A 113175-nucleotide genomic window follows, 5' to 3' on the forward strand; every position below is an offset into this window, starting at 1 on the left:
CGGGCGCAGCCGCGCCCGGTAGCGGCTCGGCGTCTCGCCGGTCCAGCGCTTGAAGGCGCGGTTGAAGTGGCTGGGCTCGGAGAAGCCGAGCGAATAGGCCAGCGCGCTGAACGGCTGCTGCGACTGCTGCACGTAGCGGCGCGCCAGGGTGGCGCGCACCTCGTCGAGGATCCCGCTGAACGAAGTGCCCTGGCGCGCCAGGCGGTACTGCAGGGTGCGTGGACTACTGCCCAGCTCGGCGGCCACCGTCTCGAGGGTCGGCGTGCCGCCGGGCAGCAGTTCGAGCAGGCGCGCGCGCACCTGCAGCGCCGGGTTGAGCAACTGGTGGCGGGCCAGGTACTCGGCCACCAGGCGGTCGTTCTGCCGCGCCAGCTCGGGGTTGCCGGTGGGCAGCGGGCGCTGCAGCTCGGCGGCGTCGAGCAGCAGGCTGTTGTCGGCCGCGGCGAACTGCACCGGCGCGGCGAAGTGCGCGCGCCACGGGTCGGGGTCGGCCGGCGCCGCGCGCATCAGGTTGACCGCGCGCGGGGCGAAGCCCGGCCCGCGCATGTCCTGCAGCAGCTTGCTCACCGCGCCGAGGAAGTAGTCCACCCCCTCCGGGGCGATCTGTGGCTGGCCGTCGATCTCCTGCACCAGCATGCGGAAACGCAAGGCGTCGCCCTCGGCCTCCAGGCTGAGGTCGGCGCCGTCGTTGAGCAGCGCGGCGAAGCGCACCATGCGCTCCAGCGCCTCCAGCAGCGTGCTGCTCGCCCACAGCGAAAAGCCGAGAGCGTGGAAGGTGGTCGGGCAAACGAAGCGCGCGGCGTGCAGGCCGATGTCGGCGTGGCCGGTGCGCGCCACCGCCAGCGGCCAGAAGCGCCGCGTCACGGCCGAGGAGAAACGCGCCTCCTGGGCGTACTTGGCCGCCGGATCGGCGCCGGCCTCGGCCAGCAGCGCGTCGGCGTCCAGGCCGAGGGCCTCGAGGGTACGGGTCACCGCCGCCAGCCAGCCGGCCACCACCGAGGATGTCTGTGTCATGCCATGCTCCGTGTCGGGGAGTCGCCATCTTGCCGGCGCCCGCCAGCGGGCGTCCTGCGCTGGATCATGCCGCCGGCCAGGCTCAGCCCGCCAGTAGCGTCGCGCCCCACAGCAGCAGCGCGACGCCGCCCAGCCGGCCCAGCCAGGGCCCGGCCGGCAGCAGCTTCTCGACCAGCACCCAGAGGCTGAGACCGACGATCCAGTACAGGTTCATCAGCCCGCCGACGAACAGCAGCGCCATCAGCAGCCAGCAGCAGCCCAGGCAGTAGCTGCCGTGGGCCATGCCCAGCCACAGGCTGCCGCGCCGGCGCTGGCGGGTCAGCAGCTCCAGCGGCGAGCGGCAGTGGCGCAGGCAGGCACTCTTCAGCGGTGCCAGCTGCCAGGCGCCGGCGACCAGCAGCAGGCCCCCGGACAGCACGGCCTGCTGGCTGCGCAGCAGCGGGTCGAGCAGCTGCAGGCTGCCCAGCCACCACTGTGCGGCGGTGGCCAGCAGGCTGAACGCACCCCAGGCCAGCAGGTAGCCGGCGGCGAAACCGGCCGCCGCGCCGTAGGGCGGACGCTGCGGGCGCATCCGCCGGTTGAGCGCGGCGACCAGCAGGATCACCGGCGCGGCGCTGGGCAGCATCATCGCCAGCATCATGCTCCACCACATGGCGAACATCAGCAGCGCGTAGCGCCAGCCCCACGCCGGCGCCGCCATGCCGTGCATACCGGCCATCTCGTCCATGTCTTTCATGCCATCCATGCCCGGCATCGCCCCCGCGTCCGCCGGCCCGGCCAGCGGCAGGTGCATGCCGGCGCCGGCGAGCAGCCAGCCCCAGGCCAGCGCCAGCACCACGGCCAGCGCCGCCAGCGACAGCCAGCGGTCGCGGCGCAGCAGCGCCTCCAGGCTCACGGCCGGCTGCCGTGCACCACGCCGTCGCGCGAGTGGCGCAGCAGGTTGAACTGCCCGTAGGTGTCGGCGAGATCGAGGCGGATGGCGCCGGTCGCCGTGGTGGTAGCGCTGCCGATCTCGGCCAGCTCGAACTCGATGCCGTTGGGAATGTCGATGCGCACGCGGTGCTCGTCGCCGGTGGCCGGGCTGACGATCGGCCGGCCCACCGACTCCAGCACGCCGGGAATGCTGACCCGGGCCCGCCGCGCGTCGATGTCGACCGTGCAGCCGATGGGCAGGAACAGCGGCTCGTGCACGCGGTCGCACATCGCGTGGAACACCCACCAGTGGGTGGCGCCCGCGCTGGTTTCCTCGCCGTGCAGGATCTTCACCAGCGCCTCGCGCTGGGCGGCGTCGGCCGAGGCGTCGACGATGGCCTGCATCTCGCCGCAGCCCTCGAAGATCGGCCCCGGCCAGGCGTACAGCAGCGCGGCGCGCAGGCCGGCAAGATCGGTGGCGCCGAAATGCCCGCGATCGATGCGCACCACCTCGAAACCGCGGCAATAGCCCTGGCTGGGCAGGCCTTCGAACTGACAGGGACAGGCATGGATGCAACTGCAACTGCCGAACTCCACCCCTTCCACATACCAATCGACGGCGCTCATGGCAGACCTCCTCGCGCAGCGCTACCCCCGGCCGGCGCGCGCCGGTCAGCGCAAGTGTTGCCCCTCGCTCAGTCTAATCCGCGCACCGCGCCCAGGACCGACCGTTGATCCAGCGCCGCCGGCGCTCAGGCCCAGTAGGCGGGATTGTCGAGATCGGCCGTGTCGCGGGCGAGGATGCGCGGCAGTTCGCTCTTGAGGAACTCGATCCAGGTTCGGATCTTGGCGTCGAGGAAGCGCCGCGACGAATACAGCGCGTACAGGCTGCGCTCGTGCAGCTGCCAGGCGGGCAGCAGGCGCACCAGGCTGCCGTCGCGCATGGCGTGGGCGGCGACGAAGTTGGGCAGCAGGCAGACGCCCATGCCGGCCACCGCCGCCTGCACCATGGCCTCGGAGACGTTGACCTGGAAGCCCTGGCCGGGATCGATCACCTGGCGCGAGCCGTCGCGCTCGAACACCCAGTCGCCCGGGTACACCGGGTCGACCAGGCTCAGGCAGCGGTGCCCGCGCAGCTCCTCGGGCGTCTGCGGCGTGCCGTGCTGACGCAGATAGGTCGGCGCGGCGCAGACCACGCTGTAGATCTGGCCGAGGCGCTGGGCGACCAGCTCGGAGTCGGGCAGCCCGCGCGAGTGGGTGATCACCACGTCGTAGCCCTCCTCCAGCAGGTCGGGATTGCGCTGCGACAGGGCCAGGTCGAGGTTGACCTCGGGATAGACGCGGGCGTACTCGGCGGCCAGCGGCACCATGTAGTGGATGCCCATGCCGGTGAAGGAGTGCACGCGCAGGCGGCCGCGCGGGGTGATCAGCGCGCCGCTGGCCTCGGCGGCGGCGGCGTCGACCTCGGCGAGGATCTGCCGGCAGCGCTCCAGATAGCGCTCGCCGACCTCGGTCAGGCGCAGGCGCCGGGTGGTGCGCTGCAACAGACGGGCGCTGAGGCTGCTCTCCAGGTCGGACACCTGGCGCGACACCTGGGCGGTGGACAGGCCGAGAGCCTGGGCGGCGGCGGTGAAACTGCCACTGTCGATGACCCGCGCGAACACGCGCATCGCCTGCAGTACATCCATCGCCTACTCCCGGAGGTGACGGCGCGCCGGTGGCGCGGCCAGTTGCCGGCAAAGATAGCGCACACACGGGGCGGAGCTGAACCGGACGGGGAGCGGCAGGAGCGCAGACGAGCGCCAGCGACCGGATAGCGACGGGACGGCGAGAGGGGGGCAGCGGATGGAGCGGGCCGTCACTGGCCCGTCACCGGCAACAGGCTGCCGCCGGCGGGCGGCATGGCCTGGCAGCGGGCCGGTCACTCGCAGAGCGGATCCTGCTTGACGTAGTCGACCACGTGCAGCTCGCCCTGCGAGTCGCGGTAGGTCATGCGGCTGTTGACCGGCTCGCAGCGGCCGTGCGGAGCTTCCTTGATGCTGACCAGCTCGGCGACGTCGAGCTGCATGCCGTAGCTGTAGGGCACCGGCTGCACGCCGCTGTCGGCATGGGCGGGCTGCTCGGCCATCACACCGGCCGAGGCCAGCAGGGCAACGATGAAGAAGACGGGTTTGCGCATCGCGGGGACCTCAGGTGGACAAGGAGGGAACGCTCGCGGAGGGGCCTCCGCGGGCGTGAGCACATTGTCCGGCAGCGCTAATGCTCGAAAAATCGTGGTTCCGACAAGCGACTATTACCTAATGCGCAACAATACCCCTCATGCTTCGCCGCAAGCCGCGCACAAAAAAGCCCCCATCGGCGACGCCGACGGGGGCCCGGTTCAGCTCAGCAGACGGCTCAGACCTTGCTGCGCTCGTAGCGCTTGCGGTCGTTCTCGTTGAGCATCTTCTTGCGCAGGCGGATCGACTTCGGGGTGACTTCCACCAGCTCGTCGTCACCGATGAACTCCAGTGCCGCCCCTGTACTGCAGCTCGGATCAGTGCTTGAAGTCCCCATTACTGCCCGCAGCCGCCATGACGGCCCATCGCTATTCCATTACAACCGGATAGCAAGCATCGCCCCACAGGGTGTCCGGGTTGTCCATCATCAGCTCGATGATCAACGGCACCAGCTTGCCCAACAGGCTCACGCAGTCGCGCAACTGCTCGCGGTTGACCGCGCCATCCCAGGTCGCACCGCCATGCATCAACTGGTTGCGCAGGGTGTAGATGCGGTTGAACAGCACCCCGAGCAATGCCGGTGTATCGCCGCTGGCCAGCGCCTGCTGGGCCGCCCGCTTGCCGCTGGCGAAGCGCCTCTTCCACTCGTCCGCACCGATCTTGCCGTTCTGGTGCTCCCAGAAGCTCTGGAACACGTAGGGATTATCCAGCAGCACGCGGATGCTGCCGGAGAACTCCCGCCAGACCAGCCCGTCGATACGCCTGCCCCTGTCCAGGCTGCAGAGCTTTTCCAGGAACGCCTTGAACGCCTCCTGCTCGGACAAGCGGTAGCGCTCGTCGATCTCGCTGGCGTAGGCGGCGTTGAAGGCAATCCACAGGAAGATGAAGCGCCCGTCACGATCCTCAGCCTGCTCGGCCCGATCCAGCCAGCTCAGCGCGCGATGCAGGCGCAGGCGGAGGTTGGGGTGCTGGCTGTCGCGCTCCTGGCGATGGCGCTGCTTCAAGACGGCATGCTGCATGGTGTGACTCCCTGTTGTAATGGCTCAAAGATACCCGATCGATCCGCCCCCGATCCCCCGCCCCCTGCCGCTGCAACGTGCTCGCGGCGAATGCGACGCGCCCTGTCGCAGCCACCATGAACAATACCTGCAAGGCCCGACCCCACACACGGGCCAAGCCATGGTCGCCAAGGAGCTTGCCGCATGCACGACGACACCCCCAACGTAGCCCTGTGGTTCTACGAAGCCAACGGTGAACGGCACGGAACCCTCGACGAAGCGCAGATGATCGGACTGATCCGCGCAGGACGACTCGACCGCGACACGCCGGTGTGGAAAACCGGCTACACCGACTGGCGACTACTCGAAGAAACCGAACTGCGCGCCCACCTCGACGCACGCTCGCCGGCGCCGCCGAGCGGCCGGCATGTCGACAACAGCCTCGTCTGGCTGCTGGCCTTTGCCCCGCTGCTCGGCTACCTGCTGGAGTGGCTGCTGGCCTTCGCCCTCGACAGCAGCGCCATCGGGGTCCAGCGCGCCATGGCGGAATCCCGCTACTGGTACATGACCCTGGGCCTGAACATCCTGCTGGGCGTACTGGACGAACAGTACCTGCGCAGTGCCGGCCACAACACGCGAGCCTTCCGCGGCTGGGTCTGTCTCGGACCGGTCTACCTCTACCGGCGCGCCTGGCACCTGCAGCAGAGCCTGAACTACTGCGTCGTCTGGCTGCTCACCTGCGGCCTGCTCCTGCTCCGGGCATGACCGGGCGCTCCGCCGTCGCGCCCGAGGAAAAGCCGATTCCGAGCTTTTCATGCTGGCAAACTGCCGGCACACTCTCTTACACTAAAAATGTGACGTCAATCACATGACAGGCATAGTACCGACACGGAAGCCGTAACATGTCCGAAAGCAAGGACCCCCTGTTCCGCTACCTCGCCCTGCTGCAGCTGATCCCGCGCTGGCCGGGACGCATCTCGACCCCGACCCTGCAGGAAAAGCTCAGGGACAAGGGCTTCGAGGTCGACATCCGCTCCCTGCAGCGCGACCTGCGCGACAAGCTGGCACGGCGCTTCCCGATCATCTGCGACGAAAGCCAGCGCCCCTACCGCTGGAGCCTCGACCGCGACGCCGCCCACGGCCTGCCGGCCATCGACACCGCCTCCGCGCTGGCCTTGCACCTGGCCGAAAGCCACCTGAACCACCTGCTGCCGCAGAGCGTGCTGGACCAACTCAACCCGCACTTTCGCAGCGCCCGCGACTACCTCGACGGCATGGAGCGCAACGGCCTGGCGCACTGGGCGCGCCGCGTGCGCGCCCTGCCCAACGGCAAGGCCCTGCTGCCCGCGCCGCTGCAACCGGCGATCTGGACCCTGGTCTGCACCGCCCTGCTCGAGCGCCGCTAGCTGCGGGTCGACTACCTCAGCCGCAGCAAGGGCGACGCCAAGCGCCTGCGCATCCACCCCGCCGGCCTGGTGTCGCGCCACTCCAGCAGCTACCTGATCGGCAGCGCCAACGACTACGCCGACCTGCGCCAGTTCGCCCTGCACCGCATCCAGCGCGCCGAACTGCTCGACGCCCCGGCCCGCGAGCACGACGGCTTCGACATCGACCGCTACATCGAAGGCGGCGCCTTCGCCTGGCGCCAGTCGCCCGACGAAGTCGAGCTGATCGCCGACGTCGCCCCGCAGACCGCCTGGCTGCTCGGCGAAACTCCGCTCAGTCGCCAGCAGCGCCTCGAAGCGCTGCCCGGCAGCGACTGGCAACGCCTGCACGCCCGCGTGCCGCTGGACCAGGAAACCCTCTGGTGGATCTTCGGCCTCAACGACCAGATCCGCGTGCATGCGCCCAAGGTCTGGGTGGAGGAGATCGGCCGCAAGCTGCAAAGCCTGCAGAAAATGTATGCCACCCCCGCCGCCTGCGACACAGTCTGTCGCACGGATGTGGAAACTGGAGATCAGGCACCAGACACCACCCTCACCCGGGAGAACGCCCCATGCTGAAGAACATCCTCGCCGCCGTTGGCCTCTACTTCGTCGCCAAGAAGGGCTACGAGCATTATCAGGAATACAGCGAGTTGAAGCGGGAGAAGGAGGAAAAGGAAGAACAGCTTAAGCAAGACCCGGACGTGCAGGTAGGCAGCAGCAAGTGAAAACCAGGGCGATCGCTTTCCAGTAACAAGTGGGGTAAGGAGTCGCAGTAATGACCGAAATCGATATCAGCAATACCCGACAGCTTCTGCAGCATGCCAGCAACGAAGATCTGGAGCCGCTCGTCGAGTACATCCTCAAGACCAAGACCGAGGCGCTCTCGGATCACGTAGACTTCAAGCGCTGGCAGCCGGATCATCGGCGTTATACAGGGGCGATCTTCGACGAACTGCGCCTGTTCGGCGGCAACAGCTTCGCCAATCTATGGCGCAAGAGCGGGCCGTCTTATATCGAGCTGGTGCGGGATGTCGCTGACAAGTTCAAGGTCAAGAATACCGGCTCCATGGAACTGACCGAGCTGGAGGAGGCTCTGGTCCAGTCCATCCTGCGTCAGGCTCTGGAGAAGTCCTCCGGCGAAGATCGTCGGGCGCTGGAGGAGATCCTGTGCGAGGCCGGACTCGACAATAGCAAGATGGCTGCCCTGCTCAGTGGCTCTGCGCTGAGTGGCCTGGTTGTGCCGGCCGTGGCGCGCCTGATCCTCTATCGCAGCTCGATGGTGATCGGGAACTCGATAGCTCAGCAGGTGCTGGGGCATGGTCTGCGCAGTGCGGTGATCGCCAGTGGCACCTTTGCTGGCGGGCGTGCTGTCGCCGCCCTGGCAGGGCCGGTCGGCTGGGTAATTGCCGGAGTCTGGACCGCCGTGGATCTGGCCGGTCCTGCTTACCGCGTGACCATTCCCTGCGTGCTGCATATCGCCATGCTGCGTCTGAAAATTCGTGCCCAAACCCGTACCGAGTTCATGACTGGAGCTTTCGATGGCTGATTTGCAAGTGATCTTCCAAGTGCCTGAGGCTGTTTCTGAAGGTCTGCGAAATGGCACGCTTGAGCGTGTTGGTGGCGTAATCCGTAAGGTTGGCGACAAGCAGATCGTGATGTGGCTGCAGGAAGGTGTGCTGTTGAAGCGAGATACCGCAGAGCAACTTCTGAAACAGGGAGGTGAGCAGATACAGCTGTTACGTCAGCAGTCGGAGCAACTCATTCAGCTGGGCGTGCAGCAGCAGATGCTGATGGGGTTGCAGGTTGCCAATCTGGCCGTGAGTGTAGTGGGCTTCGCTCTGGTATTGTACAAATTGCAGGGGCTTGAAAGACAGCTCACGAGTATGGACAGCAAGCTGGATGGCATCCGCCAAGGCGTGGAATGGTTGGATGCCAAGCAGATGATCGAGCGGCTGGCGCCATTGCATAGTGCCTTGCAGCATCTGCGTGAAGCCGGACTGTACCGCAACCCTGCATTGATGCAGCAGCAACTTGTCATTGCCAGCGACCGGCTGACTGAAGGGCAAAGCTATTTTGCTGGCCTGATCCGGCATGTGCAGGGGAATCGGCTGGAGTATTTACAGGCTGCGGAGCTGAGCGCGGCATATCGTGGCTGGGTAATGTCGGCTCAGGGCAGGATGCAGATTCTGTCCCATTTGGGTGAAATGGATCTTGCGGCAAAGGTCGCCAGCGAGTTCAAAGATCGGCATGGCGACTTCGGCAGACAACTGCAGCAGACTTTGGCTGATCCGGCGGCGCTCCTGCACTCTGGTCATGAACGCGAAGGCCATGCTCACCTGCTGGATATGGCCCAGCAGGCGGTCGGCGCGCATGAAATCATCCGTGGCAATGTATTGCAGCTGGAGTTCATGCGTGATGAGCACCTAGCCTTGCCTGCCGTCAGCGCTCCACCAGGGCATCAGGGGCTGGCGTTCTGCCGGGTCGGCTGATGCAGAATCGGCTAACGCCCTCGACCCCACCGGTGAATTTCAGCACTGGGAGCCGCTGGAGAGCAGCGCATGACCGATACCGATACCGATACCGATACCGATACCGATACCGATACCGATAGGCTGTTGCTGCTCATGAGCAACGCAACCCACAATCATTGCCGCTCACACCCGCCATTCCCGCCCCCGGTCGAAGATCGCTACGCGAGTCTTCGACCCTACGGGTGCTCGACCTCAAACCCCACCACACTCCGCCGCTCGCGGCTGAACTCCACCCCGATCAGGTGGATCGGCTCGCCGCGGGCGCGGTACTTGTCGGCGTAGCCCCGCTCGATCAGCTGCTGCAGCGCCTTGCCCTCGGGGACCAGCTCGACCACCTTGAACTCGAACAGGTAGACGTGGCCGTTGAACAGCACGGTCATGTCGATGCGCCCGTGGTGGGTGGTGTCCTCCAGGCGGATGTCCAGGCCGAGGGCGGCGAAGTGGCTGTAGAACACGCTGGCCCAGTAGCCCTCGTACTGGGCGATGGGGTTGTTGCGGTACCAGTCGTGGGGGATGCTGGCGAAGAAGGCTTCGAACAGCCGCTGCAGGCCGGGGAAGTCGTTGGCCAGCAGGCGGTCGTAGAGCTGCGGCAGGTGCGTGGAGGGGCGCGCCGGATTGTCGCCCCAGGCCTGCAGCAGCGCGCTGTTCAGGCTGCTGCGCACTTCGAGGTTGGGGTAGCGCAGGGTCATCTGCAGCTGGCCGGGCAGGCGGCGCACGCTGTCGATGGTCAGGTAGCCGGCCTGGAACATCAGCGCTTCGCTGGGGATCTGCTCGACATCGAAGCTGGACAGCAGCGACTCCAGCGCCATGACCCGCTCCAGATCCGGCAGGAAGGTGCGCCGTGCGGTGAGCAGGTCGATCAGGAAGGTCGGCGTGCCGGTCTCGAACCAGTAGGGGCGGAATTCGCGCTTCTGGAACAGCAGCAGCAGGTCGAACGGGTTGTACACCGAGGTGCCCATCCAGTTGTAGCCGTTGTACCAGCGGCGGATCTCGTCGCGGTCCAGGCCGGCCAGCTCGGGGGCGAAGACCGTATCGACGTCCTCGTCGGTGTAGCCGCAGATCGCCGAGTAGCGGGCATCGATGGTGATGTCGTTGAGGTTGTTCAGCCCGGAGAGCAGGCTGACCTTGCTGAACTTGGAGACGCCGGTGAGCATGGCGAAGCGGATGTGCGCATCGCTGTCCTTGATCACCGAGTAGAGGTTGCGCAGCTCGTCGCGGATCTCGCGGGCGATCTGCGGGCGGGTCAGGTTGTCGAGGATCGGCTTGTCGTACTCGTCGACCAGCACCACCACACGCTGGCCGGCCTGGCGCTCGGCGCTGCGGATCAGCTCGGCGAAGCGGGCGCGACTCTCCGCCTGCGTGCAGGCGAGGCCGAGCGCCTGCTCGTTGATGCTCAGCAGTTCGCCGATCTTGCCCTGCAGGTCGGCGGCATCGCGGATCACCCCGCCGCCGAAACTGAGGCGCAACACCGGATAACGGCGCCCCCAGTCCCACTGGTCATGCACCGCCAGCCCGCAGAACAGCGGCTCGTTGCCCTCGAACAGTTCGGCCAGGGTGTCGAGGAACAGGCTCTTGCCGAAGCGCCGCGGCCGGGACAGGAAGTAGTACTTGCCCTCTTCGATCAGCTGCCGGGCGATGGCGCTCTTGTCGACGTAGTAATGCCCTTCCTCGCGGATCTCGCGGAAGGTCTGGATACCGATGGGCAGCTTCTGGCGGGGCATGGCGGGCAACCTGGGGCAACATGCGCCGATTGTAGTCCATGCGCCGATGCAAAAAGCCCCGCCTGACTCTCGCCAGGCGCGCCTGCAGGGTTTCCAGCGAGCAGGTCAGCGCGGTGCCGATGGCCGTGGAGACCTGGGCAAACCGGAACAGACCGGCATCACATCGGAGTTGCCTTCCCCAAATCGGCAAAGTTGCTGATTTTCACCGCTCCATCGGGAAAACGGGCGACCACCTCGAGCTCGCCGCCCATGGCCTCGATATGGCTGCGCAGGGTTGAGAGGTACATGTCGGCGCGCTTCTCCATCTTGGCGATGGCCGGCTGCTGCACCTGTAGCACTTCCGCCAGCATTTTTTGCGACAGCCCACGTGCCTGGCGCAGCTCGTTGAGCGGCATCTCGGCCAGCATGGCCTGTGCAGCACTCTCGGCTTGAGCGCGTGCCTCGGCGGACATAGCGGCGCGTAGTTCGGAGAATTTCTTAGCCATCTATCAACCCCTCCTGGCGCAGTTGTTCGAGATGTTCCGTGTAGAGGCGATCCGCCAGCGGAACATGTGTGTCATACCAGCGATCGTCGCCGGTCTTGTCTCCACCGATCAGCAAGATCGCATGGCGGCGAGGATCGAAGGCGTACAGGGTCCGAAAAGGGCGACCATCGTGCTGAGTGCGCAACTCTCGCATATGCCCGTATATCGACCCGTTGATGCCGCTGCTGTGCGGAAAACCAAGCGCTGGCCCGCGCTCTTCAAGCAGACGTACCGAAGCGGCTACGGACACCTGCTCGGCCTCGCTCAGGCCAGACCACCAGTCACCGAACTCGTCGGTATATTCGATTTCCCAGTTCATGCGGTGGAATGTAGACGTCGCCAAACATTCCGTCAATGGAATGTACGACGATATGGGTGCCACAGACCGCACAGCCTGCCCTTGCCAGCGGACAACAGTCCAGCCCTCCCTCAACCCGACAACAAAAAGCCCCGTCTGACTCTCGCCAGGCGGGGCTTTTCGGTTCAGCTCAGGGTCGACCCAGCGATCAGACCTTGCTGCGCTCGTAGCGCTTGCGGTCGTTCTCGTTGAGCATCTTCTTGCGCAGGCGGATCGACTTCGGAGTGACTTCCACCAGCTCGTCGTCACCGATGAACTCCAGTGCCTGCTCGAGGGTGAACTTCAGCGCCGGGGTCAGCTGGATGGTCTCGTCCTTGCCGGATGCGCGCATGTTGTCGAGCTTCTTGGCCTTGGTCGGGTTGATCACCAGGTCGTTGTCGCGGCTGTGGATGCCGGCCAGCTGGCCTTCGTAGACCTCGTCGCCCGGGGACAGGAACAGCTTGCCGCGGTCCTGCAGGGTTTCCAGCGAGTAGGTCAGCGCGGTGCCGGTGGCCATCGACACCAGCACGCCGTTCAGGCGGTTGGTGACTTCGCCGGCCTTGATCGGGCCGTAGTGGCTGAAGGTCGAGGTCAGGATGCCGGTGCCCGAGGTCAGGGTCAGGAAGTTGTTGCGGAAGCCGATCAGGCCGCGCGCCGGGATGGTGTACTCCAGGCGGATGCGACCCTTGCCGTCGGGGATCATGTTGGTCAGATCGCCCTTGCGCAGGCCCATCTGCTCCATCACCGGACCCTGGTGCTGTTCCTCGATGTCGATGGTGACGTTCTCGTACGGCTCCTGCTTCTCGCCGGCCTCGTTCTCGATGATCACCACTTCCGGACGGCCGACGGCCAGCTCGAAGCCTTCGCGGCGCATGGTCTCGATCAGCACCGACAGGTGCAGCTCGCCACGGCCGGAGACCTTGAACTTCTCCGGGCTGTCGCCCTGCTCGACGCGCAGCGCCACGTTGTGCAGCAGCTCCTTGTCCAGGCGGTCCTTGATGTTGCGGCTGGTGACGAACTTGCCTTCCTTGCCGGCGAACGGCGAGTCGTTGACCTGGAAGGTCATGCTCACGGTCGGCTGGTCGACGGTCAGCGGCGGCAGCGCCTCGACGTTGTTCTGGTCGCACAGGGTGTCGGAGATGAACAGCTCGTCCATGCCGGACACGCAGACGATGTCGCCGGCGGTGGCTTCGGCCACCTCGACGCGCTGCAGACCGTGGTGACCCATGATCTTCAGGATGCGGCCGTTGCGCTTCTTGCCGTCGGCGCCGATGGCGGTCACCGGGGTGTTGGTCTTCACGGTGCCGCGGGCGATGCGGCCGATGCCGATGACGCCGAGGAAGCTGTTGTAGTCCAGCTGGGAGATCTGCATCTGGAACGGACCTTCGGTGTCCACCACCGGGGCCGGCACGTGGTCGACGATGGCCTGGAACAGCGCGTCCATGTTGTCGTCCATGGCCTCGTGGTCGAGACCGGCGATGCCGTTCAGGGCGCTGGCGTAGACGATCGGGAAGTCCAGCTGCTCGTCGGTGGCGCCGAGGTTGTCGAACAGATCGAAGATCTGGTCGATGACCCAGTCCGGACGCGCGCCCGGACGGTCGATCTTGTTGACCACGACGATCGGACGCAGGCCGGCCTTGAACGCCTTCTGGGTCACGAAGCGGGTCTGCGGCATGGGGCCGTCCTGGGCGTCGACCACCAGCAGCACGGAGTCGACCATGCTCATCACGCGCTCCACCTCGCCGCCGAAGTCGGCGTGGCCGGGGGTGTCGACGATGTTGATGCGGTAGTCGTTCCACTTGATCGCGGTGTTCTTGGCCAGGATGGTGATGCCGCGTTCCTTTTCCTGGTCGTTGGAGTCCATCACGCGCTCGTTCTCGGCTTCCTTGCGGTCGAGGGTGCCGGACAGCTTGAGCAGCTTGTCGACGAGGGTGGTCTTGCCATGGTCGACGTGGGCGATGATGGCGATGTTGCGCAGATTTTCGATCACTGGAGTGTCTTCTCGGTAGATAACGCGGAAATTCGGATGCCGGGCGGATTGTCACCGCCTGCCGGCGACAGTCTGATTAACGACGGCAGTCGGGGGGGCGGTGACGGATGCTGCCGCCGAGCAGGCCGGCCTGCTTAGGCCGGACGATAAACGCGCACATTGGCATGCCCCTCGCTGAGCAGGTGGTGGGCATGCAGGCGGCTCATCACGCCACGGTCGCAGTACAGCAGGTACTGGCGGTTGGCATCCAGTTCCTTGAAACGGTTGTTGAGCGCGTAGAACGGCAGCGCCTGCACCTCGATGCCGGGCAGCGCCAGCGGCTCGTCCTCGGCGGCGTCGGGATGGCGGATGTCGAGGACGATCTGCCCGGGCAGCGCCTCGCGCACCTCCTCGACCTGGACGTCCTCGCCCAGCTCGTCGATCAGGCGGTCGACGGTCACCTTGCGCGCGCGCTCCAGAGCGCGCTCGAGGATGGCCATGTCGAACTGCGCCTCCTCGTGCTCGACGCGGTAGCGCTTGGCGCGGGTGGTCGGGTTGACCGAGATGACCCCGCAGTACTCGGGCATGTTCTTGGCGAACTCGGCGGTGCCGATGCGCGTCGCGGTGTCGATGATGTCCTGCTTGTGCGCAGCGATCAGCGGGCGCAGCACCAGGGTGTCGGTCACCGAGTCGATCACAGAGAGGTTGGGCAGGGTCTGGCTGGACACCTGGGAGATCGCCTCGCCGGTGACCAGCGCGTCGATATGCAGCTCTTCGGCGATTTTCGACGCGGCGCGCAGCATCATGCGCTTGAGCACCACGCCCATCTGGCTGTTGTCGACCTTGGCGAGGATCTCACCGACCACTTCCTCGAACGGCACGCTGACGAACAGCACGCGGTGCGAGCGGCCGAACTTCTCCCACAGGTAGTGGGCGACTTCCATCACCCCCAGCTCGTGGGCACGGCCGCCGAGGTTGAAGAAGCAGAAGTGGGTGAGCAGGCCGCGGCGCATCATCTGGTAGGCCGCCACGGTGGAGTCGAAGCCGCCGGACATCAGTACCAGGGTCTGTTCGATCGAGCCCAGCGGGTAGCCGCCCATGCCCTCGTGGCGGGCGTGCTCGACCAGCAGGCGGTCGTAGCGCGCCTCGAAGCGCACCTCGACTTCGGGATGCTTGAGGTCGATGCCGGCGGCCCCGCACTCGCGGCGCAGGCGGCTGCCGACGTGGGCGGCCAGGTCGACCGAGGAGAAGTCGTGGGTGTTGCCCGAGCGCTTGCAGCGCACAGCGAACACCTTGCCGGCGAGCTTCGCACCAAAATGGTGCTTGCACTTCTCGGTGACGTCGTCGAAATCGCCCAGCGGGTACTCGTGGACCTCGAGGAAGTGGGCGATGCCCGGCGTGCAGCGCAGGCGGGCGAGCATCTCGCGCAGCACCTGCGGATCGCGGGCGGCGGTCTGCAGCTCGACGTTGTCCCACTCGCCCTCGACCCGCAGGTCGGCGTCGAGATCCCTGAGCACCGCGCGGATGTTCTTGCCGAGCTGGCGGATGAACTGCTTGCGCACCGGCCGGCTCTTGATGGTGATCTCGGCGAAGGGTTTGACGATGAGTTTCATGATGGGCGAGGGGTGCAGCAGCCGGGCGGAAAAAAGGGCGCAGATTATAGCGGAATTGCTCAAGCCTTGAGCAGAAATCCGCGCAACGGCAAATTCGCACCAAAATAGGGCTACCGGAGACTTGCAAGCACTTGCTTGGTGCACAATATTGGCTATCCATGTGAGCGCTGCCCCGAAAAGCCCCATATTCCGGGGGCTGGCGTCCATTAACGGGCACTGGCACGCTACTTGCCTATGCAATCGGGCCAAATTTTTCCGGCGGTTTCGGATCCGGGCCAACCAACTCCCGGATACCAATATCCCCCGCCTGCACACCCTGGAGGACAGCATGTCGAAGGCGCTGCAACTGATTCAAGAACACGACGCGAAGTGGGTCGATCTCCGTTTCACCGACCCGAAGGGCCGCCAGCACCACATCACCATGCCGGCACGTGACGCCGACGAAGACTTCTTCGAGCATGGCAAGATGTTCGACGGCTCCTCCATCGAAGGCTGGAAGGGCATCGAAGCCTCCGACATGATCCTGCGCCCGGACGACAGCACCGCCGTGATGGATCCGTTCACCGAAGAGCCGACCCTGATCCTGGTCTGCGACGTGATCGAGCCGTCCACCCTGCAGGGCTACGAGCGCGACCCGCGCGCCATCGCCAAGCGCGCCGAGGAATACCTGAAGACCACCGGTATCGGTGACACCGTGTTCGCCGGTCCGGAGCCGGAGTTCTTCATCTTCGACTCCGTGAAGTACAAGTCGGACATGTCCGGCTCCATGTTCAAGATCTTCTCCGAGCAGGCAGCCTGGAACAGCGACGCCGACATGAACGGCGGCCAGGGCAACAACGGCCACCGCATCGCCGTCAAGGGCGGCTACCTGCCGACCCCGCCGGCCGACCCGGATCACGAGATCCGTACCGCCATGTGCAACGCCCTGGAAGAGATGGGTCAGATCGTCGAGGTGCACCACCACGAAGTGGCCGGCGCCCAGAACGAGATCGGCGTGAAGTTCAACACCCTGGTCGCCAAGGCCGACGAAGTGCAGAACCTCAAGTACTGCGTGCAGAACGTCGCCGCCGCCTACGGCAAGACCGTGACCTTCATGCCGAAGCCGCTGTACGGCGACAACGGTTCGGGCATGCACGTGCACATGTCCATCGCCAAAGACGGCAAGAACACCTTCGCCGGTGAAGGCTATGCCGGCCTGTCCGATACCGCCCTGTACTTCATCGGCGGCATCATCAAGCACGGCAAGGCGCTGAACGCCCTGACCAACCCGTCGACCAACTCCTACAAGCGTCTGGTCCCGGGCTTCGAGGCTCCGGTGATGCTGGCCTACTCGGCCCGCAACCGTTCCGCTTCCATCCGCATCCCGTACGTCGCCAGCCCGAAGGGCCGTCGTATCGAGGCGCGCTTCCCGGATCCGTCGGCCAACCCGTACCTGGCCTTCGCCGCTCTGCTGATGGCCGGCCTGGACGGCATCCAGAACAAGATCCACCCGGGCGATGCCGCCGACAAGAACCTGTACGACCTGCCGCCGGAAGAAGCCGCCAACATCCCGCAGGTGTGCGGCAGCCTGAAGGAGGCCCTGGAAGCCCTGGAAGCCGACCACGAGTTCCTGCTCAAGGGCGGCGTGTTCACCAAGGACTTCCTGGACTCCTACGTCGAGCTGAAGTCCGCCGAGGAAATCAAGGTGCGCACCTTCGTGCACCCGCTGGAGTACGAGCTGTACTACAGCTGCTAAGCCAGGCGCCGGTCGCGCACCGGCACTGACTGCCAGAGAGGCCTCCTGCGGGAGGCCTCTCTGTTTTCCGGGCCGGCGCAACGGCGCTTTGCGTCCGCGCGCACAGCACGCCGGCCCGCCGCTTGCCAGGCGCACGCGGGAATGCAAGGCTGACGCCGCCATCCCGCCACAAGGACTCCCATGCGCCTGACCTGCGTCGCCTGTGCACTGCTGCTCGGCAGCCTGTCCGCCCATGCCGGCGTCTACACCTACCTGGACGCCGAGGGCAACCGGGTGTTCACCGACCAGCCGCGCCGCGCCAATGCCGAGCGCCTCGAACTGGGGCCGCCGGCCGCCGCCGAGGCGCCCGTCCTGCCACCCGTCGCCCCGCTGCCGCCCTACCTGCTGCTGCGCATCGGCCTGCCCCTGCCCGGCGCGGTGATCCACAGCACCGGCGGCCTGCTGGTCAGCCTGGAGAGCGAGCCCGCCCTGCAAGGCGACCATCGCTATCGCCTGCTGCTGGACGGCCAGCCGCTCGGCGAGCCGGGGCGCAGCCCGGTGTTCGCCCTCGCCGACCTGCCCGCCGGCGACCACCAGCTGGCCGCGGAGATCATCGACGGCGCCGGACGCATCGTCGAGCGCACCCCCAGCCAGCCGCTGCGCCTGGAGGCGCCGTCGCCGCCCTGAGCATCGCGCGAGGCGCCGCCGCCTGCACCAGGAACGAACCAGGGCTGCGCCACCCCTGTGCACTCAGCACCAAAATGGTGCAGACAGATATCCTGCACACTATACTCAGATGCCGCCGTGGCGCCGCCGGGGCGCGCCACCAGGCCCGCGCAAGGGCCCACCCCTCCTCCACCGGTGCCCACCCGGCAGCGCCGCAGCCGCGACGCAGCCCTTGCGCGACGCGGCCCCGCCGCCTCCAGGCGCAGCACCGGCCGATGCACAAAAAAGCAGCATGGCCATGCTCCGCAGCGTCCTGCAATCAGTGGCGCGCTTTTTGCAGTAACGGTGCACCTACAGGAGCACATGCTTGCCATGGCCTACGACTCACTGCAGCGCCTGCTGCTCGACAACCTGACCACCGCGGTCATTCTGCTGAATGCCGAACTGCGCCTGGAGTACATGAACCCGGCGGCGGAGATGCTGCTCGGCTTCAGCGGCCAGCGCAGCCAGGGCCAGTTCATCACCGAACTGTGCAGCGAGAGCCCGGACGGTCTGTCCGCCCTGCGCCAGGCGGTCGCCAGCGGCAATCCGTTCACCAAGCGCGAGGCGCAGCTGGTGTCGGCCAGCGGCCAGCAGCTGACCGTCGACTACGCCGCCACGCCGATTTCCGGCCTGCGCGGCCCCCTGCTGCTGCTCGAACTGCACCCGCGCGACCGCCTCATGCGCATCACCAAGGAAGAGGCGCAGCTGGCCAAGCAGGAGACCACCCGCCTGCTGGTGCGCGGCCTGGCCCACGAGATCAAGAATCCGCTCGGCGGCATCCGCGGCGCCGCGCAGCTGCTGGCGCGCGAGCTGCCCGACGAGAGCCTCAAGGATTACACCAACGTGATCATCGAGGAGGCCGACCGTCTGCGGAACCTGGTCGACCGCATGCTCGGCTCCAACAAGCTGCCGCAGCTGACCGCGACCAACATCCACGAGGTGCTTGAGCGGGTGTGCAGCCTGGTCGAGGCCGAGACGCAGGGTCGGCTGGCCCTCGAGCGCGACTACGATCCGAGCATCCCCGAGCTGCTGGCCGACCGCGAGCAGCTGATCCAGGCGCTGCTCAACGTGGTGCGCAACGCCATGCAGGCGATCTTCGGCCAGAAACCGCCGCACGCGCCGGGACGCATCCTGCTGCGCACCCGCACCCTGCGCCAGTTCACCATCGGCCACCATCGCCATCGCCTGGTGTGCCGCATCGAGGTGATCGACAACGGCCCGGGCATCCCCGCGGAACTCAAGGACACCCTCTTCTACCCCATGGTCAGCGGCCGCGCCGACGGCACCGGCCTGGGCCTGGCCATCGCCCAGAACATCCTCAACCAGCATCAGGGGCTGATCGAATGCGAGAGCCAGCCGGGCCGCACGGTCTTCTCGCTGTTTCTGCCGCTTGAACAAGGAGCACCGACCCCATGAACCGACCGGATACCGTCTGGATCGTCGATGATGACCGCTCGATCCGCTGGGTCCTGGAGAAGGCCCTGCAGCAGGCCGGCCTACCCAGCCAGAGCTTCGACAACGCCGACAGCCTGCTCAACCGCCTGAGCCTCGAGCAGCCGAGCGTGATCCTCTCCGACATCCGCATGCCGGGCACCAGCGGCCTCGACCTGCTGGCGCAGATCCGCGACCTGTACCCGCGCCTGCCGGTGATCGTGATGACCGCCCACTCCGACCTGGAGAGCGCGGTGGCGGCCTACCAGGGCGGCGCCTTCGAGTACCTGCCCAAGCCGTTCGACGTCGACGAGGCGGTGTCGCTGGTCAAGCGCGCCACCCTGCACGCCCGCGAGCAGCAGGCGCTGGCCAGCCCCGAGGAGATGGCCAGCACGCCGGAGATCATCGGCGAGGCGGCGGCGATGCAGGAGGTGTTCCGCGCCATCGGTCGCCTGTCGCACTCCAACATCACCGTGCTGATCAACGGCGAGTCCGGCACCGGCAAGGAACTGGTCGCCCACGCCCTGCACCGCCACAGCCCGCGCGCCAGCGCGCCGTTCATCGCGCTGAACATGGCGGCGATTCCCAAGGACCTGATGGAGTCCGAGCTGTTCGGCCACGAGAAGGGCGCCTTCACCGGCGCGGCCAACCAGCGCCGCGGGCGCTTCGAGCAGGCCGACGGCGGCACCCTGTTCCTCGACGAGATCGGCGACATGCCGGCCGACACCCAGACCCGCCTGCTGCGCGTGCTGGCCGACGGCGAGTTCTACCGGGTCGGCGGCCACACCCCGGTCAAGGTCAACGTGCGGATCATCGCCGCCACCCACCAGAACCTCGAGAACCTGGTGCGCGCCGGCAAGTTCCGCGAGGACCTGTTCCACCGCCTCAACGTCATCCGCATCCACATCCCGCGCCTGGCCGACCGCCGCGAGGACATCCCGGCGCTGGCCCGCCACTTCCTCGGCCGCGCCGCCCAGGAACTGGCGGTCGAGCCCAAGGTGCTCAAGCCGCAGACCGAGGAGTACCTGCAGAGCCTGCCGTGGCCGGGCAACGTGCGCCAGCTGGAGAACACCTGCCGCTGGATCACCGTGATGGCCTCCGGGCGCGAGGTGCACATCGACGACCTGCCGCCGGAGCTGCTGCAGCAGCCGCAGGAAGTGCCGGCCGGCGGCAGCTGGGAGCAGGCCCTGCGCCTGTGGGCCGAGCAGTCGCTGACCCGCGGCCAGACCGACCTGCTCGGCACCGCCCTGCCCGCCTTCGAGCGGGTGATGATCGAGAGCGCGCTCAAGCACACCGCCGGCCGCCGCCGCGACGCCGCCCAGCTGCTCGGCTGGGGGCGCAACACCCTGACCCGCAAGATCAAGGAACTGAACATGGCGGTGGAAGGCAGCGACGAGGACGAGAGCGTCTAGACCGGCCGCAGCGTCACACGGGCAAAAAAAGCCCCGGCATGCAGGACATGCCGGGGCAAACAATGGCGAGAGCCTCAGGCGGGGCAACCGACCTGACTCCATCGCCGCTCGGGTCGCACCCCCGAATCGTGCCGAACCTGTCCACGCGCCGGCGTGGACAGGTTCCTCAGAGCGCGGCCTGACCCTGCAGGTCAGCGCGCACCTGCTGGCGCAGCACGCGACGCTGCCCCAGCAACCAGATACAGAACAGCAGCAGCACGCCGCCCTCCAGCGCCAGGGTCAGCGGCGCGCCGATGCGCGCGGCCAGCAGGCCGGCGAGCAGGCCGCCGATGGCGTCGAAGCCGAAGCGCGTCGAGGTGAAGAAGGCCACCACCCGGCCACGCAGGTGTTCCGGCGCCAGGCTCTGCAGCAGCATGTTGATGCCGACGTTGCCCACCGAGATGGCGAAGCCGAGCAGCGCCATGGCGAGCAGCGCCAGCGGCACCGTCTGACTGGCGGCGAAGGCCAGCAGGGCCGCCGCGCCGAGCACCGCGCCGACCTGCACCACGCGCACCAGCCCGGGCAGCGCCTGGCGGGTGGCGAGGAACAGGGTGGAGAGGAAGGCGCCGCAACCGGCGGCGCCCCACAGCCAGCCGAGGGTCTGCGCATCGCCGCCGAACACGTCCTTGGCGAACACCGGCAGCAGCACCGCGTAGCTGGAGGCGGTGATGTTGACCATCGCCAGGCTGACGATCAGCAGGCGCACCCCCTGGTTGCCCCACACGTAGGCGAGGCCCTCGCGGAACACCGCGCCCATCGAACCCTTGGCCCGGCTCGGCGCCTCGACGCGGATCAGCAGCAGGCCGACCAGCAGGGCGAGGAACGACAGGCCGTTCAGGGCGAAGCACCAGGCCTCGCCGGTCAGCGCCAGCAGCACGCCGGCCAGCGGCGGGCCGACGAAGCGTCCGGCGTTGAACAGCATGGCGTTGAGCGCCAGGGCATTGGGCAGGTCGTCGCGGCTGCCGACGAAGCTGCCGATCAGCGCCTGGCGCAGCGGCGTGTCGAAGGCGTTGAGCACGCCGAGCAGCAGCGACATGGCGATGATCAGCGTCGGTCCGATCCATTCCAGCGCGGTGAGCGCAGCAAGCAGCAGGGCCTGGACGGCGAGCAGGGCCTGCACGCCGATCAGCAGGCGGCGCTTGTCGCGGCGGTCGACCCAGGCGCCGGCGAAGGGGCCGACCAGCAGTTGCGGCAACAGCGCGGCGAAGGTGGTGACGCCGAGCAGTGCCGCCGAACCGGTCAGCCGGTAGATCAGCCAGGCCAGGGCGACCTGCTGGATCCAGCTGCCGAGGATCGACACCCCCTGGCCGGCGAAATACAGGCGGAAGTTGACGTGCTGCAGCGCCCGCACGGACGCGGGCCACTGGCGAGCGGCAGATGGACTCATGGCGCCTCCTGCGGCGGGCTACGCCACTTTGGCAGCATCGGCGAAGAAAACGCTGCCGTCCCGAAGGGGGCTCGGCACCCGGGGGCGCCGGGGACGGCAGCACATGATTAACATGTTAACCCTTGCGCGCACGCTTGGCCAGCCCCGCCGTCGCGCGGCAAACGCGGGAGCTGCTCGGCCAGGCGCAGCACCCCGGCGAGGATCAGGCGCACCAGCGCCTGCAGGTTCTGCTCGCGGCCCGGGCGCTGCCGCTCGGCCGCGCGGCGATTACACTTGCCCACCAAGGCCCATCTGGCGAACGAGAACGCACGACATGACCGCATCCCCGACCGGCCAGCCGGCGACCGACTGGCTGCCCTCCGCCGACCTGCTGAACCTGGTCGACAGCCTCGGCGAGGAGACGTTCCTCGACCGCCTGCTCGACTGGGTCCGCGTCGCCCTGGGCGCCGATCAGTGCATGCTGTTCTTCTGCTCCGCCGACAAGAGCGTCTCCACCCTGCTGTACAAGGACTTCGCCGAGGACGAGTCGGCGCGCACCCTGGCGCATACCTACATCAGCGAGCGCCGCTACATGCAGGACCCCAACTTCGCCCTGCTCAAGGAGAGCCCGCCGGGCGCGCTGCACGTCCTGCACCTGCACCACCTCAGCCCGGAGATGGGCCCGACCTACCGCCGGCGGTTCTTCGACGAACCCGGCTTCAAGGACAAGCTGTCGATCATCCGCGGCCACGCGGCGGGCAACTACTACCTCAACCTGTACCGCCGCAGCGGCAGCTTCGGCGAGGTGTTCCACGCTGCCGAGGACGAAACCGGCGCCGCGCGCCTGCTCAGCGCCCTGATCGTCAAGCACTACCAGATCAACCAGAAGATGCTCGCCCAGGGCCCGCTGGCGTTCCTCTCGCACCGCGAGCAGCAGGTCTGCCAGGCGGTGCTGCAGGGCAAGAAGAACGAGATCATCGCCGACGAACTGGGCGTCTCGCTGAACAGCGTGGTCACCTACCGCAAGCGCGCCTACGAGAAGCTCGGCATCTCCAGCCGCGCCCAGCTGTTCGCCCTGTGCCAGTAGCGGCCTGACCGCACCGGCCACCGGCTGTCCCCATTTTCAGGGGACAGGCGCCGCCGCCCGCTTCCCTTAACCTCCGCGCCTCAGCCGTAGTCAGCCACTACAAGAATCGAGAGAGCGTGCCCATGAAACCCGAAAGCCACATCCAGCAAGCCGGTCGCCCGTTCACCGGCGAGGAATTCCTCGCCAGCCTGCGCGACGGTCGCGAGGTCTACTACGCCGGCGAACGCGTCGCGGACGTCACCACCCATCCGGCGTTCCGCAACTCGGCGCAGACCGTGGCTTCCCTCTACGACGCCCTGCACGTCCCGGAAACCAAGGACAAGCTGTGCTGGGCCACCGACACCGGCAACGGCGGCTACACCCACAAGTTCTTCCGCTACGCCCGCTCGCGCGAGGAGATGCTCGAGCAGCGCGACGCCATCGCCGAATGGGCGCGCATGAGCTACGGCTGGATGGGCCGCACCGCCGACTACAAGGCCGCCTTCGGCGACACCCTGGGCGCCAACCCGGAGTTCTACGGCCGCTTCGAAGGCAACGCGCGGACCTGGTACAAGCGCATCCAGGAAAACTGCCTGTACCTCAACCACGCCATCGTCAACCCGCCGATCGACCGCAACAAGCCGAGCGACACGGTCAAGGACGTCTATGTCCACGTCACCCGCGAGACCGCCGAGGGCATCTACGTCAACGGCGCCAAGGTGGTGGCCACCAACTCCGCGCTGACCCACTACAACTTCATCGGCCAGACCGCGGCCCAGGAAATCGGCGACGATCCGGACTTCGCCCTGCTGTTCATCACCCCGATGAACGCCAAGGGGGTCAGGCTGATCTCCCGCGTGTCCTACGAGAAGAACGCCACCGACAGCGCCTCGCCGTTCGACTACCCGCTGTCCTCGCGCTTCGACGAGAACGACGCGATCCTGATCCTCGAGAACGTGTTCATCCCCTGGGAAGACGTGCTGATCTACAAGGACAAGCAGAAGCTCATGCAGTGGGGCTTCGCCGCCGGCTTCGGTCGCCTCTACCCGCTGCAGGCCTGCACCCGCTTCGCGGTCAAGCTGGACTTCCTCGCCGGCCTGCTCGAGCAGGTACTGGAATGCACCGGCGCCATCGACTTCCGCAGCGTGAGCGCCGACCTGGGTGAGGTGGTCGCCTGGCGCAACCTGTTCTGGTCGATCACCGAGCACATGTGCCTGGCCGCCGAGGAGTGGAAGAGCGGCGCCTACCTGCCGCCGGTGGAGTCGGCGTTCAACTACCGCACCTTCGCGCCGATGGCCTACGACAAGATCTTCCACATCGTGAAGACCACCGCGGCCAGCGGCCTGATCTACCTGCCGGGCAGCCACGTCGACCTGCAGAACCCGGAACTCGACGCCGCCCTGGCCCGCTACTGCCGCGGCTCCGGCGACATCAAGCACACCGACCGGATCAAGATCATGAAGCTGATGTGGGACGCCATCGGCACCGAGTTCGGCGGCCGCCACCACCTGTACGAGCTGAACTACGCCGGCACCGCCGACGCCATCCGCATCCAGTGCCTGGGCGCCGCCCGCGCCAGCGGCCAGATGGCGAAGATGCGCGAACTGTCGCAGAAGTGCATGAGCGAGTACGACGTCGACGGCTGGAAGATTCCCGGGCTGAAGTAACCCTCCGCTCCGCAGGAAGCCGGCCCCCGGGCCGGCTTCCTGCGTTCCAGGCCCAGCGGAACCGCTCGTGCAACGGGGCGACCCGCTGCCGCGCGTGCTGGCACTGTCCACCCCGGTTGCGGCAGCCGGGCACGACGGTTGTTCTGCAAGGGCCTGACGGGGTGGTTATCGCCGCCCTCAAACGCAGAAAGGCCGCTGTCACCAGCGGCCTTTCCGTTGATCCTGTGGCTGCGCCGCACGCGGCGCGGGGCTCAGGCGGCGCGTTCGACGCGGCGGAACGCGCGGCTGAAGTACACCAGGCTGTCGCCTTCCGGACGCACGTGGATGTCGTCCAGCTCGACCAGCAGCACCGAGTGGGTGCCGATCTCCTGGGTCTCGACGATGCGCCCCTGCAGGTTGGCCAGCGCGCCGTCCAGCACCGGCAGGCCCTGGCTGCCGGTGGTCCACGGGTCGAGGGCGAAGCGCTCTTCCATGGCCACCCCGGTCATCCCGGCGAAATGCTTGGCGGCCTCTTCCTGGGCGCCGGACAGCACGTTGACGCACAGCCGGCCGTTGGCCTTGAACACCGCGTTCATCGCGCTGTTGCGGTTGACGCAGACCATCACGGTGGGCGGCGTGTCGGTCACCGAGCACACCGCGGTGGCGGTGATGCCGCAGCGGCCGGCCTCGCCGTCGCTGGTGACGATGTTCACCGCCGCGCTCATGTGCGCCATGGCATTGCGGAAGGCGAGTTGTTTCGGATCGAGCTGCTGCTGGGACATGAGCGGTACTCCTGACGCAAGGGGTGAAGGCACGGAACCTGGTCCCGTGGCCAGCGGCATCACTGCGGATGCTGTCGCCTGCATGGCTGCCGCGCAGGCGGCGCATGCCGATGGACGAATCATGAACATCGTAACAAATTTGCAGAATGCCTTTTCCGCACTTTGCCTTGCACTTTTCACGAAACGCAACCGTCCATCGCCAGTGGCCGGCGTCTACCCCCTCGCACCGGCAGGCCATCTGCCCCGCAGCCTGCCCGGCAGCTTCTGCCAACCACCGATGAGTCCCATGCTAGGGGCTGGATTTTTCCCGGACTTGCCTGCCTGCGACCTGCACTTGCCGTTCCCGGCAACGGCGGGGCTTGCCTTGTCCCACCGGCATCGTGCTAGAGTGAAAAACATGAACCTGTTAATCAATTCCCGCGCCCGCTATTACGCCTATTACCGCACCTCACCGAGGCGGTAGGCGCGTGCGCGCATCCGATCCGCCTGAGGCGGACCGGATCGTTTTCTCCACAGTCTCCTCAGGCGTTTCGCCATTCCCCCCAAGGAGACTGCAATGCCCACGATCGACACCGACCTGCTCGCCCTGCTCGAAGAGCGCGGCTTCGTCCACCAGAGCACCGACGCCGACGGCCTGCGCGCCGCCCTCGCCCGTGGCCCGCTGACCGCCTACCTGGGCTTCGACGCCACCGCCGACAGCCTGCACGTCGGCCACCTGCAGGGCCTGATGCTGATGCGCTGGCTGCAGCACGCCGGGCACAAGCCGCTGCTCTTGATCGGCGGCGCCACCACGCGCATCGGCGACCCGAGCTTCCGCGACAGCAGCCGGCCCATGCTCGACGAGGCGACCATCGCCGCCAACATGCGCGGCATCGGCAGCGCCTTCCGCCGCTACCTGCGTCTGGGCGACGGCGCCGGCGACGCCCAGGTGGTGAACAACGCCGACTGGCTGGACGGCCTCGGCTACCTGGAATTCCTCAACCGCGTCGGCCGCCACTTCAGCGTCAACCGCCTGCTGACCTTCGACGCGGTGCGCAGCCGCCTGGAGCACTCGCTGTCGTTCCAGGAGTTCGGCTACACCCTGCTGCAGGCCTTCGACTTCACCGAGCTGGCGCGCCGCCACGGCTGCACCCTGCAGATCGGCGGCGCCGACCAGTGGGCCAACATCATCAACGGCGTCGAGCTGTCGCGCCGCCAGGACGGCCAGCAGCTGTACGGCCTGACCATGCCGCTGTTGACCACCAGCGACGGCCGCAAGATGGGCAAGTCGGCGCAGGGCGCGGTGTGGCTGAACGCCGAACGCCTGGCGCCGTTCGACTTCTGGCAGTTCTGGCGCAACTGCGACGACCGCGACGTCGGCCGCTTCCTCGCCCTGTTCAGCGAACTGCCGATGGCCGAGGTGCGCCGCCTCGGCGCGCTGCAGGGCGCCGAGCTCAACGAGGCGAAGATCGTCCTGGCCAACGAGGCCACCCGCCTGGCCCACGGCGCGGCAGCCGCCGAGGCGGCGGCCAACGCAGCGCGCGGGGTGTTCGACGGCGCCAGCGCCGCCGAGGGCCTGCCGACCCTGCCGATCACGCCCGCGCGCCTGGCCGCCGGGGTGAGCCTGGCCGAGCTGGCGGTGGAGGCCGGCCTGGCCGCCTCGCGTAGCGCCGCCCGGCGCCTGGCCGCCGGCGGCGGCCTGCGCCTGGACGGCGTGGCGGTGAGCGACGCCGACCAGCCGCTGGTCGGCGACGGCAGCGAGTGGCGCCTGTCGGCCGGGCGCAAGCAGCACGTGCGCATCGCCGTGGGCGAGTGACGTGACCCGGTGCGCGCGGCACCCCCTACCCTGAGTAGGGTGCGCCATGCGCACCGTCAGACGCCGTCGGTCATTCCTCCTCCCGCGCCACGAACCCCTCCAGCGCGCCGGCCGCTTGCTCGTAGCGCTGCGCGGCGGCGTGCGCCAGCGCCGTGGCCTGCACGCCTTCCTGGGCGATCATGTAGCGCAGGAAGGCGGCGTCCTCGGCCGCCGCCGGCGCGGCGAGCGCGCGCATCTCGGCCAGGTACCTGGCGGTGCCGCCGGCCAGCATGGCCAGGAAGCGCTCGGGGAACAGCCGGGCGAAGCGGATCGAGCCCCAGGCCTTGAGGTCGACCAGCAGGCCGCCGCCGGCCAGGCCGTGGCGCGCGGCCACCGGCGCGTAGCGCGGCGCGTTGTGGCGTTCGAGGGCGACGTAGGCCGCCCAGAAGCGGCCCTGCGGCGTGCCCCGGTGGTGCTCGGCCAGGGCGCCGACCACCTGGGCGGCCAGCGCGCGGTTGCCCAGTTCGTGGGCCAGGGCGGCGCGGAAGGCCGCCTCGTCGGCCTGCGCCCCGCCGGCCAGGCCGAGCAGGACGCACAGGGTGAGAATCTTCTTCATCGCAACTCCGGCGCACCCGGCGGGCGCGCAAAAAAATGCCCGCAACACCGCTGCCGGGGTGTTGCGGGCCAACCTCGTGTCTGTACACAAGAACCTCAAACGACCCGCCATCCGTGGCGGTCCGGGCGCTGAGCGTGCGGGTGCCTAGCACGAAACCCGTACGCTCCAAGCAACCCGTACCTACAGCTCCCGAGTCACCGCGGCCCCTGGAGCCGCGCTGTCCGTTCGATCCCTCAATAGGCGATGCACACCGACTTCAGCTCGGTGAACGCCTCCACCGCGCCGCGGCCGAACTCGCGGCCGATGCCCGACTGCTTGACCCCGCCGAACGGCAGGTTGGGGTCGAGCGGCACGTGGCTGTTGACCCAGACGATGCCCGATTCGATCCGCGGGATCAGGTCCATGGTCCGTCCCAGGTCGTTGGTCCACAGGCTGGCCGCCAGGCCGTACTGGCTGTCGTTGACCAGCGCCAGCGCCTCCTCGACGCTGTCGTAGGCCATCACCGCCAGCACCGGGCCGAAGATCTCCTCGCGCGCCGCGGCCATGCCGTGGTCGACGCCGGCGAGCACCGTCGGCTCGACGAAGAAGCCCGGGCGCTGCGGCGCGCCGCCGCCGGTGACCACGTGGGCGCCCTGCGCGCGGGCCTTGTCGAGGTGGCCGAGCACGCTGGTCTGCTGCTTGCGCGACACCAGCGGGTTGATCTGCGCGGCCGGGTCCATACCCGCACCGATGCTCATGCCGCCGACCGCCGCGCCGAGGGCGTCGACGTAGTCGCGATAGCGCGCGCGCGGCACGTAGATGCGCGAGGCGCCGGCGCACACCTGGCCCTGGTTGAGCAGGCCGCCGAGCAGCGCGCCGCCGATCACCTTGCCCAGGTCGGCATCCTCCAGCACCAGCATCGGGTTCTTGCCGCCGAGCTCGAGGGAGAAGCGTGTCATGTTCTGCAACGCCACCGTGCCGATCTGCTTGCCGACCGCGGTGGAGCCGGTGAACGACACCTTGCTGACCTTGGGGTGGGCGACCAGCGCAGCGCCGGCGCTGGCGCCGCGGCCGACCAGCACGTTGAACACCCCGGCCGGGATGCCCGCCGCGATGGCCAGCTCGGCCAGGCGCAGGGCGGTCAGCGGCGTCTCGTCGGCCGGCTTGATGACGATGGTGCAGCCGGCGGCCAGCGCCGGGACCACCTTCCAGATGGCGATCATCAGCGGGAAGTTCCACGGCACGATGCCGGCCACCACGCCCACCGGCTCGCGGCGGGTGTAGGCGTTGTAGCGGGTGCCCGGCGGCACCGGGATCGACACGTCGAGGGTCTGCCCCTCGATCTTGGTCGCCCAGCCGGCCATGTAGCGCATGAACTCCACCGAGGCGCCGACCTCGATGGCGCGGGAAACGTGGATCGACTTGCCCTGGTTGAGGGTTTCCAGCTGGGCCAGCTCCTCGGCGTGGGCTTCCACCAGGTCGGCGAAGCGCAGCAGGATGCGCTCGCGGTCGGCCGGGCGCAGGCCGCTCCACACCCCGGAGCGGAAGGCGCGGTGCGCCGAGGCCACCGCCTGCTCGACCTGCGCCTCGCCACCCATCACCAGCTGGCTGAGCGGCTCGCCGTTGGCCGGGTTGAACACCTCGACCACCTCGCCGGCGTGCTCGGCGATGCTGCAGCCGTCGATGAAGGACAGATGCCGGCGGCGCAGGAAGGCGCTGACCTGCTCCAGGGGCTCGACCAGGGTGCTGGTGGACATGGCGATGACTCCGAATGAATGCACGTAGCTGCGTCGCGGGACGCACAAGGCGACAGGCGGCGCCGTGGCGGCCTGCGGATCTCATTCGATAGTAGACAGCCCTCGGCGAGCTGCCTTGCCCGAGACTGCCAACCTGTTGATCGTGCATGCCGGTCGACGCACGGCAGGGCAAATCCGGCACGCACAGGCAAGCATCCGGCAGCGAGGCGCAAGACCGCCGCCGCGAGTTGCGCTCCTAATGGCCGCCCATCCACCTGTCCACCCACTTCCGGAGGGATCCATGAAGCGTCTGCCGTTGCTGCTGTCGATCGCCCTGACCACCTGCGTAGCCCAGGCCGAGGAGGTGCTGCGCGTCTCCAACTGGCCCGACTACATCGCCCCCGAGGTTCTCGCGGACTTCCAGCGCGAGAGCGGCGTGCGCGTCGACTACCAAGTGCACGCCAGCGCCGACGAGCTGGACGCCGCCCTGCGCCGCGGCGAGCGCTACGACGTGATAGTGCCCTCGCACTTCCAGCTGCCGGCGCTGATCCGCGAACAGCGCCTGACGCCGCTGGAGCCCGCGCGGCTCAGCCAGCTCGGCACGGTCGACCCGCAACTGCAGGCCACCCTCGCCGGCCTCGAGTCGGCCAACCGCTACGCGGTGCCCTACCTGTGGGGCATGCTCGGCATCGCGGTGAACCGGCCCAAGGCCGAGGCGGCGCTGGGCGCACCGCTCACCGCCAGCTGGAGCCTGCTGTTCGACCCGCAGCAGAGCGCGCGCCTGGCCGGCTGCGGCATCGGCCTGCAGGACGCCCCGGAGGAGACCTTCTCGGTACTGTTCACCTACCAGGGCCGCAGCCTGGCGCGCAGCGGCCAGCGCCAGGTCGGCCGCGCCGGCGAGCAGCTGCTGGCGCTGCGCCGCGAGGCCAGGGTGCTCGACAACACCCGCCACGTCGAGGCGCTGCAGGCCGGCGAGCTGTGCGTGACCAGCGCCTGGGCCGGCCTCGCCCTCGGCGCGGCGGCCAGAAGCGACCAGCCGCTGGAGTTCCTGGTGCCCGCCGAGGGCGCGCCGCTGGCCATGGAGGGGCTGGCGATCCCCAGCAACGCCGCGCGCCCGGATCTCGCCTATCGCTTCATCGACTTCCTGCTGCGCCCGGACAACGCGGTGCGCAACTCGCAGGCCACCTGGTTCTACAGCAGCCTCAAGCCCGACACCCCGGAGCTGAAGGCGCTCGCCCAGCGCCAGCCGCAGCTGCTGCCCGACCCGGCGCAGCGCAGCCACCTGTACTTCGCGGAAAGCCCCTCGGCCAAGCTCAAGGCCGAGCTGGACCGCCGCTGGCAGGCGCTGCGCCAGGTGCCCGCCGGCCAGTGAGCCCGCACTCCGCTACCAGGGCAGCGTCTCGCCCTGGTGGTCGACGAAGCGGCAGTCGCGCGAGCCGGCCGCCGCCTCGACCACCTTCACCAGCCCGGCCACGCTCTCCGCCACCGTCAGCGGCGCGGCGGCGCCGCCCATGTCGGTCTGCACCCAGCCCGGGTGCAGGGCGAGCAGGGCGAAGTCGCGGCTGTCGCCCAGCTGCGCCGCCCAGCTCAGCAGCAGGCTGTTGAGCGCCGCCTTGCTCGCCGCGTACAGCGGCATCTCCGCGCCGGGGCTGAGCTGCAGGCTGGCCATCACCGAACTGGTCGCCGCCAGCACCGCATCGGGCTTGAGCCGCGGGCGCAGGGCGCGCGCCAGGCGCAGCGGGGCGACGGCGTTGCAGAGGAACAGGTGGCCGATCTCGGCCTCGCTGGCCGTGGCCACGTCCTGCGCCGCCGGCCCGTAGACGCCGGCGTTGAGCAGCACGCGATCCAGGCGCGCATCGCCGAGGGCGGCGAGGATCCGCGCGCCGGCGTGCGGGTCGGTGAGGTCGCCGGCGATCACCTGCAGCCGGTCGCCGTACTGCGCGGCCAGCTCGGCCAGCCCAGCCGAGGCGGCCGGATTGCGCGCCAGCGCATGCACCCGCGCGCCGCGCTGCAGCCAGGCGCGCGCGAGCCCCAGGCCGATGCCGCGCGAGGCGCCGGCGATCAGAACGTCGAGCATGGGAATCTCCTCGGGAAAAGACGCAGAGGTTAGCACCGCACCCGGCGGCGCTGAAAAAAAGGCCGGTCCGCCCGTTGCCGCGGGTCGGACCGGCCAGAGGGTGACATCGGTTGCAATGGGCCGCCCAACGGCAGCCCATCGGCTGGGCGGCAACCGCCTCGCCGCCGCCCCGCAGGGTCAGAAGAAGGTGACCACCATCAGCTGGCTGTAGACGTTGGTGTCGTCGCCGCCGAGCTGGGTGCCGCCCTCGGCGGCGCTGCGCTCGGGCTGGTAGAAGCCGACTACCGGGCTGATCAGCAGGTGGTCGTTGACCATCCACTCGGCGTACAGGTCCAGCTCGCGGCCGCCGAGATTGCCGAGGTCGGTGTCGAGGGTGTCGAAGTCGAAGTACAGCGCGCCGACGGTGACGTTCTCCAGCGGCGTGGCCTTGAGGCCGACGTGGTGGACCTGGGTGTTGCTGTTGAACGGGCCGGCGTAGTTGGCCGCCACCTCGCCCTGGAACCAGGTGCCGTAGCCACGGTTGAAGCCGTAGAACAGCGGGTCGAAGGTCTCCGAGAAGCGGCTGTAGCGGTAGGTGGCGGTCGGCGCCCAGGGCAGCTCGGCGAAGGTCCAGCTGCCTTCCAGGTACCAGGCGTTCTCGCGGCCGCTGTCCTTGTCCTGGCTGGCATACTCGAAGGCCAGGTTGAGGTTGTCCACGCCGAGGGAGCCGGCGCCGCGCAGGCTGACGGTGTCCATGTCGTCGCGCTCGGCCTGCAGCGGGCTGGCGAAACGCTCCTCGACGTCCAGGCCGCGGATCCAGGTCAGGCCCAGGGTGCCCGGCGCGGCGACGTGCTCGAGGGTGGCGATGGCCAGCTCGGTTTCGGCCTGCGCGCGGTTGTCGGACTTCAGCCACATCAGGTCGCCGCGCAGGCCCTGCTCGCCGCCCAGGCGCAGCACGGCGGTCTGGTCGAAGGCCTTGCGCGCGGCGATGTAGTAGGCTCCGCCGCGGTCGTAGTCGGCGCCGAGGTCGACGTCGCCGAAGTTCAGCGAGTCGCCGTTGATCAGGAAGCCGTCGCCGACCACCACCTTCTGCCGGCCGGCGGAGAGGTCCACGCCGTTCTCGCCGAGCGCCGGGAACAGGTCGCCCGAGCGCCAGCCGAGGTAGGCGTCCTCGATGTCGGTCATGCGCTCGCTGCCCAGGGTGAAGCCGGCGGCGTCGCCGTCGCCCCAGGTGCCGGAGCTGAGCAGGTTGAACGCGCCGTACAGGCTGCCGGCGCCGCCGAGGGTCTGGCTGCCGCTCAGGCCGTACTTGACGTAGCCCTCGCGCCAGCTCGAGCTGCCGGCGCTGCGGTTGCCGAAGCCGAGCTCGTAGCTCTCCTCGCTGTGCATCACGCCGAACACCGCCTCGAGGTCGGCGTTCAGCACGCTGCCGTCCTGGTTGTACAGCTCGTAGGCCTGACTCGGTGCGGCAGCCAGGCCGGCGCCGAGGGCGGCGGCCAGCGCCATGGCGAGGGGCGCACGGCGCACTCCGTGGGGGGAAAAGGTCATGGGGGCAGACTCCGCTGTTCTTCTGGGTCGGTGCCGGCTACGGGCGGCCGGCGTCGGCGGCATTAATCCCATGCGCGCCGACCACGGGTCTTGTGCCTGACTGCCAAGCGATTGCCCCTGACTGCCAACTCATGGCGCCTGCCGCGCCTCGAGCAGGATGCGCTGCTGCAGGCGCCGGTAGGCGGCCTCCTGCGGCTGCAGGCGCAGCAGCCGCTCGCTGTAGCCGAGCGCCAGCGGATAGCGGCCGGCACGGTAGTTGAGATGGGCCAGCGCGTAGAGCAGGTCGCGGTCCTCGCCGGCCAGTTCGAGACCGCGCAGCAGCGCGGCATTGGCCTCGTCGATGCGTCCCAGGCGGCCGAGCAGCAGGCCGAGGTTGTAGTGGACGCGCAGCCGCTGCGGCCGGGCCTCGGCGGCGCGGCGCAGCCAGTCGACCGCCTCCGCGTCCTCGCCGCGCTGCGCCAGCAGCAGGCCGAGGGCATAGGCCTGGTCGGCCAGGGCGTCGCCTTGCGGAGCCAAGGCCAGGCCGGCGCGCAGCAGCAGCTCGGCCTCCGCCAGGCGCTGCTGGCCGGCCAGCAGCTGCGCCAGGTTGACCCGCGCCGGCGCGAAGCGGGCGTCCTGGCGCAGGGCCATGCGGTAGTCGGCTTCGGCCTCGGCCGGACGCCCCAGCCGCTCGCGCAGCACGGCCAGGTTGAGGCGGGCGCCGGGCAGGTCGGCATTGGCCGCCACACGCGGCTCCAGATCGGCGAGCAGCGCGTCCAGGCGCGTGCGCACGTCCGCCTCCAGCGGCGTGCCGCGCAGGTCGGCCAGCGCGCGGGCGGCCTGGTCGCGCACCGCCAGGCTGGGGTCGTCGAGCAGCGGCGCCAGACGCGCCAGGCGCTGCTCGGCCGGCAGGCCCTCCAGGCCGCGCAGCGCCGTCATGCGCACCTGGGCGTCGGCGTCGCCCAGCGCGCGCTGCAGGCTGTCGACCAGCGGTGCACCGTAGCCGGCGGCCAGTTCGGCGGCGCTGGCACGGACGATGGCCGGGCGGGTGCGGTCCTCGATCAACCGGGCCAGTTCGCCGATCACCTGCGGGTCGTGGCGGCGCGCGGCGGCGAGCACCGTGCCGTAATGCGGCGGGCGCTGGGGCTGGCCGAACTTTTCCTCGATCACCTGCGCCGCCCAGGCCGGATCACGGTCCTTGTGGCAGCCAGTGCAGGCATCCGGCACACCGCTGCTGGCGGTCAGATCGGGCCGCGGGATGCGGAAGCCGTGGTCGCGACGGGCGTCCACCACCATGTAGTTGCGCGCCGGGGCGTGGCAGTTGACGCACTGCGCGCCGGGACTGCCGGCCGGGTGGAAGTGGTGGGACGGATCGTCGTAGCGCTTCCTCTGCAGGCTGGGGAAACGCGGGTTGCCCTGCGGGTTGTGGCAGCCGGCGCACAGCGCGTTGCCCTCGGCGCGCAGGGTGGTGGAGTGCGGCTCGTGGCAGTCGCGGCAGGTGACGCCCATGGCGAACATCTTGCTCTGCACGAAGGAGCCGTACTCGAACACCTCGTCGAGGATCTGCCCGTCGGCATGATAGAGGCCGGCGGACAGCGCGGTCGGGCGCATGGCGTCGAGCAGCGGTCGGCCGGGCGCGCTGCCGACACCCAGGCTCTCGCGACGGCTGTGGCAGCGCGCGCACTGCTCCACCTCGTAGCCGTGGCCGCCGCCGCGGAAGTCGACCGCCAGGCCCATGTCGGCGGCCGTGAGCTTGTCCGTCGCCGGCGCGCCGCGCCGCTCGGCCCAGGCGATATGTTGCTCGCCCGGCCCGTGGCAGCTCTGGCAGCCGACCGCCATCTCGCTCCAGGTGGTGCGGAAGCTGTCGCTGGCGGGGTCGTAGCCCTTCTTCAGGTTGCCGGAGTGGCAGTCGGCGCACATGGCGTTCCAGTTCTGGTAGCGGCCGGTCCAGTGCAGGGCGTCGTCGGGAGTGAAGCGCTGGCCGGGATACAGGGAGAACCAGCGCTGCCCGCCGGCCTCGCGCGGGCGGCTGTCCCAGGCCACGGTCAGGCTCTGCAGGCGGCCGCCGGGACGTTCGATCAGGTATTGCTGCAGCGGAGCGAAGCCGAAGGTGTAGGCGATGGGGAAGTCGGTGCGCTGACCGTCCTCGCCCTCGGCATTGACGAAGAAGCGCTCGCCGCGGCGGAAGAAGCGCATGGCCACCCCGGCCTCGTCGCGGTATTCGGCATCGGCGAAGTCGCCGAGCACGTTGCCGGCCGTGGCCGCGCGCAGCGACCAGCTGTGGTGCGAGCCGGCCCAGGCCTTGGCCGCCGCGGCGTGGCAGCCGCTGCAGCGTGCCTGCTCGACGTAGCCGTCGGCCAGCTGCGGCTGCGGTGCGGACGGCGCGGCCAGCGTCAGCAGCGGCAACAACAGCAACAGCAGGCCGAGCCAGCGCTCGCGCCGGCCGGGACTCGGGATCATCCGCACGCGCATCGTCCGTCTCTCTCGTTCTGCAGCCGAGCGGGCCGGCCCCCGCCCCGCTCGGCTGGTCGCCCTCAGTAACCGCTGACCTGGTCGGGCAGGATCACGTTGTTGTCGCGGGCGTACTGTGCCCACAACTGTTGCAGCTCGGCCAGCTTTTCCGGGTGCTTGCCGCTCAGGTCGTGGCGCTCGGCCAGGTCGCTGCGCAGGTTGAACAGCTGCCAGTCGCCGCTGCCCCAGGGCTTGGGCATGTGCACCAGTTTCCAGTCGCCCTGGCGGACGAAACGCTTGCCGAACAGCTCGCCGCCGTGCACCCGCTCGGCGACCTTCTCGCCCTTGAGCAGCGGCAGGATCGACACCCCCGACATCGGCTCGACCGCGCGGCCCCGGTAGCTGTTGCCCGGATGCCTGACGCCGGCCAGCTCGAGCAGGGTGGGCGCGAAGTCCTTGACGGTGACCAGCTCGCGCACGACCTGCCCGCTCCTGGTCACGCCGGGAATGCGCAGGATGCCGGCGGTGCGGGTGCCGCCCTCGGTGGCGAAGCCCTTGTGCAGGCTGAGCGCCGGCGCCGATACCCGCCCCCAGTTCGGCCCGTACAGGGTGTAGGAGCCGGGGCGGCCCATCTGCGCGTAGCTGAAGTCGTGGGTCTCGTCGACCACCTTGCGGATCTGCGGGAACAGCTCGGCCGGCCAGGTCTCGTCGAGATCGTGACCTTCCGCGCCGTTGTCGGAGATGAACACCACGACGGTGTTGTCGTACAGGCCGTTCTTTTTCAGGTAGTCGAAGACCCGCCCGGTATGCGCGTCCATCTGGTCGATCATCGCGGCGTAGACCTCCATCGCCCGCGCCTCGACCTGCTTCTGCTCCGGCGTCAGGCTGTCCCACGCCCGCCCCTTGGGCGGCCGCGCCGCGCCTTCGGCATCGGCGGGGATCAGGCCCAGCTCCTTCTGCTTCTGCAGGCGCTGGGCGAACAGCGCGTCGTAGCCGGCGTCGTAGCGGCCGCGGTACTTGGCGATGGCCTCGTCCGGCGCCTGCAGCGGCCAGTGCGGCGCGGTGAAGCTGAGCATGCCGAAGAACGGCTTGCCGCTGTCCTTGTCGGCGGCGATGTAGTCGATCATCTGGTCGGCGTAGAACTGCGACGAGTACTTGAAGCGCTCGGGCAGCTTGTCCAGCAGCTTGCCGTCCTCGGCATAGGGCGCCTTGGCATCCGGGGTCGGCGCGTAGGCGGGGCGCATGTCCGGCCAGTGGCTGGCCCCGCCGCTGAGCAGGGTGAAGGAGCGTTCGAAGCCACGGTCGTCCGGGCCGGTGTCCTCGCTCTTGCCGAGGTGCCACTTGCCGGACAGGTAGGTGTTGTAGCCGGCGTCCCTGAGCAGCGAGGCGACGGTGACCACCCGCTCGTTGAGGTGCCCCTCGTAGCCCGGCTTGCCCTCCTGGTTGGGCGCCAGCTCCTCGGCCATGTTGCCGAGTCCGGCCAGGTGCGGATCGACGCCGGTGAGCAGCGCGGCACGGGTCGGCGAGCAGGCCGGCGCGGCCTGGAAGTTGCTCATGCGCACGCCCGAGGCGGCCAGGGAGTCGAGGTTGGGGGTGTCGATCTCGCCGCCGAAGCTGCCCAGGTCGGCATGGCCCATGTCGTCGGCGACGATCAGCAGGATGTTGGGGCGGGCGGGGTCGGTGGAAGCGGCCTGCGCGGGCAGGCTGAGCGAAAGCACGGGAATGGCGAGCGCTACGGCCAGCGAAAGGGCGGACAGTGGTTTGCGCATCTTGGCGTCTCCTGCGAAGGGGAAGAGCACTGTGGATGTGGGGTCGGCAGGCCGCCGGCGGTCTGCCGGCGGCTCGGGCTCAGAAGCCGAAGGACACGACCAGCTGGCTGTACAGGTTGAGGTCGTCGCTGCCCTGCTGCGAGCCGCCCTCGGCGTCGCTCTTCTCCGGCTGGTACAGGCCGACCAGCGGGCTGATGGTGAAGTGGCCGACGGTCCAGTCCAGGTAGAGGTCCAGCTCCTTGCCGCGCAGGTCGCCCTGGCTGCGGTCGAGGGTGTCGAAGTCGAAGTACAGCACGCCCATGGCCACGTCGGGGCGCGGGGTCAGGCCCAGGCTGAGCATGTGGATGCCGGCGTTGCGCTGGAACGGACCGGAGTAGTTGCCGGCCACCTCGCCCTGGAACCAGGTGCCGTAGCCGCGGCTGAAGCCGCTGAACAGCGGGTCGTAGCCTTCCGAGTAGCGGGTGTAGCGGTAGCCGACGCGCGGCTGCCAGGCGACATCGGAGAAGGTCCAGCCGCCCTCGAGGTACCAGGCGCTCTCGTCGCCGAGCTGCTTGTCCTGGCGGGCGTACTCGCCGGAGAGGAACAGGTCCTTGACCCCGGCGTTGCCCTGGCCGCGCAGGCTGACCACCTCCAGGCCGTCGCGCTGGGCGCTGAACGGGTTGGCCAGCTGGTCGTCGACGTCCAGGCCCTTGACGTAGGTGAGGCCCAGGGTGCCGGCCTCGGCGACGTGCTCGAGCACCGCCACGCCCAGCTCCGGCTTGGCCTTCACCTCGTTGTCCGACTGGATCCAGATCAGATCGCCGCGCCAGCCCTGCTTGCCGCCCAGGCGCAGCCAGGCGGTCCGGTCGAAGGCGTTGCGCGCGGTCAGGTAGTAGGCGCCGCCGCGATCGCGGCTGCCGTCGCCGAAGTTCTTGCCGACGCTCAGGCCATCGCCGTTGATGATGAAGCCGTCGCCGACCTTGACCTTCTGGCTGCCGGCGGAGAAGTCGATGCCGTCCTTGCCCAACGCCGGGAACAGCTCGCCCGAGCGCCAGCCGGCGTAGGCCTTGTCCACCGCGGTGCGCCGCTCGCTGCCGTCGGTGTAGCCGGCGGCGTCGCCCTCGCCCCAGGTGGCGTTGCTCACCACGTTGAATTCGCCGTACAGCGAGGCGTCGGCGGCGCCGGCGAAGCGCTGTTCGCCGCTCAGGCCGTAGCGCAGGAAGCCTTCCTGCCAGGTCACCGAGCCCGGCGCGATGGGGCCGCCCTGGTTGTAGCTCTCGTCGCTGTGGAACACGCCGAAGGCGCCCTGGACGTTGAGATTGACGGTCAGGCCGTCGGCGGAATGGAGTTCGTAGGCCGACGCGCCGGCCGACGCCATGGCGATCGCCGTGGCCAGTAGCGAGCCTTGCAGGCCCTTGCCCATGATCATGCTTACCTCTGTTCTTGTTGTTGGATGGCGCGCGGACCGCCGGGCGACCAGGCATCCTGTCGATCTGGCCATGCGCCCTGGCGCGTCTCGCGGCAGGCATGCGTCATCCGTGCGCGAACAGATTAACCCATGGTTGCACTGCAACCGGCTTGCACGTGCCTGCCAGTCGACTTGCACCTGCCTGCCAGCCGCTGGGCTGGGCGTGCCAGGCCGGCCGCCGCCGGGGGTCGGCGAGCAGCCCCGCCGCGCCGCTACCGGCGCAGCCCATGAGCCCTGCGCGCCGGCCCGGCCTCACTCGGCGTCGTAGCCGGTGCGGTTGAGGATGCTGCAGTGGGAGGCGACCGGGAAGTTGGCCAGTTCGTCGAAGCTGCCGCCGGCGTAGCCGAAGATCTTGCCGTCGCTGCGGTGGGCCTGGAGGTCGATCATCACCAGGCCGAGGGTAGGCACGATCTTCTCGCGCCAGACGAACAGGTACAGCTCATCGGCGACCTTGTAGTAGTGGCAGCGGTCGGTGTCGCACAGGCCCTGCTCGACGCCCTTGAGGCACTGCCAGGTGTAGAAGTGGTCGTTGAGGTAGATGTGCTCGTAGACCTCGGTGGGACTGTAGCGGTACAGGTTGCGCAGGCCGACCAGTTCGCGCGTCGGCGCGTGCGGGCATGCGCCTTCCTGCCAGGGGCGGTCGATGCTGCCGTGGAGGAACTCGACCTGCACGCCGGTCAGCTCCTTGCCGGCCAGGGCACGGCCGTAGAGCCCTTCGCAGGTTTCGGCCTGGTCCGGCAGGCGGCCGATCACCGCGGTGAAGCTCTGGCTGTGGCTGTCGAGCACCAGGCTGAGCGACCAGTCCCGGCCGTGCTCGCGCTTGATGAAGTCGACCAGGTGGATGCCGGGGCGGATCGAGGTGGCGCGGTACTCCGCGCTGCCGCTGGAGTGGCCGTCGGCGGCATGCCAGTGCAGGCGGTCGGCCTCGAAGCGGTGCTCGATCGCCCAGCCGTTGGCGAAGTTCAGGGTGAGGCGCCGGCCGGCCAGGTCGGCCAGGGCGGGGAGGATGAAGGCCTCGGGGGCGAAGCCCTCGGCCAGGGCGCCTACGGTGATCCAGTCGGAGTTGCTGCTCATGGGACGATTCCTGCGTGGGTGAAGGACGTCCCATGCTGGCGGAGCGCGCACCCGCGCGGTATCGACCGGATGGTTGAGGCGCGCCTAGAGGAACAGCCGGGCAACCAGTTCGGTGCGGTTGCGTGCGCCGACCTTGCGGAACAGGTTGAGCAGATGGGTCTTCACCGTCGGCAGGCCGATGCCCAGTTGCCGCGCCAGCAGCTTGTTGCTGGCGCCGTCGCGCAGCAGCTGGGCGATCTGCCGCTCGCGGGCGGTGAGCTGAGGCGGTTCGTCCGCCGGCACGCCGGGCAGGCTCGCGGCGGCCATCTGCATCAGCGCGTGCAGCGGTTCCAGCCGGGCCAGTTCGGCGCTATCGAAACGCCCCTGGGCGGCATCGCGCAGCAGCGAGACGCCGGCGGCGGGCCGGCCGTCGACGCGGGCGATCACCTCGACCACGTCGACCACCGCGTGGCGGCGCAGGAAGCCCTGATACAGGCGGTTGTCCGCCTCGCCCTGGCACGCCATCCCCTCGTGCAGGGGCACCACGGCGCCGCCGGCGCTGCAGTGACGGGGGTGCAGGGGATCGAGGTGGCGGTAGTGTTCGAGGTAGGCCGCGTGCATCGGCGCGTGCATGTCCTGCAGCAGGAAGTCGCGGGCCTCGAGCGTGGCGTCGATGCGGTAGAACACGGCGCAGCGCACCGGCACGGCCTGCATGAAGGCCTGCAGGCAGTGTTGGCCGAAGGTGCTGGGGGTCATGATGTCCTCCCCGGCGGGCGGGAAACGGGCCGCCCGTGCGGACGGCCCGGGATGGCTCAGACCACCGCGAGGTAGTGCTTGACGAAGGCCTCGCTGGTCACGTCCCACAGCACCGGAGTACCCTTCTCGACGAACCAGCTGTCGCCGGCCTTGTAGGTGGTGCTCAGGCCGCTGGCCTCGTCGGTCAGGGTCACCTCGCCGCTGACCACGGTGGCCTGCTCGTTGAACGGGTAGACCATGCGGAACTTGCTCCTGGTCACGCCGAAGTAGGCGGAGCTGACCGGGTCGGTCGGCGCGCCGAAGGTCATCTTGCCGAAGGCCTTGCCCTCGCCCTCGAGAATCTCCGAGCCGAGGTCGGCCACGGTGCCCCAGGCGTCCAGTTCGGCGATGGTGGTGCCTTGCTTGATCGGATACATCAGTCGGTCCTCACACAATGAATGGTTCAACTGTCAGCGGCGCCCGGTCCAGTAGCCGGAGGCCTGGTGCCAGCACTTGCCGCCGGTCAGCAGCAGGGCGCGGAAGCGGTCCTTGCCGTGGATGGTGGCGCGGCGCACCGAGCTGATCAGGTCGTAGCGCGCCGAACCCTCGCTCATGCCCTCGGCCAGCACCTTGCAGACGATGTGGCTAGGGGTGACGCCGAAGCCCGAATAGCCCTGCACAAAGAAGGCGTTGGGCCGTCCCGGCAGCGCGCCGATCTGCGGGAACAGGTTGGCGCTGCAGGCCATCGGCCCGCCCCAGGCGAGGTCGATCTTCACGTCCTTGAGGTAGGGGAAGATCTTCAGCATCAGGTTGCGGTTCCAGGCCTTCAGGTCGCCCGGGATGTGCTCGATCAGCGGGGTGGCCGAGCCGAACAGCAGGCGGTTCTCGTTGGTGACGCGGTAGTAGTCGATCACCGGGCGGATGTCGCTGTAGGCGCCGCGGATCGGGCTGATGCGCTGGATCAGCTCGTCGGACAGCGGCTCGGTCATGATCTGGAAGGCGTAGGTGTTGATGGTGCTGCGGTGCAGCGCGGGCTCGAGCTTGTTGAGGAAGCTGTCGCAGGCCCACAGCAGCTTGCTGGCGCGCACCGAGCCCTTGGCGGTGCGCACCTCGATGCGCTCGCCGTAGCGGACTTCCAGCGCCGGGCTGTACTCGAAGATCTTCACTCCGTGCCCGGCCAGCGCCTTGGCCTCGCCGAGCAGCAGGTTGAGCGAGTGCACGTGGCCGCCGCCCATGTGCAGCAGTCCGCAGCTGTAGGCGTCGGAGCCGACGATGCGCTTGACCTCGCCGCCGGTGAGCAGGCCGATCTCCTGGTCCGGGGCGAGCTTCTTGAACTCGCTCTCCCAGGCGCGCAGGGTCTTCTCCTGGCGGGCGTTGAAGCCCATGTAGCCGTAGCCGTGGCGGAAGTCGGCGTCGATGCCGTACCTGTCGATGCGCGCCTTGATGATCTGCGCGCCCTGGTCGCTGATCTCGAAGATGCGGCGCAGGCCGTCCTCGCCGACGTCCGCCTTGATCGCCTCGAGATCGTGGCCGATGCCGGCCATCACCTGGCCGCCGTTGCGCCCGGAGCCGCCGAAGCCGATGTAGCGGCCTTCCAGCACGACGATGTTGTTGATGCCCTTCTCGGCCAGCTCCAGCGCGGTGTTGATGCCGGAGAAGCCGCCGCCGATCACCACCACGTCCGCGTCGAGATCGGCCTCCAGCGACGGGAAGCTCAGGTCGTATTTCTTGGTCGCCGTGTAGTAGGTCGGCGTTTCGATGTTGATCATGGCGCATTACCAGGGGGCGTTGGGATTGCCGGCCCGGAGCGCTGGGATCGCGCATCCGGATTGCCGCCTCGTTTCGTGAGCCTATTAGGCCGCCCACCTGCGGGGTCGTCTTGCCCGGCGCTGCCAGATTTCTTGCCCGAGACTGCCAGCCCCGGCACACGGCAAGCACAGTCAAGAAGCTCGGCAGGCAGGGGCAAGACGGCCCGCCCGACGCTGCTCAATGATCGATCCGACTTCGTTCGACCCCACCGTCTGCAGCGATGCAGCAACGCGGCCGACGGGGCACGACCGGCGCCAGGCGCCGCCCCCTCACCCGGAACGAGATACGCACATGAACAAGAGCACCGCGAGTGCCTCCGACACTCTTCTCCCCGACGCCGCCGGCAGCCCGGCGGTGAAGCGCGGCCTCGGCTTCGCCACCATGATCGCCATCTGCATCGGCGTGGTGGTGGTGCAGGGCAGCATGGTCAGCGCCCTGCAGGGCATCGGCTTCGGCGGCGCGGGCTTTCTCGCCGCCGCCGTGGTCGCCTTCCTCCTCGCCCAGTGCAACGCGCTGAGCTTCGCCGAGCTGTCGCTGATGTTCCCGCGCGCCGGCGGCACCCTCGGCAGCTACACCGAGGCGGCGCTCGGCCCGTTCCCGGCGATAGTCGCGGTGTACGCCGGCTACGTGGTGGTGGCGATGTTCGGCCTGTCGGCCGAGCTGCTGCTGGTCGATGCGGTGATCGCCCAGCTGTTCCCCGGCATGCTGCCGGAAATGGTCGTGCCGCTGGGCATCCTCGCCGTGCTGACCCTGCTCAACATCCTCGGCACCGACGTGTTCGCCCGCCTGCAGAACGTCTTCACCTTCGCCATGGTCGCCGCCCTGCTGCTGGTCGGCCTGACCGCGGTCACCGGCAGCGCCAACCCGGCGCCGGCCGAGCTGGCCGGCGCGGTGCAGTGGAGCTGGGACGGGATCCTCGACGGCAGCTTCCTCGGCCTGGTGGCGCTGGCCATGTGGCTGCTGGTCGGCGTCGAGTTCATCTGCCCGCTGATCCAGGAGGTGCGCAATCCCGAGCGCAACGTGCCGCGGGCGATGATGCTGTCGCTGTGCCTGATCTTCGCCATCTTCCTGCTGTTCTGCTGGGGCGCCAGCCGCTACCTGACGCTGGACACCCTGACCACCTCGCCGCTGCCCTACCTCGACTACGTCGACGCGGTATTCGGCAAGGCCGGGCTGATCGTCGCCACGGTGATGGCGGTGACCGCCACCTGCAGCACGGTCAACACCGTGCTCGCCTCGGTGCCGCGCATGCTGCACGGCATGGCGGTCAACGGCCAGTCGTTCCCGCAGCTCAAGCGCCTGCACCCGCGCTTCGCCACGCCGTGGGTGGCGATCCTGTTCATGGCCGGCATCATCGCCCTGCCCTTCCTGCTGCTGGGCATCGACTCGATCATCCCGCTGCTGATCGCCGCCTCGACCAGCTGGCTGCTGGCCTACATCATCGCCCACCTCGACGTGATCGTCCTGCGCCATCGCCAGCCCGGCCTGGCGCGGCCGTTCCGCACGCCGTTCTACCCGCTGCCGCAGCTGCTCGGCATCCTCGGCATGGGCTACGTGGCGCTGAACAACTCGCCGTCGCCGGAGATGACCCAGACCGTCTACAGCCTGGCCGGCGTGGTGCTGCTGATCGTCGGCGTGATCGCCGCGCTGTGGGTCAAGCTGGTGATGAAGCGCGGCCTGTTCCAGCCGGAGCTGCCCAGGGGCTGAGTCGCCACACCCCAGAAAGTGTTACCGAAGGGCGCCCGCGGGCGCCCTTCTCGTTTTTGCGTCGCCGCGAATAAAACCACGCCACGAGCTCTGGCCCGCGGCTTTGCCCCATACCAAAGGATGACGACCGGGCGTTGGCACGAAAATAGCTAACATGTTAACAATGTTACCGCCAACCCATCCCGAGTGGCGGCCACCGCCCACAGTCCCCATGAGGTGTAGCGTGAACGGCTTCCACAGTGCGCCCCAGACGTTCGACCACTGGCTGAAGGACCTGCACCGCGTGTGCGGCCACTTCGAGGCAACGCCGCCACAGGCGAGCGAACGCTTCGTCGGCGAGATCGCCCTGCACGACCATGGCGGCCTGGAGCTGGCGCACATCCGCACCAACGCGGGGCGCATCGCCCGCCAGCAGTGCCGCAGCGACCGCGGCGACGACCGCCACTGCTTCCTGGTGGTCAACCGCAGCGGCCACTCCGAGGTCCGCCAGGACAGCCACAGCATCCAGCTGGCGCCCGGCGACATGGCGCTGTTCGACTCCACGCGCGCCAGCGAGATCATCAGCGGCGACCTGATCGACCACGTGTCCTTCCACCTGTCGCGCGAGACCCTGTGCCGCCACTTCGCGCCCAACCAGCGGCTGTTCGGCAAGCTCGATCTGGGCAGCACCAGCGGCCGCCTGCTGGCCAGCCTGGCCGGGCAGATCCTCGCCGGCGACAGCGGGCAGACCGCCGCCAACGAGGGCAGCGCCCTGCAGGAAGCGCTGATCGCCCTGCTGCTGCCGACCCTGCGCGGCAGCGAGACGGCGCGCAGCGAACTGGGCGAGACGCCGCACGCCGCGCTGCTGCGCGACCAGGCGCAGCGGCTGATCGGCCAGCTGCTGCAGGAGGCGCACCTGAGCCCGCAGTACCTGGCCGAGCGCCTGCACATCTCCATCCGCCAGCTGTACCGGCTGTTCGAGGAACAGGGCGACAGCGTCTGCCGCTACATCCAGCGCCAGCGCCTGCAGCGAAGCGCCGACGACCTCGGCAACCCGCAACTGCGCCACGAGTCGATCACCCAGATCGCCTTCAAGTGGGGCTTCGCCGACTCGGCGCACTTCAGCCGCGCGTTCAAGAAGCAGTTCGAGCTGTCGCCCAAGGACTACCGGCTGCAGCGCCAGACCGCGCACTGAGCAAAAAAAACCCGGCACAGGGCGGGTGCCGGGCGAACCGAGGCACGCGGGCCTCTGGATCAGGCGCTGGCCAGTTCCTCGCGCTGGCGGGCCAGGCTGACGCGCAGCAGCGCACGCTCCAGGCGGCGCAGCATCTCGTCGATGTTGGCGTGGCTGACCGTCAGCGCCGGCGAGAAGCGCAGGATGTGTGGCTGCGGCGCGTTGACCAGCAGCCCCTCGTCCAGCGCCGCGCGCGCCACCGCCGGCGCCGCCAGGCGCTGCAGCGGCAAGCCCCAGAGCAGGCCGTGGCCACGCAGCGGGCCGTGGCCGTGACGCCGCGCCAGCTGCGCCAGTCCCGTGCTGAGGTGCTCGCCGAGTTCACGCACCTGCTCGAGGAAGCCCGGCTCCAGCACCGTCTGCAGCACCGCCAGGCCGGCGGCCAGCATCAGCGCGTTGCCGTGGTAGGTGCCGCCCTGCTCGCCCGGTTCCTGGCAGCAGGCGTTGCCGCGCGCCAGCACGGCGGCCAGCGGCACGCCGCCGCCGAGGCCCTTGCCGAGGGTGACGATGTCGGCGCGCACGCCGTACAGCTCCTCGGCGAGCAGCGCGCCGCAGCGGCCCATGCCGGTCTGCACCTCGTCGAGGATCAGCAGCACGCCGCGCGCACGGCACAGGCGCTCGGCGCCCTGCAGGTAGTCGAGGGCCGCCGGGATCACGCCGGCCTCGCCCTGCACCGGCTCGAGCAGCACCGCCACGGTGTGCGCGTCGATCGCCTGGGCCAGCGCCTCGAGATCGTTGTACGCCACCTTCTCGAAGCCCGGCAGCTTGGGTTCGAACAGCTGCTGGAAGGCCGGCTTGCCGGAGGCGGACATGGCGCCCAGGGTGCGGCCGTGGAAGCTGTGCCGCGCGGTGACGATGGTGAAGGCGCCGTCGCGGTGGCGCTGGCCCCACTTGCGCGCCAGCTTGATCGCCCCCTCGCAGGCTTCGGCGCCGCTGTTGAGGAAGTAGGCCTGGTCGCTGCCGGTGGCCTCGCACAGGCGCCCGGCCAGCTTGAGCAGGCCCGGGTGGTAGTAGGCCGCGCCGGGGTTGAGCAGGCGCTCGGCCTGGCGCTGCAGGGCCTCGACCACCACCCGCGGGCTGTGGCCGAGGCTGTTGACCGCCCAGCCCTGGGTGAAGTCGAGGTAGGCACGGCCCTCGCTGTCCCACAGCCAGGAACCCTGGCCGCGCACGAACACCTGTTCGGGACGCGCGACGCTGGGCATCAGGCGCAGGCTGGCCAGTTCGTCGTCACGCATGGCCGGCCTCCTCGCTGGCCTGCGGGATCGGCGCCGCGCGGCCGTACAGGCGCATCTGCCAGTCCTCGCGCTCGCCGCTGTCCAGGCGCTGCGCGGCGATGCGCCGCCAGCCCACCGCCAGCGCCTCGCAGGCGAGCATCCGGCGCAGCGCAGCGCGCTCCAGCGGGGCATGCACGAACCAGGCGAGCAACTGCGCCACGCTCAGCTCGGGATAGTGGCGCTGCACCAGCCGCAGCGGCGCCCGGGTGTCGACCGGGCCGGGGCGCAGTACGCGGTAGTGCCAGCCGCAGCGGCCGCTGTCCTGCAGCAGCGCCGGCAGCTCGGCGAGGTTCCAGCGCCGCGCCAGGCGGTAGTCGGGCAGGCAGGGCTGGCTGACCTCGAGCAGCGCCTCGCCCCAGCGCACCAGGTCGCCGACGCAGACGTCGGCCTCGACCAGGCCGAAGGTGGAGAGATTCTCGCCGCAGGCGGCCGGGCGCCACTTGCGCAGCGGGAAACGCTTGCGCCAGTGGCGGTAGTGTTCGGCCGGGTAATGCAGCAGGGCGCAGTCGGCGTCGCCCGGATGGCGCTGGCGGGCCAGGCTGTCGCCGGGCAGGCCGTCGCTGCCCAGCCAGAGTTCGCCGGCGATGCGCACCACCTCGCCGCCGCTGGACGGCGCGCCGCACAATTGTTCGACTTTGCCTATGAAAACTTCGCGGATCGGCATGCTGGGCATGGAGCGGATCACCTGTCTGCACCTGATGGGCGCTAGACTAGGGCGCGACCGGATCGCCGGCCATTTCGATTTTCCAGCATCTCTAATAAGTTCTGCTTATGGATTTTCGCCAGCTTCGCTATTTCGTCGCGCTCTACGAGGAAGGCCACGTCGGCCGCGCCGCCGAGCGCCTGAGCATTTCCCAGCCGGCGCTGTCGCAGCAGATCCGCCAACTGGAGGGCGAGCTGGAAGTGGCGCTGTTCCAGCGCAGCGGCAAGCGCCTGCTGCCGGCGCCGGCGGCGCACACCCTCTACCACCACGCCGTGCCGCTGCTCGACGGCCTGGCGCGCAGCCGCGAGGCGATGCGCGCGTTCCGCGGCCAGGCGCCGCGCAGCCTGGCCATCGGCGTGCTGCAGACGGTCAACGCCAGCCTGGTGCCGCTGCTGCTCGAGCGCCTGCGCGCGCTGCAGCCGCAGCTGGTGGTGCAGATCTACGAACTGTCGGGGATCGACATCGAGCGGCGCCTGCTCACCGGCAGCCTGGACGTCGGCATCGGCTTCCTGCCGCCGCGCCAGCCCGGCCTGCACAGCCTGCTGCTCTACGAGGACGAGCTGCAGCTGGTGATCCCCGCCGACCACCCGCTGCGCGAGTTCAGGAAGGTGTCGCTGGCGCAGGCCGCCGAACTGCCGATGCTGCTGCTCGGCGAGGAGTTCCGCATCCGCCAGATCTGGCAGGAGCAGCTGGCCGCCATCGGCCGTCGGCCGCGGGTGCAGGCCGAACTCAACCAGATGAACGGCATCCTCGACAGCCTGCCGCACAGCCAGCTGGCCTCGGTGCTGCCCGGCCGCGCCCGCCAGGTGCAGGGCCACGAGCAGTTGCTGTGGAAGCCGCTCAGCGAGCCGCGCGTGCCGTTGCAGGTGGGGCTGGTGTATCGCGACGCGCAGCGCCAGCAGGCGACCCTGGAACTGCTGCGCTCGGTGCTGGAGGGCGGGGGATGAGCTGGCCGGCTGCCGACCAGCGGACTGGCGCGGCGCCCGGTCTGGCGGGGGCAGGCGAGGCGGTCAGTCGCCGGCCGGACTGGCGAGGGCGAAAAACGCGCCGCAAAAAAGAAACCCCGCCGAGGCGGGGTTCTTGCAGACCGTGTCCTGACATCCATAATCGCCCCACCTTCCTGGTGGGATCCCTGTAATCCGTGTTCTGATTCGCGCTTCCTGCGCCAAGTCCAGATGTGCTCAGATTAGTCCCGGAGTACCCGCAAGCCTAGAGCGGTTATTCCCCGCGTTGTGTAAGCCAATGCTTACATGTCAGCCCATCCTGTTTCAGAACTGAAACGGCTGCAGTTCGTAGAGTGACGCACTGCCGGCGCGCACCGCCACGGCCAGCGCCTGGCTGCGCGGCAGCAGACGGGCGAAGTAGAAGCGCGCGGTGGCCAGCTTGGCGACGTGGAAATCGTCGCCCTGCCCCAGCGCCGCCGCGGCCATGCGCGCCCACAGCCAGGCGAAGGCGGTGTAGCCGAACAGGTGCAGGTACTCCACCGCCGCGGCGCCGATCTCGCGGGCATCCTCGCCGCCCCGGGCGATCAGCCACTCGCTGACCTCGTCGAGGCGGTCCAGCGCCTGCGCCAGCGGCACGCTGAACTCGGCCAGTTCGGGGCCGGCCGCGGCGATGAAGGCGCGCACCTCGGCGCTGAACGGCCGGTACAGCGCGCCGTCGCTGCCGACCAGCTTGCGCCCGGCCAGGTCGAGGGCCTGGATGCCGTTGGTGCCTTCGTAGATCTGGGTGATGCGCACGTCGCGCACCAGCTGCTCCTGGCCCCACTCGCGGATGTAGCCGTGGCCGCCGTACACCTGCTGGCCGAGCACGCAGACCTCGAGGCCGAGGTCGGTGAGGAAGGCCTTGGCCACCGGGGTGAGCAGCGCCACCAGGGCCTCGGCGCGTTCGCGCTCGGCGGCATCGGCGGCGTATTTCGCCGCATCCAGCTGCAGCGCCACGTAGCTGGAGAAGGCCCGCCCGCCCTCGGTGAGCGCCTTCATGGTCAGCAGCATGCGCCGCACGTCGGGGTGCTCGATGATCGGGTCGGCCGGCTGCTGCGGCGCCTGCACGCCGTGCGGGGCACGGCTCTGCAGGCGCTCGCGGGCGTAGGCCAGCGCGTTCTGGTACGAACGCTCGCCGGCCGCCAGGCCCTGGATGCCGACCGCCAGGCGCTCGTAGTTCATCATGGTGAACATGGCGGCGAGGCCCTTGTGCGGCTCGCCGATCAGCCAGGCCGTCGCGCCGTCGTAGTTCATCACGCAGGTGCTGGCGCCGCGGATGCCCATCTTGTGCTCGATCGAGCCGCAGCTGACGGCGTTGCGCGCGCCGAGGCTGCCGTCGGCATTCACCAGCAGCTTGGGCACCAGGAACAGCGAGATGCCGCGCGAGCCGGCCGGCGCGTCGGGCAGGCGGGCCAGCACCAGGTGGACGATGTTGGCGGTGAGATCCTGCTCGCCGCCGGTGATGAAGATCTTGCTGCCGCTGAGCCGGTAGCTGCCATCGGCCTGCGGCTCGGCGCGGCTGCGGATCAGGCCGAGGTCGGTGCCGGCGTGCGGCTCGGTCAGGCACATCACCCCGGCCCACTCGCCGCTGTACAGCCTGGGCAGATACCGCGCCTTGAGCGCCTCGTCGGCATGCGCGCTCAGCTCCAGGCAGGCGCCGGCGGTGAGCATCGGGTAGAGGGCGAAGGCCAGGTTGGCCGAGTTGAGCATCTCCTCGACCTGCGCGCCGAGCGCCTTGGGCATGCCCAGGCCGCCATGCTGCGGATCGCCGCAGATGCCCAGCCAGCCGCCTTCGGCCCAGGCCCGCCAGGCCGCCGGGAAGCCGGCCGGGGTGCGCACCGCGCCGTCCTGCCAGTGGCAGCCCTCCTCGTCGCCGCTGCGGTTGAGCGGGGCGATGCTGGCGGCGGTCAGCTTGCCGGCCTCCTCCAGCACGGCCGCCAGGGTTTCACTATCCGCCACGCCGGCCAGCGCCGGCATCCGCGCCCACTGGGCAGGGGCGTCGAGGACCTCCTCGAGGACGAAGCGCATGTCGCGCAGGGGAGCCTGGTAGTCGGCCATCGGTGCATTCCTCGCGTGATGCTTGTTGTTTCCCTGGTAGGGGCGAATTCATTCGCCTGACAGTACCGCGTGGGCGAATGAATTCGCCCCTACAGGCGCCTCAATGGCCGAGCTCGAACTCCTCCTCGGCCATCGCCATCAGGCTGGCGGCGCCGGCCTGGATGCAGGCGACGTGGCTGCGGGTGCGCGGCAGGATGCGCTGGTAGTAGAAGCGCGCGGTGTGCAGCTTGGCGCGGTAGAAGGCTGCCTCGCCGCTGCCGGCGGCCAGCTTTTCCTGGGCCACGCGCGCCATGTCGGCCCAGAAGTACGCCAGGCAGGCGTAGCCGGAGTACATCAGGTAGTCCACCGCCGCGGCGCCGACCTCCTCGCGGTCCTGCATGGCCTGCATGCCGATCCGCAGGGTCAGTTCGCCCCACTCCTTGTTCAGCTGCGCCAGCGGCGCGACGAACTCGGCCAGCTGCGCATCGCCCTCGTGGGCCTTGCAGAACCTGTGTACCACCCTGGTGAAGGCCTTGAGCGTCTCGCCCTGGGTCAGCAGCACCTTGCGCCCGAGCAGGTCGAGCGCCTGGATGCCGGTGGTGCCCTCGTACAGCAGCGCGATGCGGCTGTCGCGGGCGTTCTGCTCCATGCCCCACTCGGCGATGTAGCCGTGGCCGCCGAACACCTGCATGCCCAGGCTGGCGCTCTCGAAGCCGGTCTCGGTGGCGAAGGCCTTGGCGATCGGGGTGAGGAAGGCCAGCAGGGTGTCGGCCTCCTGCTTCGCCGCCTCGTCGCTGCTGTAGCGCACCACGTCGACCAGCTTGGCGGCGTAGTAGATCAGCGCGCGGTTGCCCTCGGCGAAGGCCTTGATGGTCAGCAGCATGCGCCGCACGTCGGGGTGGACGATGATCGGATCGGCCGGCTTGTCCGGCGCCTTGGCTCCGCTCAGTGCGCGCATCTGCAGGCGCTCGCGGGCGTACTTCAGCGCGCCCTGGAAGGCCACCTCGGCGTGCGCCAGGCCCTGCAGCGCAGTGCCGATGCGCGCGGTGTTCATGAAGGTGAACATGCACTTGAGGCCTTCGTTGGCCGGGCCGATCAGGTAGCCGGTGGCGCCGTCGAAGTTCATCACGCAGGTGGCGTTGCCGTGGATGCCCATCTTGTGTTCCAGCGAGCCGCAGGACAGTGCGTTGCGCTGACCGAGGCCGCCGTCCGCCGCGGGCAGGAACTTGGGCACGATGAACAGCGAGATGCCCTTGGTGCCTTCGGGGGCGTCGGGCAGGCGGGCGAGGACGATGTGCACGATGTTCTCCGCCAGATCGTGCTCGCCGGCGGAGATGAAGATCTTGGTGCCGCTGATCCGGTAGCTGCCGTCGGCCTGCGGCTCGGCGCGGGTGCGCAGCAGGCCGAGGTCGGAGCCGCACTGCGGCTCGGTCAGGCACATGGTGCCGGTCCACTCGCCGGACACCAGCCTGGGCAGGTAGGTGGCCTGCTGCTCGGTGCTGCCGTGCGCCGACAGGGTGTTCATCGCGCCGTGGGCCAGCCCCGGATACATGCCCCAGGCCCAGTTGGCCTCGCCGACCAGCTCGCTGACCACCAGCCCCAGCGACTCCGGCAGGCCCTGGCCGCCGTGCTCCGGCTCGTGGGCCAGGCTCGGCATGCCCAGCTCGACGTACTGGCGGTAGGCCTCCTTGAAACCGCTCGGGGTCTTCACCCCCTCGGCCGTCCAGGTGCAGCCCTCGAGGTCGCCGACCCGGTTGAGCGGCGCCAGCACCTCCTCGCAGAACTGCGCGGTCTGCTCGAGGATGGCGTCGACCACGTCGGGGGTGGCGTCCTGGCAGGCGGGCAGGCTCTGGTAGTGCTGCGGGTAGCCGAGCAGCTCGTCGCGGACGAAACGCAGGTCGCGCAGGGGGGCATGGTACTCGGGCATGGTGATCGTCCTCTGAAAACCTTTTGTTGTCGTTCAGGGACAGTATGACCGATCGGCCCCGCCGGCAAGCCGGCGAAGGTGTAGGGGTGTTTCAGCCCAGCAGTGGCGCCAGATCGAGGTGCGCCGCCACCGTCGCCGGGGTCGCCGCCGCCAGGCGCGGCACGCGGCCGAGGCAGGGCGCCGGCAGGCGCTCGGCCAGGGTGGCGAGGTTCTCCTCCAGCCGCGAGGTGGCCGGATCGACCACGTTGGCCACCCAGCCGGCCAGGGTCAGACCGTCGTGCTCGATGGCCTCGGCGCTCAGCAGCGCATGGTTGATGCAGCCCAGGCGCACGCCGACCACCAGGATCACCGGCAGCTGCAGGGCCACCGCCAGATCGGCCAGGCTCTCGCCGCCGGCCAGCGGCACCCGCCAGCCGCCGGCGCCCTCGATCAGGCTGAAGTCGGCGCCGTGCGCCAGCACCCGGCGCACGTGCGGCAGCAGAGCGGCGACGTTGAGCTCGACGCCGACCTCGCGCGCCGCCAGGTGCGGGGCGATGGCCGGCTCGAAGGCGAACGGGTTGACCTCGGCGTAGTCCAGCGCCAGCGAGCACTCGCCGAGCAGCGCCAGCGCATCGCCGTTGCGCAATCCGTCCGGGGTGCGCTGGCAGTCGGAAGCCACCGGCTTGGCCGCCGCGGTGGACAGCCCGCGCTGGCGCGCGGCGTGCAGCAGGCCGGCGGCCACGGTGGTCTTGCCGATCTCGGTGTCGGTGCCGGCGATGAAGAAGGCGGCGCTCATGGTGGTGATCCTCGCGGTACGAATTCAGGGCATGCCACCGGCGTATCGGTGGAAAATCGCTGCGCGAGTTTTCCACCCTACCCAGGGCCGGCATAGGGTGGAAAACGACCGCAGGTCTTTTCCACCAGCCTGCGGCTCAGGCGTTGTCGATCGGCTCAGGGCTTGCGCAGCACCCCGTACACCACCTGCCAGCTGGCCGGCAGGCCCTGGGCGTCGCGGAAGCGCTCGTAGGCCTCGACCAGCGCGCGCACCCGCGCGCGACCGGTGAGGCCGCCGGGGCGGCCGGGGTTGAGGTTGTGCGCGCCGAGCGCCTTGAGTTCATGGGTCAGCTGGCGCAGGTCGGCGTAGTGCAACACGCGGCGTTCCGTCGCCAGTTCGAGCACTTCCAGGCCGCTGGCGGCGCACAGCGCCCGGTAGTCCTCGATGCGGCGGAAGCGGTTGACGTGGACGAAGCCGTCCACCGCCTGCCAGCTGCCCTGCAGCTCCTGCAGGGTGCCGACGCACAGGCTGCTGAAGGCCAGCACGCCGCCCGGCGCCAGCACGCGGCGCGCCTCGCCGAGCACGGCGGCGAAGTCCGCGCACCACTGCAGGGCCAGGCTGGAGAAGATCAGCTGCTGGCTGGCGCTGGCCAGCGGCAGGTGCTCGGCGTCGCCGCAGACGAACTGGGTCGCGCCACCGAGCGGGCGGGCGTGGCGCAGCATGCCCTCGGCGATGTCCAGCGCGGTGCCGCTCGCCTGCGGGAAGCGCGCGGCCAAGGCGCGGCTGAAGTGGCCGGTGCCGCTGCCCAGGTCGAGCCAGCGTTGCGGCACGAAATCGGCCGGCAGGCGCGCCAGCAGCTCGGCGCCGACCGCGCGCTGCAGTTCGGCGACGCTGTCGTAGCTGGCCGCGGCGCGCGAGAAGGAGGCGGCGACCTGGCGCTTGTCCGGCGCGACGGGAATCCGGGACTCGCTCATGCCCATCGCCCCGAAGCTCGGCCCGGGATGCGCATGGCGCACCCTACGACTGGTCGTGTCGGCTCGACCGTAGGGGACGCCGCGCACACCGAATGGGCGACGCCGGCCGGGATGCACCCAAGGTGCGCGTGGCGCACCCTACGCATCATCGGCCTCGCGGACGAATTCGGCGAGCAGCGCGGCCAGCGCCTGCGGCTGCTCAAGGACAACGGCGTGGCCGCAACCCTCCAGCAGGTCGACCTCGCCGGCCGGCAGCAGGCCCAGCAGAGCTTCGGTCGCCTCGGCCGGCACCAGCGCGTCGGCCTCGGCCAGCAGGTGCAGCTGCGGGCCGGCGAAGCTCGCCAGCGCGGCGCGGTTGTCCAGCGCGGCCAGCACGTCGAGGCCGGCGAGCAGTTGCGCCGGCGCCTGCGCCGGCAGGCCCTGCTGCAGCTGGCGGCCGAGCGCGCGGGCGTCCGCACAGCCCTGGGCGCAGAGCATGGCGAAGCGCTTGAGGGTGGTGGCGGCATCGCTGGCGCAGCCGGCGCGGAAGGCGGCGAAGGTCTCGCTGTCCATCGCCGTCGGCCAGCCGTCGCGGGCGACGAAGCAGGCGTTGCTGGCCAGGGTGACGAGGCCCGGGCAGCGCGCGCCGCGCCGCGCGGCCAGCGCGGCGGCGAGCATGCCGCCGAGCGACCAGCCGCCCAGCCAGCAGTCGGCGTCCAGGCGGGCGTCCAGCTCGGCCAGCCAGACCTCGGGATCGGCGGACTCCAGCGCCGGCAGTTCGGCCAGCTCGGCGGCCAGGCCCTGTTCGTTGAGGGCGGCGACCAGCGCTTGCAGCGCGGCCGGGCCGAGGCCCCAGCCGGGCAGCAGGATCAGTTTGCTCATGTTCATTGCTCCATCGGCGGCAGCAGGGCCTGACACTCGCCCAGCGCGGCGAGCAGGCGCTCGAGCTGCTCGAACGTGTGCGCGGCGGACAGGGTCACGCGCAGGCGCGCGGTGCCGGCCGGCACGGTGGGCGGACGGATCGCGCCGACCATCAGGCCGCGCTCGCGCAGCAGGCGGGAAAACTCGACGGCGCGGGCGCTGTCGCCGATCAGCAGCGGCTGGATCGGCGTCGGGCTGTCCATCAGGGTCAGGCCCAGCTCGGCGGCGCCGGCGCGGAAGCGTGCGATCAGCGCATTCAGGTGCTCGCGGCGCCAGCTTTCCGTGCGCAGCAGCTCGAGGCTCTTCAGGGTGGCGCAGGCCACCGCCGGCGGCTGGCTGGTGGTGTAGATGTACGGGCGGGCGAACTGGATCAGCGTCTCGATCAGTTCCTCGCTGCCGGCGACGAAGGCGCCGGCGGTGCCGAAGGCCTTGCCGAGGGTGCCGACCAGCACCGGCACGTCGTCCAGGCCGAGGCCGAAGTGCTCGACGATGCCGCCGCCGCTGGCGCCCAGCGGGCCGAAGCCGTGGGCGTCGTCGACCATCAGCCAGGCGCCCTTCTGCTTTGCCGCGGCGCACAGCGCCGGCAGGTCGGCCAGATCGCCGTCCATGCTGAACACGCCGTCGGTCACCACCAGGCTGTTGCCGCTCGCCTTGTCCAGACGGCTGGCCAGGCTGGCCGCATCGTTGTGCAGGTAGCGCGAGAAGCGCGCGCCGGAGAGCAGGCCGGCATCCAGCAGCGAGGCGTGGTTGAGGCGGTCCTCCAGCACGCTGTCGCCCTGGCCGACCAGCGCGGTGACCGCAGCGAGGTTGGCCATGTAGCCGGTGGAGAACAGCAGCGCGCGCGGCCGGCCGGTGAATTCGGCGAGCGCCTCCTCCAGCGCGTGGTGCGGCTGGCTGTGGCCGATCACCAGGTGCGAGGCGCCGCCGCCGACGCCCCATTGGGCGGCGCCGGCCTGCAGCGCGGCGATCACCTCGGGGTGGTTGGCCAGGCCGAGGTAGTCGTTGGAGCAGAAGGCCAGGAGCGGCTGGCCGTCGACCACCACTTGCGGCCCCTGCGGGCTTTCGAGCAGCGGGCGCTGGCGGAACAGGTTGTCGGCGCGGCGGGCGGCGAGACGGGCGGCGAGGTCGAAGGGCACGGCGTGGCTCCAGGCGACAAACGGCATGTAGGGGCGAATTCATTCGCCCAGGACGCGCCCAGGCGAATGAATTCGCCCCTACAGGATCAGACGGAAGCGGCGTCGTGGAACAGCTGCGAATTGCGCTGCTCGACCAGCGCCTGCTCGATGGCGGCCTGGTGCACCTCGTCGGCGTGCTCCTCGCGCGCTTCCGGCTTGATGCCCAGGCGCTGGAACAGGCGCATGTCGCGGTCGGCCTCGGGGTTGCCGGTGGTCAGCAGCTTCTCGCCGTAGAAGATCGAGTTGGCACCGGCGAGGAAGGCCAGCGCCTGCATCTGGTCGTTCATCTGCTCGCGGCCGGCGGACAGGCGCACGTGCGACTTGGGCATGAGGATGCGCGCCACCGCCAGGGTGCGGATGAAGTCGAACGGATCGACGTCCTCGGCCTCGGCCAGCGGGGTGCCCTTGACCTTGACCAGCATGTTGATCGGCACCGACTCCGGGTGCTCGGGCAGGTTGGCCAGCTGGATCAGCAGGCCCAGGCGGTCGTCCAGCGACTCGCCCATGCCGAGGATGCCGCCGGAGCAGATCTTCATGCCCGCCTCGCGCACGTAGGACAGGGTCTGCAGGCGCTCGGCGTAGGTGCGGGTGGTGATGATGTTGCCGTAGAACTCCGGCGAGGTGTCGAGGTTGTGGTTGTAGTAGTCGAGGCCGGCGTCGGCCAGGGCCATGGTCTGCTCCTGGCTGAGGGTGCCGAGGGTCATGCAGGTCTCAAGGCCCATGGCCTTGACGCCCTTGACCATCTCCAGCACGTAGGGCATGTCCTTGGCGCTCGGGTGCTTCCACGCCGCGCCCATGCAGAAGCGGCTCGAGCCGATGGCCTTGGCCTCGGCGGCGGCCTGGAGGACCTTCTGCACCTCCATCAGCTTTTCCTTGTCGAGGCCGGTGTTGTAGTGGCCGGACTGCGGGCAGTACTTGCAGTCTTCCGGGCAGGCGCCGGTCTTGATCGACAGCAGGGTCGACACCTGCACCTCGTTGGCGTTGAAGTGCTGGCGGTGCACGCCCTGGGCCTGGAAGATCAGATCGTTGAACGGCTGGGTGAACAGGGCGCGGACTTCGTCGAGGGTCCAGTCGTGGCGCAGGGAAGCGGTGGCACTCATCGGGCGGTGTTCCTTGTCATGCAGGCTGAACGCCCTGCTAGAGTGGCGGGGCGGCACGGATGCCGCATCTTCTCCGGGCGGCGGAGAAGATGTCAACTGCAGGGCAGCGCATGGTTTACCAGTGGATAAAAAACAGCCAGTTCGACCTGGGCGCCGCGTTGCGCCGGCTGCGGCTCGCCGCCGGTCCCGCCGCCTGCCTGCTCTGCGACCTGCACGCCGACACCAGCCACGCCCTGTGCGGCGCCTGCCAGGACGAACTGCCCTGGCTCGGCGCGCACTGCAGCGTCTGCGCCCTGCCGCTGCCGGCGGCGGGCCTGACCTGCGCCCACTGCCTGCGCCGCCCGCCGAACTTCGCCCGGGTCGAGGCGCCATGGCGCTACGCCTTCCCGGTCGATGCGCTGATCACCCGTTTCAAGCACCAGAGCGCCTGGCCGCTCGGCCGCCTGCTCGCCGGACTGCTCGCCGAGCACCTGCGCCACGCCCATCTGGAAGGGCTGCCCAGGCCCGAGCTGCTGCTGCCGGTGCCGCTGGCCCGCGCGCGCCTGCGCCGGCGCGGCTTCAACCAGGCGGCGCTGCTCGCCCGCTGGCTGGGCGAGGCCCTGCGCATGGAGGTGCGCGAGGATCTCGTGCTGCGCCCGCAGGACACCGCCGCCCAGCAGGGCCTGGACGCCGCCGCGCGCAAGCGCAACCTGCGCGGCGCCTTCGCCCTGAGCGACGCGCCGGCCGTGGCCGGCCGCCATGTGGCGCTGGTCGACGACGTGCTGACCACCGGCGCCACCGTCGAGGCGCTGGCGCGCCTGCTGCGCCGGGCGGGCGCGACGCGGGTCGACATCTATTGTCTGGCGCGTACCCCGGCGCCGGACTGAAGGACGGCCGCTGCTGGGCTACGCTTGGCGCAGAGGGAACGCATCAGCCATCAGGTCGGGGGAACAAAAGCCATGAGCATCGTCCACTGCCGCGAATGCCATCAGGAAGTCGAGCGCCACGCGCGGATCTGCCCGCACTGCAACGCGGAGATCCCCGGCGAGGGCAAGCTGCTGCTGACCGCCAAGTACTGCCTGTTCTTCGTGATCCTCGGCGCATTGATGTACGCCCTGTTCAACTTCATCGGCGGCTGAAGCGACTGCCACGGGGTACACTCCAGGGTCATCGATCTGGAGCCCGTCATGAGCCACCCCTTCTCCGCCCTCACCCCCGACCTGGTGCTGGACGCCGTGGAAAGCCTCGGCTTTCTCAGCGACGCCCGCGTGCTGGCGCTGAACAGCTACGAGAACCGCGTCTACCAGGTCGGCATCGAGGGCGAGGCGCCGCTGATCGCCAAGTTCTACCGCCCCGGGCGCTGGAGCGATGCGGCGATCCGCGAGGAGCACGCCTTCAGTTTCGAGCTGGAGGCGCACGAGGTGCCGGTGGTGGCGCCGCTGCAGGTCGGCGGCGACAGCCTGTTCGCGCACGCCGGCTTCCGCTTCGCGCTGTTCCCGCGCCGCGGCGGCCACGCGCCGGAGCCGGGCGATCTGGACCAGCTGTACCGCTTCGGCCAGCTGCTCGGCCGCCTGCACGCGATCGGCGCCAGCCGGCCGTTCCAGCACCGCGAGACGCTGACGGTGGCCAACTTCGGCCATGAGTCGCTGGCGACCCTGCTGGACGGCGGCTTCGTCCCCGCCAGCCTGCGCCCGGCCTACGCGTCGGTGGCGCGCGACCTGCTGGCGCGCCTGGATGAACTGTTCGCCCGCATCGACTACACCCCGATCCGCCTGCACGGCGACTGCCACCCCGGCAACCTGCTGTACCGCGACGAACGCTTCCACATCGTCGACCTCGACGACTGCCGCATGGGCCCGGCGGTGCAGGACCTGTGGATGCTGCTGGCCGGCGAGCGCCAGGAACGCCTGCGCCAGATCGCCGAGCTGATCGACGGCTACCAGGAGTTCCACGACTTCGCGCCGCGCGAGCTGGCGCTGATCGAGGGCCTGCGCAGCCTGCGCCTGATCCACTACAGCGCCTGGCTGGCGCGGCGCTGGGACGATCCGGCGTTTCCGCCGAGCTTTTCCTGGTTCGGCAGCGAACGCTACTGGGGCGAGCAGGTGCTGACCCTGCGCGAGCAACTGGCGGCGCTCGACGAGGAGCCGCTGCGGCTCTGGTGACTGTAAGGAAAAGCTGACGGCCACTTGCCGACCGGTCCCCCGCAGGTCGCCTGCACGACAGACAGTCCCGGCGCCCGGCACTAGAATGGTGCGACAAATTACTTAGCTTCCTAATATTCAGGAGCCTGCATGACTACCGTCAACCCGCGCCGCGGGTATCTGCTCGGACTGACCGCCTATGTGATCTGGGGCCTGTTTCCGCTCTACTTCAAGCTGCTGGCGAGCATTCCCGCGCTGGAGATCGTCGTCCACCGCGTGCTGTGGTCGGCGCTCGGCGCCGGCCTGCTGCTGCTGCTGTGGAAGCACCCCGGCTGGTGGCGCGAGCTGCGCGACAACCCCGGCCGCTTAGGCGTGCTGACCCTATCCGGTCTGCTGATCGCCGCCAACTGGCTGATCTACGTATGGGCGGTGAACAACGCGCACATGGTCGAGGCCAGCCTGGGCTACTACATCAACCCGCTGATCAACGTGCTGCTTGGCCTGCTGCTGCTCGGCGAGCGCCTGCGCCGCCTGCAGTGGCTGGCGGTGGGGCTGGCCGCCATCGGCGTCGCCCAGCAGGTCTGGCAGCTCGGCAGCCTGCCCTGGGTGTCGCTGCTGCTGGCACTGTCGTTCGCCTTCTACGGCCTGCTGCGCAAGCGCGCTCCGGTGGCGGCGCTGCCCGGTCTGGCGGTGGAGACCTGGCTGCTGCTGCCGCTGGCGCTCGGCTGGCTGTGGCTGCACCCGGACGCCAACAGCAGCCAGCAGGCCTTCTGGGGCAGTTCGCAGGCGCTGTGGCTGCTGATGGCCGGGCCGGTGACCGTGCTGCCGCTGCTGTGCTTCAACGCCGCCGCCCGCCACCTGCCCTACGCCACCCTGGGCTTCCTGCAATATCTGGCGCCGACCCTGGTGCTGCTGCAGGCGGTGTTCTTCTTCGGCGAGACGCTGGAACCGGCCCGGCTGCTGGCCTTCGCCTGCATCTGGGCCGCGCTGGTGGTGTACAGCCTGGATGCCGGCCTGGCCCTGCGCCGCGCCTGATCTTTTTTCGCGCAAACCCGTGCAGGCCGCGCCGGCCGTGGCCTGCACGGCCTTGCCCCAAGCTTATCCACACGCCGATCCCCACCGATTGTGCACAAGGCGACTGCTCAGAAAATCGCCAGTCGCCCGCCAGACCCCGCCGCTGCTGCGCCCCGGCCATCCATCCCGAGCTTATCCACAGGCTGATCCCCCGCCACGGTGGAAAAGCCCTCGCACACCTCGCCGCAAGCACCTGTACAAGAAATGATCAGCGCGCTGTATCACCCGCCAGCCGTGGCTCGCAGCAAGCTGCCCGCAGTTTGTCCACACCCTGATCCACGCCCGGTGTGGACAACCGCTGGCCTGTGTACAACGTGAAAACCAGCCGCCGGGACGACTTATCCCCAGCCGCCGAGGCGCTGATCGCACAAAAAACCGCCAACACCCGGCAGAGCCCGCCGGCAGTGGCGTGCAGAGAGGACTCCAGAGCTTATCCACAGGCGCATCCACGTCCACCGTGCATAACCCCGCCGGATCCGCTCAAAAATCGATCAATCGCCTGCAGGCCACGTGGCGCCTGGGCTGCAGCGGTCTACCCAAGGCTTGTCCACAGCCCCGTCCACGCCGAACGGGGACAAGCGGGCGACGACCGCCAGCGCACCGTCACGCGCCCGTCCCCGGCGGTGGATAAACTCACCGCCGCCGCGCCTGTGGAAAAGCCGCCGGCAGGCCTTGAGTAGCGGTTTTGCCCGACTTTTGTCGAAGGCCGGCCGGCCTTCGTGCATTTCCCGAACGGCATCATGTAGTATGGCGCGGCTCGGACTACATAACGGCGTGGCCGCGGTCCGACGCGACTCCCAACAGAGTGAGGCAAGCAATGACTGAACGCGTCCAAGTCGGTGGCCTGCAGGTCGCCAAAGCCCTTTACGACTTCGTCACCAACGAGGCCATTCCCGGTACCGGCGTGTCCGCCGACCAATTCTGGGCTGGCGCCGACCGCGTGATCCACGACCTGGCGCCGAAGAACCGCGCCCTGCTGGCCAAGCGTGACGAGATCCAGGCCAAGATCGACGCCTGGCACCAGGCCCGTGCCGGCCAGGGCCACGACGCGGTCGCCTACAAGGCCTTCCTGCAGGAGATCGGCTACCTGCTGCCCGAGCCGGAAGATTTCGCCGCCACCACCGAGAACGTCGACGACGAGATCGCCCGCATGGCCGGTCCGCAGCTGGTGGTGCCGATCATGAACGCGCGCTTCGCGCTGAACGCCGCCAACGCCCGCTGGGGCTCGCTGTACGACGCCCTGTACGGCACCGACGCGATTCCGGAAGCCGACGGCGCCGAGAAAGGCGCCGGCTACAACCCGGTGCGCGGCGCCAAGGTCATCGCCTTCGCCCGCGACTTCCTCAACGAGGCCGCGCCGCTGGAAGGCGCTTCCCACGTCGACGCCACCGGCTACGCCATCGACGGCGGCAAGCTGGTCGTCAGCCTGGCCAACGGCGGCAGCGCCGGCCTGCAGAACCCGGCCCAGCTGATCGGCTTCCAGGGCGAGGCGAGCGCGCCCAAGGCCGTGCTGCTCAAGCACAACGGCCTGCACTTCGAGATCCAGATCGACCGCAACAGCCCGATCGGCAAGACCGACGCAGCCGGCGTGAAGGACGTGCTGATGGAAGCCGCGCTGACCACCATCATGGACTGCGAGGACTCGGTCGCCGCGGTCGACGCCGAAGACAAGGTCATCGCCTACAAGAACTGGCTGGGCCTGATGAAGGGCGATCTGGCCGAGGAAGTGGCCAAGGGCGGCAGCACCTTCACCCGCACCATGAACCCGGACCGCGAGTACACCGCCGTCGACGGCAGCGCGCTGACCCTGCACGGCCGCTCCCTGCTGTTCGTGCGCAACGTCGGTCACCTGATGACCAACGACGCGATCATCGACCAGCAAGGTTTCGAGGTGCCGGAAGGCATCATGGACGGCCTGGTCACCAGCCTGATCGCCGTGCACAACCTGATCGGCAACACCAGCCGCAAGAACACCCGCACCGGCTCGGTGTACATCGTCAAGCCGAAGATGCACGGTCCGGAAGAAGTCGCCTTCACCAACGAGCTGTTCGGCCGCATCGAGGACGTCCTCGGCCTGGCGCGCAACACCCTCAAGGTCGGCATCATGGACGAGGAGCGCCGCACCACCGTCAACCTCAAGGCGTGCATCAAGGCCGCCCGCGAGCGCGTGGTGTTCATCAACACCGGCTTCCTCGACCGCACCGGTGACGAGCTGCACACCTCCATGGAAGCCGGCGCGATGATCCGCAAGGGCGAGATGAAGAACGCCGCCTGGATCAAGGCCTACGAGAACTGGAACGTCGACATCGGCCTGGCCACCGGCCTGTCCGGCCGCGCCCAGATCGGCAAGGGCATGTGGGCCATGCCGGACCTGATGGCCGCCATGCTCGAGCAGAAGATCATCCACCCGCTGGCCGGCGCCAACACCGCCTGGGTACCGTCGCCGACCGCCGCCGCGCTGCACGCCCTGCACTACCACAAGGTCGACGTGTTCGCCCGCCAGCAGGAGCTGGCCAGCCGCGCGCGCGCCTCGCTGGACGACATCCTGAGCATCCCGCTGGCCCAGAACACCAACTGGTCCGCCGAGGAGATCCAGAACGAGCTGGACAACAACGCCCAGGGCATCCTCGGCTACGTGGTGCGCTGGATCGACCAGGGCGTCGGCTGCTCCAAGGTGCCGGACATCAACGACGTCGGCCTGATGGAAGACCGCGCCACCCTGCGCATCTCCAGCCAGCACATCGCCAACTGGCTGCGCCACGGCGTGTGTACCGAAGCCCAGGTGCGCGAGACCTTCGAGCGCATGGCCCTGGTGGTCGATCGTCAGAACGCCAACGACCCGCTGTACCGTCCGATGGCGCCGAACTTCGACGACAACATCGCCTTCCAGGCCGCCCTCGAGCTGTGCATCGAAGGCACCAAGCAGCCCAACGGCTACACCGAGCCGGTGCTGCACCGCCGTCGTCGCGAGTTCAAGGCCAAGAACGGTCGCTGATCCCGCCGGCAAGCCGGGAGCGCCTCGCGCTCCCCTTCACAACGCGCCGCGCTCCCTCGGGAGGCGGCGCGTTGTGTTTTAGGCCAAAGGCCGATTGCCAGCGCCGGCCGCGCCGTCTAGCGTGACGGGACGGGACCTGACAGCCCCCACTTCGGAGATCTGCCATGCGTCGTTTACGTGCCCTGCTCGGCCTGCCTCTGCTGTTCGCCGGCGTCACCGCCCAGGCCGCCGATTGCGGCCCGCTGCTGGAAGGCAGCCTGCCGGCACTGCGCGGCAAGCAGGCCATCGACCTGTGTCGCTTCGCCGGCAAGCCGCTGCTGGTGGTCAACACCGCCAGCCACTGCGGCTTCACCGGCCAGTTCAAGGGCCTTGAGGCGCTCTACCAGCGCTACCGCGGCCAGGGCCTGGAGATCCTCGGCGTGCCCTCCGACGACTTCCGTCAGGAGGCCGACGACCTCGAGGAGACCGCCACCGTCTGCTACGTCAACCACGGGGTGACTTTCACCATGACCGCGCCGCAGCCGGTCACCGGCGAGAATGCCATCCCGCTGTTCCGCAACCTCGCCGCGCAGAGCGGGCCGCCGCGCTGGAACTTCTACAAGTACGTGATCGACCGCCAGGGCAAGGTGGTGGCCAGCTTCTCCAGCTTCACCGGGCCGGACGATGCGCAGCTGCTGGCGGCGGTGGAAAAGGCCATCGCCTCGCAACCCTGAGTGCAGCAACCCTGTCGCAGATCAGGGGCTGCACCAGGCCTGTGCGCGGATCATGCAAGGATTCCCCCGGAGAAACACGAGATGAGCAAGAACGATGGATTCGCGGACGTCGGCAAGACCGCCGTGCTGCAGAACATCCAGGGCACCATGCACTTCCTGCTGCGCTACGCCCCGTTCAACCAGATGGAGCTCAGCCATCTGGCGCAGATGGTCGAGCAGTGCCGTCTGCGCTTCTACGCCGCCGGCGACCCCATCGTCGGTCCCGGCGACGGCAAGATCGAGCACGTCTACATCGTCAAGCAGGGGCTGGTGCTCGGCCAGCGCCCGACCCTGAACGGCGAGGGCATGGAGACCACCCAGGAGATCGCCCCGGGCGAGTGCTTCCCGGTGGCGGCCATGGTCAGCGAGCGGGCCACGCGCAGCCACTACATCGCCGCCGAGGACACCTTCTGCCTGCAGCTCGGCCGCGCCGCCTTCACCCACACCTACAACCAGTCGGCCGCCTTCCGCGACTTCGCCCTGCGCGGGGTCAGCAGCCTGGTCGGCCAGGTGCAGCAGCAGGTGCAGCTGCAGGCCGCGGAAACCCTCGGCGCCCAGTATTCGCTGGAAACCCGGCTGAACATCCTCGCCTCCGCCCACCCGGTGACCTGCCGCAGCGGCATCAGCCTGCGCGATGCGGTGAAGCTGATGCACGAGCATCACGTCGGCAGCCTGGTGATGGTCGACGACAGCCAGTATCCGATCGGCATCTTCACCCTGCGCGACCTGCGCCGGGTGATCGCCGACGGCAGCGGCGACCTGCAGCAGCCGCTCGACGAGCTGATGACCCCCGATCCCATCCACCTGCCGCCGACCGCCACCGCCTTCGACGCGGCGCTGACCATGACCCAGCGGCGCATCGCCCACATCTGCGTGGTGGAGATGGGTCGGCTGGTCGGCGTGCTGTCCGAGCGCGACCTGTTCTCCCTGCAGCGCGTCGACCTGGTGCATCTGGCGCGCACCATCAGCGCGGCTCCGCGGATCGACGCCCTGGTCGAGCTGCGCGAGGAGATCGCCCACCTGGTCGACAACATGCTCGCCCACGGCGCCAACACCGAGCAGCTGACCCACATCATCACCCTGCTCAACGACCACACCGTGGCACGGGTCATCGAGCTGATGATCGCCGAGCACGGCGACCCCGGCGTGCCCTTCACCTGGCTGGTGTTCGGCAGCGAGGGGCGCCGCGAGCAGGCGCTGCTCACCGACCAGGACAACGGCATCCTGTTCGAGGCCGCCAGCCCCGAGGAGGCCGAACGGATCCGCCAGCGCCTGCTGCCGCTGGCGCAGCGGATCAACGAGGCGCTGGATCGCTGCGGCTTCGCCCTGTGCAACGGCAACATCATGGCCGGCAATCCGGAGCTGTGCCTGTCGCGCCAGGAATGGCTGCGGCGTTTCAGCGGCATGATCCAGAGCCCGACCCGCGACAACCTGATGCACTCGTCGATCTACTTCGACCTGCGACCGGTGTGGGGGCCCGGCGAAGGCTGCCGGCAGCTGCAGGAGGCACTGCTCGAGATGATCGCCGCCAACAGCCTGTTCCAGCACATGATGGCGGCCAACGCCCTGCGCCATCCGCCACCCATCGGCCGCTTCCGCGACTTCATCGTCGCCAGCCGCGGCGCCGACAAGGACACCCTGGACCTCAAGGTGGAGGGGCTGATGCCCTTCGTCGAGGGCGTGCGCATCCTCGCCCTGGCCCATGGCATCGACGAGTGCAACACCCTCGAGCGCCTGCGCCAGCTGGGCGCGCGCGGCATCCTCAAGGCACAGGATGCCGCCGCCTACGAGGAGGCCTATCACTTCATCCAGCTGACCCGCATGCAGCTGCACCAGCGCCAGGAGCGGGCCGGCCAGCCGCTGAGCAACCGCCTCGACCCCGACACCCTCAATCAACTGGACCGGCGCATCCTGCGCGAGTCCTTCCGCCAGGCCCAGCGCCTGCAGAACAGCCTGAGCGTGCGCTACCAGCTATGAACCTGATCCGAGCCCTGTTCGCCCGGCTGCAGCGCCGCCACCTGGCGCTCGACGACACCCAGCGCCAGCGCCTGAAGGCGCTGCCGCCGCCGCCCTCCCTGGCCACTCCGCTGCACCGGCAGCGCTTCGTGGTGCTCGACCTGGAAACCACCGGCCTCAACCTCAACCGCGACATCGTCATCTCGATCGGCGCGGTGACCATCGAGGACGGCGCCATCGACATGGCCCAGCAGTTCGAGTGCACCCTGCGCCGTCAGGTCAAGGTCAACGAGGCCGTGCTGATCCATGGCATCGCGCCCAGCGAGCTGGCCAGCGGCGAACCGCCGGTCGAGGCCCTGCTCAGCTTCATGGAGTTCGCCGCCGACAGCGTGATGCTGGCCTTCCACGCGCCCTTCGACCAGCGCATGCTGGCCCGCGCGCTGAAGCACGAGCTGGGCTACACCCTGGAAAACCAGTTCCTCGACGTCGCCGACCTGGCGCCCATGCTGTTCCCGGAAGTGCTGACCCGGCGCGGCAGTCTGGATTACTGGATGAACTACTTCGGCATCGACATCGCCCAGCGCCATCACGCCTCGGCGGATGCGCTGGCCACCGCGGAAATCGCCCTGATCCTGTTCAATCGCGCCCGGCGCATGGGCATCGAGCGGGTCGACGAGCTGGCCGAACGGGTCAGGTGTTGGCAGCGTGCGCGCCAGGCGGCGCTCAACTCGATCTGAGCCGCCCGCACCCCGCAGGAGCCAGCTTGCTGGCCCCTGCAAGCGAATCAGGCTCAGCTACTGACGTGGTAGCGCATGGCGAACTGCTTCTTGAAGTCCTTCACGATGTGCAGGGCATCGCGCAGCAGGTCGCGCTCCAGCTTGTTCAGCTGCTGCAGATCGAGGGTATTGGGGGTCTTGTCCAGACCGCCGTCACGGGCTTCGGCACGCTGGATCTGCTGAGTGAGGCGTAGCTGGATGAAGATCGACAGGGCCTCGCCGAGGTTCTCGCCCATCGCCTTGTCCATCTTGCCCATCGCCACCAGTGCCTCGATGCGCTTGAAGGTGTTGGTTTCCAGGATGCGCTGCTCCAGCGCCATGGTTCTCACCCCATGGACGATGGGGAAGATGCCGCCCTTCTTGATGTCCAGCTGCTCCTTGTCCTTCAGGTTGCCGAAGATGGTCAGCGGCGTATCGAAGTTCAGCGCGGCCCTGGCGAAGTGGGAGAAGAAGATGTCGTTGCTCTGCACGCTGCGCAGGAAGGCATTCCTCGCCACCTTGAACAGGGCGATGTTGCCGGCGATCGGCTTGCTGTCCACGGCGATGGCCAGATTCATCACCGCCAGACCGTCGTAGCTCTGGCTCCAGTGCCGCAGCTTGTGCGTCCACTCATCCATGGAGTTCACCCACTCCGGGTTCGACACCATGATGTTGCCGGGACAGGGCGGGAAGCCGAAGCTGATCAGGGTCTCGCTGAAGCGGCGCAGGGTGTCCATCATCCCGGGCCACTCCAGGCCGTTGCGCACCAGCAGCGCATTGTCCTGATCGGTCTTCATGATCTGCTCGCCGCGCCCTTCCGAGCCCATCACGATCAGGCACACGTGCGGGCGCATGTCCTGGGGAATCATGAGGTCGAACAGCCGGGAGATGATCCGGCCATTCATGGCCGCCAGCAGCTCCATGGTGAAGCGGATCTTCACCCCGGTGGAGATCAGCGCCCGGATCAGGTCGGTGAGCCCCAGCGCCGCCTCGCGCAGCTCCTCGACGGTATTGGCGCGCTCGACGCGCAGGCCGATGACGTGGGAATGGCTGGAGAAGTGGCTGAGCACATCGGTCAGCTCGACGACCCCGGCCAGCGTGTTGTCTTCGCGCAGGACAACGACCCGCTCGATCCGATGCTGGGTCATCAGGATCAGCGCGTTGAACAGGTAGTCCTCGGGGTCCGCCGTGATCAGGCGGTAGGTGGCGATGTCGCAGACATCGGTTTCCAGTGGCAGGCCGTTCAGTACCACCGCGTCGAGCAGGTCCGTTCTGGTGACCATGCCGTAGCGGTTGCCCTTCTTCGCCAGCAGGCAATCCGACTTCATCGCACGCATCAGGCGGGTGGCCTCGTGCAGGCTGGTCCCCTCCGCCACGACCGGGGGCTCGCGGACCATGCCGTCGCTGATGCGGGCCAGCATGAACTCGGTCATGTCCTGGCTCTGCCCGTACTGCGCGACGATTTCCCGCTTGGCGGCCAGGTTCTGCTGGAAGTAGTCGGCGAACAGCGGGTTGCTGGACATCAGCTCCAGCAGGATCCGGGTGGGCAGCACATGGCAGGTGGTGTCCTCGACCGCGACGAAGTTGTGGATCGCCACGCCATTGATCGCCGACCAGCCGCCGAAGTAGTCCTCGACCTCGTAATGCACGAAGACGTGGCTGGTCAGCGGCTTGCCCTGCGCATCCGGCTCGGCCACATCGCTTTCCGCGACCCGGCCGCGGGCAATGATGAAGACGCCCAGCGGAGGCTTGCCCGCCTCGATGATCACCTCGCCGGTGCGGAAGTCGGCAAGCTCGAGGCTGTCGCTCATCAAGGCCTGCTCGCGCGCATCCAGCAGACTGAAAGGCAGGTTATCCATCCTGAACGACTCAGACATGACCAGCTCTCCTTTTTGCGTATTCTTCCCAGCCAGGCCACTCGCCGCGAAAACTCTACCCACCCTCGACATCCGCACGGCAACGGATGCATCAACACGATTAAAGACACGAAGTACGCGGGCTGCCTCCTGCCGGGCAGAACCGGGTCATGCCCCCCTGCCGCGACGGGATGCTTCCCTGGCGCTGCGCATCAGTCGTTGCCGGCACACACGGCCCGGTACAGCGGAGCATCCGCAGCCAGCTCGGTCATCGACTCGAACTTGGCCTGGCCCTGCTCATTCAGGCGAAACATCGTCCGCTCATTGCAGAACAGTTGATAGGAGCCACTGCTCACGGTGGACAGCAGGTGCTGCTTCTCGAAACGGTAGAGGACGAAACGGGCGACACGTCCCTGAACGGTATCGGCGATCTGCGCATTGGCGCTATCGAGCACCGTATACACCAGCGGCATGGGGAACTTCACGGTCCAGGGACGCCAGAGCATCTCGCCCTTCTCGCTGGATACGACCAGGGATCCTTCCGGCAGGCGCGCCTGCGTGTAGTCGAACCAGGTGTATTCGTAGTGGATGGTATAGGCGAGCATGCCGACGCCGGCGAATACCGGAATGATCCATTTCGGCAACAGCTTGCGGGTCAGCGAACGCAGCAGCAGTGCGACTCCCGCACCACCCAGCGCAGCAACTATCGCGGCAACAAGGTGCCAAATCATGTGCAACTTCCTCAAAAAAAATCGGGCTTCCAGATGGAAGCCCGATATTTGCTTCAACCGTGGCTCAGATTATCTGATCTGGGTTCCGGTCAAATTATCACTTAGTGATCCAGCGCGGCACCAGCACCCTTCGGAGTACGCACGCTCTCCACCAGATCCTGGACTGCCTTCGGCGGAGCGTCGGTAGCCAGCGACACGGCGTAGGCCACGGCGAAGTTGATGATCGCACCCACCGAACCGAAGGCCTGCGGGGAGATACCGAACAGCCAGTTTTCCGGAGTGTTGGCGAAGGTCGCGGTGCCCGGAATGAAGAACCAGCCCAGGTACATGAAGATGTAGATCACGGTGGTGATCAGACCTACGACCATGCCTGCGATGGCGCCCTTGTCGTTCACGCGCTTGGAGAAGATACCCATCATCAGGACCGGGAACAGCGTCGCTGCCGCCAGACCGAATGCCAGCGCCACTACCTGTGCCGCGAAGCCCGGAGGATTCAGGCCCAGCCAGGTGGCCAGCAGGATCGATACCGCCATGGAGATCCGTGCGGCCTTCATTTCGCTCTTCTCGCTGATCTTCGGATTGATCAGGGTCTTGATCAGGTCATGACTCACGGCGGAAGAGATGGCCAGCAGCAGACCGGCAGCGGTGGACAGCGCAGCAGCGATGGCGCCCGCAGCGATCAGACCGATGACCCAGCCCGGCAGGTTGGCGATTTCCGGGTTGGCCAGCACGATGATGTCGTTGTTGACGGTCAGCTCGTTGCCGTTCCAGCCACGCTCCTTGGCGGTGGTGGAAGCGAAGGTGGCGTTGGCGTCGTTGTAGAACTGCACGCGGCCATCGCTGTTCTTGTCTTCCCACTTGATCAGACCGGTTTCTTCCCAGGTCTTCACCCACTGCGGACGCTCTTCATAGGCCAGAGCCGGAGCCGAAGTACCTTCCGGATAGACGGTGGTCATCAGGTTCAGGCGCGCCATGGAGGCCACGGCCGGAGCGGTGAGGTACAGCAGGGCGATGAAGATCAGGGTCCAGCCGGCGGACCAGCGGGCATCGGCGACCTTCGGCACGGTGAAGAAGCGGATGATGACGTGCGGCAGACCGGCGGTACCGATCATCAGCGACAGGGTGAACAGGATCATGTTCAGCTTGTTGCTGGCATCGGCGGTGTAGGCTGCGAAGCCCAGATCGGTGACCACGGCGTCCAGCTTGGCCAGCAGCGGCATGCCGGACTCGGCGTGGGTACCGATCATGCCCAGCGACGGGATCGGGTTGCCGGTCAGCTGGAAGGCGATGAACACAGCCGGGATGGTGTAGGCGATGATCAGCACCACGTACTGGGCCACCTGGGTATAGGTGATGCCCTTCATGCCGCCGAATACCGCGTAGGCGAACACCACGGCAGCGGCGATCCAGATACCGGCCGAGTTGCTCACTTCGAGGAAGCGGGAGAAGGCGATACCGGCACCGGCCATCTGGCCGATCACGTAGGTCAGGGAGATCAGCAGCAGGCTGATCACGGCGACCAGGCGCGCGCCACGGCTGTAGAAGCGGTCACCGATGAAGTCCGGTACGGTGAACTTGCCGAACTTGCGCAGGTAGGGAGCCAGCAGCATGGCCAGCAGCACGTAACCGCCGGTCCAGCCCATCAGGTAGACCGAGGTGGAGTAGCCGCCGGCAGCGATCAGGCCGGCCATGGAGATGAAGGAGGCCGCGGACATCCAGTCGGCCGCAGTGGCCATACCGTTGGTCACCGGATGCACGCCACCGCCGGCGACGTAGAACTCCTTGGTCGATCCGGCGCGAGCCCAGACCGCGATACCGAAGTAGAGAGCGAAGGACGCCCCTACGAACAGCATGTTGATTACAAATTGGCTCATGCTGGTTTACTCCTCGACGCCGAATTCTTTGTCCAGCTTGTTCAGCCGCCACGCGTAGTGGAAGATGATCGCGATGAACGTGATGATGGATCCCTGCTGAGCGAACCAGAAACCGAGGTCCGCACCGCCGACTGAAATACCCATCAGCATCGGGCGTAGAATAATACCGAAACCATATGAAACCAGAGCCCAGACCACCAGGCTCCAGGTGATAAGGCGAACGTTCGCCTTCCAGTACGCAGCAGAATTGCTTTTATCGTCTGCCATCGCCTTTCTCCGTATTGTTTTTATTGCGGGTGAAAGAACCACATCCTGAATCTAACAAAGGGGGCGTACCCAAAGTAACCCCCGACTTTAGTCTGACGGCCGTCCCAGACGCTTCCCGGCCGCTCCGCGGGGTCGGCTGGCCGCCCTCGACAGGTCCGGCCAGGCCCGCGCGAACACGCCATGCCAGCTGCAGCGGCAAGTCTCTGTTGCATGCTTGCAGACGCCCGCGCCGATCTCGGCCCACCGCTCGCCGAGTCGCTGCAGCGCGCCGGCAAAGCAAGGACAACGAACGGCAGCCACTCATTCCCACATGAATAACAAGGCGATGTGATTCGAGACTCAACGGATATATCCAGACTGCACTGGGCTTCATCGCAGACTCCCTGCCAATCTCTAACGATCAATTAGCGCCGTGAAAAAGTCCGCTATCCACGGCAATCATTCCGCGCAGAAATAAATATTTCCGCCTGCAACTGAATACCCCGGCGCCACAGCAACAGACGCTCGACTGGCGGCAGCCCAACTGCGCGACCGCTGCGCGGCCTTGACCGACGCCCCATTACGGCAGCGCGGCGGCCAAGCGCATGGCCGCGGCAGCAACAGGCCAACCTGTTAGACTGTGCGGCCTTGTTTCCACGCAGGCCAGACGCCGTGACCGACGCCTTCTCCACCCTTCCGCTGCCTGCCAGCCTCATCGCCAGTCTGGACGCCATCGGCTACAGCCAGATGACGCCGATCCAGGCGCGCAGCCTGCCGGTCATCCTCGCCGGCCAGGACCTGATCGCCCAGGCCAAGACCGGCAGTGGCAAGACCTGCGCCTTCGCCCTCGGCCTGCTCGCCCCGCTCAACCCGCGCTACTTCGGCTGCCAGGCGCTGGTGCTGTGCCCGACCCGCGAACTGGCCGATCAGGTGGCCAAGGAGATCCGCCTGCTGGCGCGCGGCCTGAACAACATCAAGGTGCTCACCCTGTGCGGCGGCGTGCCGTTCGGCCCGCAGATCGGCTCGCTGGAGCACGGCGCGCACATCGTGGTCGGCACCCCGGGCCGCGTGCTCGAACACCTCAACCGCGGCAGCCTCAAGCTCGACGGCGTCAACCATCTGGTCCTCGACGAGGCCGACCGCATGCTCGACATGGGCTTCGTCGACGCGATCAGCGCGATCATCGAGCAGACGCCGAGCCGCCGGCAGACCCTGCTGTTCTCCGCCACCTACCCCGAGGGCATCGAGCAGCTGGCCGCGCGCTTCCTGCGCCAGCCGCAGCGCATCGAGGTGGAAGGCCTGCACGACCAGAGCGTGATCGAGCAGCGCTTCTACGAGGTCGATCCCGGGCAGCGCCTGGAAGCGGTGGCGCGCCTGCTGCTGCACTTCCGCCCGGCCTCCAGCGTGGTGTTCTGCCAGACCAAGGCGCAGTGTCAGGAGCTGGCCGCCATGCTCAACGCGCGCAAGATCTCCGCGCTGGCCCTGCACGGCGACCTCGAGCAGCGCGAGCGCGACCAGGTGCTGGCGATGTTCGCCAACCAGAGCTGCTGCGTGCTGGTGGCCACCGACGTGGCCGCCCGCGGCTTGGACATCGACGGCCTGGAGGCGGTGATCAACCTGGAGCTGCCGCGCGATCCGGCGGTGCACGTGCACCGCATCGGCCGCAGTGGCCGCGCCGGGGCCAAGGGCCTGGCGCTGTCGCTGGTGGCGCCGAGCGAGGCCGGCCGCGCCAGCGCCATCGAGGCGCAGCAAGGCGAGCCGTTGCAGTGGGGCAACCTCGAGCTGCTCAAGGTCCGCGAAGGCGAGCGCCTGCTGCCGCCGATGACCACCCTGTGCATCAACGGCGGGCGCAAGGACAAGCTGCGCCCCGGCGACATCCTCGGCGCCCTCACCGGCGACGGCGGCCTGCCGGGCAGCGCCATCGGCAAGATCGCCCTCTACGACTTCAACGCCTACGTGGCGGTGGAGCGCGAGCAGGCCAGGACCGCGCTGCAGCGGCTCAGCGAGCGCAAGGTCAAGGGGCGCCACTTCAAGGCCCGCATTCTCTGACCCGCCGGCCGGTGCAGACCGGCCCCGGCGAACACTTGGCAATCCGCGCAACATTGCCGGCGAGAACCGCACGCAGTGACTAGAGTTGGTGTATGGCACCGTGCCCTCAGCGGCACCCTGCCCATACCTGCCCGGCGCGGAGACGCGGGGACTGTCACGGAACTCGCGGATTAACTCATGCAGCCTGCATCCGGCCGGAGCGCCCAGGGGACGCTGCGGGGGACGACCTGCGCCCTCGCCCATGCGCCCTCGCGGCTACTGCTCACCCTGCTCCTGCTGCTCGTCCTGCTGTCGCCGCCGCTGCGCGCGCAGGACGCGGCGGCCCCCGTGCAGCTCGACGGCCGCGAGCAGGGCATGGAGCTGCACGGCCACTTCAGCCTGCTGCGCGATCCCGGCGCCCGTCTGGACGTCGCGCAACTGGCGGAACGGGCCGCGGACTTCGTCCCCAGCCGCCGGCGCAACGACCTCAGCCTCGGCTACAGCAGCGATGCCGTCTGGCTGCGTCTGGCCCTGCGCGCGCCCGCCGAGCGCGAGGGCGACTGGCGCATCGAGTTCGGCTATCCGCCGCTGGATCTCGTCGAGCTGTTCAGCGTCGGCAGCGACGGCGTGCAGCGGCAGGTCGCCGGCGACACCCTGCCCCTCGGCCAGCGCAGCCTGATGCACCATGCCCCGCTGTTCGCCGTGAGCCTCGCCCCCGGCGAGCAGCGCACCCTGTACTTCCGCGTGCGCTCGGCCGGCAGCCTGACCCTGGATGCGCGCCTGTGGAGCGCGGCCAGCTTCGCCGAGCACAGCCAGCTCGCCGCCATGCTCGAAGCGCTGTACTTCGGCGTGCTGCTGGCGCTGGCCAGCTACAACCTGCTGCTGTTCATCACCCTGCGCGACAGCAGCTTCCTGATCTTCGTGGTGTTCGCCATCAGCTTCGCCGCCAGCATGCTCGGCTTCTCCGGCTTCGGCGCGCAGTACCTGTGGCCGCAGGGCGGCCAGTGGGGCAACCGCGTGCTGCCCTTCTGCCTGGCCATGACCCATGCCAGCGCGGCCCTGCTCTCGCGCAGCTTCCTGGATACCGCCCGCTACACCCGGGCCTGGGATCGCCTGCTCGGCGTGGCCGTCGCCGTGCAGCTGGTCGTCACCCTCGCCACCCTGCTGCTGCCGCTGACCCCGATGCTGCAACTGCTGGCCCTGAGCGGGGTCGCCAACCTGCTCCTGCTGCTGGCCTGCGCCATCGACTGCCTGCGCCGCCGGCTACCCACCGCGCCGCTGTATGCCACCGCCTGTCTGCTGCTGCTGAGCGGCGCGCTGTTGCTGGCGCTGCGCAACTACGGCGTGCTGCCGTCCAACGCCCTCACCGTCAACGCGCTGCAGATCGCCTCGATGCTCGCCATGCTGCTGCTGTCCTTCGGCCTGGCGGCGCGGCTCAACGAGATGAAACGCCTCAAGGTGGCCGCCCAGGCCATGGCGCTGGCCGCCCAGCGCAACAGCCTGCAGGCCCTGCAGGAGCAGGAGCGGCTGCTCGAGCAGCGCGTGGCCGAACGCACCGAGGCGCTGGCCGCCGCCAACGAGCACCTGCGCGAACTGGCGCTGAAGGATCCGCTCACCGGCCTGGCCAACCGCACCGCCCTGCGCCAGCACCTCGAGCAGGCCTGGCAGCGCGCCCGGCGCCGCCGCGAGCTGCTCGCCGTGATCCTGCTCGACCTCGACGGCTTCAAGCCGGTCAACGACAGCTACGGCCACGAGGCCGGCGACCTGCTGCTGGTCCAGGTGGCGCGCCGCCTGCAAGCCAGCGCGCGCGCCACCGACCTGGTGGCGCGCCTGGGCGGCGACGAGTTCGTGCTGATCTGCGAGAGCATCGGCAGTCCGGCGCAGGCCGAGGCGCTGGCCGCGCGCATCCTCGACATCCTCGGCCAGACGTACAGCATGCTCGGCAAGGAGATCCACATCGGCGCCAGCATCGGCATCAGCTTCGGCCCCAATGGCGGCAGCGGCGAAGACCTGCTGCGCGAGGCCGACCTGGCCATGTACCAGGCCAAGGCCGCCGGCCGCAACTGCATCCGCCTCGGCCGCCAGCCGCAGGGCGAGGCGCAGGAGGCGCCGGAGCGGTGACTCAGTCCTGCTTGCCGCCGCGCCCGCCCAGCCCCTGCAGCAGGTCGATCGGCAGCGGAAAGACGATGGTCGAACTCTTGTCGCCGGCGATACTGCCCAGGGTCTGCATGTAGCGCAGCTGCAGGGCGCCGCTCTGCCGGGCGAGCATCGCGGCCGCCTGCATCAGCTTCTCCGAGGCCTGCAGCTCGCCCTCGGCGTGGATCACCTTGGCGCGCCGCTCACGCTCGGCTTCGGCCTGCTTGGCGATGGCGCGCACCATCGACTCGTCGAGATCGACGTGCTTGATCTCGACGTTGGCCACCTTGATGCCCCAGGCGTCGGTCTGCGCGTCGAGCACCTGCTGGATGTCGGCGTTGAGACGCTCGCGCTCGGCGAGCATGTCGTCCAACTCGTGCTTGCCGAGCACCGCGCGCAGGGTGGTCTGCGCCAGCTGGCTGGTGGCCGCCTGGAAATCCTCGACCTGGATGATCGCCTTCTGCGGGTCGAGCACCCGGTAGTAGACCACCGCGTTGACCTTCACCGACACGTTGTCGCGGGAGATCACGTCCTGGGTCGGCACGTCCAGCACTATGGTGCGCAGATCGACGCGCACCATCTGCTGCACGCCCGGCACCACCACGATCAGCCCCGGCCCCTTGACCTTCCAGAAGCGCCCGAGCATGAACACCACGCCGCGCTCGTACTCGCGCAGGATGCGGAACGCCGAGGCCAGCAGGCCGATCAGCACGGCCAGCAACGCCGCGAAACTCAGTTCGAAACCAACCATCTCAGCCTCCTTGGGCTGTCGCCGTCTGTGCCGCCGTGACCTCCAGCAGCACACCGTGGCGGGCCGTGACCCGCACCTGCTGGCCGGGCTGCAGCGCCAGTGCGCTGCGCACCTGCCAGTGTTCGCCCTGCAGCTGCACCCAGCCGCAATGGGGATCCTCCGCCGCGACCCGCGTGACCCTGGCCAGGCTGCCGACCAGCCCGGCATCCCCGGCCACCGGGGCGCGACGACGCGCCCTGAGCGCCATGCCGAGCAGCGCGGCGATCAGCAGCGCGCTGGCGATGGCCAGGCTGAGGATCAGCGCCAGTGGGATGCCGAAGCCGGGCACCTCGGTGTCGATCAGGATCAGCGCGCCGACCACGAAGGCCACCACCCCGCCGATGCCGAGCACGCCGAAGCTGGGCAGGAAGGCCTCTGCGGCCATGAAGGCGACGCCGAGCAGGATCAGCGCCATGCCGGCGTAGCTCACCGGCAGCAGCTGCAGGGCGTACAGGGCGAGGATCAGGCAGATGGCGCCGAGCACCCCGCCGACGCCGAGGCCGGGGTTGGAGAACTCGAAGAACAGCCCGTAGATGCCGAGCATCATCAGGATCAGCGCCACGCTGGGGTTGGTGATCACCGCCAGCAGACGGGCGCGCCAGTCCGGCTGGCGCTGCAGCACTTCGGCGCCGGCGGTGTGCAGGACCAGCGTCTGGCCGGCGGCGACGACCGCCTTGCCGTCGAGCTGACGCAGCAGGTCCGCCAGGTCGGCGGCCAGGTAGTCGATCACCTTGAGGCGCAGCGCCTCCTCGGCGGCCAGGCTGGCCGACTCGCGCACCGCCTGCTCGGCCCATTCGGCGTTGCGCCCGCGCAGCGCGGCCAGGCTGCGGATGTAGGCCGCCGCATCGTTGACCTGCTTGCGGCTGAGCACGTCGCCGGGGCGCTCGCCCTCCTCCTGCTTGCCCTGATCGGGCGCCGGCGGTGCGCCGGGCATGCCGCCGATCTGCACCGGCGTGGCGGCGCCCAGGTTGGTGCCTGGCGCCATGGCGGCGATGTGGCTGGCGTAGAGGATATAGGTGCCGGCGCTGGCCGCCCGCGCACCGCTCGGCGCCACGAAGCTGGCCACCGGCAGCGGGCTGGCGAGGATCGCCTTGATGATGTCGCGCATAGAGGTGTCCAGCCCGCCGGGGGTATCGATCACCAGCACGGCGAGCTGCGCCCCGTCAGCACGCGCCCGCGTCAGGCCGCGCACCAGATAGTCGGCGCTGGCCGGCCCGATGGCGCCTTCGACGCTCAGCACCACCACCGGCGCCGGCGCCGCCAGTATCGGCAAGGCCGCCAGCGCCAGCGCGGCCCAGGCCAGACGCAGGCAACGAGCGAGAAATGGCATGGCCTTACCCCGGAGCATCCAGGTGAAGTCAGGGAAAGGATAGTCGAGACCCGGCGGGAGCAGGCCCGCCGGCGCCGGACGGTCCATCGCGCCGCTCGGCGAGCGCCCGGCGCCATGCCCGGCGTCACTCGATCAGCAGCACCAGCACCAGCACGGCCAGGCCGAAACACAGGCCTTGCCAGAACAGCAGCGGGTTGCGCTCCAGCAGCGGCGGGCGGCTGCGCTCGAGGTACGCGCGGCCGGGCTGGCGCAGGTCGAACAGCAGTTCGGACAACTCCGCATGGCGCTGCCGCGGATCCGGGTGGACCGCCTTGCGCAGCACCTCGTCGATCCAGGCGGGGATCTCCCGACCTTCGGCGCGCACCGAGCGGTAGACCAGCTTGCGTTGCGCGGCCCGAGTGCGGCACTTCGCCACCTCGGCGCCGTAGGGCAGCCGGCCGCTGAGCAGCTGGTAGGCGATGACGCCCAGCGCGAACAGGTCCGAGCGCTCCGTGCCGCGCTCGCCGAGGAAGTACTCCGGCGCGGTGTACTGCGCCGTGCCGAGCAGCTCGTCAGCGGTGCCGGGCGGGGCGCTGTCGACGATGCCGGCGACGCGCGTGGCGCCGAAGTCGATGATCTTCACCGTGCCGGTGCGGTCGATCAGGATGTTGTCCGGGCGCAGGTCCTGATGGAGCATTTCCAGGCGATGGAAGGCGCGCAGGCCCCGGGCGATCTGCTCGACGATGCCGCGCACCGTCTCCAGGTCCGGCGCGGGATGGTCGATCATCCACTGGCGCAGGGTCTGGCCGTCGACGAACTCGCTGACGGTGTACAGATAGTTGCGCTGGCGCGCCGGCACGCAGGGCCTGAGCACGTGCGCGCTGTCGATGCGCCGGGCGATCCACTCCTCGCACAGGAAGCGCTCCAGGTACTGCGGGTCCTGGCGCCGGTCGAGCGAGGGGATCTTGAGCACCACCGGCGCTGCGCTCTCGTCGTCGACGGCCAGGTAGACGTGGCTGCGACTGCTGGCGTGCAGCTCGCGGACGATGGTGTAGCCGTCGAAGCGCATGCGCGCCGCCAGCAGCGGCGGCAGCGCCAGCTCGGCGGCCTGGCGCTGCAGTTCGCCGACTTCGCGGGCCGGCAGCGCCTCGACGCGGACGATCTGCACGGTGAGGTTGTCCGTGCTGCCCCGGGTCCAGGCCTCGGCGACGATGGCGCGCGCCGCCGCATCCAGGTCGTCGCCGCAGCGCCCGATGGCGGCGACCATGCTGGCGGCGCTGGCATGTTCGTACACCCCATCGGTGGCGAGCAGGTACAGGTCGCCGGCCTCCAGCGGCAGCGTCCGGTAGTCGATCTCGAGCTGCGGATTGATGCCCAGGGCGCGGCCCAGGTAGCTCCTGTCGCCGCCCAGCCGCACCCGGTGATCCTCGGTGAGCTGTTCGAGGTCGGCGCCGCGCAGGCGGTAGATGCGCGCATCGCCGACGTGGAACAGGTGCGCCGTGGCCGACTTCAGCACCAGCGCGCTGAAGGTGCACACGTAGCCGCGGTCGAGGTCGTAGCGGTACTGGCTCTGCCGGGTCTGCGCGTGCAGCCAGGCATTGGTCGCCACCAGCACCCGCTGCGCCGAGGTCTTCACCGACCAGGCATCCGGGGTGCAGAAGTAGTCGGCGAGGAAGCCGGCCACGGCGGTTTCGCTGGCGACGTGGCCGACCGCACTGCTGCTGATGCCGTCGGCCAGGGCGATGGCGACGCCCTTGCTCGCCAGTTGCGGCTGCTGCGGAATGCAGGCGCCGTGGAAGTCCTGGTTGACCGCCTTGCGCCCCTTGTCGCTGTGCTGGCCGAGCGACACCTGCAGTTGGCTGGACATGGGCGAGAGGGCGCGCGCCCGGCGCTCAGGACAGGGCGCGTTTCGGCGCGGTGCGCACGTGGGTGGCGTACAGGGTCAGGCCGGTGAAGGCCAGGCCGCCCACCAGGTTGCCCAGCGCGGTGGGGATCTCGTTCCAGATCATGTAGTCCATGACCGAGAAGTTGCCGCCCATGATCATCGCCGAGGGGAACAGGAACATGTTCACCACCGAGTGCTCGAAGCCCATGAAGAAGAACAGCATGATCGGCATCCACATGGCGATGGTCTTGCCGCTGACGCTGGTGGAGATCATCGCGCCGACCACGCCCATCGATACCATCCAGTTGCACAGCATGCCGCGCAGGAAGATGGTCGCCCAGCCCGCCGCGCCGTACTCGGCGTAGCCGAGGGTGCGCGCCTCGCCGATGTGCGAGATCTTCTCGCCGATCGGCCCCGGAGCGGTGGAGAAGCCGTAGGTGAAGACGAAGGCCATCATCACCGCCACCGTCAGCGCACCGGCGAAGTTGCCGGCGAACACCAGGCCCCAGTTGCGCAGCATGCCGCCGACGGTCACCCCCGGGCGTCTGTCGAGCAGGGCCAGCGGGGTGAGCATGAACACCCCGGTGAGCAGGTCGAAGCCCATCAGGTAGAGCATCACGAAGCCGACCGGGAACAGCATCGCCCCCACCAGTGGCGAACCGGTCTGCACCGAGACGGAAACCGCGAACACCGCGGCCAGCGCCAGGATGGCGCCGGCCATGAAGGCGCGGATCAGGGTGTCGCGGGCGGACATGAAGATCTTGGATTCGCCGGCGTCGACCATCTTGGTGACGAACTCGGCGGGGACGAGATAGGACATCGCTCTATTCCTTGTTGCGGGAAAACGTGGGCACGAAGCGCGCGAGCCGGGCGGAGGTCACTCCACGCCGATCTCCACCGCGTCGCCGTTCAGGCGCACCGGCCAGACCTGCAGGCGCTGCTCGGGGTACTCCAGGCAGGCGCCGTCCTCGAGGCGGAAGTGCTGCTTGTACAGCGGCGAGGCGATCACCAGTTCGCCCTTGAGACTGCCGACGATGCCACGGCCGATGACGTTGGCGCCCGACCTGGGGTCCTTGTTGGCGATGGCGTAGAGGGTCTTGCCGTTGGCGGCGTCGGGCAGGTGGAACAGCGCCACCTGGGCGCCCTCGTGCCAGGCGACCACCCCGGAGTTGGCCACCAGGTCGTGGCTGCTGCACAGCGCGCGCCAGTGGATGACGCGGCCCAGGGATTCCTTGCGTACGGCGTTGGACTGGCTCATCAGACTGCCTCCTCGGCAACGGGGATCAGGTGGAGTTCATTGGCGCGGGCCGGACGGCGCTGCTCGCGCTCGCGGACGAAGTGGATGTCCGGGTCGCCGCGGCCGTCGTTGACGAAGGTGCGGAAGCGCTTGAGCTTCTCCGGGTCGGCGATGGCGTTGGCCCATTCGCACTCGTAGCTGTCGACGACGTGCTGCATCTGGCTTTCCAGCTCGGCGGCGAGGCCCAGGCTGTCGCCGATGATGACTTCCTTGAGGTAGTCGAGACCGCCCTCCAGGCTCTCGCGCCATACCGAGGTGCGCTGCAGCTTGTCGGCGGTCTGCACGTAGAACATCAGGAAGCGGTCGATGTAGCGGACCAGGGTTTCGTCGTCGAGGTCGGTGGCGAACAGCTCGGCGTGGCGCGGGCGCATGCCGCCGTTGCCGCATAGGTAGAGGTTCCAGCCCTTGTCGGTGGCGATCACGCCGACGTCCTTGCTCTGCGCCTCGGCGCACTCGCGGGTGCAGCCGGAGACGGCGAACTTGATCTTGTGCGGCGAGCGCAGGCCCTTGTAGCGGTTCTCCAGGTGCAGGGCCATGGCCACGCTGTCCTGCACGCCGTAGCGGCACCAGGTGCTGCCGACGCAGGACTTCACCGTGCGCAGGGACTTGCCGTAGGCGTGGCCGGTCTCGAAGCCGGCTTCGATCAGCTCGCCCCAGATGTCCGGCAGCTGGTGCAGCTGGGCGCCGAACAGGTCGATGCGCTGGCCGCCGGTGATCTTGGTGTAGAGGTCGTACTTCTTGGCCACGGCGCCCAGGGCGATCAGCCTGTCCGGGGTGATCTCGCCGCCGGCGATGCGCGGCACGATCGAGTAGGTGCCGTTCTTCTGCATGTTGGCCATGAAGGTGTCGTTGGTGTCCTGCAGCGGGATCAGCAACGGATCGGTGATCGGCTGGTTCCAGCACGAGGCGAGAATCGAGCCGACCGCCGGCTTGCAGATGTCGCAGCCGACGTGGCCGCGGCCGTGCTTGGCCAAGAGCTCGTCGAAACTGCGGATGCCCTCGACGCGGACGATGGCGTACAGCTCCTGGCGGGTGTGGGCGAAGTGTTCGCACAGGCTCTTGTCGACGGCCACGCCGCGGGCGGCGAGCTCGTGCTCGAACACCTGCTTGAGCAGCGCGCTGCAGCCGCCACAGCCGGTGGCGGCCTTGGTCTGCGCCTTGAGCTCGCCCAGGTCGGTGATGCCGGCGTCCACCGCGCAGCACACCGCGCCCTTGGTGACGTTGTGGCAGGAGCAGATGGTCGCGGTGTCCGGCAGCGCGTCGGCGCCCAGCGCCGGGGCACCGTCGGACAGCGGCAGGATCAGCCCGGCCGGGTCGGCCGGCAGCTTGATGCCGTTCTGCGCGTACTGCAGCAGGGTGTCGTAGTAGCTGTTGTCGCCGACCAGCACCGCGCCGAGCACCCGCTTGCCGTCGGCGGAGACCACCAGGCGGCGGTAGGCGGCGTTGGCCTCGTCGATGAAGCGGTAGCTCTTGGCGCCCGGGGTGGCGCCGTGGGCGTCGCCGATGGAGCCGACGTCGACGCCGAGCAGCTTGAGCTTGGTCGACATGTCGGCGCCGCTGAACGCCTCGTGCGGCTCGCCGGCCAGCTGCGCGGCCACGCCGCGCGCCATGCCGTAGCCGGGGGCGACCAGGCCGAACACGCTGCCGTTCCACGACGCGCACTCGCCGATGGCGTAGATCGCCGGATCTGAGGTCTTGCACTGGCCGTCGATCACCACGCCGCCGCGCGGCGCGATTTCCAGGCCGGCGCTGCGGCCGAGGGCGTCCTGCGGGCGGATGCCGGCGGAGAACACGATCAGGTCGGTCTCGAGGAACTCGCCGTCCTCGAAGTTCATCCGGTAGCGATAGTCTTCGCCGGCGACGATTTCCCGGGTGGCACGCGACAGGTGCACGCCGACGCCCAGGGCCTCGATCTGCGCGCGCAACGCGGCACCGCCCTCGGCGTCCAGCTGCACCGGCATCAGGCGCGGGGCGAATTCCACCACGTGGGCCTCGAGGCCGAGGGATTTCAGCGCGTTGGCCGCCTCCAGGCCGAGCAGGCCGCCGCCGACCACCACGCCGCGGCGGGCGTTGGCCGCGGCGGCGCGGATCGCGTCGAGGTCCTCGAGGGTGCGGTAGACCAGTCGCGAGTCGCCCTCGGCGCCCGGAATCGGCGGCACGAAGGGATAGGAGCCGGTGGCCAGGATCAGCTGGTCGTAGGCCTGGCGCCCGGCGCTGGTCACCACTTCCTTGCGCTCGCGGTCGATCTCCAGCACCTGCACGCCGAGGTGCGCCTGCACGCCGTGGCTGGCGTAGTAGTCGGCCGCGCACAGGGCCAGCGACTCGGCATCGCGGCCGCCGAAGTATTCGGACAGGTGCACGCGGTCGTAGGCGCGCTGGCGCTCCTCGCCGAACACGTGGACCTCGAAGCTCGCCAGCGCCCCCTTGCCGACCAGTTGCTCGACACAGTGATGGCCAACCATGCCGTTGCCGACGATGACCAGATTCGCTTTGCTGCTGGAAAAGTCACTGGAGCTCATAACCCGTACCTCGATCGAAGCCACTGCCCGGCAGGAGGGGCAAAAAACCGCAAAAAAAAAGCGCCTGGAGCCGTCGAGCGGCTCCAGGCGCCTTTGCCTGGTATTCCTTGTGCGGTGAGTGCCTGGCAACGCTGCCCGGCTCACCGGTCCTGCGCCTGGGGCGCGATGGTCGCCATTGACCATTCTGGACGGTCTGCCACGCCTGGGTGGCAGATGCTGAGCACACCTCAGCAGATTCCGTGCCAGCCTTGCCATGAGCCGGCGTAACCGCTGCCCAAGCCGCGACGCAGAGCCTCGGCCCAGGCAGGCAGCGGTCTCCGCCAGCGCCCGGCCGTGCCCCGACGACGCACTCGCGCCGCCGGCACATCGAACCAAAACGGTGCGCCGGTGGCGGAAAGATCCCGTTTTCGGTGCGGTTACCGCGCGGACTCGAGCCGATGCGCGCCAGGGCCCGCGCCCACCTCTCCCGGCAGCGCCGAGCCTGCGTCTACAATGCGCCTTGCCGTGCGCCCCCTTTCCTCCAGCCGCCGACCGCCCATGCCCAATCCCTCGCTCCGCCAATCCCTGCGCCGCCTGTGGGCGCTGGACAAGTTCAGCTACAGCCTGCGCGTGCTGATCGCCTTCGCCGGCAGCATGGCGCTGAGCTGGCAGCAGGGGCGCATGGAGCTGCTCATCCCGCTGTTCCTCGGCATCATCGCCAGCGCCCTGGCCGAGACCGACGACAGCTGGCAGGGCCGCCTGCAGGCGCTGCTGGCCACCCTGGCGTGCTTCGCCGCGGCGGCCTTCGCCGTCGAGCTGCTGTTCCCCTACCCCTGGCTGTTCGTCGCCGCCCTGGCGCTGTCGGCCTTCGCCCTGACCATGCTCGGCGCGCTCGGCGAACGTTACGGCACCATCGCCTCGGCCACCCTGATCCTGTCCATCTACACCATGATCGGCGTCGACCAGCGCGGCGGCGAGGTGGTCGACCTGTGGCGCGAGCCGCTGCTGCTGGTCGCCGGCGCGGCCTGGTACGGCCTGCTCTCGGTGCTCTGGCAGGCGCTGTTCAGCCAGCAACCGGTGCAGCAGGCGCTGGCCCGGGTGTTCCGCGAGCTGGGGATGTACCTGCGCCTCAAGGCCGCGCTGTTCGAGCCGCTGCGCGAGCTCGACGTCGAGGCGCGCCGCCTGGCCCTGGCGCAGCAGAACGGCAAGCTGGTGAGCGCGCTCAACGCCGCCAAGGAGATCATCCTGCACCGCGTCGGCAAGGGCCGGCCGAGCCCGCAGCTGAACCGCTACCTGAAGCTGTACTTCCTCGCCCAGGACATCCACGAGCGCGCCAGCTCCTCGCACTACCCGTACAACGCGCTGGCCGAGGCGTTCTTCCACAGCGACGTGCTGTTCCGCTGCCAGCTGCTGCTGCAGCAGCAGGGCAAGGCCTGCCGGGCGCTGGCCCAGGCCATCGAGCTGCGCCAGCCGTTCGCCTACGAACAGGCCAGTGCCCAGGCATTGGCCGACCTGGAAGCCTCGCTGGCCCACCTGCAGGGGCAGCACAACCCGCAGTGGCGCGGCCTGCTGCGCTCGCTGCGCGCGCTGGCCAACAACCTGGGCAACCTCGAGCAGCTGCTCAGCGCGGCGCGCAACCCCGACGCACTGGCCGACGAGCAGGACAGCACCCTGCACGACCGCGCGCCGCACAGCCTGCGCGAGGTCGGCGAGCGTCTGCGCCAGCAGCTCACCCCCACCTCCCTGCTGTTCCGCCACGCTCTGCGCCTGGCGGTGGCGCTGGCCGCCGGCTACGGGGTGCTGCACTGGATCCATCCCAGCCAGGGCTACTGGATCCTGCTCACCACGGTGTTCGTCTGCCAGCCGAGCTACGGCGCCACGCGCACCAAGCTGGTCCAGCGCATCGCCGGCACCGTGCTCGGCCTGCTCGCCGGCTGGGCGCTGTTCGACCTGTTCCCCGGCGCCGTGGTGCAGTCGCTGATCGCCGTGGCCGCCGGGGTTGTGTTCTTCGCCAGCCGCAGCACGCGCTACACCCTGGCCACCGCGGCGATCACCCTGATGGTGCTGTTCTGCTTCAACCAGGTCGGCAACGGCTACGGGCTGATCTGGCCACGGCTGGTCGACACCCTGCTCGGCAGCCTGATCGCCGGCCTCGCCGTGTTCCTCATCCTCCCCGACTGGCAGGGCCGCCGCCTGCCCAGCGTGGTGGCCAACACCCTGAGCTGCCATGCCCGCTACCTGCGACAGATCATCCAGCAGTACGCCAGCGGCAAGCGCGACGACCTCGCCTACCGGCTGGCGCGGCGCAACGCGCACAACGCCGACGCTGCGCTCGCCGCCAGCCTGGCCAACATGCTGCTCGAACCGGGGCACTTCCGCCGCGAGGCCGACGTCGGCTTCCGCTGCCTGGTGCTGTCGCACACCCTGCTCAGCTACCTGTCCGCGCTCGGCGCGCACCGCGCCGCGCTGCCGGCCGAACTGCGCGGCGGCCTCATCGAGCACGCCGCCGACTACCTGGCCGAGAGCCTCGAGGCGATCGCCGAGCGCCTCGCCCGGCGCCAGCCGCCGGAGACGCCGGCGCGCGACGAGGAACTGCTGGCCCGCGAGCTGGAGCAGCTGCCGGAAGAGGCCGACGAGCGCCAGCGCCTGCTGCGCACCGAGCTGGCCCTGCTGTGCCGCCAGCTCGCCCCGCTGCGCGAGGTGGCGGCGCGCCTGCTGCCGCAGGGCGGTGCTAGCGAGCCACGTAGCGCCCACTAGACTGGAAAACGGGAGCCCAGCCGGGCTCCCCGCCGCCGGCGTCACCAGTGGAGCCTTCGCCATGAGCAGCAGTCCCGACAGCGGTCTGGATCCCCGCGCGTTCCGCCGCGCCCTCGGCAACTTCGCCACCGGCGTCACCATCGTCACCGCGCGCGCGCCGTCCGGCGAGCAGGCCGGGGTCACCGCCAACAGCTTCAACTCGGTGTCGCTCGACCCGCCGCTGATCCTCTGGAGCATCGACAAGCGCTCGGCCAGCCATGCGGTGTTCGCCGCCGCCAGCCACTTCGCGGTGAACATCCTCGCCGCCGACCAGATCGAGCTGTCCAACCACTTCGCCCGCCCGCAGGAGGACAAGTTCGCCGGCGTCGCTGTCGAGCCGGGCCTCGGCGGCGCGCCGCTGCTGCCCGACTGCGCGGCGCGCTTCCAGTGCGAGCGCCACGTGGAGGTGGACGGCGGCGACCACTGGATCCTGATCGGCAGGGTGGTGGCCTTCGACGATTTCGGCCGCTCGCCGCTGCTCTACCACCAGGGCGCCTACTCGATGGTCCTGCCCCACCCGCGCGCGCCGCGCAGGAGCGAGGCGGCGGCCACGCCGGGAACCATGCACGGTCGGCTGATGGGCAACCTGTACTACCTGATGATCCAGGCGGTGAACGCCTACCAGGCCAGCTACGCACCCAAGCAGCTGATCACCGGCCTGAGCACCAGCGAGGCGCGCATGCTGATGGTGCTGGAGGACAGCGCGCGGCTCGACCTGGTCGACCTGCAGCGCGAGGTGGCGATGCCGACCCGCGAGATCGTCGAGGCGCTGACCAACCTGCGGCGCAAGGGCCTGGTCGCCGAGAGCGCCGCCGGCCACGAGCTGACCGACGCCGGCCGCGCACAGACCGAGGCGCTGTGGGACATCTCGCGACGCCAGCAGGAGGCGGTGTTCGCCGGGGTCGGCGCCGAGGACCTGGAAACCTTCAAGAGGGTGCTGAAGGTGGTGATGGCGGCGCACTGAGCACGCGGCGCGCCTGCCAATGGTGGGCCTTCGTAGGCTAGAAGACTCGCGCAGCGATCTTCTACCGATGGGACGGGACGGTCTGTCTGGCGGGTAATCGCTGCGCGAGTTACCCAGCCTACCCCGACGGGAGCCGCAGACGGGCAGCGGGACTCAGCCCAGCTCGCGCCAGGTCAGGTACAGGCGCAGGTCGAACTCCAGCTGCTGGTAGCCGGGCAGCATGTGTTCGCAGAGCTGGTAGAACGCCTTGTTGTGGTCGAACTCGCGCAGGTGCGCCAGCTCGTGGACCACGATCATGTCGAGGAACTCCGGCGCGGCGTCGCGGAACAGCGCGGCGACGCGGATTTCCTTCTTGGCCTTGAGCTTGCCGCCCTGCACCCGCGACACCGCGGTGTGCAGGCCGAGGGCGTTGCGCAGCACGTCGAGCTTGCTGTCGTAGAGCACCTTGTCGATGCCCGGCGCGTTGCGCAGGAAGCGCTGCTTGCGCTCCATGACGTAGGCGTACAGCGCCTTGTCGCTCTGCACCGCGTGGCGTTCGGGGTAGCGTTGGGCCAGGTACTCGCCGAGACGGCCGGCGTCGATCAGCCGGTGCACCTGCTCCTGCAGGTGGGACGGGTAGGCGGCGAGGTACTTGAGCGCGGTCATCGGCGGGGCCAGCGATGGGGATACGAGGCCGCCATTCTAACCGCCCTGCCGCTCCGCCGGCTCGCCGCCGGGAAGCCGGCGCGCGAGCAGGAAGTGCTGGCCGGCCAGCAGCGCGGCGGCGTTCACCGCGGTCATGAACACGCCGATACCGCGCAGCCCGGGCCCCTCGGTGAGGTCGAGCAGGCACAGCAGGAGCAGCCAGCCGGTGCCCAGCGCCTGCCCCCAGTACCAGCGGCGGAACAGCGCCTCGCGGCGGCTCATCACCAGCAGGAAGCACAGCAGCGGGGCGAGGAAGATGCTCACCACCAGCAGGTGGTGGAATTCGGCGCGCAGCGTACCGCTGTGCAGCAGGCTGATCAGGCAGAACAGCATGAACGCGGCATACAGCCAGTTGACCAGGCGGTAGATGCCGAGGCCCGGCAGCGTGCCGGCCGGCGGCGCGGGCGGTTTGGCGCCCGGCGGGGCGTAGGGGTTGAACTCGTCCATGAGCGCGCTCTCGGGGAAAACTCCGTCGCCGACTATAGCGCAGCCACCGGCCAGCGCGGGCGCATGCCGGGGCCGCGTCGATCCGCCGGCCCGGCGGTTCTTCGCCGGACTCTCCGGCCGCGACCGCCTGTCCCACAGCGACGCCGCCACCTTCCGTGCTACCTTTGGCAACCGCTCGGCACGCCCGCGGGAGCGCCGATCCGGGCTCCGGGCCTGCCGCGCCCAGTCCCCAGGCAGCCTTTCCGCTCCAGCGCCGCACGCCGGCGAGTCACCGTTTGTGCACAGAGTCTCGAGCATGAGCAAAGATCATCAACCGCGCTGGACCTCCGGCCGGGTCAGGGATGGCATCGAGGAAATCCACATCCGCAAGTGGAACTATTTCATCGACTACATCCAGGAAACATTCTCGCCCGGCTGCGGCTGGGTGCATCGCGGCCATCGCAAGGACTACTACCGGCTCGAGTCGACCATCGACCGCAAGATCCTCGACAAGTCGAAGACCGAGCAGCTGCGCAGCGCGCAGCTCGACCGCTTCAAGATGGCGATCCGCGGCAAGCGCGGCGCCAACCCGCCGCAGTACGACGAGCCGCTGGAATGGTGGGCGCTCGGCCAGCACTTCGAGCTGCTCACCCCGCTGCTCGACTGGACCCACTCGCCCTACACCGCGGCGTTCTTCGCCTTCGCTCGCACCGGCGAGGACGACACGCGCAAGCGCATCGTCATCTCGCTGAACAAGAACGAGGTGGAGCACTCGGCCCTGGCGAGCACGGTGCGCTTCTACACGCCGAACTCCGACGAGAACGCCCGGGTGCTCGGCCAGAACGGCCTGTTCTCGTTCTGTGAGTCGGGCGAGGAGCTGGAGTCGCTGATCGCCCACGAGTTCGCCGGGGCCAAGCGCGCCATCCTCAAGAAGATCTACCTGCCCAACACCGAGCGCATCGACGTGCTGCGCGGCCTGGAGCAGATGAACATCAACCACCTGACGCTGTTCCCCGACCTCAGCGGCGCCAGCAACTACGCCAACATGCAGTTCGAGCTGTACTCCAACCAGGCGCCGGCCAGGCCGGAACCAGTGCCGCGCCCAGCCAGCGAGCTGGTCGAAGCCGAGGACTGAGCCCCGTACAGCACAAGGCCCGCACGGGGCGGGCCTTGTGGGACTGCGAGCAGCGAACGCGCCGGATCAGTTGACCTTGGCGGCCAGCTCGCCCTTGGCGTAGCGCTGGTACATGCCTTCCAGGGAGATCGGCTTGATCTTCGAGGCGTTGCCGGCGGTGCCGAAGGCCTCGTAGCGGGCGATGCAGATGTCGCGCATGGCTTCGATGGTCTTGGCGAAGAACTTGCGCGGGTCGAACTCGCTGGGGTGCTCAGCCATCATCCGACGCATGGCGCCGGTGGAGGCCAGGCGCAGGTCGGTGTCGATGTTGACCTTGCGCACGCCGTGCTTGATACCCTCGACGATCTCCTCGACCGGCACGCCGTAGGTTTCCTTGATGTCGCCACCGTACTGGTTGATGATCGCCAGCCACTCCTGCGGCACCGAGGAGGAACCGTGCATCACCAGGTGGGTGTTGGGGATGCGCTTGTGGATTTCCTTGATGCGGTCGATGGCCAGCACGTCGCCGGTCGGCGGCTTGGTGAACTTGTAGGCGCCGTGGCTGGTGCCGATGGCGATGGCCAGGGCGTCGACCTGGGTGGCCTTGACGAAGGCCGCGGCTTCTTCCGGATCGGTGAGCATCTGGCTGTGGTCGAGGGTGCCCTCGGCGCCGACGCCGTCCTCTTCACCGGCCTGGCCGGTTTCCAGGCTGCCCAGGCAGCCCAGCTCGCCTTCCACCGACACGCCGCAGGCGTGGGCCATGGCCACGGTCTGCTGGGTGACGCGCACGTTGTAGTCGTAGTCGGCCGGGGTCTTGCCGTCGGCCATCAGCGAGCCGTCCATCATCACCGAGCTGAAGCCCAGCTGGATCGAGCGCTGGCAGACGTCCGGGCTGGTTCCGTGGTCCTGGTGCATGCACACCGGGATGTGCGGGAATTCCTCGATGGCGGCGAGGATCAGGTGGCGCAGGAACGGCGCGCCGGCGTACTTGCGGGCGCCGGCGGAGGCCTGGACGATCACCGGGGAATCGGTCTTGTCGGCCGCTTCCATGATGGCGCGCATCTGCTCGAGGTTGTTGACGTTGAAGGCCGGCACGCCGTAGCCGAATTCGGCGGCGTGGTCCAGCATCTGGCGCATGCTGATAAGTGCCATCTGTGTAGCTCCCAGTAAGGGTCGTTTGATCGGTGCCCAGCCTGCCGCAGGGGCAGGTCGGGCGCAATATGCTTGCGGTCGGCGTAGGGTGGACAACGCGCGCAGTGCTTGTCCACCAATCGGCGCCCACGGTGGACAAGGCTGCGCTGTTGTCCACCCTACGGTCATGGCCTCAGGCCTTGGCGCGCTCTTCCAGCACCGCCACGGCCGGCAGGACCTTGCCCTCGACGAACTCGAGGAAGGCGCCGCCACCGGTGGAAATGTAGGAGATCTGCTCGGCCACGCCGTACTTGTCGATGGCCGCCAGGGTGTCGCCACCACCGGCGATGGAGAAGGCGTCGCTGGCGGCGATGGCCTGGGCCAGCGCCCGGGTGCCGTTGCCGAACTGGTCGAACTCGAACACGCCGACCGGGCCGTTCCACAGGATGGTCTGCGAGGCCTTGAGCATCTCGGCGAACATCGCGGCGGTCTGCGGGCCGATGTCGAGGATCATGTCGTCGTCGGCGACCTCATTGATGCCCTTGACGGTAGCGGAGGCCGACTCGGCGAATTCCTTGGCGACCACCACGTCGACCGGCAGCGGCACGGCGACCTTGGCGGCGATGGCCTTGGCGGTATCCAGCAGGTCGGCTTCGCACAGCGACTTGCCGACCTTGTAGCCGGCGGCGGCGAGGAAGGTGTTGGCGATGCCGCCGCCGACGATCAGTTGGTCGCAGATCTCGGCCAGCGAGTTCAGCACGTCGAGCTTGGTGGACACCTTGGAGCCGGCGACGATGGCGACCATCGGCCGCGCCGGCTTGTCGAGGGCCTTGCCCAGGGCTTCCAGCTCAGCGGCCAGCAGCGGGCCGGCCGCGGCGACCTTGGCGAACTTGGCCACGCCGTGGGTCGAACCCTCGGCACGGTGGGCGGTGCCGAAGGCGTCCATGACGAACACGTCGCACAGCGCGGCGTACTGCTGCGCCAGCTCGTCGCTGTTCTTCTTCTCGCCCTTGTTGAAGCGCACGTTCTCGAACAGCACGACCTGGCCCGGCTGCACGTCGACGCCGCCCAGGTAGTCCCGGACCAGCGGCACGTCGCGGCCGAGGGCCTTGGACAGGTAGTCGGCGACCGGCTGCAGGCTGTTCTCGGCGGAGAACTCGCCCTCGGTCGGGCGGCCCAGGTGCGAGCAGACCATCACCGCCGCGCCCTTCTCCAGCGCCAGCTTGATGGTCGGCAGGGAGGCCAGGATGCGCGCGTCGCTCTTCACCACGCCGTCCTTCACCGGGACGTTGAGGTCTTCGCGGATCAGCACGCGCTTACCGGCGAGGTCGAGGTCGGTCATCTTCAAAACGGTCATGGGCTCAGTCCTTTACATGGGCTGTGGGCGATGGGCGACGCGCAGGAAGTGTTCCGCCACGTCGAGCATGCGGTTGGCAAAGCCCCACTCGTTGTCGAACCAGGCCAGCAGGTTGACCAGCCGCGGGCCGGAAACCAGGGTCTGGCTGCCATCGACGATGGCCGAGTGGGGGTCGTGATTGAAGTCGCAGCTGGCGTGGGGCAGCTCGGTGTAGGCCACCAGGCCCTGCAGCGGGCCGCTGGCGGCGGCCTCGCGCAGCACGCGGTTGATCTCGGCCGCGCTGGTGTCGCGGCGGGTCTGCAGGGTGATGTCCAGGCAGGAGACGTTGACCGTCGGCACGCGGATCGCCTTGGCCTTGACCCGTCCGGACAATTCGGGGAGCAGGCGCTCGATGCCACGGGCGAGGCCGGTGGACACCGGGATCACCGACTGGAACGCCGAGCGGGTGCGGCGCAGGTCCTCGTGGTGGTAGGCGTCGATCACCGGCTGGTCGTTCATCGCCGAGTGGATGGTGGTGATCGCCACGTAGTCGAGGCCGATCGCCTCGTCGAGCAACTTGAGCAGCGGCACGCTGCAGTTGGTGGTGCACGAGGCGTTGGACAGCAGCTTCTCGGCGCCGCTCAGGCTGGCCTGGTTGACGCCGTAGACGACGGTGGCGTCGACGTCGGCTTCGCTGGCCATCGGCTGGGAGAACAGCACGCGCGGCGCGCCGGCAGCGAGGAAACGCTCGCCATCGGCGCGGCTGTGGTAGACGCCGGAGCACTCCAGCACCAGATCGACGCCCAGCGCCGCCCAGTCGATGGCCTCGGGCGTCGCCTGGCGCAGCACCTTCACGCAGTCGCCGTTGATGTGCAGGCAGTCGCCGGCGACCTTCACCTCGCCGGGGAAGCGGCCGTGGGTGGAGTCGAAGCGGGTCAGGTACTCGATGCTGGCCTGGTCGGCCAGATCGTTGAGCGCGACTATCTCCAGGGCGGCATCCGCGCCGCGCTCGTAGAGGGCGCGCAGCACGCAGCGGCCGATGCGGCCGTAGCCGTTGAGGGCGACTTTGTAGGGACGGTTGGGCATGGCTGCTCTGCTTGTGGTGCCGGTGGTGGAAAACCGCTGCGCGGGTTTTCCACCCTACGGAAGGATCAGACCCTGCAGGGTGGATGGCCGCAGCCATCCACCTCGCGCGGCATCAGGCGTCCAGCAGCTCGGCAGCGGTTTCCAGGATGTTGTCGAGGGTGAAGCCGAACTCCTCGAACAGCTGGCCGGCCGGCGCGGATTCGCCGAAGGTGGTCATGCCGATGATGCGGCCTTCCAGGCCGACGTACTTGTACCAGAAGTCGGCATGCGCGGCCTCGATGGCGATGCGCGCGCCGACCTGCACCGGCAGCACGGCCTGCTTGTAGGCGGCGTCCTGCTGGTCGAACACGGTGGTCGACGGCATCGACACCACGCGCACCTGGCGGCCTTGCGCGGTCAGCGCATCAAAGGCCTGCACGGCCAGACCGACTTCAGAACCGGTGGCGATCAGGATCAGTTCCGGCTCGCCGGCGCAGTCCTTGAGCACGTAGCCACCGCGGGCGATGTCGGCGATCTGCTGCTCGCTGCGCGGCTGGTGCGGCAGGTTCTGGCGGCTGAACACCAGCGCGGACGGGCCGTCCTGGCGCTCGATGGCGTACTTCCAGGCCACCGCGGACTCCACCGCGTCGGCCGGGCGCCAGCAGTCGAGGTTCGGCGTGCCGCGCAGGCTGGCCAGCTGCTCGATCGGCTGGTGGGTCGGGCCGTCCTCGCCCAGACCGATGGAGTCGTGGGTGAACACGTGCAGCACGCGCTGCTTCATCAGCGCCGACATGCGCACGGCGTTGCGCGCGTATTCCATGAAGATCAGGAAGGTGGCGCCGTAGGGAATGAAGCCGCCGTGCAGGGCGACGCCGTTCATGATCGCCGCCATGCCGAACTCGCGCACGCCGTAGTGCACGTAGTTGCCGCCGGCGTCGTCGTGGGCCAGGCCCTTGCAGCCCTTCCACAGGGTCAGGTTGGAACCGGCGAGGTCGGCCGAGCCGCCGAGGAACTCGGGCAGCAGCGGGCCGAAGGCGTTGAGGGTGTTCTGGCTGGCCTTGCGGCTGGCGATGGTCTCGCCCTTGGCGGCGACCTCGGCGACGTAGGCGGCGGCCTTGGCGCTGAAGTCGGCGGGCAGCTCGCCGGCCAGGCGGCGCTGGAACTCGGCGGCCAGCTCGGGGAACTCGGCGGCGTAGGCGGCAAACTTGTCGTTCCAGGCGGCCTCGCGGGCGGTGCCGGCTTCCTTGGCGTCCCACTCGGCGTAGATGTCCGCCGGGATCTCGAACGGGCCGTGGTTCCAGCCGAGCTGGGCGCGGGTGGCGGCGATCTCGTCGGCCCCCAGCGGCGCACCGTGGCACTCTTCCTTGCCGGCCTTGTTCGGCGAACCGAAGCCGATCACGGTCTTGCAGCAGATCAGGGTCGGGCGCGCGGTTTCGCCACGCGCGGTCTCGATGGCCTGCTTGATCTCCTCGGCGTCGTGGCCGTCGACGTTGCGGATCACCTGCCAGCCGTAGGCCTCGAAGCGCGCCGGGGTGTCGTCGGTGAACCAGCCCTCGACCTCGCCGTCGATGGAGATGCCGTTGTCGTCGTAGAAGGCGACCAGCTTGCCCAGGCCCAGGGTGCCGGCCAGCGAGCAGACTTCGTGGCTGATGCCTTCCATCATGCAGCCGTCGCCGAGGAACACGTAGGTGTGGTGATCGACGATGTCGTGGCCCGGACGGTTGAACTGCGCGGCCAGCACCTTCTCGGCGAGGGCGAAGCCGACGGCGTTGGCGATGCCCTGGCCGAGCGGGCCGGTGGTGGTCTCCACGCCCGGGGTGTAGCCGTATTCCGGGTGGCCCGGGGTGCGGCTGTGCAGCTGGCGGAACTGCTTGAGGTCGTCGATGCCGAGGTCGTAGCCGGAGAGGTGCAGCAGCGAGTAGATCAGCATCGAGCCGTGGCCGTTGGACAGCACGAAGCGGTCGCGGTCGGCCCACTGCGGGTTCTGCGGGTTGTGCTTGAGGTAGTCGCGCCACAGCACTTCGGCGATGTCCGCCATGCCCATGGGTGCGCCGGGATGGCCGCTGTTGGCTTTCTGCACGGCATCCATGCTGAGGGCACGAATGGCATTGGCTCGGTCACGACGGCTGGGCATCGCTGGTCTCCTGCAGGGGGGCTTGACGAAAAAAGGCCGCCATTTTCGCCCACAGGCGGGGGAACGGGCAATCACAGATGGTCGATCCGGGCGAATCGGCCTGCCGTCCGGACTGTGATCAAGCGCCAATATCAAAACTTTTTGATACAGGCATTGCGCCACCGGATCGCGCCGACTAGACTTCGCCGCCTTATGAGCATCCAGCCTGCCCTCCGCCACGACCCGAGCGAGCACCTGGCCGCCCTGTGCAAGGCTGCCGGCGACCCGCTGCGCCTGCGTGTGCTGCGCGTGCTGGCCAGCGACTCGTTCGGCGTACTGGAGCTGGCGCAGATCTTCGCCATGCGCCAGTCGGGCATCAGCCATCATCTCAAGGTGCTGGCCCAGGCCGGGCTGGTGGCCACCCGCCGCGAGGGCACCGCGATCTTCTATCGCCGCGCCCTGGCGAGCGGCGGCGAGACCGGCAGCACGCTGCACGCGGCGCTGCTCGAGGAGGTGGACACGCTGGAGCTGCCGGGCGAGGTGCAGGCGCGCATCGCCGAGGTACAGGCGCAGCGCGCCGCTGCGGCGCACGACTTCTTCGCCCGTACCGTGGAGAAGTTCCGCGCCCAGCAGGACCTGATCGCCGGCCTGCCGCAGTACCGCGACAGCCTGCTGGCCCTGCTCGACGCCCTGCACTTCCCGGCCAGCGCCACCGCGCTGGAGGTCGGCCCCGGCGACGGCGCCTTCCTGCCCGAGCTGGCGCGGCGCTTCGCCGCCGTCACCGCGCTGGACAGCAGCCCGGCGATGCTCGAACTGGCGCGCCAGCGCTGCCAGGCCGAAGGACTGGCCAACGTCGAACTGAAACTGGCCGATGCGCTGCACGACGAACAGGCGCCGGCCGACTGCGTGGTGCTGAACATGGTGCTGCACCACTTCGCCGAGCCGGCCGTGGCGATGCGCCAGCTGGCGCGGCTGGTCCGCCCCGGCGGCAGCCTGCTGCTGACCGAGCTGTGCAGCCATGCCCAGGGCTGGGCGCGCGAGGCGTGCGGCGATCTGTGGCTGGGTTTCGATCAGGACGAACTGGCCCGCTGGGCCGAACAGGCGGGACTGGAGAGCGGCGAAAGCTTGTATCTGGGCCTGCGCAACGGTTTCCAGATCCAGGTACGGCACTTCGCCCGCCCGGATCAGAATTGACTACAGCTGTATGACACGGCCGCGAGGCCGACTCACCCACCGGTAATAACAGGAACCGATAGATGAGCGAATATTCCATTTTCACCTCCGAGTCCGTGTCCGAAGGCCATCCGGACAAGATCGCCGACCAGATCTCCGATGCGGTGCTCGACGCCATCATTACCCAGGACAAGCACGCCCGCGTGGCCTGCGAGACCCTGGTGAAGACCGGCGTGGCCATCGTCGCCGGCGAGATCACCACCAGCGCCTGGGTCGACCTCGAGCAGATCGTCCGCGACGTGATCTGCGACATCGGCTACACCAGCTCCGACGTCGGCTTCGACGGCGCCACCTGCGGCGTGCTGAACATCATCGGCAAGCAGTCGGTGGACATCAACCAAGGCGTCGACCGCGCCAAGCCGGAAGACCAGGGCGCCGGCGACCAGGGCCTGATGTTCGGCTACGCCAGCAACGAGACCGACGTGCTGATGCCGGCACCGATCTGCTTCTCCCACCGTCTGGTCGAGCGCCAGGCCGAAGCGCGCAAGAGCGGCCTGCTGCCGTGGCTGCGCCCGGACGCCAAGAGCCAGGTCACCTGCCGCTACGAGAACGGCAAGGTGGTCGGCATCGACGCGGTGGTGCTGTCCACCCAGCACAACCCGGAGATCAGCCAGGCCGACCTGCAGGAAGCGGTGATGGAGCTGATCATCAAGCACACCCTGCCGGCCGAACTGCTGCACAAGGACACCCAGTTCCACATCAACCCGACCGGCAAGTTCGTCATCGGCGGCCCGGTGGGCGACTGCGGCCTGACCGGCCGCAAGATCATCGTCGACTCCTACGGCGGCATGGCCCGCCACGGCGGCGGCGCCTTCTCCGGCAAGGACCCGTCCAAGGTCGACCGCTCGGCCGCCTACGCCGGCCGCTACGTGGCCAAGAACATCGTCGCCGCCGGCCTCGCCGAGCGCTGCGAGATCCAGGTGTCCTACGCCATCGGCGTGGCCCTGCCGACCTCCATCTCGGTCAACACCTTCGGCACCGGCAAGATCAGCGACGAGCGCATCGTCCAGCTGGTCCGCGAGCACTTCGACCTGCGTCCGTACGCGATCACCAAGATGCTCGACCTGCTGCACCCGATGTACCGCCCGACCGCGGCCTACGGACACTTCGGCCGCAACCCGTTCGAGATGACCGTGGGCGACGATACCTTCACCGCCTTCACCTGGGAGCGTACCGACAAGGCTGAGGCGCTGCGCGCCGCCGCCGGCCTGTAAGCCCCGCCGCAGTAGCGAAAGCCCCGCCGGCTCCAGAGCCGCGCGGGGCTTTTTTCATCACGGCGTATCGCCTCCGTGGGGCCCACGGATCCGTTCCCGGCGCCTGGCGACCTCGGCCTCGTGGTCCGCGCTTTCCTCGGCATTGCCCGCTTCGGGCAGATGGCCGGGGGCGACCATCCAGGTTTCCAGCTCGTGGGCGTCCACCTCTCTGACGCCGTGCACGGCACGGGCCAGCTCGACGGCCTGCTCGCACAGGCGGTGGGTTTCGACCTGGCCGCTGAGCGCCACCACCCCGGCGTGCGTCCGCACATGGATATGCTGACCGCGGGTCGGCCTGGCCATCTCCAGGGCGGATTTCACCTTGGTGGTGAGCCAGAGATCGTGAACCGCAATCCCCAGGTCGTGCGAGTACTGATTGAAGGAGTGCATTTTCATGGCGAGTACCTCCACAGGTACGTTCAGCCCCGCCCGGCAGCAACGGCAGCAGACTCGCCCCGCCGCCCTGCAGGCGTCGGCATCCATTCACTATACTCCCGCCGGAAACGCTGACAGCGCAGCGCCAGCCGCCAACCGATGACCGGCAGCGCGATTGCGCTGGCTGCCGCGACGCAGGATCATTGGCTACCCGTTGTCAGCGCACCTGGACCTTTCCGGACATGCATCCCGACTGTCAGTACCTGCAAGACCTCCTCCACCGCGACATTCCGCTGACCCGCGCCATGCAGCTGCGCGTGGCCGGCTACGAGAACCACGAGCTTCGCCTGGCCATGCCGCTGGCGCCGAACAGCAACCACACCGGCAGCATGTTCGGCGGCAGCCTGTACAGCATCAGCGTGCTGGCCGGCTGGGGCTGGCTGACCCTGCGCCTGCGCGAGGCCGGCATCGACGACGGTCACATCGTGATCAAGGGCGGACAGATCGACTACCCGCTGCCGGTGGTCGAGGAGGCCGTGGCGATCTGCGCGGCGCCTGCCGAGGAAGACTGGAAGAAGTTCGAGACCCTGTACCGCCGCCGCGGCCGCGCGCGCCTGTACCTGGACATCCGCATCCCCGCGCCGAGCGGCGAAACGGCGGTGCATCTGCATGGGGAGTATGTGCTGCACAAGTGAGTGCAGCACGCAGGGTGGATGGTCACCCCGTAGCAAACCCGCGCAGCGGATTTCCACCAGTACCCGCGCCGTGGCCTGACCGGTGGACAATCGCCGCGCGAGTTGTCCACCCTACAAGTCATCGGAGCGCCTGCCTCAATCCAGCGCCAGGGCCAGCTGCAGCAGCTCCTCGCGCCACTCGGCGGCCTGCGGCAGGGCGAGGAAGTGCGGGTTGAGGTAGTCCTCGCGCGCCGGGTAGGCCAGCGGCCGCCCGCGCAGGTCGAGCACCTCGCCGCCGGCGCCTTCCAGCACGCCCTGCGCCGCCGCGGTGTCCCACTGCGAGGTGGGCGCCAGGCGCGGATAGCAGTCGGCGCTGCCCTCGGCGAGCATGCAGAATTTCAGCGAGCTGCCGACACTGGCCAGCGCCAGGTCGCCGAAGCGCGCACCCAGGCCGGCGAGCAGGCGCTCCTGGGCCGGGCTGGAGTGACGCCGGCTGGCCACCACGGTGAAGGCTTCGGCCGGAGCGATGCGCACGCTGATCGGCTGCTCGCCCTGCGCATCCAGGCGCCAGGCGCCGAGGCCCGCGCCGCCGTAGAAGCACTGCCCGCGTGCCGGCACGCCGACCACGCCGAACACCACCCGACCGGCCTCGATCAGCGCCACATTGACGGTGAACTCCGCACTGCCGGCGATGAATTCCTTGGTGCCGTCCAGCGGATCGACCAGCCACCAGCGCGACCAGTGCCGGCGCACGCCATGTTCGATCGCGCAGTCCTCCTCGGACAGCAGGTGCACATCGGGCGCCAGCGCCGCCAGGCCGTCGGCCAGCAGGCGGTGGGCGGCCAGGTCGGCGGCGGTAACTGGCGAAGCGTCGGCCTTCAGCTCGATGGCCACCTCGACGCGCCAGAACGGCAGGGTCGCGGCACCGGCGCGCTGCACCAGCTCGACCACCGCGGGCAGCAGCGGATGGCTCACGGTTGATATTCCCCACGCTGGGTCAGCAGGTCGCGCACCAGGTACAGCGCGGCCAGCGCGCGGCCTTCGCTGAAGTGCTCGGAAACCGCCAGACGCGAGATGTCGCGCAGATTGAGGCGCGAGACGCGGATCTCCTCCGGCTCGTCGCCGGGCAAGCGCTCGGGGTACAGATCGCGGGCCAGCACCACCTGGATGCACTGGCTCATGTAGCCGGGCGACAGCGACAGCCCGGTGATGTGCTCGAGCTGGCGGGCGCCGAAGCCGGCCTCCTCCTTCAGCTCGCGATTGGCCGCCGCCAGCACGTCCTCGCCCGGCTCGATCAGGCCCTTGGGCAGCGACACCTCGTAGGCGTCGGTGCCGGCGCAGTATTCCTCGATCAGCAGCACGTTCTCGGCATCCTCCAGCGCCACCACCATCACCGCGCCGTAACCCAGGCCGCGGCTGAGCAGCCGCTCGTAGGTGCGCTCGACACCGTTGGCGAAACGCAGCTGCAGCTCCTCGACGGTGAACAGGCGGCTCTTGGCCACGATGGCACGGGCTAGGACATCGGGTTTCTGGCGCATATGCTGGACTCCTTGGCGAGCCGACACGTTACCATAACCCGCCCTCTTTCGACCCCTGGCGCCGCCGCCCGGCGGACCATCCACGCGAAGCGCGATACCATGCCCCAGCTGCCCTGGACCCAGATCGACACCGTCCTGCTCGACATGGACGGCACCCTGCTCGACCTGCACTTCGACAACCACTTCTGGCTGCACCACCTGCCGCAGCGCTACGCGGACAAGCACGGCACCACGCTCGACGCCGCGCTGGCCGAACTGCTGCCGCTGTTCCAGCGCCATGCCGGCCAACTGACCTGGTACTGCCTGGACTTCTGGAGCCGCGAACTGGACCTGCCGGTGCGCGCGCTGAAGGAGGAGATCGCCCACCTGATCGCCCTGCGCCCGGACGCCGACCGCTTCCTCGCCGCCCTGCGCGCCGCCGGCAAGCGCGTGGCGCTGATCACCAACGCCCACCGCGACTCGCTATCGCTCAAGCTCGAACGGGTCGAGCTGGCGCCCTGGTTCGACCGCCTGATCAGCTCCCACGACTACGGCTTCCCCAAGGAGGACCAGCAGTTCTGGTTCGCCCTGCAGCAGGACTTCGGCTTCGCGCCGGCACGCAGCCTGTTCATCGACGACAGCCTGCCGATCCTGCGCAGCGCCCGCCAGTACGGCATCGCCCACCTGCTCGGCATCCGCCAGCCGGACAGCCGGGGACCGCTGAAGGACACCGAGGAATTCGCCGCGGTGGATGGCTACCGGGAGCTGCTCGATGGCTTGCACGCGGCGACTGCAACCCAGGTCTGACGCCAGATTGCGGCCAAGGTTCCACAAATTCCGCGAATTTCAGGAAAAACGTGCGTCACGGTGCCGATCGTCGGCTGAATGCTTGCCAAGCACCCAGCCGCTGAGCAAGATCGGCGCCACCAACCTGCAAGGATGAACGCACGCTATGAAATACGCTCCCCTGCTCCTGCTCTCCCTGTCCCTGGCCGGCGGCAGCGCCTGGGCCGCTGACGGCGATGGCCGCGCCGCCGTCGGTGGCGCCCTCGGCGGGGTATTGGGCTCGGTGGTCGGCCAGACCGTCGGCGGCAGTACCGGCGCAGCCATCGGCGCCGGCCTCGGCGGCGCGGCCGGTGGCGCGGTCGGCGCCAAGCGCGGCAACAAGACCGAAGCGGCCATCGGCGGCGGCCTCGGCGCGGCCGGCGGCAACGTCGTCGGCAACAAGATCGGCGGCAGCACCGGTGGCCTGATCGGCGCAGCGGTGGGCGGCGGCGCCGGCGGTGCGCTGGGCAACAACATGGGCGACGCCAGCGAGGCGGAGCGGCGGCGCGACAGCTACCACGACGGTTACCGCGACGGCCGCCGGCACAAGCACTGGCGCAAGCACAGACACCACCGTCACGATCGCTGGGACGACTGAGACCTCCCGGCAGCAGACCGGCACCGACCAAGAGCGATGTGACTGCCGCGCAGGCGAAAAGGTTCCCAAAACTGCGCGAAAGACGGTAAAAAAGCGCAACAAGTCACCGATCGTCGCTTGAGGACTTGCCAAAAGATGCCGACCTGCACAGGATCGGCGCCATCATCCCTCTCGAGTGATAGCTCAGATGAAATACTCCCCCCTGATCCTGTTGTCCCTGACCCTGGCCGGCAGCAGCGCCTGGGCGGCCGACGGCGATGGCCGTGCCGCCGTCGGCGGCGCACTCGGCGGAGTACTCGGTTCCGTGGTCGGCCAGACCGTCGGCGGCAGCACCGGCGCGACCATCGGTGCCGGCGTGGGCGGCGCGGCCGGTAGTGCGGTCGGCGCCGAGCGCGGCAACAAGACCGAAGCGGCCATTGGCGGCGGCCTCGGCGCGGCGGGTGGCCAAGCGGTCGGCAACGCCGTCGGCGGCACCACCGGTGGCCTGATCGGCGCGGCCGTGGGCGGCGGCGCCGGCGGCGCGCTGGGCAACAACATGGGCGACGCCAGCCGCGACGATCGTCGCGACGGCAGTTACCGTGACGGTTACCGCGACGGGCGCCGCACCAGCTATCGTCGCGATTACGACGACGGATACCATCCCCACCGCGGCGGCTTCTGCCCCCCGGGTCAGGCCAAGAAGGGTAACTGCTGAGCCCTGCCCAGCAGATCAGCAACGGGCGCCCCAGGGCGCCCGTTTGCATTTCCGGGCGCAGCGCAGCCTGCCGCCCCACCGAAGGCGAGCAAGGAGGCTGGAAAAGCCTCGGCCGCTTGGTGACACTAGGGGTCTATTCCTTGCCGAGCGCCCCGCCCCATGAGCGAACCGACCGCCACCCCCTCACCCTTCGCCGACGCCCCGCTGTCCGCCGTCGAGATCCGCGCCCTCGGCTGCCTGATCGAGAAGCAGGCGACCACGCCGGAAACCTACCCGCTGACCCTCAACGCCTTGCAGCTGGCCTGCAACCAGAAGACCAGCCGCGAGCCGCTGATGAACCTGCAGCCCGGCGAGACCGGTCAGGCCCTGCGCCATCTGGAGCAGCGCGGTCTGGTCCGCCTGGTGATGGGCAGCCGCGCCGACCGCTGGGAGCAGCGCGCCGACAAGCAGCTGGAGCTGGTGCACGCCCAGCTGATCCTGCTTGCCCTGCTGATGCTGCGCGGCCCGCAGACCCTCGGCGAGCTGCTGGCGCGCAGCAACCGCCTGCACGCCTTCGACGACACCGAGGAAATCCGCCACCACCTCGAGCGCCTGGCGACGCGCGGCCTGGTGCGCCAGCTGGCGCGTCAGAGCGGCCAGCGCGAGGAACGCTACGCCCACCAGCTGGGCGACCCGGCCGATCAGGAAGCCCTGCTCGCCGCCCGCCCTGCGGAGACGGCCGCCCCCGCCGCCCAGCAGGCCCAGGAGGAGCGCATCGCCGCCCTCGAGGCGCGCCTGGCCGAGCTGGAGGCGCGCCTAGCGCGCCTGGAGGGTGCCGGCGAGTGACCGCACGGCGACAGCCCCGGCGGTAGAACATCGCTGCGCGCCTCTTCTGCCCGAGCAGCCGCCAGAAACGAAAAAGCCGCCCGAAGGCGGCTTTTTCATGCGGGTTCGCCAGCGATTACAGCTGCGGACCGGCGGCGCGGATGGCGTCGGACACTTCGAACTTGGTGAAGTTCTCGATGAACAGCTTGGCCAGGCCACGGGCGGCTTCGTCGTAGGCGGACTTGTCGGCCCAGGTGTTGCGCGGGTTGAGCAGCTCGGTCTCGACGCCCGGCACGGCCTTCGGCACGTCCAGGTTGATGATCGGCAGGTGCTCGGTCTCGGCACCGACCAGCGCGCCGCTCTGGATGGCAGCGATCACCGCGCGGGTGGTCGGGATGTTGAAGCGCTTGCCGACGCCGTAGCCGCCACCGGTCCAGCCGGTGTTGACCAGGTAGACCTTGGAGCCGAACGCCTTGATACGCTTGATCAGCAGCTCGGCGTACTCGCCGGCCGGACGCGGGAAGAACGGCGCGCCGAAGCAGGTGGAGAAGGTCGACTTGATGCCGGTGCCGCTGCCCATCTCGGTGGAACCGACCAGCGCGGTGTAGCCGGACAGGAAGTGGTAGGCGGCCTGCTCGTTGTTGAGGATCGACACAGGCGGCAGCACGCCGGTCAGGTCGCAGGTCAGGAAGATCACCGCGTTCGGCTCACCGCCGAGGTTCTCTGCCGAGCGCTTCTCGACGTGCTCCAGCGGGTAGGCGGCGCGGCTGTTCTGGGTCAGGCTGGCGTCGGCGTAGTCCGGCTTGCGGGTGCGCTCGTCGAGCACCACGTTCTCCAGCACGGCGCCGAACTGGATGGCCTTCCAGATCACCGGCTCGTTCTTCTCGGACAGGTCGATGCACTTGGCGTAGCAGCCGCCCTCGATGTTGAACACCACGCCCTCGCCCCAACCGTGCTCGTCGTCGCCGATCAGGTAGCGGCTCGGGTCGGCGGACAGGGTGGTCTTGCCGGTGCCGGACAGGCCGAAGAACAGGGTGACGTCGCCTTCCTCGCCGATGTTGGCGGCGCAGTGCATCGGCAGCACGTCGGCTTCCGGCAGCAGGAAGTTCTGCACGGAGAACATGGCCTTCTTCATCTCGCCGGCGTAGCGCATGCCAGCGATCAGCACCTTCTTCTGGGCGAAGTTGAGGATCACGCAGCCGTCGGAGTTGGTGCCGTCACGCTCCGGCTCGCAGACGAAGGACGGCACGTTGAGGATGCGCCACTCGCCCTTGCCGGCCGGGTTGAAGGTTTCCGGGTTGATGAACAGGCAGCGGCCGAACAGGTTGTGCCAGGCGGTCTCGGTGGTCATCTTGACCGGCAGGTAGTGCGCCTCGGCGGAGCCGACGTGGACGTGGGAGACGAAGTGCTCGCGCTCGCTCAGGTAGGCCTCGACGCGGTCCCACAGGGCATCGAACTTGTCTTCCGGGAACGGACGGTTGATCTTGCCCCAGGCGATCTTCGCCTCGGTGCTCTGCTCCTGCACGATATAGCGGTCCATCGGCGAGCGACCGGTGCGGTGACCCGTGCGGACGACCAGGGAACCATTGGCAGCGAGTTCACCCTCGCCACGGCTGATGGCCTTCTCGATCAGTTCGGCAACGCTGATATCGGTGTACACGGCAGTATTGGCTTGCGTCATGTGGTCCCCGTCGGCCTGCGGCCGAGTCCTCCAAACGATTTGTAGCGCGCCTGGCGGCTAGCTACAGCGAAAAAATTGCGCGCGATTATGCCAGATCAATCGCGTTCTTGGGTAAAAAACAATCAGTGCCGGGTCGGCGACGGCGCAGCGCTGCCACCACCGGCGAACAGCTGGGCGATGTCGGCGGCATCGAATTCGTAGCGATGGTTGCAGAACTGGCAGTCGATCTGCACCGCGCCGCCCTGCTCCTCGACCAGCCGGGCGGCGTCTTCCGCGCCCAGGCTGACCAGCGCCGTCGCCGAGCGCTCGCGCGAGCAGCTGCAGCCGAAGCGCAGCGGCTCCTCGTCGAACACGCGCACTTCTTCCTGGTGATAGAGGCGGTGCAGCAGGGTCAGGTTGTCGAGGCCGAGCAGCTCCTCGGCGGTCAGGGTGTCGGCCAGGGTGACCAGGTGCTCCCAGCTCGTCTCGCGCGCCTCGGCGTCGCGCTGGCGGTCGGCGGGCAGCTGCTGCAGCAGCAGGCCGCGGGCGCGGCGGCCGTCGGCATTCAGCCAGAAGCGGGTGGGCAGTTGCTGGGACATGGCGAAGTAGCCGGACAGGCAGGCGGCCAGGGTGTCGCCGTCGAGGCTGACGATGCCCTGGTAGCGCTTGCCGACCTTGGGATCCATGGTGATCGCCAGCACGCCCTCTGGCATCAGCTCACGCAGGCTGCCGGCCGCGCCCAGTGCCGCGGCGTCGTAGCGGGCGATGCCGCGGATCTCGCGCTCGCTGGAGCACTCGACCATCAGCAGCGGCACCGGGCCGGAGGAGCGCGCCTGCAGCACCAGCAGTCCGTCGTACTTGAGGGTGTCACTGAGCAGGGTCACGGCGGCGAGCATCTCGCCGAGCAACTGGGCGACCGCCTCGGGGTAGGCGTGCTTGGCCAGCACCTCGGCGTAGCTCTGGTCGAGCTCGACCAGTTCGCCGCGCACATCGGTGTCTTCGAAGAGGAAACGTTGGGAAAAATCGGACATGCCAGACCCGCAGAGCTCGTTTTTGAACGCCGATTTTAGGCGCAAACCCCGGGCCTGACCAAGGGTCGCCTGTCTATCGGCTCTGCGGGTGTTGTCTATCGATGCTCAGTGCTCGTCCCAGAAGTGGTGGATCTGCCGGCGCTGCTTCTTGGTCGGCCGCCCTTCGCTCTGCACGCCGAGCGCCCCGGCCTTGCGCAGCGCGGCGGCCGCCTCGCGGCGGGCGACGCTGTCGGCCGTCTCCTCGTAGAGCAGCGCCGCCTCCGGCGCGCCACGGCGTACCATGGACAACGCGCGGACGATCACCGTGCGCTCGTCGAAGCCGCAGCGGATGGTCAGTTCGTCGCCGAGCTTCGGCTCCTTGGCCGGCTTGCAGCGCTCGCCGCGGCAATGCACCTTGCCGCCCTCGATGGCCGCCTTGGCCAGGGCGCGGGTCTTGAAGAAACGCGCCGCCCACAGCCACTTGTCCAGGCGCGGCTTGTCGTCCTGTTCGCTCATGTTCTCTCTCGTGTCACAGCTGGCAACCACTCGCCCGATGTTAACCCCGTCACGAAACATGACAGGCGCGCCGGGCGCTGGCCATAATGACACGACGAAGAGGCGCAGCGACCACGTCGTGGCCTGACAGGGAGGAGTTCGACCATGGCCGAGCGCCGCAGAGCCCGTGGAACATCCGCCACCCCGCGGGGCTGGCTGCGGCCGGCCCTCCTCCTGCTGCTCATCTGGCTATCCACGCCGAGCGAGGCGCAGCCGGTCGTGCTCACCGCCTCGGAGCAGGCCTACCTACAGGCCCACCCGAGCATCCCGCTGTGCGTCGACCCCGACTGGTGGCCCTTCGAGCAGATCGACCCGAGCGGCCGCCACATCGGCATGGCCGCCGACCTGATCGCCCTGACGACCCTGCGCAGCGGCGCCAACCTCGTGCTGCACCCCACGCGCAACTGGGAGGCGAGCCTGGCCGCCTCGCAGGCCGGCGAGTGCCTGGCGCTGAGCTTCCTCAACAGCACCCCGGAACGCGAGCGCTGGCTGATCTTCACGGCACCGCTGCTCAGCGACCCGAACGTGATCATCACCCGCGAGGAGCATCCGTTCGTCTCCGACATCGGCGCCCTGCACGGCAGCACCATCGCCCTGCCGCGCGGCACCGCGATGGCCGAACGCATCGCCCGCGACTTCCCCAACCTGACCATCATCCCCACCGAGTCGGAGCGCGAGGCCCTTGCCCTGGTCAGCGAACGCAAGGCGGACATGACCCTGCGCTCGCTGATCGTCGCCGCCGCCACCATCAAGCACGAGGGCTGGTTCAACCTGAAGATCTCCGGACAGATCCCCGGCTACGAGAACCATCTGCGCATGGGAGTGCTCCGCTCGGAGACCACCCTGCGCGACATCCTCGACAAGGGCATCGCCACCCTCAGCGCCCAGGAGCGCCGGCAGATCGTCGACCGTCACGTCAACATGACGGTGGTGACCGAGGTGGTCACCGACTACACCCTGGCCATCTGGCTCGGCGTCGTGCTGGCGGCCATCCTGGCCACCAGCCTGCTGTGGATGACCCGCCTGCGCAAGCTCAACGACCAGTTCCGGCGCCTGGCCGAAACCGACCAGCTCACCGGCCTGCCCAACCGCAATGCCCTCGATGCGTCATTTGCCCTGGATATCCTCAGGGCACAGCGCTACGGCCGGCCGCTGTCGGTGATCCTGCTCGACATCGACCTGTTCAAGACGGTCAACGACGAGCTCGGCCACCTGATGGGCGACAAGGTGCTGGTCGATTTCGCCCGCCTGCTCAGGGGCGGCCTGCGCAGCGTCGATACCGTGTGCCGCTGGGGCGGCGAGGAGTTCCTGCTGATCTGCCACGAGACGCCCCTCGAGCAGGCCGCCCAACTGGCCGAGCGCCTCCTCCAGCAGGTCCGCGAGCACCGCTTCCCCTGCCAGCGGGCGCTGACCGCCAGCGCCGGGGTGGCCACGGCCATACCGGGCGACACGGTGGCGCGCTTGGTGCAGCGCGCCGACGAGGCGCTGTACGCCGCCAAGCACAGTGGCCGCGACCGGGTTCGCCTGCAACTTGCCGCGCTGGCGGATGTCGACTGAGACCGCCGACAGTATCATCGCGATCAGGCGCCCCCGCGGCGCAACAGACCGGAGCCGAACTGCCGTGAAGACCTTCGACCATCTGGCCGTGATCGGCCTGCGCGAGTGGATCGCCCTGCCCGACCTGGGCCTGGCCGGCCTGCGCGCCAAGATCGACACCGGCGCCGCCACCTCGACCCTGCATGCCAGCGACATCGTGCCCTTCGAGCGCGACGGCCAGCCCTGGGTGCGCTTCACCGCCCACCTCGGCAGCCTGGTGCAGCGCCAGCACCGCCAGCGCGAGGCGCCGCTGGTGAGCATGAAGACCATCCGCAGCTCCACCGGGCATACCCAGACACGCTACGTGGTTCGCACCAACTTGGTGCTCGGCGACCGCCAATGGCCTGTAGAATTCACCCTGACCTGCCGCAAGACCATGCGCTACCGCGTGCTGCTCGGCGCCAAGGCGCTGGTCAGCGGCCAGCTGGTGGTCAATCCCGCACTAACCTATGTCCAGGGCAAGCCGCTGCTGCTGGCGCCCACCATCCCCTCAGGTGTCTGATGAAAATCGCTGTGCTGTCGCGCAACCCCAAGCTGTACTCCACCCGCCGCCTGGTCGAGGCGGGCCGGCAGCGTGGGCACGAGATGGAGGTCATCGACACCCTGCGCGCCTACATGAACATCGCCAGCCACAAGCCGCAGATCCACTACCGTGGCCGCGCCCTGGAGGGCTTCGACGCGGTGATTCCGCGCATCGGCGCCTCGGTGACCTTCTATGGCTGCGCGGTGCTGCGCCAGTTCGAGATGATGGGCGTGTTCCCGCTCAACGAGTCGGTGGCGATCAGCCGCTCTCGCGACAAGCTGCGCGCCCTGCAGCTGCTGTCGCGCAAGGGCATCGGCCTGCCGGTGACCGGCTTCGCCCACTCGCCGGACGACATTCCCGACCTGATCGACATGGTCGGTGGCGCGCCGCTGGTGATCAAGGTGCTGGAAGGCACCCAGGGCATCGGCGTGGTGCTGTGCGAGACGCACAAGGCCGCCGAATCGGTGATCGAGGCGTTCCTCGGCCTCAAGCAGCACATCATGGTCCAGGAATACATCGACGAGGCCGGCGGCGCCGACATCCGCTGCTTCGTGGTCGGCAACAAGGTTATCGCAGCGATGAAGCGCCAGGCCGCGCCCGGCGAGTTCCGCTCCAACCTGCACCGCGGCGGCACCGCCAGCCTGATCAAGATCACCCCGGAGGAGCGCATGACCGCGATCCGCGCCGCCAAGGTCATGGGCCTCGGCGTCGCCGGGGTCGACATCCTGCGCTCCAACCACGGCCCGCTGGTGATGGAGGTCAACTCATCGCCCGGCCTGGAAGGCATCGAGACCACCACCGGTCAGGACGTGGCGAGCATGATCATCCAGCACATCGAGGAGCACGCCCGGCCTGGGCAGACGCGGACCAAGGGGCGGGGGTGAGCCGCACCGCGCCGCCTGGGCCAGCGTAGGGTGGGTTAGGCCACAGGCCGTAACCCACCAACCGGCAGCTAGGCCGGCTCTGGCGATGCCTGACGGCATCGAAGTCGGTTTACCCCGCTACGCGCCCCCTAGACCGCATCGCGCGGCAACAGCAAACCGATCGGCAGACACACCCGCGCCTCCACCCCGCCGCCGGCGCGGTTGCGCAGCTCGACGCTGCCGCCGTGCTGGGCGGCGATGCGCTTGACGATGGCCAGGCCCAGGCCGGTGCCCTTGCTGCTGCGCGCGCGGTCGCCGCGGATGAACGGGTTGAAGATGCTCTCCAGTTCGGCCGGATCGATGCCCGGGCCGCGGTCCAGCACGCTGAGCACCACGTAGGGCGCCGCGGCGCTGCCGGACAGGCTGGAGGTGACCTCCACCGCGCTGCCGCCGTGGCGCAGGGCGTTCTCCATCAGGTTGGCGAGCAGGCGCTTGATCGATACCCGGCGCAGCGGCATGGCCGGCAGCGGCTCCAGGCACAGGCGCACCTGCTCCTCGTTCTGGTTGAGCGGCGCGGCCACCTCGCGGATCAGCTCGTTGAGGTCGAGCGCCTCCAGCGGCTCGTCGCGGCCATCGCGGATGAAGGCGAGGAACTGGTCGAGGATGGCGTCCATATCCTCGATGTCGCGGATCATGTCCTCGGTCAGCTCGTTGTCAGCCGGCAGCAGCTCCAGCGACAGGCGCAGGCGGGTCAGCGGCGTGCGCAGGTCGTGGGACACCCCGGCGAGCATCAGCTCGCGCTCGCGGGCGGCCTGCTCGACGTCCTCGGACATCTGGTTGAAGGCGCGATACAGCTCGGTCATCTCGCTCGGCGTGTCGCTCACCGGCAGGCGCACGCTGCGGCCGCGGCCGATCTGCCGGGCGGCGAACACCAGGCGCTTGAGCGGCAGGCTGAGCTGGCGCACCAGGATCCAGGCCGCCGCGGTGGACAACAGGCCGATGGCGAGGAACCAGCCGAGCACGCTCCAGATGCGCTGGATCTTCAGCGGATAGGGATACAGCGGCACCTCGACCCAGTCCGGGCCGAGCTTGGGCGCCAGCACCCACAGACGCGGCAAGCGCGCCGCGCGCATGCGCAGCTCGGCGTCGTCCCCGAGCTCCTGGCGCATCTGCGACTCCAATACCTCGGTGTAAGGCCAGTGGTACTCGCCGGCCGGCACCTCGTCGGCCTTCAGCTGGCGCAGCCCGGCGGCGGCGGCGACCGCCTCGCGCGAAGCCGGGTCGGCCGCCCAGTAGGCGCGCAGGGTCAGCGCGGTGCCGTGGCTGTACTGGCGGTCGACCAGCATGTCCTCGTTCATCAGCAGGTAGACCAGGGTCAGCGCCTTGGAGAACAGCACGACGATCAGCACCAGCCAGAGGATGCGGGCGAACACGCTCTGCGGAAACCAGACCGGGGTTCTCACTTGCGCGCGCTACCGTCCGGCACGAACACGTAGCCGACACCCCACACCGTCTGGATGTAGCGCGGCTTGGACGGATCGGGCTCGATCAGCCGGCGCAGACGCGAGATCTGCACGTCGATCGAGCGCTCCAGCGCGTCCCACTCGCGGCCGCGCGCCAGGCTCATCAGCTTGTCGCGGGTCAGCGGCTCGCGGGCGTGCTGGACCAGCGCCTTGAGCACGGCGAACTCGCCGGTGGTGAGCATGTGCACCTCGCCACCGCGCTTGAGTTCGCGGGTACCGAGGTTCAGCTCGTAGTCGCCGAAGGTCACCGTCTCCTCCTCGACGCCCGGCGCCCCGGGCACCAGCGGCGTCTGACGGCGTAGCACGGCGCGGATGCGCGCCAAGAGCTCGCGCGGATTGAACGGCTTGGCCAGGTAGTCGTCGGCGCCCTGCTCGAGGCCCTGGATGCGGCTGGCCTCGTCGCCCTTGGCGGTGAGCATGATGATCGGGATGTGGTTGTCCTGCGCGCGCAGGCGATGGCAGGCGGACAGGCCGTCCTCGCCGGGCAGCATCAGGTCGAGCACCACTAGGCTGAACAGCTCGCGGCTCAGCAGGCGGTCCATCTGCTCGACGTTCTCCACCGTCTTGACGCGGTAGCCCTGCTCGTCGAGAAAGCGCTCGAGCAGGCGGCGCAGACGCACGTCGTCGTCGACGATGAGAATTTTTTCGCCTTCCGGCTGGCTGCTGGCGGTAGTGTTCATCGGGAGTCCTCGAGAATATGCGGCGATTATGACGCAGGCCTCACGGCCGTTCGCAGGGCCATTGTTAGCAGATTTTTCCCCCGCCGCGCGCCTCGCCATGTCCGGGTGGCTGAGTATAATCCGGCGCTTTCCGCCCCCCGAGGGCACCTTCCCCCGCAGTCGCAGGAAGTCATATGGACAGCATCAACGCCCGTATCGCCGAGGAACTCGGCGTCCGCCCGCAACAGGTCGCCGCCGCCGTGGCGCTGCTCGACGAGGGCTCGACCGTGCCCTTCATCGCCCGTTATCGGAAAGAAGTGACCGGCAGCCTCGACGACACCCAGCTGCGCACCCTGGAGGAGCGCCTGCGCTACCTGCGCGAGCTGGAGGAGCGGCGCACGGCGATCCTCGCCAGCATCGAGGAGCAGGGCAAGCTGACCCCGGAGCTGGCCCGCGAGATCAAGCTGGCCGACACCAAGACCCGCCTGGAAGACCTCTACCTGCCGTACAAGCAGAAGCGCCGCACCAAGGGCCAGATCGCCCTGGAAGCGGGCCTCGGCGAGCTGGCCGATGCATTGTTCGGCAATCCCGAGCTGAACCCCGAGGACGAGGCGGCGCGCTTCGTCGATGCCGAGAAGGGCTTCGCCGATGTGAAAGCCGTGCTGGAAGGCGCCAAGTACATCCTCATGGAGCGCTTCGCCGAGGACGCCAGCCTGCTCGACAAGCTGCGCGGCTTCCTCAAGGACAACGCCACCCTCAGTGCACGCCTGGTCGCCGGCAAGGAGCAGGAAGGCGCCAAGTTCAGCGACTACTTCGAGCACGACGAGCCGCTCAAGGGCGTGCCGTCGCACCGCGCCCTGGCGATCTTCCGCGGCCGCAACGAGGGCGTGCTGAGCGCCAGCCTCAAGGTCGGCGAGGAACTTCCGGGCAGCCTGCATCCGTGCGAGCTGATGATCGCCGAGCGCTTCGGCCTCGATAACCGCGGCCGCGCCGCCGACCGCTGGCTGGCCGAGGTGGTGCGCTGGACCTGGAAGGTCAAGCTGTACACCCACCTGGAGACCGACCTGCTCGGCGAGCTGCGCGAGGCCGCGGAGACCGAGGCGATCAACGTGTTCGCCCGCAACCTGCACGACCTGCTGCTGGCCGCCCCGGCCGGCCCGCGCAGCGTGCTGGCGCTGGACCCCGGCCTGCGCACCGGCTGCAAGGTCGCCGTGGTCGACGCCACCGGCAAGCTACTGGATACCGCCACCGTCTACCCGCACGCACCGAAGAACGACTGGAACGGCACCCTCGCCGTGCTCGCCCGCCTGTGCGCCAAGCACCAGGTCGAGCTGATCGCCATCGGCAACGGCACCGCCAGCCGCGAGACCGACAAGCTGGCTGCCGACCTGATCAAGCAACTGCCGGCACTCAAGCTGACCAAGATCATGGTCAGCGAAGCCGGCGCCTCGGTGTACTCGGCCTCCGAACTGGCCGCGCGCGAGTTCCCCGAGCTGGACGTGTCGCTGCGCGGCGCGGTGAGCATCGCCCGTCGCCTGCAGGACCCGCTGGCCGAGCTGGTGAAGATCGAGCCCAAGGCCATCGGCGTCGGCCAGTACCAGCACGACGTGTCCCAGCTCAAGCTGGCGCGCTCGCTGGACGCGGTGGTCGAGGACTGCGTGAACGCCGTCGGCGTGGATGTGAACACCGCCTCCGCCGCCCTGCTGGCGCGCATCTCCGGCCTCAACGCGACCCTGGCCGGCAACATCGTGCAGTTC

99 protein-coding genes and 1 pseudogene (2 of these 100 running past the window's edge) are annotated in these 113175 nt (G+C 68.9%); 42 read left to right on the forward strand and 58 right to left on the reverse strand.

The genetic code is table 11. The features are described from left to right. The 7 genes and pseudogenes from BLT78_RS14555 to BLT78_RS14580 all read right to left on the reverse strand — a co-directional run. Window positions 1–1014, reverse strand: partial view of an AraC family transcriptional regulator gene (locus BLT78_RS14555; RefSeq protein WP_090349657.1) — the 5' portion only. 30 nt of this gene lie to the left of the window's left edge; the window shows 1014 of its 1044 coding nt (coding positions 1–1014); the start codon lies at window positions 1012–1014; its stop codon lies beyond the left edge, outside the window. A gap of 82 nt (window positions 1015–1096) precedes the next feature. Further along, window positions 1097–1909: a DUF2182 domain-containing protein gene (locus BLT78_RS14560; RefSeq protein WP_197673120.1), complete on the reverse strand. Its 813-nt coding sequence runs from the start codon at window positions 1907–1909 to the stop codon at window positions 1097–1099. After that, complete coding sequence (locus BLT78_RS14565; protein ID WP_090349658.1) at window positions 1906–2553, reverse strand: DUF1326 domain-containing protein; 648 nt, start codon at window positions 2551–2553, stop codon at window positions 1906–1908. Before BLT78_RS14565 ends, BLT78_RS14560 begins: the two co-directional genes overlap by 4 nt. Window positions 2554–2678: 125 nt before the next feature. After that, window positions 2679–3614 carry a LysR family transcriptional regulator gene (locus tag BLT78_RS14570; protein ID WP_090349659.1) on the reverse strand — a complete coding sequence of 312 codons (936 nt, stop codon included), beginning with the start codon at window positions 3612–3614 and terminating at the stop codon, window positions 2679–2681. 233 nt (window positions 3615–3847) lie between these two features. Continuing rightward, entirely contained in the window at window positions 3848–4105 is a 258-nt protein-coding gene (locus BLT78_RS14575; protein ID WP_090349660.1) for a DUF2790 domain-containing protein, read from the reverse strand. Window positions 4106–4323: 218 nt separating this feature from the next. Next, a pseudogene (locus tag BLT78_RS21445) lies at window positions 4324–4440 on the reverse strand (hypothetical protein); the annotation flags it as partial. 73 nt (window positions 4441–4513) lie between these two features. Continuing rightward, window positions 4514–5164 carry a HEPN domain-containing protein gene (locus tag BLT78_RS14580; RefSeq protein ID WP_090349661.1) on the reverse strand — a complete coding sequence of 217 codons (651 nt, stop codon included), beginning with the start codon at window positions 5162–5164 and terminating at the stop codon, window positions 4514–4516. Window positions 5165–5347: 183 nt separating this feature from the next. Here BLT78_RS14580 and BLT78_RS14585 point away from each other — a divergent pair, with 183 nt between their 5' ends. From BLT78_RS14585 to BLT78_RS14600, 6 genes are all read left to right on the forward strand, one after another. Then, window positions 5348–5908 carry a DUF4339 domain-containing protein gene (locus tag BLT78_RS14585; protein WP_090349662.1) on the forward strand — a complete coding sequence of 187 codons (561 nt, stop codon included), beginning with the start codon at window positions 5348–5350 and terminating at the stop codon, window positions 5906–5908. Window positions 5909–6045: 137 nt separating this feature from the next. Then, window positions 6046–6549 carry a hypothetical protein gene (locus BLT78_RS21890; protein ID WP_331715131.1) on the forward strand — a complete coding sequence of 168 codons (504 nt, stop codon included), beginning with the start codon at window positions 6046–6048 and terminating at the stop codon, window positions 6547–6549. Then, window positions 6550–7146: a helix-turn-helix transcriptional regulator gene (locus BLT78_RS21895; RefSeq protein ID WP_331715153.1), complete on the forward strand. Its 597-nt coding sequence runs from the start codon at window positions 6550–6552 to the stop codon at window positions 7144–7146. Then, window positions 7140–7295: a hypothetical protein gene (locus BLT78_RS21450; RefSeq protein ID WP_157719548.1), complete on the forward strand. Its 156-nt coding sequence runs from the start codon at window positions 7140–7142 to the stop codon at window positions 7293–7295. The genes BLT78_RS21895 and BLT78_RS21450 overlap by 7 nt, the downstream gene beginning before the upstream one ends. A 50-nt stretch (window positions 7296–7345) precedes the next feature. Continuing rightward, the gene (locus BLT78_RS14595; protein ID WP_090349663.1) at window positions 7346–8116 is read left to right on the forward strand and encodes a ubiquinol-cytochrome C chaperone family protein; all 771 of its coding nucleotides are present in this window, start codon (window positions 7346–7348) and stop codon (window positions 8114–8116) included. Next, the gene (locus BLT78_RS14600) at window positions 8109–9059 is read left to right on the forward strand and encodes a hypothetical protein (protein ID WP_090349664.1); all 951 of its coding nucleotides are present in this window, start codon (window positions 8109–8111) and stop codon (window positions 9057–9059) included. The genes BLT78_RS14595 and BLT78_RS14600 overlap by 8 nt, the downstream gene beginning before the upstream one ends. A 218-nt stretch (window positions 9060–9277) precedes the next feature. Here the strand turns inward: BLT78_RS14600 and BLT78_RS14605 are convergent, their stop codons facing one another. From BLT78_RS14605 to thiI, 5 genes are all read right to left on the reverse strand, one after another. Continuing rightward, window positions 9278–10822: an ATP-binding protein gene (locus BLT78_RS14605; RefSeq protein WP_090349665.1), complete on the reverse strand. Its 1545-nt coding sequence runs from the start codon at window positions 10820–10822 to the stop codon at window positions 9278–9280. Window positions 10823–10980: 158 nt separating this feature from the next. Then, entirely contained in the window at window positions 10981–11307 is a 327-nt protein-coding gene (locus BLT78_RS14610) for an XRE family transcriptional regulator (RefSeq protein ID WP_090349666.1), read from the reverse strand. Then, window positions 11300–11665 (reverse strand): type II toxin-antitoxin system RelE/ParE family toxin, encoded by a 366-nt coding sequence (locus BLT78_RS14615; RefSeq protein ID WP_090349667.1) that lies wholly within the window; start codon window positions 11663–11665, stop codon window positions 11300–11302. Before BLT78_RS14615 ends, BLT78_RS14610 begins: the two co-directional genes overlap by 8 nt. A gap of 187 nt (window positions 11666–11852) precedes the next feature. Then, entirely contained in the window at window positions 11853–13673 is a 1821-nt protein-coding gene (typA, locus tag BLT78_RS14620) for a translational GTPase TypA (RefSeq protein WP_090349668.1), read from the reverse strand. Window positions 13674–13807: 134 nt separating this feature from the next. Next, complete coding sequence (gene thiI / locus BLT78_RS14625; RefSeq protein WP_090349669.1) at window positions 13808–15265, reverse strand: tRNA uracil 4-sulfurtransferase ThiI; 1458 nt, start codon at window positions 15263–15265, stop codon at window positions 13808–13810. Between the two features lie 328 nt (window positions 15266–15593). On the opposite strand from thiI, the gene glnA reads away from it, so the two are divergent. From glnA to ntrC, 4 genes are all read left to right on the forward strand, one after another. Then, window positions 15594–17000, forward strand: a complete 1407-nt coding sequence (gene glnA / locus BLT78_RS14630; protein ID WP_090349670.1) for a type I glutamate--ammonia ligase — start codon at window positions 15594–15596, stop codon at window positions 16998–17000. Window positions 17001–17180: 180 nt separating this feature from the next. Beyond that, window positions 17181–17666, forward strand: coding sequence for a DUF4124 domain-containing protein (locus BLT78_RS14635; protein ID WP_090349671.1), 486 nt, complete (start codon window positions 17181–17183; stop codon window positions 17664–17666). A gap of 351 nt (window positions 17667–18017) precedes the next feature. After that, entirely contained in the window at window positions 18018–19103 is a 1086-nt protein-coding gene (gene glnL, locus BLT78_RS14640; RefSeq protein ID WP_090349672.1) for a nitrogen regulation protein NR(II), read from the forward strand. Continuing rightward, the gene (gene ntrC, locus BLT78_RS14645; protein ID WP_090349673.1) at window positions 19100–20530 is read left to right on the forward strand and encodes a nitrogen regulation protein NR(I); all 1431 of its coding nucleotides are present in this window, start codon (window positions 19100–19102) and stop codon (window positions 20528–20530) included. The genes glnL and ntrC overlap by 4 nt, the downstream gene beginning before the upstream one ends. Before the next feature lie 166 nt (window positions 20531–20696). Here the strand turns inward: ntrC and BLT78_RS14650 are convergent, their stop codons facing one another. Further along, window positions 20697–21956 (reverse strand): MFS transporter, encoded by a 1260-nt coding sequence (locus tag BLT78_RS14650; RefSeq protein ID WP_090349674.1) that lies wholly within the window; start codon window positions 21954–21956, stop codon window positions 20697–20699. 313 nt (window positions 21957–22269) lie between these two features. Here BLT78_RS14650 and BLT78_RS14655 point away from each other — a divergent pair, with 313 nt between their 5' ends. Together BLT78_RS14655 and BLT78_RS14660 are read left to right on the forward strand one after the other, a co-directional pair. Next, window positions 22270–23022, forward strand: coding sequence for a helix-turn-helix transcriptional regulator (locus BLT78_RS14655; RefSeq protein WP_157719549.1), 753 nt, complete (start codon window positions 22270–22272; stop codon window positions 23020–23022). A 122-nt stretch (window positions 23023–23144) separates the two neighbouring features. Next, window positions 23145–24668 carry a 4-hydroxyphenylacetate 3-hydroxylase N-terminal domain-containing protein gene (locus BLT78_RS14660; RefSeq protein ID WP_090349676.1) on the forward strand — a complete coding sequence of 508 codons (1524 nt, stop codon included), beginning with the start codon at window positions 23145–23147 and terminating at the stop codon, window positions 24666–24668. Between the two features lie 251 nt (window positions 24669–24919). Here BLT78_RS14660 and hpaC read toward each other — a convergent pair whose 3' ends face one another. Continuing rightward, window positions 24920–25429: a 4-hydroxyphenylacetate 3-monooxygenase, reductase component gene (gene hpaC, locus BLT78_RS14665; protein ID WP_090349677.1), complete on the reverse strand. Its 510-nt coding sequence runs from the start codon at window positions 25427–25429 to the stop codon at window positions 24920–24922. Between the two features lie 46 nt (window positions 25430–25475). Here hpaC and BLT78_RS21455 point away from each other — a divergent pair, with 46 nt between their 5' ends. Together BLT78_RS21455 and tyrS are read left to right on the forward strand one after the other, a co-directional pair. Then, window positions 25476–25892 (forward strand): hypothetical protein, encoded by a 417-nt coding sequence (locus BLT78_RS21455; RefSeq protein ID WP_157719550.1) that lies wholly within the window; start codon window positions 25476–25478, stop codon window positions 25890–25892. 93 nt (window positions 25893–25985) lie between these two features. After that, complete coding sequence (tyrS, locus tag BLT78_RS14670) at window positions 25986–27224, forward strand: tyrosine--tRNA ligase (protein WP_090349678.1); 1239 nt, start codon at window positions 25986–25988, stop codon at window positions 27222–27224. A gap of 70 nt (window positions 27225–27294) precedes the next feature. On the opposite strand, the gene BLT78_RS14675 is transcribed toward tyrS, so the two are convergent. Both BLT78_RS14675 and BLT78_RS14680 read right to left on the reverse strand, forming a co-directional pair. After that, entirely contained in the window at window positions 27295–27819 is a 525-nt protein-coding gene (locus tag BLT78_RS14675; RefSeq protein ID WP_090349679.1) for a hypothetical protein, read from the reverse strand. 233 nt (window positions 27820–28052) lie between these two features. After that, window positions 28053–29555 (reverse strand): aldehyde dehydrogenase family protein, encoded by a 1503-nt coding sequence (locus BLT78_RS14680; RefSeq protein WP_090349680.1) that lies wholly within the window; start codon window positions 29553–29555, stop codon window positions 28053–28055. Between the two features lie 280 nt (window positions 29556–29835). On the opposite strand from BLT78_RS14680, the gene BLT78_RS14685 reads away from it, so the two are divergent. Then, window positions 29836–30906: an extracellular solute-binding protein gene (locus tag BLT78_RS14685; protein ID WP_090349681.1), complete on the forward strand. Its 1071-nt coding sequence runs from the start codon at window positions 29836–29838 to the stop codon at window positions 30904–30906. A gap of 12 nt (window positions 30907–30918) precedes the next feature. Here the strand turns inward: BLT78_RS14685 and BLT78_RS14690 are convergent, their stop codons facing one another. From BLT78_RS14690 to BLT78_RS14730, 9 genes are all read right to left on the reverse strand, one after another. Next, window positions 30919–31611, reverse strand: a complete 693-nt coding sequence (locus BLT78_RS14690; RefSeq protein WP_090349682.1) for an SDR family oxidoreductase — start codon at window positions 31609–31611, stop codon at window positions 30919–30921. Between the two features lie 177 nt (window positions 31612–31788). Continuing rightward, window positions 31789–33096 carry an alginate export family protein gene (locus BLT78_RS14695; protein ID WP_090349683.1) on the reverse strand — a complete coding sequence of 436 codons (1308 nt, stop codon included), beginning with the start codon at window positions 33094–33096 and terminating at the stop codon, window positions 31789–31791. Between the two features lie 171 nt (window positions 33097–33267). Continuing rightward, window positions 33268–35589 (reverse strand): cytochrome c3 family protein, encoded by a 2322-nt coding sequence (locus BLT78_RS14700; protein ID WP_231975636.1) that lies wholly within the window; start codon window positions 35587–35589, stop codon window positions 33268–33270. A 62-nt stretch (window positions 35590–35651) separates the two neighbouring features. Further along, complete coding sequence (locus BLT78_RS14705) at window positions 35652–37337, reverse strand: arylsulfatase (protein ID WP_090349684.1); 1686 nt, start codon at window positions 37335–37337, stop codon at window positions 35652–35654. A gap of 79 nt (window positions 37338–37416) precedes the next feature. After that, window positions 37417–38727 (reverse strand): alginate export family protein, encoded by a 1311-nt coding sequence (locus BLT78_RS14710; RefSeq protein ID WP_090352335.1) that lies wholly within the window; start codon window positions 38725–38727, stop codon window positions 37417–37419. Window positions 38728–39036: 309 nt separating this feature from the next. Beyond that, on the reverse strand, window positions 39037–39858 hold the full coding sequence (locus BLT78_RS14715; RefSeq protein WP_090349685.1) for a molybdenum cofactor biosynthesis F family protein: 822 nt from the start codon (window positions 39856–39858) through the stop codon (window positions 39037–39039). A gap of 84 nt (window positions 39859–39942) precedes the next feature. Continuing rightward, window positions 39943–40593: a helix-turn-helix transcriptional regulator gene (locus tag BLT78_RS14720; protein WP_090349686.1), complete on the reverse strand. Its 651-nt coding sequence runs from the start codon at window positions 40591–40593 to the stop codon at window positions 39943–39945. A gap of 56 nt (window positions 40594–40649) precedes the next feature. Beyond that, complete coding sequence (locus tag BLT78_RS14725) at window positions 40650–41009, reverse strand: cupin domain-containing protein (protein ID WP_090349687.1); 360 nt, start codon at window positions 41007–41009, stop codon at window positions 40650–40652. Window positions 41010–41042: 33 nt separating this feature from the next. Beyond that, window positions 41043–42341 carry an NAD(P)/FAD-dependent oxidoreductase gene (locus tag BLT78_RS14730; RefSeq protein ID WP_090349688.1) on the reverse strand — a complete coding sequence of 433 codons (1299 nt, stop codon included), beginning with the start codon at window positions 42339–42341 and terminating at the stop codon, window positions 41043–41045. Window positions 42342–42672: 331 nt separating this feature from the next. Between BLT78_RS14730 and BLT78_RS14735 the strand changes: the two genes are divergently transcribed. Both BLT78_RS14735 and feaR read left to right on the forward strand, forming a co-directional pair. After that, window positions 42673–44088 carry an APC family permease gene (locus BLT78_RS14735; RefSeq protein WP_090349689.1) on the forward strand — a complete coding sequence of 472 codons (1416 nt, stop codon included), beginning with the start codon at window positions 42673–42675 and terminating at the stop codon, window positions 44086–44088. A gap of 223 nt (window positions 44089–44311) precedes the next feature. Next, entirely contained in the window at window positions 44312–45262 is a 951-nt protein-coding gene (feaR, locus tag BLT78_RS14740; RefSeq protein ID WP_090349690.1) for a transcriptional regulator FeaR, read from the forward strand. A 59-nt stretch (window positions 45263–45321) separates the two neighbouring features. Here feaR and BLT78_RS14745 read toward each other — a convergent pair whose 3' ends face one another. Both BLT78_RS14745 and BLT78_RS14750 read right to left on the reverse strand, forming a co-directional pair. Beyond that, a complete protein-coding gene (locus BLT78_RS14745) occupies window positions 45322–46533 on the reverse strand; it encodes an aspartate aminotransferase family protein (RefSeq protein WP_090349691.1) in 1212 nt (403 codons plus the stop codon). Beyond that, entirely contained in the window at window positions 46526–47245 is a 720-nt protein-coding gene (locus BLT78_RS14750) for an MOSC domain-containing protein (RefSeq protein WP_090349692.1), read from the reverse strand. The genes BLT78_RS14745 and BLT78_RS14750 overlap by 8 nt, the downstream gene beginning before the upstream one ends. A gap of 98 nt (window positions 47246–47343) precedes the next feature. Between BLT78_RS14750 and BLT78_RS14755 the strand changes: the two genes are divergently transcribed. Beyond that, the gene (locus tag BLT78_RS14755) at window positions 47344–48222 is read left to right on the forward strand and encodes a LysR family transcriptional regulator (RefSeq protein WP_090349693.1); all 879 of its coding nucleotides are present in this window, start codon (window positions 47344–47346) and stop codon (window positions 48220–48222) included. A gap of 321 nt (window positions 48223–48543) precedes the next feature. Here BLT78_RS14755 and BLT78_RS14760 read toward each other — a convergent pair whose 3' ends face one another. From BLT78_RS14760 to bioB, 7 genes are all read right to left on the reverse strand, one after another. After that, window positions 48544–50316 carry an acyl-CoA dehydrogenase C-terminal domain-containing protein gene (locus BLT78_RS14760; protein ID WP_090349694.1) on the reverse strand — a complete coding sequence of 591 codons (1773 nt, stop codon included), beginning with the start codon at window positions 50314–50316 and terminating at the stop codon, window positions 48544–48546. A 100-nt stretch (window positions 50317–50416) separates the two neighbouring features. Continuing rightward, complete coding sequence (locus BLT78_RS14765; protein ID WP_090349696.1) at window positions 50417–52222, reverse strand: acyl-CoA dehydrogenase C-terminal domain-containing protein; 1806 nt, start codon at window positions 52220–52222, stop codon at window positions 50417–50419. Between the two features lie 91 nt (window positions 52223–52313). Then, entirely contained in the window at window positions 52314–52997 is a 684-nt protein-coding gene (bioD, locus tag BLT78_RS14770; RefSeq protein ID WP_090349698.1) for a dethiobiotin synthase, read from the reverse strand. A gap of 155 nt (window positions 52998–53152) precedes the next feature. Then, window positions 53153–53950: a malonyl-ACP O-methyltransferase BioC gene (gene bioC / locus BLT78_RS14775; RefSeq protein ID WP_090352337.1), complete on the reverse strand. Its 798-nt coding sequence runs from the start codon at window positions 53948–53950 to the stop codon at window positions 53153–53155. Between the two features lie 138 nt (window positions 53951–54088). Next, window positions 54089–54811, reverse strand: a complete 723-nt coding sequence (locus BLT78_RS14780) for an alpha/beta fold hydrolase (RefSeq protein WP_090349700.1) — start codon at window positions 54809–54811, stop codon at window positions 54089–54091. A 2-nt stretch (window positions 54812–54813) separates the two neighbouring features. Further along, on the reverse strand, window positions 54814–55986 hold the full coding sequence (gene bioF / locus BLT78_RS14785; RefSeq protein WP_090352339.1) for an 8-amino-7-oxononanoate synthase: 1173 nt from the start codon (window positions 55984–55986) through the stop codon (window positions 54814–54816). Between the two features lie 86 nt (window positions 55987–56072). Beyond that, complete coding sequence (gene bioB / locus BLT78_RS14790) at window positions 56073–57125, reverse strand: biotin synthase BioB (protein WP_090349702.1); 1053 nt, start codon at window positions 57123–57125, stop codon at window positions 56073–56075. 89 nt (window positions 57126–57214) lie between these two features. On the opposite strand from bioB, the gene BLT78_RS14795 reads away from it, so the two are divergent. The 8 genes from BLT78_RS14795 (at window position 57215) to BLT78_RS14830 (ending at window position 66759) form a co-directional block, all read left to right on the forward strand. After that, window positions 57215–57991, forward strand: coding sequence for a ComF family protein (locus BLT78_RS14795; protein ID WP_231975637.1), 777 nt, complete (start codon window positions 57215–57217; stop codon window positions 57989–57991). A 72-nt stretch (window positions 57992–58063) separates the two neighbouring features. Further along, complete coding sequence (locus tag BLT78_RS14800; RefSeq protein WP_090349707.1) at window positions 58064–58243, forward strand: hypothetical protein; 180 nt, start codon at window positions 58064–58066, stop codon at window positions 58241–58243. A 48-nt stretch (window positions 58244–58291) separates the two neighbouring features. After that, entirely contained in the window at window positions 58292–59266 is a 975-nt protein-coding gene (locus BLT78_RS14805) for a serine/threonine protein kinase (protein ID WP_090349709.1), read from the forward strand. Window positions 59267–59395: 129 nt separating this feature from the next. Next, entirely contained in the window at window positions 59396–60280 is an 885-nt protein-coding gene (gene rarD / locus BLT78_RS14810; RefSeq protein ID WP_090349712.1) for an EamA family transporter RarD, read from the forward strand. A gap of 856 nt (window positions 60281–61136) precedes the next feature. Beyond that, a complete protein-coding gene (locus BLT78_RS14815) occupies window positions 61137–63314 on the forward strand; it encodes a malate synthase G (RefSeq protein ID WP_090349714.1) in 2178 nt (725 codons plus the stop codon). Window positions 63315–63478: 164 nt separating this feature from the next. Then, window positions 63479–64027, forward strand: a complete 549-nt coding sequence (locus BLT78_RS14820; RefSeq protein WP_090349717.1) for a glutathione peroxidase — start codon at window positions 63479–63481, stop codon at window positions 64025–64027. A gap of 81 nt (window positions 64028–64108) precedes the next feature. Continuing rightward, window positions 64109–66043, forward strand: coding sequence for a putative nucleotidyltransferase substrate binding domain-containing protein (locus BLT78_RS14825; protein WP_090349720.1), 1935 nt, complete (start codon window positions 64109–64111; stop codon window positions 66041–66043). Continuing rightward, a complete protein-coding gene (locus tag BLT78_RS14830; RefSeq protein ID WP_090349722.1) occupies window positions 66040–66759 on the forward strand; it encodes a 3'-5' exonuclease in 720 nt (239 codons plus the stop codon). Before BLT78_RS14825 ends, BLT78_RS14830 begins: the two co-directional genes overlap by 4 nt. A 53-nt stretch (window positions 66760–66812) precedes the next feature. On the opposite strand, the gene BLT78_RS14835 is transcribed toward BLT78_RS14830, so the two are convergent. The 4 genes from BLT78_RS14835 to BLT78_RS14850 all read right to left on the reverse strand — a co-directional run bounded on the left by BLT78_RS14835 (window position 66813) and on the right by BLT78_RS14850 (window position 71505). After that, entirely contained in the window at window positions 66813–68654 is a 1842-nt protein-coding gene (locus BLT78_RS14835; RefSeq protein ID WP_090349725.1) for a putative nucleotidyltransferase substrate binding domain-containing protein, read from the reverse strand. A 191-nt stretch (window positions 68655–68845) separates the two neighbouring features. Further along, window positions 68846–69364, reverse strand: coding sequence for a hypothetical protein (locus tag BLT78_RS14840; protein WP_090349729.1), 519 nt, complete (start codon window positions 69362–69364; stop codon window positions 68846–68848). 101 nt (window positions 69365–69465) lie between these two features. Beyond that, window positions 69466–71238 carry a sodium:solute symporter family protein gene (locus BLT78_RS14845; RefSeq protein ID WP_090349732.1) on the reverse strand — a complete coding sequence of 591 codons (1773 nt, stop codon included), beginning with the start codon at window positions 71236–71238 and terminating at the stop codon, window positions 69466–69468. Between the two features lie 6 nt (window positions 71239–71244). Continuing rightward, entirely contained in the window at window positions 71245–71505 is a 261-nt protein-coding gene (locus BLT78_RS14850) for a DUF4212 domain-containing protein (RefSeq protein ID WP_090349736.1), read from the reverse strand. Window positions 71506–72156: 651 nt separating this feature from the next. Between BLT78_RS14850 and dbpA the strand changes: the two genes are divergently transcribed. Then, complete coding sequence (dbpA, locus tag BLT78_RS14855; protein WP_090349737.1) at window positions 72157–73533, forward strand: ATP-dependent RNA helicase DbpA; 1377 nt, start codon at window positions 72157–72159, stop codon at window positions 73531–73533. Window positions 73534–73710: 177 nt separating this feature from the next. Further along, a complete protein-coding gene (locus BLT78_RS14860; RefSeq protein ID WP_090349738.1) occupies window positions 73711–75633 on the forward strand; it encodes a diguanylate cyclase in 1923 nt (640 codons plus the stop codon). 1 nt (window position 75634) lies between these two features. Here BLT78_RS14860 and BLT78_RS14865 read toward each other — a convergent pair whose 3' ends face one another. The 6 genes from BLT78_RS14865 to nirB all read right to left on the reverse strand — a co-directional run bounded on the left by BLT78_RS14865 (window position 75635) and on the right by nirB (window position 83448). After that, entirely contained in the window at window positions 75635–76399 is a 765-nt protein-coding gene (locus BLT78_RS14865) for a slipin family protein (protein WP_090349742.1), read from the reverse strand. A 1-nt stretch (window position 76400) separates the two neighbouring features. Beyond that, window positions 76401–77768, reverse strand: a complete 1368-nt coding sequence (locus tag BLT78_RS14870; RefSeq protein WP_090352341.1) for an NfeD family protein — start codon at window positions 77766–77768, stop codon at window positions 76401–76403. A gap of 124 nt (window positions 77769–77892) precedes the next feature. Then, window positions 77893–79614, reverse strand: a complete 1722-nt coding sequence (locus BLT78_RS14875) for a bifunctional protein-serine/threonine kinase/phosphatase (protein ID WP_090349744.1) — start codon at window positions 79612–79614, stop codon at window positions 77893–77895. A 25-nt stretch (window positions 79615–79639) separates the two neighbouring features. Then, the gene (locus BLT78_RS14880) at window positions 79640–80452 is read right to left on the reverse strand and encodes a formate/nitrite transporter family protein (protein ID WP_090349747.1); all 813 of its coding nucleotides are present in this window, start codon (window positions 80450–80452) and stop codon (window positions 79640–79642) included. Between the two features lie 57 nt (window positions 80453–80509). Next, a complete protein-coding gene (gene nirD, locus BLT78_RS14885) occupies window positions 80510–80890 on the reverse strand; it encodes a nitrite reductase small subunit NirD (RefSeq protein ID WP_090349749.1) in 381 nt (126 codons plus the stop codon). Next, window positions 80890–83448, reverse strand: coding sequence for a nitrite reductase large subunit NirB (nirB, locus tag BLT78_RS14890; RefSeq protein WP_090349752.1), 2559 nt, complete (start codon window positions 83446–83448; stop codon window positions 80890–80892). Before nirB ends, nirD begins: the two co-directional genes overlap by 1 nt. Window positions 83449–83985: 537 nt before the next feature. Between nirB and yccS the strand changes: the two genes are divergently transcribed. After that, on the forward strand, window positions 83986–86184 hold the full coding sequence (gene yccS, locus BLT78_RS14895) for a YccS family putative transporter (protein WP_090349754.1): 2199 nt from the start codon (window positions 83986–83988) through the stop codon (window positions 86182–86184). Between the two features lie 61 nt (window positions 86185–86245). Continuing rightward, complete coding sequence (locus BLT78_RS14900) at window positions 86246–87187, forward strand: p-hydroxyphenylacetate 3-hydroxylase reductase component (RefSeq protein ID WP_090349757.1); 942 nt, start codon at window positions 86246–86248, stop codon at window positions 87185–87187. Between the two features lie 153 nt (window positions 87188–87340). Here the strand turns inward: BLT78_RS14900 and BLT78_RS14905 are convergent, their stop codons facing one another. Both BLT78_RS14905 and BLT78_RS14910 read right to left on the reverse strand, forming a co-directional pair. Then, window positions 87341–87832 (reverse strand): M48 metallopeptidase family protein, encoded by a 492-nt coding sequence (locus tag BLT78_RS14905; protein ID WP_090349760.1) that lies wholly within the window; start codon window positions 87830–87832, stop codon window positions 87341–87343. Between the two features lie 36 nt (window positions 87833–87868). Next, window positions 87869–88318, reverse strand: a complete 450-nt coding sequence (locus BLT78_RS14910) for a hypothetical protein (RefSeq protein ID WP_090349763.1) — start codon at window positions 88316–88318, stop codon at window positions 87869–87871. A gap of 295 nt (window positions 88319–88613) precedes the next feature. On the opposite strand from BLT78_RS14910, the gene BLT78_RS14915 reads away from it, so the two are divergent. Beyond that, the gene (locus tag BLT78_RS14915) at window positions 88614–89432 is read left to right on the forward strand and encodes an FRG domain-containing protein (RefSeq protein WP_157719551.1); all 819 of its coding nucleotides are present in this window, start codon (window positions 88614–88616) and stop codon (window positions 89430–89432) included. Between the two features lie 66 nt (window positions 89433–89498). Here BLT78_RS14915 and fba read toward each other — a convergent pair whose 3' ends face one another. The 4 genes from fba to tkt all read right to left on the reverse strand — a co-directional run bounded on the left by fba (window position 89499) and on the right by tkt (window position 95077). Then, entirely contained in the window at window positions 89499–90563 is a 1065-nt protein-coding gene (fba, locus tag BLT78_RS14920) for a class II fructose-bisphosphate aldolase (RefSeq protein WP_090349767.1), read from the reverse strand. A 172-nt stretch (window positions 90564–90735) separates the two neighbouring features. Further along, the gene (locus BLT78_RS14925) at window positions 90736–91899 is read right to left on the reverse strand and encodes a phosphoglycerate kinase (RefSeq protein WP_090349770.1); all 1164 of its coding nucleotides are present in this window, start codon (window positions 91897–91899) and stop codon (window positions 90736–90738) included. 12 nt (window positions 91900–91911) lie between these two features. After that, window positions 91912–92964: an erythrose-4-phosphate dehydrogenase gene (gene epd / locus BLT78_RS14930; protein WP_090349773.1), complete on the reverse strand. Its 1053-nt coding sequence runs from the start codon at window positions 92962–92964 to the stop codon at window positions 91912–91914. A 112-nt stretch (window positions 92965–93076) separates the two neighbouring features. Further along, window positions 93077–95077, reverse strand: coding sequence for a transketolase (gene tkt, locus BLT78_RS14935; RefSeq protein ID WP_090349775.1), 2001 nt, complete (start codon window positions 95075–95077; stop codon window positions 93077–93079). Window positions 95078–95269: 192 nt separating this feature from the next. Here tkt and BLT78_RS14940 point away from each other — a divergent pair, with 192 nt between their 5' ends. Together BLT78_RS14940 and metK are read left to right on the forward strand one after the other, a co-directional pair. After that, the gene (locus BLT78_RS14940) at window positions 95270–96250 is read left to right on the forward strand and encodes an ArsR/SmtB family transcription factor (protein ID WP_090349777.1); all 981 of its coding nucleotides are present in this window, start codon (window positions 95270–95272) and stop codon (window positions 96248–96250) included. 62 nt (window positions 96251–96312) lie between these two features. Continuing rightward, a complete protein-coding gene (metK, locus tag BLT78_RS14945) occupies window positions 96313–97503 on the forward strand; it encodes a methionine adenosyltransferase (protein ID WP_090349780.1) in 1191 nt (396 codons plus the stop codon). A gap of 57 nt (window positions 97504–97560) precedes the next feature. Here the strand turns inward: metK and BLT78_RS14950 are convergent, their stop codons facing one another. Next, window positions 97561–97938, reverse strand: a complete 378-nt coding sequence (locus tag BLT78_RS14950) for a BON domain-containing protein (RefSeq protein ID WP_090349783.1) — start codon at window positions 97936–97938, stop codon at window positions 97561–97563. 221 nt (window positions 97939–98159) lie between these two features. Between BLT78_RS14950 and BLT78_RS14955 the strand changes: the two genes are divergently transcribed. Beyond that, window positions 98160–98612: a thioesterase domain-containing protein gene (locus tag BLT78_RS14955; RefSeq protein WP_090349786.1), complete on the forward strand. Its 453-nt coding sequence runs from the start codon at window positions 98160–98162 to the stop codon at window positions 98610–98612. 135 nt (window positions 98613–98747) lie between these two features. On the opposite strand, the gene cysQ is transcribed toward BLT78_RS14955, so the two are convergent. Continuing rightward, window positions 98748–99566: a 3'(2'),5'-bisphosphate nucleotidase CysQ gene (cysQ, locus tag BLT78_RS14960; protein WP_090349789.1), complete on the reverse strand. Its 819-nt coding sequence runs from the start codon at window positions 99564–99566 to the stop codon at window positions 98748–98750. Continuing rightward, window positions 99563–100129: an ADP compounds hydrolase NudE gene (gene nudE, locus BLT78_RS14965; RefSeq protein WP_090349792.1), complete on the reverse strand. Its 567-nt coding sequence runs from the start codon at window positions 100127–100129 to the stop codon at window positions 99563–99565. The genes cysQ and nudE overlap by 4 nt, the downstream gene beginning before the upstream one ends. A gap of 99 nt (window positions 100130–100228) precedes the next feature. On the opposite strand from nudE, the gene yrfG reads away from it, so the two are divergent. The 4 genes from yrfG to BLT78_RS14985 all read left to right on the forward strand — a co-directional run bounded on the left by yrfG (window position 100229) and on the right by BLT78_RS14985 (window position 103050). Then, window positions 100229–100915 carry a GMP/IMP nucleotidase gene (yrfG, locus tag BLT78_RS14970; protein WP_090349794.1) on the forward strand — a complete coding sequence of 229 codons (687 nt, stop codon included), beginning with the start codon at window positions 100229–100231 and terminating at the stop codon, window positions 100913–100915. Between the two features lie 145 nt (window positions 100916–101060). Then, window positions 101061–101531, forward strand: a complete 471-nt coding sequence (locus BLT78_RS14975; protein WP_090349798.1) for a hypothetical protein — start codon at window positions 101061–101063, stop codon at window positions 101529–101531. A 187-nt stretch (window positions 101532–101718) separates the two neighbouring features. After that, a complete protein-coding gene (locus tag BLT78_RS14980; protein WP_090349800.1) occupies window positions 101719–102225 on the forward strand; it encodes a hypothetical protein in 507 nt (168 codons plus the stop codon). A 159-nt stretch (window positions 102226–102384) separates the two neighbouring features. Then, window positions 102385–103050: a YceH family protein gene (locus BLT78_RS14985; protein ID WP_090349802.1), complete on the forward strand. Its 666-nt coding sequence runs from the start codon at window positions 102385–102387 to the stop codon at window positions 103048–103050. 115 nt (window positions 103051–103165) lie between these two features. On the opposite strand, the gene BLT78_RS14990 is transcribed toward BLT78_RS14985, so the two are convergent. From BLT78_RS14990 to BLT78_RS15000, 3 genes are all read right to left on the reverse strand, one after another. Continuing rightward, window positions 103166–104710 carry a phosphoenolpyruvate carboxykinase gene (locus tag BLT78_RS14990; RefSeq protein ID WP_090349805.1) on the reverse strand — a complete coding sequence of 515 codons (1545 nt, stop codon included), beginning with the start codon at window positions 104708–104710 and terminating at the stop codon, window positions 103166–103168. 122 nt (window positions 104711–104832) lie between these two features. Continuing rightward, the gene (gene hslO / locus BLT78_RS14995) at window positions 104833–105720 is read right to left on the reverse strand and encodes an Hsp33 family molecular chaperone HslO (protein WP_090349808.1); all 888 of its coding nucleotides are present in this window, start codon (window positions 105718–105720) and stop codon (window positions 104833–104835) included. A gap of 105 nt (window positions 105721–105825) precedes the next feature. Beyond that, window positions 105826–106215: an RNA-binding S4 domain-containing protein gene (locus BLT78_RS15000; protein WP_090349810.1), complete on the reverse strand. Its 390-nt coding sequence runs from the start codon at window positions 106213–106215 to the stop codon at window positions 105826–105828. Between the two features lie 144 nt (window positions 106216–106359). On the opposite strand from BLT78_RS15000, the gene BLT78_RS15005 reads away from it, so the two are divergent. The 3 genes from BLT78_RS15005 (at window position 106360) to rimK (ending at window position 109257) form a co-directional block, all read left to right on the forward strand. Further along, entirely contained in the window at window positions 106360–107811 is a 1452-nt protein-coding gene (locus tag BLT78_RS15005) for a diguanylate cyclase (protein ID WP_090349813.1), read from the forward strand. Window positions 107812–107875: 64 nt separating this feature from the next. Further along, entirely contained in the window at window positions 107876–108352 is a 477-nt protein-coding gene (gene rimB, locus BLT78_RS15010; RefSeq protein ID WP_090349816.1) for a retropepsin-like aspartic endopeptidase RimB, read from the forward strand. Continuing rightward, the gene (gene rimK, locus BLT78_RS15015) at window positions 108352–109257 is read left to right on the forward strand and encodes a 30S ribosomal protein S6--L-glutamate ligase (RefSeq protein WP_090349818.1); all 906 of its coding nucleotides are present in this window, start codon (window positions 108352–108354) and stop codon (window positions 109255–109257) included. Before rimB ends, rimK begins: the two co-directional genes overlap by 1 nt. Window positions 109258–109385: 128 nt before the next feature. Here rimK and BLT78_RS15020 read toward each other — a convergent pair whose 3' ends face one another. Both BLT78_RS15020 and ompR read right to left on the reverse strand, forming a co-directional pair. Beyond that, window positions 109386–110699 carry an ATP-binding protein gene (locus BLT78_RS15020; RefSeq protein ID WP_090349820.1) on the reverse strand — a complete coding sequence of 438 codons (1314 nt, stop codon included), beginning with the start codon at window positions 110697–110699 and terminating at the stop codon, window positions 109386–109388. Next, window positions 110696–111439, reverse strand: coding sequence for an osmolarity response regulator transcription factor OmpR (ompR, locus tag BLT78_RS15025; protein ID WP_090349821.1), 744 nt, complete (start codon window positions 111437–111439; stop codon window positions 110696–110698). The genes BLT78_RS15020 and ompR overlap by 4 nt, the downstream gene beginning before the upstream one ends. Before the next feature lie 173 nt (window positions 111440–111612). On the opposite strand from ompR, the gene BLT78_RS15030 reads away from it, so the two are divergent. After that, a protein-coding gene (locus BLT78_RS15030; protein WP_090349824.1) for a Tex family protein crosses the window boundary here: on the forward strand, window positions 111613–113175 show its 5' portion. The gene runs 765 nt beyond the window's last position; the window shows 1563 of its 2328 coding nt (coding positions 1–1563); its start codon is at window positions 111613–111615; its stop codon lies off the right edge, out of view.

This window comes from Pseudomonas oryzae, assembly GCF_900104805.1.
Classification (GTDB): Bacteria; Pseudomonadota; Gammaproteobacteria; order Pseudomonadales; family Pseudomonadaceae; genus Geopseudomonas; species Geopseudomonas oryzae.

What these genes read in the sequence shown, in the direction of transcription:
- BLT78_RS14565 (WP_090349658.1), bottom strand. Translation starts at nt 2,553, where the DNA reads ATGAGCGCCGTCGATTGGTATGTGGAAGGGGTGGAGTTCGGCAGTTGC.
- BLT78_RS14570 (WP_090349659.1), bottom strand. Translation starts at nt 3,614, where the DNA reads ATGGATGTACTGCAGGCGATGCGCGTGTTCGCGCGGGTCATCGACAGT.
- BLT78_RS14575 (WP_090349660.1), bottom strand. Translation starts at nt 4,105, where the DNA reads ATGCGCAAACCCGTCTTCTTCATCGTTGCCCTGCTGGCCTCGGCCGGT.
- BLT78_RS14580 (WP_090349661.1), bottom strand. Translation starts at nt 5,164, where the DNA reads ATGCAGCATGCCGTCTTGAAGCAGCGCCATCGCCAGGAGCGCGACAGC.
- BLT78_RS14585 (WP_090349662.1), top strand. Translation starts at nt 5,348, where the DNA reads ATGCACGACGACACCCCCAACGTAGCCCTGTGGTTCTACGAAGCCAAC.
- BLT78_RS21890 (WP_331715131.1), top strand. Translation starts at nt 6,046, where the DNA reads ATGTCCGAAAGCAAGGACCCCCTGTTCCGCTACCTCGCCCTGCTGCAG.
- BLT78_RS21450 (WP_157719548.1), top strand. Translation starts at nt 7,140, where the DNA reads ATGCTGAAGAACATCCTCGCCGCCGTTGGCCTCTACTTCGTCGCCAAG.
- BLT78_RS14595 (WP_090349663.1), top strand. Translation starts at nt 7,346, where the DNA reads ATGACCGAAATCGATATCAGCAATACCCGACAGCTTCTGCAGCATGCC.
- BLT78_RS14600 (WP_090349664.1), top strand. Translation starts at nt 8,109, where the DNA reads ATGGCTGATTTGCAAGTGATCTTCCAAGTGCCTGAGGCTGTTTCTGAA.
- BLT78_RS14605 (WP_090349665.1), bottom strand. Translation starts at nt 10,822, where the DNA reads ATGCCCCGCCAGAAGCTGCCCATCGGTATCCAGACCTTCCGCGAGATC.
- BLT78_RS14610 (WP_090349666.1), bottom strand. Translation starts at nt 11,307, where the DNA reads ATGGCTAAGAAATTCTCCGAACTACGCGCCGCTATGTCCGCCGAGGCA.
- BLT78_RS14615 (WP_090349667.1), bottom strand. Translation starts at nt 11,665, where the DNA reads ATGAACTGGGAAATCGAATATACCGACGAGTTCGGTGACTGGTGGTCT.
- thiI (WP_090349669.1), bottom strand. Translation starts at nt 15,265, where the DNA reads ATGAAACTCATCGTCAAACCCTTCGCCGAGATCACCATCAAGAGCCGG.
- glnA (WP_090349670.1), top strand. Translation starts at nt 15,594, where the DNA reads ATGTCGAAGGCGCTGCAACTGATTCAAGAACACGACGCGAAGTGGGTC.
- BLT78_RS14635 (WP_090349671.1), top strand. Translation starts at nt 17,181, where the DNA reads ATGCGCCTGACCTGCGTCGCCTGTGCACTGCTGCTCGGCAGCCTGTCC.
- glnL (WP_090349672.1), top strand. Translation starts at nt 18,018, where the DNA reads ATGGCCTACGACTCACTGCAGCGCCTGCTGCTCGACAACCTGACCACC.
- ntrC (WP_090349673.1), top strand. Translation starts at nt 19,100, where the DNA reads ATGAACCGACCGGATACCGTCTGGATCGTCGATGATGACCGCTCGATC.
- BLT78_RS14650 (WP_090349674.1), bottom strand. Translation starts at nt 21,956, where the DNA reads ATGAGTCCATCTGCCGCTCGCCAGTGGCCCGCGTCCGTGCGGGCGCTG.
- BLT78_RS14655 (WP_157719549.1), top strand. Translation starts at nt 22,270, where the DNA reads ATGACCGCATCCCCGACCGGCCAGCCGGCGACCGACTGGCTGCCCTCC.
- BLT78_RS14660 (WP_090349676.1), top strand. Translation starts at nt 23,145, where the DNA reads ATGAAACCCGAAAGCCACATCCAGCAAGCCGGTCGCCCGTTCACCGGC.
- hpaC (WP_090349677.1), bottom strand. Translation starts at nt 25,429, where the DNA reads ATGTCCCAGCAGCAGCTCGATCCGAAACAACTCGCCTTCCGCAATGCC.
- tyrS (WP_090349678.1), top strand. Translation starts at nt 25,986, where the DNA reads ATGCCCACGATCGACACCGACCTGCTCGCCCTGCTCGAAGAGCGCGGC.
- BLT78_RS14675 (WP_090349679.1), bottom strand. Translation starts at nt 27,819, where the DNA reads ATGAAGAAGATTCTCACCCTGTGCGTCCTGCTCGGCCTGGCCGGCGGG.
- BLT78_RS14680 (WP_090349680.1), bottom strand. Translation starts at nt 29,555, where the DNA reads ATGTCCACCAGCACCCTGGTCGAGCCCCTGGAGCAGGTCAGCGCCTTC.
- BLT78_RS14685 (WP_090349681.1), top strand. Translation starts at nt 29,836, where the DNA reads ATGAAGCGTCTGCCGTTGCTGCTGTCGATCGCCCTGACCACCTGCGTA.
- BLT78_RS14690 (WP_090349682.1), bottom strand. Translation starts at nt 31,611, where the DNA reads ATGCTCGACGTTCTGATCGCCGGCGCCTCGCGCGGCATCGGCCTGGGG.
- BLT78_RS14695 (WP_090349683.1), bottom strand. Translation starts at nt 33,096, where the DNA reads ATGGCGCTGGCCGCCGCCCTCGGCGCCGGCCTGGCTGCCGCACCGAGT.
- BLT78_RS14700 (WP_231975636.1), bottom strand. Translation starts at nt 35,589, where the DNA reads ATGCGCGTGCGGATGATCCCGAGTCCCGGCCGGCGCGAGCGCTGGCTC.
- BLT78_RS14705 (WP_090349684.1), bottom strand. Translation starts at nt 37,337, where the DNA reads ATGCGCAAACCACTGTCCGCCCTTTCGCTGGCCGTAGCGCTCGCCATT.
- BLT78_RS14715 (WP_090349685.1), bottom strand. Translation starts at nt 39,858, where the DNA reads ATGAGCAGCAACTCCGACTGGATCACCGTAGGCGCCCTGGCCGAGGGC.
- BLT78_RS14720 (WP_090349686.1), bottom strand. Translation starts at nt 40,593, where the DNA reads ATGACCCCCAGCACCTTCGGCCAACACTGCCTGCAGGCCTTCATGCAG.
- BLT78_RS14725 (WP_090349687.1), bottom strand. Translation starts at nt 41,009, where the DNA reads ATGTATCCGATCAAGCAAGGCACCACCATCGCCGAACTGGACGCCTGG.
- BLT78_RS14730 (WP_090349688.1), bottom strand. Translation starts at nt 42,341, where the DNA reads ATGATCAACATCGAAACGCCGACCTACTACACGGCGACCAAGAAATAC.
- BLT78_RS14735 (WP_090349689.1), top strand. Translation starts at nt 42,673, where the DNA reads ATGAACAAGAGCACCGCGAGTGCCTCCGACACTCTTCTCCCCGACGCC.
- BLT78_RS14745 (WP_090349691.1), bottom strand. Translation starts at nt 46,533, where the DNA reads ATGCGTGACGACGAACTGGCCAGCCTGCGCCTGATGCCCAGCGTCGCG.
- BLT78_RS14750 (WP_090349692.1), bottom strand. Translation starts at nt 47,245, where the DNA reads ATGCCCAGCATGCCGATCCGCGAAGTTTTCATAGGCAAAGTCGAACAA.
- BLT78_RS14755 (WP_090349693.1), top strand. Translation starts at nt 47,344, where the DNA reads ATGGATTTTCGCCAGCTTCGCTATTTCGTCGCGCTCTACGAGGAAGGC.
- BLT78_RS14760 (WP_090349694.1), bottom strand. Translation starts at nt 50,316, where the DNA reads ATGGCCGACTACCAGGCTCCCCTGCGCGACATGCGCTTCGTCCTCGAG.
- BLT78_RS14765 (WP_090349696.1), bottom strand. Translation starts at nt 52,222, where the DNA reads ATGCCCGAGTACCATGCCCCCCTGCGCGACCTGCGTTTCGTCCGCGAC.
- bioD (WP_090349698.1), bottom strand. Translation starts at nt 52,997, where the DNA reads ATGAGCGCCGCCTTCTTCATCGCCGGCACCGACACCGAGATCGGCAAG.
- bioC (WP_090352337.1), bottom strand. Translation starts at nt 53,950, where the DNA reads ATGAGCGAGTCCCGGATTCCCGTCGCGCCGGACAAGCGCCAGGTCGCC.
- BLT78_RS14780 (WP_090349700.1), bottom strand. Translation starts at nt 54,811, where the DNA reads ATGAGCAAACTGATCCTGCTGCCCGGCTGGGGCCTCGGCCCGGCCGCG.
- bioB (WP_090349702.1), bottom strand. Translation starts at nt 57,125, where the DNA reads ATGAGTGCCACCGCTTCCCTGCGCCACGACTGGACCCTCGACGAAGTC.
- BLT78_RS14795 (WP_231975637.1), top strand. Translation starts at nt 57,215, where the DNA reads ATGTCAACTGCAGGGCAGCGCATGGTTTACCAGTGGATAAAAAACAGC.
- BLT78_RS14800 (WP_090349707.1), top strand. Translation starts at nt 58,064, where the DNA reads ATGAGCATCGTCCACTGCCGCGAATGCCATCAGGAAGTCGAGCGCCAC.
- BLT78_RS14805 (WP_090349709.1), top strand. Translation starts at nt 58,292, where the DNA reads ATGAGCCACCCCTTCTCCGCCCTCACCCCCGACCTGGTGCTGGACGCC.
- rarD (WP_090349712.1), top strand. Translation starts at nt 59,396, where the DNA reads ATGACTACCGTCAACCCGCGCCGCGGGTATCTGCTCGGACTGACCGCC.
- BLT78_RS14815 (WP_090349714.1), top strand. Translation starts at nt 61,137, where the DNA reads ATGACTGAACGCGTCCAAGTCGGTGGCCTGCAGGTCGCCAAAGCCCTT.
- BLT78_RS14820 (WP_090349717.1), top strand. Translation starts at nt 63,479, where the DNA reads ATGCGTCGTTTACGTGCCCTGCTCGGCCTGCCTCTGCTGTTCGCCGGC.
- BLT78_RS14825 (WP_090349720.1), top strand. Translation starts at nt 64,109, where the DNA reads ATGAGCAAGAACGATGGATTCGCGGACGTCGGCAAGACCGCCGTGCTG.
- BLT78_RS14830 (WP_090349722.1), top strand. Translation starts at nt 66,040, where the DNA reads ATGAACCTGATCCGAGCCCTGTTCGCCCGGCTGCAGCGCCGCCACCTG.
- BLT78_RS14835 (WP_090349725.1), bottom strand. Translation starts at nt 68,654, where the DNA reads ATGTCTGAGTCGTTCAGGATGGATAACCTGCCTTTCAGTCTGCTGGAT.
- BLT78_RS14840 (WP_090349729.1), bottom strand. Translation starts at nt 69,364, where the DNA reads ATGATTTGGCACCTTGTTGCCGCGATAGTTGCTGCGCTGGGTGGTGCG.
- BLT78_RS14845 (WP_090349732.1), bottom strand. Translation starts at nt 71,238, where the DNA reads ATGAGCCAATTTGTAATCAACATGCTGTTCGTAGGGGCGTCCTTCGCT.
- BLT78_RS14850 (WP_090349736.1), bottom strand. Translation starts at nt 71,505, where the DNA reads ATGGCAGACGATAAAAGCAATTCTGCTGCGTACTGGAAGGCGAACGTT.
- BLT78_RS14860 (WP_090349738.1), top strand. Translation starts at nt 73,711, where the DNA reads ATGCAGCCTGCATCCGGCCGGAGCGCCCAGGGGACGCTGCGGGGGACG.
- BLT78_RS14865 (WP_090349742.1), bottom strand. Translation starts at nt 76,399, where the DNA reads ATGGTTGGTTTCGAACTGAGTTTCGCGGCGTTGCTGGCCGTGCTGATC.
- BLT78_RS14870 (WP_090352341.1), bottom strand. Translation starts at nt 77,768, where the DNA reads ATGCCATTTCTCGCTCGTTGCCTGCGTCTGGCCTGGGCCGCGCTGGCG.
- BLT78_RS14875 (WP_090349744.1), bottom strand. Translation starts at nt 79,614, where the DNA reads ATGTCCAGCCAACTGCAGGTGTCGCTCGGCCAGCACAGCGACAAGGGG.
- BLT78_RS14880 (WP_090349747.1), bottom strand. Translation starts at nt 80,452, where the DNA reads ATGTCCTATCTCGTCCCCGCCGAGTTCGTCACCAAGATGGTCGACGCC.
- nirD (WP_090349749.1), bottom strand. Translation starts at nt 80,890, where the DNA reads ATGAGCCAGTCCAACGCCGTACGCAAGGAATCCCTGGGCCGCGTCATC.
- nirB (WP_090349752.1), bottom strand. Translation starts at nt 83,448, where the DNA reads ATGAGCTCCAGTGACTTTTCCAGCAGCAAAGCGAATCTGGTCATCGTC.
- yccS (WP_090349754.1), top strand. Translation starts at nt 83,986, where the DNA reads ATGCCCAATCCCTCGCTCCGCCAATCCCTGCGCCGCCTGTGGGCGCTG.
- BLT78_RS14900 (WP_090349757.1), top strand. Translation starts at nt 86,246, where the DNA reads ATGAGCAGCAGTCCCGACAGCGGTCTGGATCCCCGCGCGTTCCGCCGC.
- BLT78_RS14905 (WP_090349760.1), bottom strand. Translation starts at nt 87,832, where the DNA reads ATGACCGCGCTCAAGTACCTCGCCGCCTACCCGTCCCACCTGCAGGAG.
- BLT78_RS14910 (WP_090349763.1), bottom strand. Translation starts at nt 88,318, where the DNA reads ATGGACGAGTTCAACCCCTACGCCCCGCCGGGCGCCAAACCGCCCGCG.
- BLT78_RS14915 (WP_157719551.1), top strand. Translation starts at nt 88,614, where the DNA reads ATGAGCAAAGATCATCAACCGCGCTGGACCTCCGGCCGGGTCAGGGAT.
- fba (WP_090349767.1), bottom strand. Translation starts at nt 90,563, where the DNA reads ATGGCACTTATCAGCATGCGCCAGATGCTGGACCACGCCGCCGAATTC.
- BLT78_RS14925 (WP_090349770.1), bottom strand. Translation starts at nt 91,899, where the DNA reads ATGACCGTTTTGAAGATGACCGACCTCGACCTCGCCGGTAAGCGCGTG.
- epd (WP_090349773.1), bottom strand. Translation starts at nt 92,964, where the DNA reads ATGCCCAACCGTCCCTACAAAGTCGCCCTCAACGGCTACGGCCGCATC.
- tkt (WP_090349775.1), bottom strand. Translation starts at nt 95,077, where the DNA reads ATGCCCAGCCGTCGTGACCGAGCCAATGCCATTCGTGCCCTCAGCATG.
- BLT78_RS14940 (WP_090349777.1), top strand. Translation starts at nt 95,270, where the DNA reads ATGAGCATCCAGCCTGCCCTCCGCCACGACCCGAGCGAGCACCTGGCC.
- metK (WP_090349780.1), top strand. Translation starts at nt 96,313, where the DNA reads ATGAGCGAATATTCCATTTTCACCTCCGAGTCCGTGTCCGAAGGCCAT.
- BLT78_RS14950 (WP_090349783.1), bottom strand. Translation starts at nt 97,938, where the DNA reads ATGAAAATGCACTCCTTCAATCAGTACTCGCACGACCTGGGGATTGCG.
- BLT78_RS14955 (WP_090349786.1), top strand. Translation starts at nt 98,160, where the DNA reads ATGCATCCCGACTGTCAGTACCTGCAAGACCTCCTCCACCGCGACATT.
- nudE (WP_090349792.1), bottom strand. Translation starts at nt 100,129, where the DNA reads ATGCGCCAGAAACCCGATGTCCTAGCCCGTGCCATCGTGGCCAAGAGC.
- yrfG (WP_090349794.1), top strand. Translation starts at nt 100,229, where the DNA reads ATGCCCCAGCTGCCCTGGACCCAGATCGACACCGTCCTGCTCGACATG.
- BLT78_RS14975 (WP_090349798.1), top strand. Translation starts at nt 101,061, where the DNA reads ATGAAATACGCTCCCCTGCTCCTGCTCTCCCTGTCCCTGGCCGGCGGC.
- BLT78_RS14980 (WP_090349800.1), top strand. Translation starts at nt 101,719, where the DNA reads ATGAAATACTCCCCCCTGATCCTGTTGTCCCTGACCCTGGCCGGCAGC.
- BLT78_RS14985 (WP_090349802.1), top strand. Translation starts at nt 102,385, where the DNA reads ATGAGCGAACCGACCGCCACCCCCTCACCCTTCGCCGACGCCCCGCTG.
- BLT78_RS14990 (WP_090349805.1), bottom strand. Translation starts at nt 104,710, where the DNA reads ATGACGCAAGCCAATACTGCCGTGTACACCGATATCAGCGTTGCCGAA.
- hslO (WP_090349808.1), bottom strand. Translation starts at nt 105,720, where the DNA reads ATGTCCGATTTTTCCCAACGTTTCCTCTTCGAAGACACCGATGTGCGC.
- BLT78_RS15000 (WP_090349810.1), bottom strand. Translation starts at nt 106,215, where the DNA reads ATGAGCGAACAGGACGACAAGCCGCGCCTGGACAAGTGGCTGTGGGCG.
- BLT78_RS15005 (WP_090349813.1), top strand. Translation starts at nt 106,360, where the DNA reads ATGGCCGAGCGCCGCAGAGCCCGTGGAACATCCGCCACCCCGCGGGGC.
- rimK (WP_090349818.1), top strand. Translation starts at nt 108,352, where the DNA reads ATGAAAATCGCTGTGCTGTCGCGCAACCCCAAGCTGTACTCCACCCGC.
- ompR (WP_090349821.1), bottom strand. Translation starts at nt 111,439, where the DNA reads ATGAACACTACCGCCAGCAGCCAGCCGGAAGGCGAAAAAATTCTCATC.